This window comes from Streptomyces sp. NPDC059850 (assembly GCF_042731515.1).
Lineage (GTDB): Bacteria > Actinomycetota > Actinomycetes > Streptomycetales > Streptomycetaceae > Streptomyces.
This window is the reverse complement of the sequence record NZ_JBHWJI010000002.1, coordinates 35,070-150,046: the sequence shown is the minus strand read 5'-3', so window position 1 is coordinate 150,046 and position 114,977 is coordinate 35,070. Positions and strand designations below refer to the sequence as shown.

Genomic DNA, 114,977 nt, shown 5'->3' with positions numbered 1-114,977 from the left:
CACGGTCGCCGCAGTGGACGCCATCCGGGAGGAGCTTGCCCGGGACTGGCCCGTGTCTGTGGAGCCTGCCCAGGCCCCGGCCCCGACGTCGGCCACTCTCAGCGCGGAAGCGGCCCTGTGGGCTTGGAGGTTCACGATGTACACGCTGCGCCGTGACGCCTCCGGATGGCTCCTGAACGATCAGCCGGTCCCGTTCTCCACGGTCCGCTCGATGGCTCGGAACTGGGCTACTGCTGTCGCTGAGGCTCATGGCCTGACTCCTGACTACGCCCCCGACGCCCGGAAGGTCCTCGCTGATCTCCGGCGCCTGGTCGTTGACGCTGCGCCACGCTGACGCTCCCCTGGTCCGTCCCTCCGTGGGGCGGGCCTTCAGGGGTGTTCAGGCGCCTCACATGAGCCGCCTACACACTCCCTGGAGTTCACGATGACCGATGCCCTGTGCGCCTCTCCCACTCCCGCAGACATGCCCCAGCGCTCCACGTCACCGGACGCCCTTCAGCGTCAGTCCATCAGGGACCTGGTCACCGGCCTGGCCCTGAAGCTGTCCGCGGCTGATGACATCGACCTGGACGGCATGGAGGTCCTGGCGAAGCTCCTGGACGCCCAAACAAGGGCCCAGGAGGCGAGCGTTCGCCGCTGGCAGTACCTGGACGCGAAGAAGCGCCAGGAGGCCAGCCAGTGACCGCGCTGACCGCCGATGACCCCGACTTCTTCCCGCGTCTGGACGCTGCCCTGGCCCGCGTCGCTTTCGCTGACGTTCACGGTCTGGAGCGGGAGCTGGACCTGTATCGGGCCGTGACCGCTGTCCTGATAGCGGACGGCTCCACGTCGCTGCCGCTGGGCGCCTTCGGTCGCTACCTCCGCGCCCGTGGCCACTTCAAGCGCAAGGCCGCTGGCCGGAGGTTCGTCGCTGGCCTGGTCCTCCTGGACCCGCCAGATGGCCCGTAGGACCCCGTACGACGCCCTCCTGGCACCGAAGCCCAGGAGGGCCCTCCCAGGCTGCCAAGCAGCCGCCTGGACCCTCTCCAACACCCTTACTGAAGGAGTTTCCCGATGGGTTCCACCCACATCATTGCTTTGCCGGTCAACGACGATCTTCCGAAGGCGGTCCACGCCGACGCCGACGAGTGGCGCCGCTTGGATCAGCGCGTGGACGAACTGACGGAGCAGGTACACACCCTGAAGGACGACATCAGGTCCGCCGAGCACGCCGACGCCCAGGCCCTGGCCGATGCTGCCGTGAAGGGTGGCGCGCTGCCTGACAACGATTCCGCGGCTCCGATCCGCCGGACGCTGGCCCAGGTTCAGACTGCCGTCAAGGCAGCGGAGGCCGCCCGCGCGAAGGCTGCGGAATCTTTGGTCATCAAGATGCGCAGGACGAATGTCCGTGATCACCTGGCCGCCGGTCTGAAGCAGCGCGTAGACACCGCCGCCGACGCGTACGAGACGGCCCTGGCCGACGCTGAGGCCACCGTGAACCGCGCCCGTGCGGAGCTGGAGCGCGCCACTCTCAATGCGTCCACGGTTCAGGCTCTGGACGACGGCTGGGAGTTGACGGTCAGTCCCGCGTTCCGCGTCACGGCCCCGGAGTTCTCGAAGGCCCGTCAGTCCGTTGCTGACGTCCGGGAGGCCGTTGACGGTATGGCCACCGCACAGCCGTCGCCGCAGGAGCGCACGGTCCGACTGACCAACGGCAAGTCCCTGGTCCTGGACGCCAACTTCGTTGCCCAGCTCCACGGTAAGGGTGAAGTGGCCGAATGGCTGGACGGCTACGGGCCGGAGACCCCGATCGCGCCGCCTATCGCCGACGCCGCTGCCCGCGCGTACTACGACAAGACTTTCGGCGGTGCTGCATGAGCCAGCTCACCCGCGAGGACCTGAAGACCATGTCTCCCGACGCGATCGTCAAGGCGAAGCGGGAGGGCCACCTGAATGCACTCCTGGGCCACCCGGAGGCGACCGTGAACCAGGTCTTGGACGCGATCGAGCATCGCCAGGTCCCGGAGCCTGCCTCCGCCAGCGCGGAGCCTGCCAACGATGGCCAGCTCTCCCGCGCCGACCTGGCCGACATGTCGCCTGCCGAGATCAACCAGGCCCGTAGCGAAGGCCGCCTGAACCAGGTCCTGGGCCGACCCGTGCCCGTGCCGGTTCCGGCCGAAGGCCAGCTCTCCCGCGCTGACGTCGACCGCATGTCACCTGCCGACATCGTCAAGGCGAAACGTGAGGGGCGGCTGGACGCGCTCCTGGGCCGTACGGCCTGAACCGTGAACGCTGGCGCCCCTGGCTCCGTGCTGGGGGCGCCCCTGCCTCAAAGGGGGTCCCCGTGCGTGTCCACGTAGCCGCCTCCCGTCACCTGGTCCTGAACGGCACGGAGTACAGCGAAGGCGACACCTTCGACGTGCCCGACGCTGCCGCCGCTACCTGGCTCCGGACTGGCCTGGTCGTCCCCGCTGATGGCGTCTGGCCTGACGGCTGGGACAGCGGGGCCAGGCCGTGAACCACTGACGCCCGCCTGGCTCGACAGCGGACGCGCGCTCCCTCTCTCTGCCTCTGCCTGCCTCTGGTCCTGGCCTCCGCGCCAGGGCCTGGGCGGCTGACCCTCTCCGTGCCTCGCTGTCGTTCACGATGCGCGACAGCGGCACATCATCGCAGCTCAGAGAGTTGCGAGACACGTTTACGCAGGTCAGGGGGTGGGGGGCGACCCCCAAGGGGGTGGGGTCCCCGAACGCCGGGGAGGGCTCCGCCAGGTGCGCTCGGGCGAAGATCCGGTCCCAGACACGGATCGTGACGAACACAGCCATTCCGCAACCCACGAAGGGAGGCCACCCAGTGGCCAACGAACAGAACCTCCGGCGCGGCCGGTGGAGTGGCCCCCGAGCCATCGAGCTACCCACCGAATGCGCCGCACCCGTGCCGGACATCCCGCCAAACCGCGCCCACTGGGAGGACTGGCAGCGTGAACGCTGGGCCAGCATCTGGAGCGGGCCCGCCGCGAACCTGTACGACGACAGCCAGACTGGCGCTGTGGCTCTGGTCATCGACCTGGAGGCGGCCCAGTCGAAGGGCACCCTTCAGGCAGCGCAGATCACGGAGTACCGGCGCCTCCTGGCTGACCTCCTCCTGACGCCCCAGGCCCTGTCCGGCGCTGGCTTCAGGCTCCCGGGGTGGCCTTCGTGAGCGCCCGCCGACGGGCCCTTGCCCGTGCCGCTGTACCGGCCCGCGTGAACGCCGACGCACCGCCCACTGACTGGCGGGACCCCCTCTTCCGGGGCCTGCCGGAGACTGACGCCCGGGAGCTGATGGAGTACGCGTTCACGATCTACGGCTACAACCAGCGGAACGGGACCGATACCTGGCGCTCCCAGACAGACCTCCGCGTCCGCCTCCGTCTCCAGGGCCTGGCGTGAACGGCCGCCCGGCGGACGCTCAGCCGACCGCCAGGGACATCGTGAACGTCATCCGCCCCATTCGCGCAGACCTGGCCGCCGCCCGCCGCGCCCCTGTCCGTACCGTGAACGCTGGCCGTCGCCTGGCCGCACACTGACCGCTCCTCCTGCCCGCTGTCCGTTCTGGCTGCGAGGCTGGCCGCAACGGCTGGCCGCCCTGTCCGTCGGCCCGTGTGCGTCTGGCGCAACGCTGGCCGCCATTGGTCGTTAACGACAGATCTCCGCAGCGAAGTGCCTGATCAGAGCACATGGACAGCGGGGACGACGTCCACCTGGTCCACGGCCCTGGCCGTCCCTGACCACACCGCTGGCCACATGCTGAAGGGCCTCTGACCGCTCCTGTCCGGAGTGGCCGGGGGCCCTTCTGTCGTTTGTCCGCGCTGTCCGCGTCTACCGGCTGGCGCTGTCCGCCTGGCCGTTAACGCTGGCCGTAGTGTCCGCAGCCTTGTCCGCCTGGCCGGGCGCCCTGGCGAGGATGACCGCCGCTTCCCGGGCCTCACGCTCCCGCGCTGGGTGACATCTGGGGCAGTCGCACAGCGGAAACGCTGAGGAGTAGAGGGGCCACGTCATAGCGCCGCCTCCTCACTGTCCAGGCTGGGCAACCGCTCCGCGCGGAGGTCCGCGACCATGGCCGTGTCATCAAGGGAGTGCGCCAGAAACCGCAGGGCCACGCGCATCTCCACCGCTGAAGCCTTCGGATCTTCGGCCAGAGAGCGGGCCCGCTCCGCGTCTGCCTTCGCTGTCTCGACCAGCTCCGCTTCGAGGGCGTCAGCCATGTGGTTCACGATGCCGTCGCCGGGGGCCACGAAGGCGTCCTTCCCGTCGTCGGATGTCCAAGGCAAGCGCCGTAGGCTCTCCATGTCGTTCGCTCCTTCGTAGCGATCGGCCACGCCCCGGGACGCCTGCCAGCGTCGCCGGGGTCCTTCGCCCGCCAGCCTCCCCTTTCTCGCGGATCACAGATGGTGACTGGGTGGTGACTGGGTAGGCTGTCACCATGACGGGCGGGGATTTCGCACAGACCGTGCGCGCTGCGCTGAAGGTTCGCGGGATGTCGATACGTGGCGCCGCGCGGGAGCTGGTCTACGACCACGCCTACCTGTCCCGAGTGCTGGCCGGGAAGCAGCTCCCTTCACCGCAACTGGCGAAGGCCCTGGACAGGCTCCTGGGCGCTGGCGGAGAGCTGGTGAGCCTGGCCGCCAAGATGGCAGCGACGGAATCGCGGCCAGGCTGCGCCCTGGCTGCCCCCGCGTCCGTGGCGGACTTCCTCCCGCCGGAGAACCCTCTGGAGCCGCTGGCCGTCCGTACGAGCCGCCGCGTCGGGGCGGAGACTGTGGCAGACCTGTCCCAGCGGGTCCACGCCCTCCGCCTGGCGGACGACGTGGTGTACGGCCGCGACCTGATCGGGCCCGCGCTCCGGGAGCTGAAGGCTGCCGTCCGGCTGTACCGCGAGAGCACGCACGCTGAAAGCGTGGGCCGCGAATTACTCCGCACGATCGGGGAACTGGCGCAGATTGCCGGGTGGGTCGCATCTGACGCGGGCCTGTACGACGAAGCGGAGCGCATCTACCGCTTGGGCCTGTCCGCCGTGCAGACCGCCGGGGACCGCACCCTAGCCGGACAACTCCTGGGCTCCCTGGCCTACCAGGTGGCGAATGTGGGAGACGCCCGGGACGCCGTGGGCATGGCCGTAGCCGCTGCCTCTACCGCTGGCCCAGACGCCCCGCCGCGCGCCCGCGCGCTGTTCCTGGACCGCGTGGCGTGGGCCCATGCCAAGGCGGGAGACACGCAACCGGCTATGCGGGCCCTGGCGGACGCCCACGAAGCGCTGACCAGCGAACGCGGGGCGGACGAACCGACTTGGACGTACTGGGTCTCCCGGGAAGAGCTGGAGGTCATGGACGCCCGCGTCTACACGGAGCTGCGGCGCCCGCTCCGGGCCGTCCCTCTCCTCCGCCGGGTCCTGGGCCAGTACGACGCCACGCATACGCGGGAACTGGCCCTGTACCTCTCCTGGCTGGCCATGGCCCTGGCCGACGCGAACGAGCCGGAGGAAGCGGCAGCCACGACGGAACGCGTCATCACGCTGTCCTCCTCTGGCGCCTCGGAGCGTACGACCGTCCGGTCCGCCGCGCTGCTTAAGCGGCTGGAGGACTTCCAGGACGTGCCAGAGGTGGCGTCTCTCCTCGCGGAGCATCGGGCCGCCTGACCGGAGCCTGGGTCCGCTGATTCCGCGCTGATACCGGCGCTGGGCCGTGTATGGTTATCGCGTTCACGCGCCCTCATGCCCGGTGTTCAGGGCGCCCAGGAGATCGGTGACCTCGGGACCCCGCACCTCACCGACCACGAGCCGGTCGGGCCGCATCCGCAGCGCCTGGCGCACCAGGTCCCGCAGGGTGACCTGGCCCCGGCCCTCCTGGTTGGCGGGGCGGGTCTCCAGCCGGACCACATGGGGGTGGTCCGGCCGCAGCTCCGCCGAGTCCTCGGCGAGGACGATCCGCTCCTCCCGGCCGACCAGCCCCAGCAGGGTGCTCAGCAACGTCGTCTTGCCGGACCCGGTGCCGCCGCTCACCACGAACGACAGCCGGGCGGCCAGCATGGCCCGCAGCAGCTCCGCACCGCCGGGCGGCACCGTCCCGGCGGTTACCAGCTCGGCGAGGGAGAACGCCCGGGGACGCACCACCCGCAGCGACAGGCAGGTGGATCCGACGGCCACCGGCGGGAGCACCGCGTGCAGCCGCGTCCCGCCCGGAAGGCGGGCGTCCACCCAGGGCCGGGCGTCGTCCAGCCGCCGCCCGGCCACCGCGGCGAGCCGCTGGGCGAGCCTGCGCACGGCGGCCGCGTCGGCGAAGGTGACGCCCGTCCGCTCCAGCCCCGCGCCGCGGTCCACCCACACCTCGTCGGGGGCGGTGACCAGCACGTCCGTGACATCGGGCGCGGCGAGCAGCGGCTCCAGGGGGCCGGTGCCGACCAGTTCGGAGCGCAAGGCGGTGACCACGCCGAGGACTTCGGTGTCACCCATCAGCCGCCCCTCCTCCCGCAGGGCAGCCGCCACCTGGGCGGGAGTGGGATCCGCACCGCTCTCCGCCAGCCGCAGCCGCACCGCGTCCAGCAGGTCGGGGGTTTCGACGCTCATGCGGTGACACCTCCCGCGCCGGGCAGGGCCCGGTCCCAGAACTCGGCGCAGAACCGGCCGAGCGGGCCGCGCGCGCTGCCGCCCGGGGGCTCGCCGCCGTCGAGTGCGTCCAGCAGCCCCGGCTCCGGCGGCAGTTGACCGGCCAGTGGCAGCCCGAGCAGCCGGGCGATCTCCTCGTCGTCCAGCTCGGGCCCGCACGGGCCGCGCACCACCGCGCGCAGGTCGCTCAGCACCATGCCCACCATGGACGCCACCCGGTGGGCGGCCGCGACGGCGCGCAGCTCCGCCGGGACGACCAGCAGACCGAGGTCCACCTGCGCGAGGGCCTCGGCCGCCGACTCGTCCACCCGGCGCGGCAGGTCCACCACCACGACCCCGCCGCGCCGCCGGGCGGCGGCCAGCACCGCGCGCATCGCCGAGGGCGGGATGACGACCGAATCGCCCCTGTCCCAGCTCAGCACCCGCAGGGAATGCAGCTCGGGCAGCGACTCCTCCAGCGCGCTCCCAGCGACCCGGCCACGCGATTCGGCGAACGCGGGCCATCGCAGCCCCTCCGACCCCTCGCCGCCGAGCAGCACATCGAGGCCACCACCCAGCGGGTCGCCGTCGATGAGCATGGTGCGGCGGCCAGAGCGGGCCGCCGTGACCGCCAGGGCGCAGGCGAGGGTCGAGGCCCCGGCCCCACCACGGCCACCGATGACGCCGATGGTCAGAGCCTGCTGGCCAACTCCCTCCGCCACATCGGCGATCCGGTCGACGAGCCAGGTCTCGGCGTCGGGCAGGAACGCCACATTGTCGGCGCCGAGATCCACGGCCCGGCGCCAGATGCCGTGGTCGTCGAGATCCCGCCCGATGAGCAGCACGCCCGCTCTGCGGACGCGGCCCCGGAGCCTGGCCGCCGCGTCGTCCCCGACGAGGATCAGCGGCGCACCCTCCCAGCTGCCCCGGCGCGTGGGTGCGCCATGGGCCACTTCGACCTCTGCTCCGGCGGCCGCGCACAGCCTCAGCAGATCGTCGAGAAGCTGTTCGTCCTCGGTGATGATCAGCGGTCTGCCGCGCTGTCCTTCTGGCGGTGATGACCGTTCCGGTGTGATGGATGCAGTCACGATCCCCTCCCCATTTCGTTACGCGCTCTCACTCACGCGAACGGCGAGTGCAAACAACGCGGAGAATCACCGTGTCGCGATCCTGAAAATCTTGGGGATCTTGGTTCAAAACCGTGGACAACTCATCAGTTGTGAATATCCCAGTCACCTAAACCAGTGACTTCCGGAGCGCAGCCTAGCGATTACGCACGGTAACCAATCAGGCTGTTGGGGAGCAGTCGCCACCCAGGCCCGGATGAGGGGAGCAAGATCTCGTGAAAGCGCCGGAAAAGCGTCCGGACATGCGACGACCCCCGCCGGGGGGGAGAGCGGGGGTCGTCCCCACGGCCGACTCGGGGGGGGAGGAGTCGGGCCGGGTTAGCACGGTCGCGAACGATCCGTGACTTCCATGGTGTACCCGAGAGCCTTCTCAGGCAAACCCACGCGCCTCAGCTTACGCCGAATGGTGGGCCCTATGCTCAGCGTCGTGGAAAACCACTCCTTGCCCCGGACAGCCGCCTTCTTTGACCTGGACAAGACGGTCATTGCGAAGTCAAGCACGCTCACCTTCAGCAAGTCCTTCTACCGGGGTGGGCTGATCAACCGTCGGGCCGTACTGCGTACTGCTTATGCCCAGTTCGTCTTCCTCGCAGGCCGCGCCGATCACGACCAGATGGAGCGGTTGCGCGAGTACCTCTCAGCACTCTGCCGTGGCTGGAATGTGCAGCAGGTGAAGGAGATCGTCGCGGAGACTCTGCACGATCTGATCGACCCCATCATCTACGACGAGGCGGCTTCCCTCGTCGAGGAACACCACGCCGCCGGACGCGATGTGGTGATTGTCAGCACCTCGGGAGCGGAAGTCGTGGAACCCATCGGCGAGCTGCTGGGCGCGGACCGGGTGGTGGCCACCCGCATGGTCGTCGAGGACGGGGTCTTCACCGGGGAAGTCGAGTACTACGCCTACGGACCGACGAAGGCGGAGGCAATCGCCGAACTGGCCGAGTCCGAGGGATACGACTTGTCACGCTGCTACGCCTACAGCGACTCGGGGACCGACCTCCCGATGCTGGAGTCGGTCGGCCATCCGCACGCGGTGAACCCGGACCGGGCCCTGCGCCGCGAAGCGGTCGCCCGCGGCTGGCCGGTCCTCTCCTTCGACCGCCCGGTGCGGTTGAAGCAGCGACTGCCCTCGCTCTCCATGCCGCCGCGGCCGGTGCTGGCCGCGGTCGCGGCGGTGGGCGCGGCCGCCGCCACCGCCGGGCTGGTGTGGTACGCCAGTCGGCGGCGCACCCCTTATGCCCGCGTTTGACCCCATCGCAAAGATCTGCGTGGAGGGGTTCCACTTGGCTCCGCGCAGGAGTAGAAAGGAATCGACGGCCCGCGAGACCAGGGGTATCCGGGAGGATCTCCCCAGACGCACCAAGGCCCCACGGACCGAGCACGGATGCCGGGCACCCACGCGACGCCGACCCGTCGATTACGGGCCAGCCGCACCAGGTGACGGGCGAAGATCCCGGCCTGATGGGCGAATTCTGTGCACGCACTGGTAACCCGGCGGACGTGCCAGCGGCGGCACCCTCGTGGTGCCGCCGCAACTCTGTCCGGACCCGCAGCACTCCGGAACCGAAGCACTCCGGGGCCCGACCGGCCTCAGGCGGCTCCCCGCTGCATCGCCTCGCACACGGCCGTGCTCTCCCGCACACCCAGCTCAACCGCCCGCCCGCAGTGCGCGATCCAGGCCGCCATGCCCTCGGGCGTCCCGGACACATAGCTCTCCAACCCGGCCACACATACGGCGGCGCCCTGCTCCGCGTGGCCCACCTCCGCCGGGCAGATGGATTTCGGGTCGAGCCCGCTGCCGACCAGCACGATCCGCTCGGCCGCGCGCGCCACCAGGCCGTTGTAGGACGAGAAGGGCCGCAGCGCGAGCAGTTCACCGTGCACCACCGCAGCCGTCACCAGCGCCGGGGCCTCGCTGCCCGCGAGCAGCAGCCGCGCCAGGCCGTCGAGCCGCGCCGCCACCTCGTCGGCATCCGGCGGCTCCGGCCCGACCAGCCGCTCCCGCACCGGTTCACCCGCCAGCCGGGGCCGTCCGACCCTGTCGTCCTCGTCCGCCCCTCCGGCCGCGACCAGATGCAGCCGGGCCAGCACCCGCAGCGGCGACTGCCGCCAGACGCTCAGCAGCTGACCGGCCTCGGCGGTCACCCGCAGCGCCGCGCCCACCGTGTGCGGCTCCCCGTCGCCCCCGAAGTCGGTGCGGCGGCGGACCTCTTCGAGCGCCCAGTCGGCACCGGCCAGCGCCGCGGAGCCACGCGCCCCGCGCAGCGCCGCCTCGGAGGTGACCTCATTGCTGCGGCGGCGCATCACCCGGTGGCCGTAGACCCGGTCCACCGCCGTCCGTACGGCCTCCACGGACTCGGCCACACCGGGCAGCGCCGCCAGGGTGGCGAGCGGATCTGCTGACGTACTCATGAGTACGACCCTACGCACCCATGGCCCGGTGCCCCTCGTTGGAGTGGTTTTCTTCACGTAAATCCCTCATGGGAGAGGATCACTCACCTACGCTTTCTGAACATGAAGATCGCTTTCGTAGGCAAGGGCGGCAGCGGCAAGACGACGCTGTCATCGCTGTTCATCCGCCATCTCGCCGCCACCCGTGCCCCGGTCGTCGCGGTCGACGCCGACATCAACCAGCACTTGGGCGCGGCACTCGGGCTCGACGAGGCGGAGGCCGCCGCGCTGCCCGCCATGGGCGCCCATCTCCCCCTGATCAAGGACTACTTGCGCGGGACGAACCCCCGGATCGCCTCCGCCGAGACCATGATCAAGACAACGCCGCCGGGCGAGGGGTCGCGGCTGCTGCGGATCAGCGAGGACAACCCCGTCTACGCGGCGTGCGCCCGGACCGTCCCGCTCGGCGACGGGGAGGTGCGGCTGATGGCGACCGGGCCCTTCACCGAATCCGATCTCGGCGTCGCCTGCTACCACTCCAAGGTCGGCGCGGTCGAGCTGTGCCTCAACCATCTGGTCGACGGGCGCGGGGAGTTCGTGGTCGTCGACATGACGGCGGGCAGCGACTCCTTCGCTTCCGGGCTCTTCACCCGCTTCGACATGACGTTCCTGGTCGCCGAGCCCACCCGCAAGGGCATCGCGGTCTACCGCCAGTACAAGGAGTACGCCCGCGACTTCGACGTGGCGCTGCGCGTGGTCGGCAACAAGGTGCAGGGCCCGGACGACCTCGCCTTTCTCCGCGCCGAGGTGGGCGACGACCTGCTGGTCACCGTCGGCCACTCCGACTGGGTCCGGGCGATGGAGAAGGGCCGCGCACCGCGCTTCGCGGAGCTGGAAGAGCCCAACCGCGACGCGCTGCGCACGCTGCACGACGCGGCGGACGCCTCCTACGAGCGGCGGGACTGGCAGCGCTACACCCGCCAGATGGTGCACTTCCACCTGAAGAACGCGCAGAGCTGGGGGAACGCGAAGACGGGTGCCGACCTGGCGGCACAGGTCGATCCGGCCTTCGCGCTCGACGAGTCCGCCCCGGCCGCGCGGGCGGCGGCCGCTCCCGCTCCCGCCTAGCCACCCGCCCTGGGCGGTCATCTCACCTGACTATTCACCCCATAGAAGGAACAACGACCCGCTCCCACCCAAAAGACTTCCCGTCGACTTTACCCGGCATTACCATTCATTTACCAATGCTTGGGAGTCAGCACCGCAGTACGCCGTGACCCACGGCCGCGCCCCGCCGCGACCGCGAAGCCCCGGAGGAGACGGGAATGTTGAAGCTCTTGGACCAGATCGTGCTCGCCGCGATCGCACTCACCGGGATCGTGCTCGCCGTCCGCGTCTCGCTGCGCCGCCTCCACCGGCCGCGGCGCTCGGCCGCCGAGCCGTCCGCACCGCGCGCCTGCCGCCCGTGGACGCCCTGGCGCGACCACCACTGCACCCGCCCCGCCCCGGCGGCCGCGGACGGCCGCGGGTACGGACAAGGGCACGGCCACGGAGACGGCGCGGGGCAGCTGCTGGGCGGGGTGAGCGCCTTCCAGCGCAACACCGCGCCGCTGGTGCGCGACGAGCTGGCGCGGCTCGCCCGGGAGGGACAGCGGCCCACCCAGCTGTTCCTCACCTGTGCGGACTCCCGGCTGGTGACCAGCATGATCACCTCCAGCGGCCCCGGCGATCTGTTCACCGTTCGCAACGTCGGCAATCTCGTGCCGCCTCCTGGCGAGGACGCCGCCTGCGATTCGGTGGGCGCGGCCATCGAGTACGCGGTGGAGGTGCTGCGGGTCAGCAGCATCACGGTGTGCGGGCACTCCGGATGCGGGGCGATGCAGGCGCTGCTCGGCTCGGCGGCCGCGCCACCCGGAGCGCAGACGCCGCTGGCGCGCTGGCTGCGCCATGGCAGGCCCGGAGTGGCGCGGATGGAGCGGATCGGGCGGCTGGGGCGCGGCGAGGTCGCGCTGGCCGACCGGCCGGTGACCGACGATGTGGAGCGGCTGGCGCTGATCAATGTGATGCAGCAATTGGAGCATCTGATGGCGCACGCCTGCGTCGCACGACGGGTGGCCGAGGGAGGGCTGGTGCTGCACGGGATGTACTTCCATGTGGCGGAGGCTCAGGCGTACGTACTGGAGGCCGGATCGGCCAGATTCCTGGCCATCCGGCCGGAGGACGGCGCGCCGGTGGCCGTCTGCGCAGCGGGTCCGGCCGTCGCCCTGGAGCCCGGGAAAGGGGGAGCCACGGAAGCGCTGGAGGCGATCTGAGCACAGGCCTGAGCACAAGCCCCCTTACAGGTCTAAACCAATTTGCGCTGACAGCGCCTTGTCAGGGCCCACCCAGGGCTGATGAGCTATGGCGGGGACACAACGGACACCCTGGGAATGGGAGATGTCGTGAGCAACGAAAGCCTGGCCAGCCTTCTTCGGGAGGAGCGCCGCTTCGCGCCGCCGGCCGATCTGGCCGCGAACGCCAATGTGACGGCTGAGGCGTACGAGCGTGCGAAGGCGGACCGCCTGGGCTTCTGGGCCGAGCAGGCCCGTCGGCTGACCTGGGCGACCGAGCCGACCGAGACGCTCGACTGGTCGAACCCGCCCTTCGCGAAGTGGTTCGCCGACGGCAAGCTCAACGTGGCGTACAACTGCGTCGACCGCCATGTGGAGAACGGGCTCGGCGACCGGGTCGCCCTCCACTTCGAGGGGGAGCCGGGCGACACCCGTTCCCTGACCTACGCCGAGCTGCAGCGGGAGGTCTCCCAGGCGGCGCACGCACTGACCGAGCTGGGGGTCCAGGCGGGCGACCGGGTCGCCATCTACCTGCCGATGATCACCGAGACCGTCGTCGCGATGCTGGCCTGCGCCCGCATCGGCGCCCCGCACTCCGTGGTCTTCGGCGGCTTCTCGGCCGACGCCCTCGCCACCCGTATCAACGACGCCGACGCCCGCGTGATCATCACCGCCGACGGTGGCTACCGCCGCGGCAAGCCGTCCGCGCTCAAGCCCGCCGTCGACGAGGCCCTGACCCGTCCCGGCACCGAGAGCGTGCGCAGTGTGCTGGTCGTCCGCCGCACCGGCCAGGAGGTGGCCTGGACCGAGGGCCGCGACGTCTGGTGGCACGAGATCGTGGACCGCCAGCCCGAGCAGCACACGCCCGAGGCGTTCGACGCCGAGCACCCGCTGTTCATCCTCTACACCTCCGGCACCACCGGTAAGCCGAAGGGCATCCTGCACACCACCGGCGGCTACCTCACCCAGGTGTCGTACACCCACCACGCCGTCTTCGACCTCAAGCCGGAGTCGGACGTCTTCTGGTGCACCGCCGACGTCGGCTGGGTCACCGGCCACTCGTACATCGTCTACGGACCGCTCTCCAACGGAGCGACCGAAGTGCTCTACGAGGGCACGCCGGACACCCCGCACCAGGGCCGCTGGTGGGAGATCGTCCAGAAGTACGGGGTCACCATCCTGTACACCGCCCCGACCGCGATCCGCGCGTGCATGAAGTGGGGCGACGACATCCCGGCCAAGTTCGACCTGTCCTCGCTGCGCGTCCTCGGCTCGGTCGGTGAGCCGATCAACCCCGAGGCATGGGTCTGGTACCGCAAGAACATCGGCGCGGACACGACGCCGATCGTCGACACCTGGTGGCAGACCGAGACCGGCGGCATCATGATCAGCCCGCTGCCGGGCGTCACCGCGACGAAGCCCGGTTCGGCCCAGGTGGCGCTTCCCGGCATCGCCGCCACCGTCGTCGACGACGACGCGAACGAGGTGCCGAACGGGGCGGGCGGCTATCTGGTCCTCACCGAGCCGTGGCCGTCGATGCTCCGCACCATCTGGGGCGACGACCAGCGCTACCTGGACACCTACTGGTCCCGCTTCGAGAACCGCTACTTCGCGGGCGACGGCGCCAAGAAGGACGACGACGGCGACATCTGGCTGCTCGGCCGGGTCGACGACGTGATGCTGGTGTCCGGCCACAACATCTCGACGACCGAGGTCGAGTCGTCCCTCGTCTCCCACCCCAAGGTCGCCGAGGCCGCCGTCGTCGGGGCCACCGACCCGCAGACCACCCAGGCGATCTGCGCCTTCGTCATCCTGCGTGGCAGCGCGGCCGAGGAAGAGGGCCTGGTCGAGGAGTTGCGGGCGCATGTCGCCAAGCAGCTCGGCCCGATCGCCAAGCCCAAGCGGATCATGCCGGTGGCCGAGCTGCCCAAGACCCGGTCCGGCAAGATCATGCGCCGCCTGCTGCGCGATGTCGCCGAGAACCGCGCACTGGGTGACGTCAGCACGCTCACCGACTCCTCCGTCATGGAGCTGATCCAGAGCAAGCTGCCGTCCGCAGCCAGCGAGGACTGACCGGCGACGGTACCGAGGGGCGCTCCCGCCACGCGGGAGCGCCCCTCGTCCGTTCCGGTTAAGGTGAGTACCTGCCGCGTTAAGAACGCGACAAGATGACAAGGGCGCGCCGGGAAGTCTGGTCGGCACACGGCACACGTGTGTCCGCACCCGCCCGACGACCCAGGAGGCCCCGCCCGTGGCCGCGCCCACCAGCCGCAAGTTCCTCGGCCGCCCCTCGCTCCCCGAGCGGACGTTCATCACCGACGCGCTGCGCACCGAGACCGTCGGCGGCATCATCCTTCTCGTCGCCGCGATCGCCGCGCTGATCATGGCGAACACCCCGCTGAGCGGCGTCTACGGCGACATCAAGGACTTCTCCTTCGGTCCCCAGGCGCTGCATCTGCGGCTGTCCGTCGAGTCGTGGGCCACGGACGGCCTGCTCACCATCTTCTTCTTCGTCGCCGGTATCGAGCTGAAGCGCGAGCTGGTCGCGGGTGAGCTGCGCGATCCGAGGGCCGCCGCGCTGCCCGTGGTCGCCGCGCTGTGCGGCATGATCGCGCCCGCCCTCGTCTACGTCGTCGTCAACGCGACCGGCGGCGGCAGCCTGAAGGGCTGGGCCGTACCGACCGCCACCGACATCGCCTTCGCGCTCGCCGTGCTCGCCGTCATCGGCACCGCGCTGCCCGCCGCCCTGCGCGCGTTCCTGCTCACCCTCGCGGTGGTCGACGACCTCGGCGCGATCCTGATCATCGCGGTCTTCTTCACCAAGGACATCGACTTCATCGCCCTCGGCCTGGCCTTCGCCGGGCTCGCCCTCTTCCGTCTGCTGCACCACAAGGGCGTACGCGCCGCGTACATCTACCTCCCGCTCGCCCTGGTGATCTGGGCGCTGATGCACGCGAGCGGGGTGCACGCCACCGTCGCGGGCGTCGCGATGGGGCTGATGATGCGCTGCACCGTACGGGAGGGCGAGGACCGTTCCCCCGCCGAGCGCGTCGAGCACCGGGTGCGTCCGCTGTCGGCCGGGCTCGCCGTGCCGGTGTTCGCCCTCTTCGCCGCCGGTGTCCCGGTGTCCGGCGACGCCATCGCGGACGTCTTCACCCGTCCCGAGACGCTCGGTGTCGTCCTCGGCCTGGTGGTGGGCAAGGCCGTCGGGGTCTTCGGTGGTTCGTGGTGCGCCGCCCGGTTCACCAGGGCCGAGCTGAACGAGGATCTGGCCTGGGCGGATGTGTTCGCCGTCGCGACCCTCGCCGGAATCGGCTTCACCGTTTCCCTCCTCATCGGCGAACTGGCCTTCCCCGGCGACCCGGCGCTCGCCGAGGAGGTCAAGTCGGCGGTCCTCATCGGCTCGCTGTGCGCCGCGCTGCTCGCGGGCGTCCTCCTCAAGCTGCGCAACAACCGCTACCAGCGGCTGTACCAGGACGAGGAGCGGGACGAGGACATGGACGGCATCCCCGATGTCTATGAACTCGACACCCCCGAATACCACCTCCGCATGGCCGCCATCCACGAGGCAAAAGCCGCGGAGCACCGGCGGCTTGCCGAAGTGGCCGCCGGGGACCACTCCGGTGACGATGGTCCGGCATGATCTGAGACGCCATGATCTGAGAGGCTTGAAAACCCGAAAGACGACCGGAAGACGTACAAGAGCAGAGGGAGATGGCGATGAGCGCAGCCGACGACGGCGGCAACCGCAGCCTCGGCCAGCTGGTGGCGACGGCGACCACCGAGCTGTCCGCGCTGGTGCACGACGAGATCGCGCTGGCCAAGGCCGAGCTCCGGGTGGGCGCCAAGAAGGCGGCGGTCGGCAGCGGCGCCGGTGTGGCGGCCGGGGTGCTGATCCTGTTCTCGCTTCCGGTGCTGAGTTTCGCCCTCGCCTACGGGATGCGTTCCTGGACCGGTCTCGGCCTCGCCTGGTGCTTCCTGATCGTGGGCGGCATCTACTGGCTGATCGCCGGAATCCTGGGCCTGCTCGCGCTGCTGAAGTTCAAGAAGGTCAAGGCGCCGAAGCGGTCCATGGCCTCGTCCAAGGAGACGGCGGCGGTCCTCGGGAACGTCAAGCCGCATCCGCGGGCAGCGGGGAACGGCGGCCGCTCCGTACGGGATGTGACACGCTCGTCGGCATGACCGTCCCTGATATCTCCGCTTCGGTCGTTCGGCTGGACGGCCCCTGGACGCACCGGGACGTCGCGGCCAACGGCGCACGCTTCCACATCGCCGAGCTGGGCGACGGCCCGCTGGTGCTGCTGCTCCACGGGTTTCCGCAGTTCTGGTGGACCTGGCGGCACCAGCTGACCGCGCTCGCCGACGCGGGCTACCGGGCGGTCGCGATGGACCTGCGCGGAGTGGGCGGCAGCGACCGCACGCCGCGGGGGTACGACCCCGCCAACCTCGCCCTCGACATCACCGGGGTGATCCGCTCGCTCGGTGAGCCGGACGCCGCACTGGTCGGCCATGACCTGGGCGGATATCTGGCGTGGACGGCCGCGGTGATGCGGCCGAAGCTGGTGCGGCGGCTCGCGGTGGCCTCCATGCCGCATCCGCGCCGCTGGCGTTCGGCGATGCTCGGGGACGTCAGGCAGAGCGCCGCCGGCTCCCATATCTGGGGCTTCCAGCGGCCGTGGCTGCCCGAGCGCCAGCTCGTCGCGGACGACGGGGCGGCCGTGGGGCGGCTGATCCGGGAGTGGTCCGGGCCGCGGCTGCCCGAGGACGAGGCGGTGGACGTCTACCGGCGGGCGATGATCATCCCCTCGACGGCCCACTGCTCGATCGAGCCGTACCGGTGGATGGTGCGGTCGCTGGGGCGGCCGGACGGTTTCCAGTTCAACCGCCGGATGAAGCGTCCGGTACGGGTGCCGACCCTGCATCTGCACGGGTCACTCGACCCGGTGATGCGCACCCGCAGCGCGGCGGGGTCGGGGCAGTACGTGGAGGCGCCGTACCGCTGGCGGCTCTTCGACGGCCTCGGACACTTTCCGCACGAGGAGGACCCGAACGCCTTCTCCACGGAGCTGATCAACTGGCTCAAGGACCCGGAACCGGACCGCTGAGCCGACGCCGCACCGGGCCGCTCAGCCGGTCGCGTGCGAACAGTTGTTTCTCGAACAGCCACTTGCCTCGCGCATAGGCCAATTGCCGCAGTCACCCGCGATTACCGACCTTGGGCCACGGGCAAAGTGCGGAGTATGGGCTGGACGCACGACTACCGTGACGCACCAAGCGGCCGCGGCCCCGAAGCCGCCGCTGCTGCCAATGCCGCACTGAGCGTTTCCGAGCGCGGCGGCTCCGGGCCTCTCCAAGGCCAAGACCCCAATATCGTCGGGATTCCCCGCATCATCCGGCGCCGTGCCCGCTGGGTCTCGGCGCGGCTGCGCCATCCACGCAGCCGGTAGGGAGCACCCGCACACCTACCGGCGTCGCGCTCCCCTCCCCGGAGGGGCTAGAGGGCACATCCCTGGCTGTCCACCGGCTGGTCGGCCGTACGCCCCTGCTCGGCGTCCTTGCGCACCTCGTCCGCCGTCAGCGCGTACCCGGTGTCCGCGTCGTCGAGCGACTTGGCGAAGACCACGCCGGACACCCGGCCCTCCGGGGTGAGCAGCGGTCCGCCGGAGTTGCCCTGGCGGACGGTCGCGTACAGCGAGTACACATCGCGCTGCACGGTGCCACGGTGGTAGATGTCCGGGCCGTTGGCCGTGATGCGGCCGCGGACGCGGGCCGCGCGCACGTCGAACGCGCCGTTCTCCGGGAACCCGGCCACGATCGCGTCGTCGCCGGTGCCCGCGTCGCCCTGCGTGAACTGGAGCGCGGGGGCCTGCAGTGCGGGCACGTCGAGGACCGCGATGTCGCGCTTCCAGTCGTAGAGCACGACCTTCGCGTCGTACAGCCGTCCCTCGCCGCCTATCTGGACGGTCGGGTCGTCGACCCCGCCGACCACATGGGCGTTGGTCATGACCCGGTTCTCCGCGTAGACGAAGCCGGTGCCCTCCAGGACCTTGCCGCAGCTCGGGGCGGTGCCGACGACCTTCACGATGCTCTTCTGGGCCTGAGTGGCCACCGGGGACTGCGCGAGCGCCGGGTCAGGCTGCGGCACCGAGGTGATCGGCTCGTTCGAGAACGGCGAGAAGACCTGCGGGAAGCCGCCCTGCGCGAGCACCGTGGAGAAGTCGGAGAACCAGGTGTTGGCCTGCTCCGGGACCACGCGCGAGACCCCGAACATCACCTTGGACTCGCGGACCTCCTTGCTCACGGTGGGGAGCGAGGTCCCCGCCACGAGGGAGCCGAGCAGCCAGGCGACCAGCAGCATGGCCAGGACGTTCACCATCGCGCCGCCGGTCGCGTCCAGGGCGCGCGCGGGTGACCAGGTGATGTACCGGCGGAGCTTGTTTCCCAGGTGAGTGGTGGCCGCCTGACCGACCGAGGCGCACACGATCACCAGCACGATCGCCACGATGGCACCGAACGTGCCGGGCGAAGCCCGGTCGGTGGTGCCGTCCCAGATGACCGGCAGCAGATAGACCGCGACCAGGCCACCACCGATGAATCCGATCACCGACAGCACGCCGACGACGAAGCCCTGGCGATAGCCGATGATCGCGAACCATACGGCGGCGAGCAGCAGCAGGATGTCCAGCACATTCACCGGGACACCGTCTCACGCGCGCCAGTCGAGTGGGACGTGGTTCGCGCGGTCCCATGGTCGTTCCCAGCCCGCGTAATGCAGTATGCGATCGATCACTCCGGCTGTGAAACCCCAGACCAGAGCCCCTCCCACCAGGAACGCGGGCCCCCGGTGGCCACTGGGGTGAACCGTCGTCGCCCGATTCGCCGGATCCGTGAGATCCGCCACGGGAACCGTGAAGACCCGGGCCGTCTCGGCGGGGTCCACCGGCCCGACCGGGCTCGGCCGACGCCACCAGCCCAGGACGGGCGTCACGACGAAGCCGCTCACCGGGATGTAGAGGCGCGGCAGGACGGCGAAGACCTGGACACCCGAGGGGTCGAGCCCCGTCTCCTCCTCGGCCTCGCGCAGCGCCGCACGCAGCGGACCCTCCCCGTCCGGATCACCGTCCTCCGGGTCGAGCGCGCCGCCGGGGAAGGACGGCTGGCCCGCGTGCGAGCGCAACGACCCGGCCCGCTCCATCAGCAGCAGCTCGGGCCCGCCGGGGCCCTCGCCGAAGAGCACCAGCACGGCGGAGGGGCGGCCTCCGCCCTGCGGCGGCGGCAGGAACCGGCTCAGCTGGTGCGGCTCGATCGTCTCGGCCGCCCGCGCCACCGGGAGCAGCCACTCGGGCAGCCCCTGGGAACTGACCCCCACGCCTCCGCCGTACGTGCTCGTCATCCGGCCGCTCCCAGCGGGGCGGCCGGAGGCCCCGGGTAGTCGGCGGGCGGGCGCAGCCGCTGCCCCGGCTGGCCGCCCATCTCGTACTTCAGCAGCTTCTTCGCCTTGTCCGGATCGGTCTCGCCCTCCCCGTACGCCGGGCAGAGCGGGGCGATCGGGCAGGCGCCGCAGGCGGGCTTGCGGGCGTGGCAGACGCGGCGGCCGTGGAAGATGATGCGGTGCGAGAGCATCGTCCACTCGCTCTTCGGGAAGAGCGCGGCGATCTCCGCCTCGACCTTCTCCGGGTCCTCCTGCTCGGTCCACTTCCAGCGCCGCACCAGCCGCCCGAAGTGGGTGTCCACGGTGAGCCCCGGCACCCCGAACGCGTTACCGAGGACCACGTTGGCCGTCTTGCGGCCGACGCCGGGCAGCGTGACCAGGTCCTTCAGGCGGCCCGGCACCTCGCCGTCGAAGCGGTCGCGCAGCGCGGCCGAGAGGCCCAGCAGGGACTTGGCCTTGGCGCGGAAGAAGCCGGTGGGCCGGATCAGCTGCTCCAGCGCCTCGGGGTCGGCGGCCGCCATGTCCTCGGGGGTCGGGTAGGCGGCGAAGAGCGCGGGGGTGGTCTGGTTGACCCGCAGGTCGGTGGTCTGGGCGGACAGGACCGTGGCGACCAGGAGCTGGAACGAGTTCTCGAAATCCAGCTCGGGGTGGGCATACGGGTAGACGTCGGCCAGCTCGCGGTTGATGCGCCGGGCGCGGCGCACGAGCGCGAGCTGGGATTCCGGCCGGGAGGGCTTCGCCGCCTTGGTGACTTTGGGTGCCTTCGCCGCTTTCGTCGGCTCGGCAGGCCCCTGTTCGCCCACAGCGGAATTACGAGATGCGGTCACCCGTTCAGCCCCCTTGCCCTGTGCTCTCACCGGCGTATTGGACACCCGGCCAGCCTAAGCCCAGCCACCGACATCCGGCCGGGCTACCGATCAGACCCCGCCCAATCGGACCCCTGCCGCACGGTCCGGCAGGCCAGTGCGTCAAACTTGTGATTGATCGCACTGTTTTACCGTCCGGCATCATGGGGACGACGGTCCCCTGTGCATGTCGACAAGGAGAGACTCGTGGACGACGTTCTGCGGCGCGCCCCGCTCTTCGCGGCGCTCGATGACGAGCAGGCCGCTGAGCTGCGCGCCTCCATGGGAGAGGCCACCCTCGCGCGGGGTGACGCCCTCTTCCACGAAGGGGACCCGGGCGACCGCCTGTACGTGGTCACCGAGGGCAAGGTGAAGCTCCACCGCACCTCTCCCGACGGCCGCGAGAACATGCTGGCCGTGCTGGGCCCGGGCGAGCTGATCGGCGAGCTGTCGCTCTTCGACCCCGGCCCGCGCACAGCCACCGCCAGCGCCCTCACCGAGGTCAAGCTGCTCGGCCTCGGCCACGGCGACCTCCAGCCGTGGCTCAACGCCCGCCCCGAGGTCGCGTCCGCGCTGCTGCGCGCCGTGGCCCGGCGCCTGCGCAAGACCAACGACCAGATGTCCGACCTCGTCTTCTCCGACGTGCCCGGCCGGGTCGCCCGCGCCCTGCTCGACCTGTCGCGCCGCTTCGGTGTGCAGTCCGAGGAGGGCATCCACGTCGTCCACGACCTGACCCAGGAGGAGCTGGCCCAGCTGGTCGGCGCCTCCCGCGAGACCGTCAACAAGGCGCTCGCCGACTTCGCGGGCCGCGGCTGGCTTCGGCTGGAGGCGCGCGCCGTGATCCTGCTGGACGTCGAGCGGCTGGCCAAGCGGTCCCGCTGACGTACGGCACGTACGGCACGTACAGCCCGTAAGACGCCCGAAGGGCCCCGGCCGGAATCCCCGGTCGGGGCCCTTCGCCGTGCTCGGATCACCCGTGCCCGCGCACCGTGCTCAGATCAGCCCGTGCTCGCGCAGATAGTCCAGCTGGGCGCGTACCGACAGCTCGGCCGCGGGCCACAGCGACCGGTCCACGTCCGCGTACACCTGCGCCACGACCTCCGTAGCCGTCCGGTGGCCGCTCTCGACGGCCGTCTCCACCTGCGCGAGGCGGTTGGCCCGGTGCGCCAGGTAGTACTCCACCGCGCCCCGAGCGTCGTTCAGCACCGGCCCATGGCCCGGCAGCACCGTGCCGACGCCGTCGTCCACCGCGAGCGACCGCAGCCGCCGCAGCGAGTCCAGGTAGTCGCCGAGCCGCCCGTCCGGGTGCGCGACGACCGTCGTACCGCGCCCCAGCACCGTGTCGCCCGTCAGGACGGCGGAGTCGGCCGGGAGGTGGAAGGACAGCGAGTCGGCGGTGTGGCCGGGTGTGGGCACCACCCGCAGCTCCAGCCCGCCGGTGGTGATGACGTCGCCCTGCTCCAGCCCCTCGTCGCCCAGCCGCAGCTCCGGGTCCAGCGCCCGGACCCGCGTCCGGGTCAGCTCGGCGAAGCGGACCGCGCCCTCCGCGTGGTCGGGGTGGCCGTGGGTCAGCAGCGTCAGCCCGATCCGCTTCCCGGCCCGCTCCGCCGTCGCGATCACGTTCCGGAGGTGGCCGTCGTCCAGCGGGCCGGGGTCGATGACGACGGCGAGGTCGGAGTCCGGCTCGGCGACGATCCAGGTGTTGGTGCCGTCCAGCGTCATGGGCGACGGATTCGGCGCGAGGACGCATACGGCGCGGTCGGTCGCCGGGCCGCCGATCGCGCCGCCGCGCGGCTGACCGGGCAGGGATGCCGCGTACGTCATCTCGCGGACTCCCCCGCAGCGCCCGGGATGTGCTTGGTGAACTCGTCGTGGCCCGGCCAGCTCAGCACCAGCTCGTCGCCGTTCAGCCGGGCCTGCGCGAGTACCGGGGTGAGGTCCTGGTCCGGGGCGGCCACCAGCGCGTCGTGGACCGTGGCGTGCGGCCGCAGCTGCCGCAGCGTCGCGATGGTCGGCGGCATCATCAGCAGCTCGCCCCGGTCGTAGCCGTCGGCCGCGTCCCCGGGGTGGATCCAGACCGTACGGTCCGCCTCCGTGGAGGCGTTGCGCGTACGCTGCCCCCGCGGCAGCGCAGCCACAAAGAACCAGGTGTCGTAGCGGCGCGGCTCGAACTCCGGGGTGATCCAGCGCGCCCAGCCGCCGAGCAGGTCCGAGCGGAGCACCAGGCCGCGCCGGTCGAGGAATTCGGCGAACGACAGGTCCCTGGCGACCAGCGACAGCCGGTCCGTCTCCCAGTCGTCGCCCGTGGTGTCCGCGACGACCGTGTGCGGGGTCGGGCCCGCGAGGAGCACGCCGGCCTCCTCGAAGGTCTCCCGGACCGCCGCGCACACGATGGCCTGCGCATGCGTCGCGTCGCTCTCGTCGAGGCCCAGCCGCCGCGCCCACTGGGCGCGCGAGGGCCCGGCCCAGGCGACCATCCGCTCGTCGCGCGGGTCCACCGAGCCACCCGGATAGGCGTACGCGCCTCCGGCGAAGGCCATGGAGGCGCGTCTGCGCAGCATGTACACGGCGAGTCCGGCGGCCCGGCCGCCCCGCTCGCCGTCCGTCGCGCCCTGTTCCCCGTTCGCCCCGTGCTCCCCCTCCTGCCCGCCCGGCACGCCGTCCGGTCCGTCCCGCAGCAGCAGCACGGTGGCGGCCCGGCGCGGCGTCACCGGCGTCAGCTCACCGGCGGACAACAACCGGATGCGCTCTGGCCACTCGGGTGGATACCACTGGCCATTCGTAGTGGACATGGCCGGATGCTATGCGTTTGCGGGCGGATGTTCGAGGGGCCCTGGCCGGGGCCCTGGCCGCACAAGGGCCCCTGACGGGCCGTACAGGGCCGGACCGCGGGCGAGCGGGCCCGGACCACGGATGGGCTAGTCCGCGACCTCGACCTGGATCTCCACCTCGACCGGCGCGTCCAGCGGCAGCACCGCCACGCCGACCGCGCTGCGCGCGTGGACGCCCGCGTCGCCCAGCACCTCGCCCAGCAGCTCGCTGGCGCCGTTGACGACGCCCGGCTGCCCGGTGAAGTCCGGGGCGGAGGCGACGAAGCCGACGACCTTCACGACCCGCACGACCTTGTCCAGGTCGCCGACCACCGACTTCACGGCGGCCAGCGCGTTCAGCGCACAGGTGCGCGCCAGCTCCTTGGCCTCCTCCGGGGTCACCTCGGCGCCGACCTTGCCAGTCACGCCCAGCTTCCCGTCGACCAGCGGCAGCTGGCCCGCGGTGTAGACGTACGGCCCGGTACGGATCGCCGGGACGTAGGAGGCGAGCGGCGCCGCGACCCCGGGCAGTGTCAGGCCGAGCCCGGCGAGCTTGTCCTCGACGGCGCTCACGCCTTCTCCCGCTTCAGGTAGGCCACCAGCTGCTCGGGGTTGTTCGGCCCGGGAACGACCTGGACCAGCTCCCAGCCGTCCTCGCCCCAGGTGTCCAGAATCTGCTTCGTGGCGTGTACGAGCAGCGGCACGGTCGCGTATTCCCACTTCGTCATGCAGCCGACTGTAATGCCTCACTCCCGGGGCCTGGTGCGTAGCCCGTGGGGGGACTGGTTAGGCTCCCAATGTGAGCAGGCTCCATGTCGTCAGTGGCAAGGGCGGAACCGGCAAGACCACGGTCGCCGCCGCACTCGCGCTGGCCCTCGCGGCCGATGGCAGGCGCACGCTGCTGGTCGAGGTCGAAGGCCGCCAGGGCATCGCACAGCTCTTCGAAACGGAACCGCTTCCCTATGAGGAACGCAAAATCGCGACCGCGCCGGGCGGCGGCGAAGTCCACGCCCTCGCGATCGATCCGGAGTTCGCACTCCTGGACTATCTCCACATGTTCTACAAGCTGGGCTCGGCGGGGCGCGCCCTGAAGAAGCTCGGCGCGATCGACTTCGCGACCACCATCGCGCCGGGGCTGCGGGACGTCCTGCTGACCGGGAAGGCGTGCGAGGCGGTGCGCCGCAAGGGCAAGGACGGCCGCTTCGTCTACGACTCCGTGATCATGGATGCCCCGCCGACCGGCCGGATCACCCGCTTCCTGAACGTCAACCACGAGGTGGCGGGGCTGGCCAGGACCGGCCCGATACACAACCAGGCCCAGGCCGTGATGCGCGTCCTGAAGTCGCCCCAGACGGCGGTCCACATGGTGACGCTGCTGGAGGAGATGCCGGTCCAGGAGACCGCGGACGGCATCGCGGAGCTGCGCTCGGACGGCCTTCCGACGGGCGCGGTCATCGTCAACATGGTGCGGCCCGCGATCCTCGACCACGAGGCCGTCGACGACGCCGCCAACGGCCGTCGCACCGCCGTCGCCAAGGCTCTCTCGCAGGCCGGGCTGGGCGGCGCGCGCCGAGGTGGCCTCGCCGAGCGGCTGGTCGACCCGCTGCTGGAGCAGGCGCGCGAGCACGCCGAGCGCGTCGCCCTGGAGCGGGCACAGCGGTCCGAACTGGGCGGTCTCGACCTGCCGCTGCACGAGCTGGAGCTACTGACGGACGGCGTCGACCTGGCCGGGCTGTACCGGCTGGCAGGCGATCTGCGCAAGCAGTGGCCGTCGTGAGCGGCACGGCGGTCGTGAGCGGCACGGCGGTCGTGAACGGCACGGCCGTCGTGAGCGGCACGGGCACGGCGCGCGGCACCGGCCGCGCGCCCCGTACGGGCGACACCAACGGCACGAGCCGTACGCAGGAGGCGGCATGAGCATGGACGTGGCACCCCGGCTGGAGACCGACGCGCTGCTGGACGACCCGCAGACCCGCATCGTGGTGTGCTGCGGCTCCGGCGGCGTCGGCAAGACCACCACGGCCGCCGCGCTGGGCGTACGGGCCGCCGAGCGCGGCCGTAAGGTCGTCGTCCTCACCATCGACCCGGCCCGCAGGCTCGCGCAGTCCATGGGCATCGACGCGCTCGACAACGTCCCGAGGCGGGTGGCGGGCGTCGGGGACGAGGCGGGCGGCGAACTGCACGCCATGATGCTGGACATGAAGCGGACCTTCGACGAGTTCGTCGAGGCGCACGCCGACCCCGAGCGCGCCCGCGCGATCCTGGCGAACCCCTTCTACCAGTCGCTCTCGGCCGGTTTCGCGGGCACGCAGGAGTACATGGCCATGGAGAAGCTCGGCCAGCTGCGGGCCCGCGAGGAATGGGACCTGATCATCGTCGACACGCCGCCGAGCCGGTCGGCGCTGGACTTCCTGGACGCCCCGAAGCGGCTCGGTTCGTTCCTGGACGGGAAGTTCATCCGGGTGCTGATGGCCCCGGCGAAGGTCGGCGGCCGGGCCGGGATGAAGTTCCTCAACGTGGGCGTATCGATGATGACGGGCACGGTCAGCAAGGTCCTCGGCGGGCAGCTGATGCGCGATGTGCAAACGTTCGCGGCTGCGATGGACACCATGTTCGGCGGGTTCCGCACCCGCGCCGAGGCCACCTACCGGCTGCTGCAGGCGCCCGGTACGGCCTTCCTGGTGGTGGCCGCCCCCGAGCGGGACGCGCTGCGGGAGGCCGCCTACTTCGTCGAGCGGCTGGCCGCGGATCAGATGCCGCTGGCCGGTCTCGTACTGAACCGGGTGCACGGCAGCGGCGCCGAACAACTGTCGGCGGAACGGGCCCTGGCTGCGGCGGAGACGCTGATCCTGAAGAGCGCCGCCGCTGCGGATCCGCCGGAGGAGGGTAGCGTTCCGGCCAACCCCGGCGAGGGCGCGGAAAATCTTGGTGCCGACGGATTTGTCGATCCCGACTCAGGGAATGCTCAAGCCCGGAACGCCTCAGCGGCGGACAATTCCACGGCAGCGGACCCCGACGTCTCCCCCACGTCGGCGGAGCGGCTGGCCGCGGGACTGCTCCGGCTGCACGCGGAGCGTATGCAGGTGCTCGGACGCGAGCAGCGCACCCACGACCGCTTCACGGCGTTGCACCCCGAGGTTCCCGTGGCCCAAGTGGCCGCGCTCCCTGGAGACGTACACGACCTGGCAGGACTGCGGGCCATCGGCGACCGCCTCGCGGCGGTTCCGGCGGACCAGTCCGAGCGCACGGCAGGCTGACGCCCAGCCCTGGCGGCGGGCAGGCTGAGGCGGCGGGCAGGCTGACGCCTACCCAAGTGCCCCTGGGGCGCGTACACATGGCGCCGCGTACCGATGTACGCGTGCGCGCGCGCCCCAAGCGCCGTGGCGTACCCACGCAAGGGTGCCCACGCACAGGTGCTCCCGGCACGGCTACGCCGCGCGGCTGACACGCCCGTCATGACGCGTACGTACACGCATGGCGCGCACGCCGCACAGGCCCATGGCGGGCCGACATCACGGCCGGGACGGGCCAGGACGGTGGCAGCGTCACAGCGTCCGCCGCGGATCCCCAATCGTCCGCACCGTCGCGCTCCGCCCTATCCGTCCGTGCACGTCGTCGTCCGTGGCGTGGCGGGCTGCCCCAAGGTCCGCAGGCCCCCAGCCCGTGAACCACCTTGCCCGGCCACGACCGGCCGCGACCACAGTCGCGGCCGTACTCGTGTCGTGCACCCTTCCTCGTCCCGTCGTAGATGAGAGAACAAGCCCGTGACGAGGGGTGGGTGAGATGAAGTTGTGGTGCTGCGATGCGACCTCGTCGCGCACCGGCCTGTCGGCCGGCCGCTGTCCGACGCGCTATCCGACGGCAGCGAAGCGCTCGTACTCTTCGTCATCGAAGGGCAGAATGCCCGCGCCGCGCTCGTACTCGGTGCGTGCCGTCTCCAGCAGCCTTCGCCAGGAAGTCACCGTCGGGCGGCGGCGCAGCAACGCCCGCCGCTCCCGCTCGGTCATCCCTCCCCACACACCGAACTCGACACGGTTGTCCAAGGCATCCGCAAGGCACTCGGTGCGCACCGGGCATCCGGTGCAGACCGCTTTGGCCCTGTTCTGTGCCGCGCCCTGGACGAACAGTTCATCTGGATCAGTAGTGCGGCAGGCGGCCTGCGCACTCCAGTCGGTTACCCAGCCCATGCTGGCGCCGTCCTCTCCCGAATCGGAGCTCCCCCACGGCGACAAACGGCATATTCACCGTCGCCAGTTGAGGACGTTACGGAAGGCGAGCAAGCCGCAACACCCCCTGCAGGCCCAATCTTGGATGGCCCGAACGGACTATGGGTACGCGGCAGATCACCCAACGGAGTGAGCTGACGACATTTGCGATTACTGGTGCAAAGCAGGGCAGTTCACGCAGCGAACACCGGGCAGCTCGGGACACGGGGTCACAATCCGGGCACGCCTCAACACTCACTCGAGTGGGGCCGGGGATGTGGTGCGATCTCGTGCGATGTGGCGCAGCAGCACATGCGTGACTGGCGTGAAACAGCGTATGCGAACACGCGGTCCCCTGTCCGGCGATTCGCCACGTAGGCTGCCTCTTATGGGTTACACGCGCTCGGGCGGAGGGCTGTCCACCGCTCAACAGGCCGCCAAGTTCCTCGGCGTCAGTGCGCTGGCCGGCGCCGTGATGGCCGGGCTCGCGCTTCCCGCTGTCGGGGCGTTCGGCCTCACCGCCAAGGAAACGGTCCAGGAATTCGACGATATTCCGGCCAATCTCAAAACGCCCCCGCTCAGCGAGCGGACCACCATCCTGGACGCGAAGGGCGGCGAGATCGCGAAGGTCTACTCGCGTGACCGCACCATCGTGAAGCTGGGCGACGTCTCCCCGTACATGCGCAAGGCGATCGTCGCGATCGAGGACGCGCGCTTCTACCAGCACGGGGCGGTCGACCTCAAGGGCATCCTGCGCGCCGCCAACAGGAACGCGCAGAGCGGCGGCGTCTCACAGGGCGCTTCCACCCTCACCCAGCAGTACGTGAAGAACGTCTTCGTCGAGGAGGCGGGCAACAGCAAGGAGAAGTTCGCCGAGGCCACCCAGCAGTCGATAGGCCGCAAGATCAAGGAACTGAAGTACGCGATCCAGGTCGAGAAGGAACTCGGCAAGCGCCGCATCCTGGAGAACTACCTCAACATCACGTACTTCGGGCAGCAGGCCTACGGCATCGAGGCCGCCTCCCAGCGCTACTTCAGCACGTCCGCCAAGAACCTGAAGGTGGAGCAGGCCGCGCTGCTGGCCGGTCTCGTCCAGTCGCCGAGCCGCTACGACCCGGTCACCAACCCGGAGACCGCGAAGGCCCGCCGCGACACCGTGCTGCAGCGCATGGCCGACATGAAGGACATCACCGCGGCCCAGGCCGCCGCGGCCAAGAAGAAGCCGCTCGGCCTCGACGTCAGCATGCCCCGCAGCGGCTGCATCACGGCCGTCAAGGGCGCCGGGTTCTACTGCGACTACGTCCGCCAGATCTTCCTCAACGACCCGGTCTTCGGGAAGACGTCGGCGGCGCGCGCCAAGCGCTGGAACCAGGGCGGCCTGACGATCCGTACGACGCTGGACCCGCAGGCGCAGGAATCGGTCCAGAAGTCGATCAAGTCGCACGTCTACCAGTCCGACAAGGCCGCCACCGCCGTCTCGCTCGTCGAGCCGGGCACCGGCAAGGTCCTGGGCATGGGCCAGTCCAAGCCGTACGGCTTCGGCAAGGACCAGACGCAGATCAACCTCTCCGCGGACCACAACATGGGCGGCTCGAACTACGGCTTCCAGGTGGGGTCCACGTTCAAGCCGATCACCGCCGCGGCCGCCCTGGAGCGGGGCACGAAGCCGTACAAGAGCTACTCCTCGCCGTACAAGATGGAGTACCCGAGCCCGGTCAGCACCTGCAAGGGCACCTGGACCAACGGCGAGGGCGCGACCGTCGAGAACGAGAACGAGTCGGAGCGCGGCCCGTACGGGATGAAGGAGGCGACCGCGAAGTCGGTCAACACCTACTTCGTCCAGATGATCAGCGACATCGGCGTCTGCCCGGTCACCGAGCTGGCCGACAAGATGGGCGTGGAGCGGGCCGACGGCAAGGAGCACCACCAGGTGCCCTCGCTCACCCTCGGCACCGAGGGCTTCTCCCCGCTGACCATGGCCAACGCGTACGCGACGTTCGCCAACCGCGGCGTCTACTGCTCCCCGGTCTTCATCGACTCGATCACCGGCCCCGGCGGCAAGAAGCTGAAGGTGCCGCAGTCGAAGTGCTCGCGCGCGATGTCCGAGAAGACCGCGGACACGATCAACACGCTGCTGCGCGGTGTGGTTGAGGACGGCACCGGCAAGCAGGCCGGTCTGCAGAGCCGCCCGAGCGCCGGTAAGACCGGTACGACGGACGAGCGGAAGGCCGCGTGGTTCGTCGGCTACACCCCGAACCTCGCGGGCGCGGTGTGGGTCGGCGGCGGCCCCGGCGCCAGCGGCCTCAAGATGGAGAACATCACCATCGGCGGTGTCCCCCACGCCAAGGTGTACGGCGGTGACACCCCCGGTCCCATCTGGAAGGACGCGATGAGCGGCGCGCTGAACGGGAAGCCCGCGCCGGACTTCGTCAGCGTGCCGATCAAGGACCCCAACGCGCGCAAGCCCTCCCCGCCCAAGAAGCCGGGCCGCGAGAAGCCGGGCCGCGAGAAGCCCGGGAACGGCGGCGGCCGGGACAACCCGTGGCCGGACATCTCCCTCCCGCCGGGCGTGATCGGCGGCAACGGGAACGGCGGCAATGGGAACGGCGGCTTCGAGTGGCCGCGGTAGCGGTCGCTCCGGCTGGCTGATGGCTGGCCGAGCGGCTGGCTGAACGCGGGAGGGGCCCGGACGAGAGATCGTCCGGGCCCCTCCTTCTTCTTCGTACGCGCTACCCGCCCGCGAGCTGGCGCTTCACCGCGGCGGCGACCCGGCCGCCCTCGGCCCGGCCCGCGATCTTCGGGTTCACGATCTTCATCACCGCGCCCATCGCCCGCGGCCCCTCGGCGCCGCCCGCGACGGCCTCCCGTACCGCCTCCGCGACCAGCGCGTTCAGCTCGTCGTCCGTCAGCGGCTGCGGCAGATACCCGGCGAGCACCTCGCCCTCGGCCCGCTCCCGCTCCGCCTGCTCCGCCCGGCCGCCCTTGTCGAACGCCTCGGCCGCCTCGCGGCGCTTCTTCGCCTCGCGCGCGATGATCTTCTCCACGTCGGCGTCGGACAGCTCACGGGCGCTCTCGCCCGCGACCTCTTCCTTCGAGATCGCGGTGATGGTGAGCCGGAGCGTGGACGAGCGCAGCTCATCGCGCGCCTTGATCGCTGCGGTGAGATCGTCGTGCAGCCTGGACTTGAGCGTGGTGGTCATGGCGACGAGTCTGCCAGCACTGGCCGGGAATCACCCGAAGATTTCTCCCCCGGCGGCGTTCTGCGACCATGGAGACCATGCGCGCGCGATACGGAGTACCTCTGGGAATCACGGCGGTCGGCGCAGCCGGTCTCGCCTACGCCGTCGGCTTCGAAGTGCGGTCCTTCAGGCTCCGCCGCATCACCGTGCCCGTGCTGCCGCGCGGCATGCGGCCGCTGCGCGTCCTGCAGGTCTCCGACATCCACATGGTGAGCGGGCAGCGCAAGAAGCAGCGCTGGCTCCAGTCGCTCGCCGGTCTGCGCCCCGACTTCGTCGTGAACACCGGTGACAACCTCTCCGACCCGGAAGGCGTCCCGGAGGTCCTCGACGCGCTCGGCCCGCTGATGGAGTTCCCCGGCGCGTACGTCTTCGGCTCCAACGACTACTACGGACCGAAGCTGCGCAACCCCGCCCGCTATCTGCTGGAAAAGGCCAGCGGCCGCCACGGTCTGAACGGCAACGCCCCGGCCGTCGGCGCCGTCCACAACCCGTGGACGGAGCTGCGCGACGCCTTCGACGCGGCCGGCTGGGTCGGCCTGTCGAACACCCGCGGGCGGCTCAAGCTGGACGACGTGGAGATCGCCCTCACCGGCCTCGACGACCCCCACATCAAGCGCGACCGCTATGCCGAGGTCACCGGCGGCCCGGAAACCGGCGCGGACCTCTCCCTCGCCGTGGTCCACGCCCCGTACCTCCGTGTCCTCGACGCCTTCACGGCCGACCGCTACCCCCTGATCCTCGCGGGCCACACCCACGGCGGCCAGCTGTGCATCCCCTTCTACGGCGCCCTGGTCACCAACTGCGACCTGGACACCCGCCGGGTCAAGGGGCTCTCCACCCACGAGGCCGGAGGCCACACCTCCTACCTCCACGTCTCCGCGGGCTGCGGCACCAACCGCTACACCCCCGTCCGCTTCGCCTGCCCCCCGGAAGCCACCCTCCTCACCCTCACCCCCCAAACCCCCTGACCCCCTCCGGGGGCCCCGACCTGCGAGGCCCCCGGAACCGGATTTCGTGTCTGGCCACGGGTCCGCTAAAGTAGAGCTCGTTGCTTCGGGGTGTAGCGCAGCTTGGCAGCGCGCTTCGTTCGGGACGAAGAGGTCGTGGGTTCAAATCCCGCCACCCCGACTGAAGGAACACAGGTCAGGGGCCTGATCCGCGAAAGCGGGTCGGGCCCCTGACTCATTTGGGGCGACCGGGGGGCTGCCACCGTTCGCTACGAATTCGAGGAGCGCGGAGCGGGGTGGCGTCGCGCAGCCACATTCCGCGATGGCGGCGCTGCTGGCGCCCAGTGGATACCGTCAGGCTTGGCCAAGCGGGCCTCTGCCAGGTCCAGTTGACCGGGTGCGCGAGCGCTGCGCGTCGCCGGTGAGGTCATCGGCAGACGACCGTTCGGCGTCTTCCTCTCCATTGACGGCTGCCCCGAAGCCGTTGGACTGGCCGGAGTCGACAGGATGCCCAGGTGTATGGAACTGCCGACCGTGGGGCAGCTCGTCACCGGCGAGGTGGTGTGGCACGCCGAGCACAATCACCAGGTGGGCATCGTGCTTCGCGAGTGGGCTGAGCACGAGGACCTGCTTCCTCGGTTCCTGGAGCGTGTCGGTCAGGTTGTCACCGGATGTGTCACGAAGATCGCGTCGATCGGATTCTTCGTGCGCATCGCCGACTGCGTCGAGGGGCTCGTTCCGCTCGCCGAGCCGGACGTGGACCGCGCGGAGGTTGTCCGCGAGGGGCAGGACGAATGGGTGCGGATAGTCGCCGTCGACCTTGAGCGGGGCCGGGTATTCCTGTCAGCTGACGGCATCGCCCAGGATCTGCCCGCCCGGGAGGAGTTGGGCTGAGAGCGGGGGTGGCTACAGCGGTTCGCCGGGGATGGTCAGGTAGGTGTCTCGTAGGCGGGCGAGCTGGGGGTGTTCCGGGGGCAGCGGGGTCTCGTCGATGGCGGAGAGGGCACGCACGCCGATGCTTGTGTTCGTGGCGAAGGCCGCGTGCAGGTGCTGGGTGTCGGCGGGGGTGATCGGGGCCGTGGTGTGGGGGGTGTGGTGTTGGAGCAGGGCCATGGTGACTCCGGGGAGGACGGATGCCTCGGGCCAGATCACGTCGTCGTCGTTGATGAAGCCGACGTTCCACGTCGGGCCCTCGGAGATCCGGCCGTCCGGGGTGGTGAACAGGGCGTCGTCGTAGCCGTCGAGCTGTGCGGCGCGGCGGGTGTGGAGGGAGCCGAAGAGGCCGGTGTGCTTGATGGCCGGGGCGTCGCGTTCGTAGCGGATGGTCTTCACCCGCAGGGGAGGCAGGGGCAGGGCGGGAGCGGGACGGGCGGTGACCAGGATGTTCGGGGTGTTCGCCTTAGACGGGTGGCCCAGGTCGATGCCGGGGTCGAAGATCGTGACGCGGACGACGGACGCGCCGCTGCGATCGGCTGCCGCCTGGCGCACGTAGCGCCGGACCAGGTCGGGGTCGAGGTCGGCGCCGAAGACCGCCGCGCAGTCCCGCGCCAGTCGCTCGAGGTGATGGCTCAGGCCGCGTACGCGCTGGTCATCGACGCGCATGCTGGTGAAGTGGCCGTAATTGGTGAGCGCCAGTATCGCCAGGGCGTCAGGGTCCGCAGGCTGTCCGTTCAGTTCCGCCATGCGTTCAGGATGGCAGGGAGAGGTACGGGAACGGGGTCGGCCAACGTCCGGCGGGTGCCGAGTGAGAAGGCGATCACCTATCGGGAAGGACGTGCCCGGACCGACCCAGGCGCGGTCTCGAGAGGTAGTCGGGCCGACCCCGTACCGCTTCAGCTTGCTGCATGCCGATCGCTATTGCAAGAGATTCGCAATAGCGGCGGGGCACGGCGGCGTGCGCCGGGGGTTGGGGTGGGGAGTAGAAAGGGGCCTATGCCGCGCAGTCACTTAGGCCCCCAGTCCGATATCGAGGCCGCCGAGCCCGACATTCCCGAGTCCGACGCCGAGGCGATGGTCACCGCCGTGCTGACCGCGTCCCGGCTGCTCATCGCCGTCTCCGCCCGGTCGTTGGCCGCGGTGGAGGAGTCCCTGACGCTGCCGCAGTTCCGGATGCTGGTCGTCCTGGACGCCGGAGGGCCGCTGAGCCTGTCCGGGCTGGCCGGGGAGCTGGGGGTTCAGCCGTCGACCACCATGCGCATGATCGACCGCCTGGTCACGACGGGCGTGGTCGCGCGCGGCGTCTCCGCCGAGGACCGGCGTACCAGCATGATCTCGCTCACCCCGGACGGGCGGCGGGTCGTGGCCGAGGTCACCGATCGGCGCCGCCAGGAGATCGCGGGCATCGTCGACGTCATGCCCGCCGGACAGCGCCGTCATCTGATCGAGGCGCTGCAGGCGTTCGCCGAGGCGGGCGGCGAACCGTCCGTCGAGGCCGGGCCGCAGGCGCACGCCGCTTGGTGAGCGGACGAACGTAACCCTGCGAGAATGATCAACTGCTCTGGGAGACCGTAAGACCGGTGGGTGGCCGGGGGGATGGGGACGTGCGATGAGGCTGCGGGACCGGCTGCGGTATTGGTTCGACGGCACGATGGACCGCGGGACGCCCGCCCTGATCGGCTGGCTCGGCCTCGCCTCGCTCGCGCTGATCGCCTTCGTCTCCACGCTGGTCGTCGCGTTCAGCCACGAGGACACCCGCAAGAGCGGCGGCTGGTCGGGCGTGGTGTGGATGAGTCTGCTGCGTACGCTCGATCCGGGGACCATGGGCGGGGACGAGGGCCGTCCGCTGTTCCTGGTGCTGATGCTCACCGTCACGATCGGCGGCATCTTCATCGTCAGCGCGCTCATCGGTGTGCTCACCACGGGCCTGGAGAACCGGATCCAGATGCTCCGTAAGGGCCGGTCGCGGCTGATCGAGCGCGGCCACACGATCGTGCTGGGCTGGTCGGACCAGGTGTTCACGGTGATCGCGGAGCTGGTGGAGGCCAACCAGAGCGCCCGCCGCTCCTGTGTGGTGATCCTCGCCGACCACGACAAGGTCGATATGGAGGACCAGATCCGCCACCGGATCCCCACGACCGGCCGTACCCGGGTGGTCTGCCGTTCCGGAAGCCCGCTGGAGCGCGGCGACCTGGAGCTGGTGAGCCCCGACACCGCCAAGTCGATCATGGTGTTGCCGCCGGTCGGGGACGACACCGACACGGACGTCATCAAGGTGCTTCTGCTGCTCAACAGCCGGAAGTGGAAGGGCACGCGGCCGAACGTCGTGGCGGCCGTGGAGAGTTCGGACAACCTGCCCGCGGCGCGCCTCGCGTCCGGGTCGAACGCGCTGATCGTCGACGCCGACGACATCGCCGTACGGCTCATCGCCCAGGCGCACCGGCAATCGGGTCTTTCCAGCGTCTTCAACGAGCTGCTCAGCTTCGAAGGCAACGAGTTCTACTTCCACGAGGAGCCCGCGCTGGCGGGTTCGACGTACGCGGACACCCTGGACCACTACGGGCTGGGCATGGCCGCCGGGCTGCGCAGGAGCGACGGTGAGGTGCTGGTCAACCCGCCGATGGACACCGTCGTCCGGGCCGACGACCAGCTGCTCGTGATGGCCGAGGACGATCTGCTGATACGTCGCGCCGAGACCCGGCCCGAGATCGTCCCGTCGGCGATCACCACCGCGCCCGGACGGCCGCCGGTGCCGGACCGCACCCTGCTGATCGGCTGGAACTCCCGGGCGTCGAAGCTCATCACGCTGCTGGACAGCTTCGTCGAGCCCGGCTCGGCGGTGGACATCGCGGCACCTCGGCGGCCGCGCAAGGGCGTACCGGACGGGCTGAAGAACCTGACGGTCGGCCACCGGCGGTGCGAACCGACCCGCAGGTCGTCCCTGGAGACCCTCGACCTCGGCCGCTACCAGCACATCGTGGTGCTGTCCGACGACACCATCGACCCCAAGCGCGCCGATGACCGGACGCTGGTGACGCTGCTGCACCTGCGCGACATCGAGGTGCGGCTCGGCGATCCGTACTCGATCGTCACGGAGATGAACGACGACAGCAACCGGGAGATCGCCCAGGTCACCAAGGCCGACGACTTCATCGTCAGCACCAAGGTCATCAGCCTGCTGCTGACCCAGCTGACCGAGAACCGCGACCTCTACACGGTGTTCATCGACCTCTTCGACCCGGACGGATCGGAGATCTACCTCAAACCGGCCGCCAACTACTTGGTGCCCGGGGCCGAGGCCAACTTCGCGACGGTCGTCGAGGCGGCCCGGCGGCGCGGTGAGACCGCCCTCGGCTACCGGCTGGCGCGCCACGCCGACGTACCGCCCGCCTACGGGGTCTTCCTCAACCCCGACAAGGCCGCGCCGCTGGTCCTGGACGAGGGGGACGCGATCGTGGTGCTCGCCGAGGAGTGATGCCACTCCCTATTGGCGGCTCAGGGAGCGGCTGACGCCCGCCGCCGTGGTGGTGGCCAGGATCCAGCCGGTGACGATCAGGAGGTACGAGAGCCACTGGTACCCGCCCTGCGGCGCGAAGGCGCCCTCCTGCCCGAAGCCGATGATGGGGAGGAGCAGGTCGAGGGTGTAGAAGACCGGGTTGAAATCGGGGGCCTCGCCCGGTTTCAGGGGCCGCGGGTGGTGGACGGCGAAGGCGAGCGTGCCGGTGAGGAGCAGGGCACCGAGCCAGCCCGCGGCGCGCAGGGGCCGGAATCCGTAGCCGACGGTGACGTCCTGGAGGTGGCCCCAGGCGCGGGCGTAGCGGGGCAGGGTGCGGCGGTGGCGGCGGAGCTTGGCGAGCTGGACGGTACGGGCGGCGGCCTCGTCGCCTGCGGCGCGGTAGGCGGTGGTCAACTGCTCGTACGAGGCCGGGAGATAGCCCTCCTTCTCGCGCTCCAGGAGCGGCAGCCGCTCTTCGGCGGGGAGGTGCGGGGCGAGGCTGCGGTAGCTGAGGCCGTCGATCCGTACGCGGTCGGGCCAGACCTCGGGGCGGATGTGCAGCAGGTCGATCTGGGAGCGGCGCAGGTTCACATCGCCCTCGATGAGGGCGGCTTCGCGGAACCACAGCTCGCCGATGACGCAGCTGCTGGCGCGCAGGGCCTGGCCGTCGGGGTGGGACAGCCGGGCGTAGGCCAGGTTGAGGTGGCGCGGCACCCGGGCCCCGCTGAGGTTGACGCGGCCGTGGGCGCGCAGCCGCATGGCGCGCAGATCGGTGCCGACGGACAGGTTCTCGGCGTGCAGGGCGGTGTCGCCGGGGGCGTGGAGTTCGCTGTTGTCGAGGTTCACCTGACCGGTGACGGTGGCCTCGTTGAGCCGTATCTGTCCGTGGGCGATGAGCTTCGTCGCCCAGATGTCGGTGCCGATGGTGGCGTGGTTGAGCTGCAGAACCGCTTCCTCGGACTCGGCCCCCGGGGTGCCCAGCCGCACGCTGTCCACGAAGAGCGCGCCGGATATTCGCGCACCGGCGAGCCGTACGGGGCCCGCTGTCCGGGAGCCGGTGAGGCGCAGCGCCCCGTCCACGCGGAGGGCTCCGGCGTCGAGCCCGGGGAGTACGGAGTCGCTGATCACCAGCGCCCTCGTCTGCGCCCCGTGCAGGCTCGGCCGCTGCTCGAAGTGGCAGGACCGCAGGATGACGGGGTGCTCGGCCACGCCGAAGGTGAGCCGCAGCCGTCCGGTGACGCGTGCGCCGATGAGCCGCAGGCCCGCGACCTCGCCGTCCCTCACCGGCCCGGCCAGCAGCAGCGCGCGCAGTACGTCGCCACGTATGGTCCGGTCGGGGCCCCAGGACGCGCCGTCCTCGGGGTCGTCGTCCTCGCTGTCGCGGAAATCGACGCCTTCACCCAGCGGGAAGGCCCGCCAGACGCGCCGCTCCGCCGGTGTCAGGTCCGTGATCTCCACCGGCGGGATCGTGTCGCGGCGCTGTCCGGAGTGTCAACCGCGTTGCGTTTCGCGGGCTTTCGGCTCGGTGGGTGCGGTGTCGGCGGGGGTGTCGGTGTCGGCGGCGGGGGCCGCGGCGGGCTTCGGACGGATGAGGCGGCGCGCCAGGGGCTCGGTGTAGCGAGCGGTGAGCGGGCCGATGATGACCAGGATCAGGACGTACGCCGTGGCCATGGGGCCCAGCGACGGTTCGATGCCCGCGGTGACGGCGAGCCCGGCGATGACGATGGAGAACTCGCCGCGCGCCACCAGGGTGCCGCCCGCGCGCCAGCGGCCCTTGACGGAGATCCCGGCGCGCCGCGCGGCCCAGTAGCCGGTGGCGATCTTGGTGCAGGTGGTGACGATGGCCAGGGCCAGGGCGGGCAGCAGGACCGGCGGGATGCTGGCGGGGTCCGTGTGCAGGCCGAAGAAGACGAAGAAGACGGCGGCGAACAGGTCGCGCAGCGGGCTCAGCAGATTGTGGGTGCCCTCGGCGACCGAGCCGGTGAGGGCGATGCCCACCAGGAAGGCGCCCACGGCGGCGGAGACCTGGAGCTGCTGGGCGATCCCGGCGACCAGCAGGGTCAGGCCCAGCACCACCAGCAGCAGCTTCTCAGGGTCGTCGCTGGAGACGAAGCGCGAGATGTGGCGGCCGAAGCGGACGGCGACGAAGAGGACGAGTCCCGCGACGCCGAGCGCGATGGCCAGGGTGACGCTGCCCGCGGCCAGCCCGACACCGGCCAGCAGGGCGGTGACGATCGGCAGGTAGACGGCCATCGCGAGGTCTTCGAGGACCAGGATGGACAGGATGACCGGCGTTTCGCGGTTGCCGAGCCGCCCGAAATCGCGGAGGACCTTGGCGATGACGCCGGACGAGGAGATCCAGGTGACCCCGGCCAGTACGACGGCGGCCACCGGACCCCAACCCAGCAGCAGCGCCATGGCGGCGCCGGGCAGGGCGTTGAGCGTGGCGTCGACCAGCCCGGCCGGGTACTGGGTCTTGAGGTTGCTGACCAGATCGCTCGCGGAGTACTCGAGCCCGAGCATCAACAGCAGCAGGACGACGCCGATTTCGGCGCCGATCGCGACGAACTCCTCACTGGCCCCGAGCGGCAGCAGCCCGCCCTCGCCGAAGGCCAGCCCGGCGAGCAGATAGAGGGGAATGGGCGAGAACTGGAAGCGTCCGGCGAGTCGGCCCAGCAGCCCCAGCCCGAGGATGACGGCACCGAACTCGATCAGGAAGAGGGCGGAAGAGTGCATCCGTCTGTCACTCCCGCCCCAATATCGCCGCGGCGGCTTCCACGCCCTCGCGTGTGCCGATCACGATCAGGATGTCGCCGCCCGCCAGCCGGAAGTCCGGGGCCGGGGAAGGGATCGCGTCCGCCCGGCGCAGCACGGCCACGATGGAGGTGCCGGTCTCGGTGCGGGTCCGCGTCTCGCCCAGCACCCGCCCGTTCCAGTACGAGTACGGGGACAGCTCGATCCGCTCGGCGACCAGCCCCAGCTCGGTGGTGGACAGCAGCGTGGGGCTGTGGTGCGCGGGCATCAGCGCGCTGATGAGCGCCTCCGCCTCGCCCGGGGTGAGCCGGGTGGACAGCGCGCATTCGTCGGGATCCTCTCGGCGGTACGCGCTCAGCGTCCGCCCGCCGTCCCGGTGCGCGACCACCGACAGGCGGCCCTTGTCCCGCGTCGTCAGGTCGTAACGGACTCCAATGCCCGGCAACGGCGTACTGCTCAACCGCGGAACACCCACAGCCATCCCCTCGTTCGAGCGCGCCTTCGCGCAGGTCGCGCAGGTCGAAGTGTCGTCCCGCCACCGTAACAAATGGTAAAGAGTAAGTAATGGGCGGAAGTGGTCCGGGGCCCGGTGGAACAATCCGCGTTCGGGTGTCCCTACCCCCGGAGACGCGCGAGAAAGACGGTGATCATGATCGAGTGGCGGCAGCTCAGCGTCGGTATGCGGCCCGTTCCCGAGCCTGTCGCCACCCCGGTCATCTGGTCCGCGGCGGTCGCCGGAGCCCTGCTGCTGGTGGCCGTCCTCAACTCGCTGGGCGGGCACGGGCGGCCGACGCTCGCCCTGATCGCGCTGTCGCTCTTCGCCGCGGTGCTCGGGCTGTGCGCGCGCTTCGTGGCGGCGCCGGGGACGGCCGTGCTGTGCTGGCTGTTCCTCAACGCCTTCGCCATCCCGCCCGCCGGCGTGCTGACCTGGGCGGGCGGCCGCGACGGCGCCTGGCTCGCGTGCCTGCTCGGCGCGACCGTCGTCGGTACGGCGTGCGCCCGCGTCGTCAACGCCCGGGCGGGCTACCGGCGCATCACGCCGCACGACCGCTGACGCGCTGAGACCAACGGGCCGGGGCGCGAGGCCCCGGCCGCGCCGGAGTGTCCCCTAAGAGGACTCGTTGCCGTTAGGCGGACTCGTCACCGTTAGGCGGACTCGTTGTCGTAAGGCTGGGTGATGATCTCCATGCCATGACCGGCCGGGTCCATGAAGTACAGCCCGCGGCCGCCGTAGTGGTGGTTGATCTCGCCCGGCTGCTTACCGTGCGGATCGGCGTAATACGTGATGCCCTGTTCCCGTATCCGCTGGAACGCCGCGTCGAACTCCTCCTCGGAGATGAGGAACGCGTAGTGCTGCATGGTGATCGACTCGGCCGGGATACTGGCGAAGTCCAGGGTGACCCCATTGCTGGTGGAGACCGGTATGAACGGCCCCCAGGCGTCCCCCACCTCCAGGCCCAGAATATTGGCCAGGAATTCGGCGGATTCCCGATTGTCGCGGGAGTGGACGATGGTGTGATTCAGCTCGACTGACACTGTGGAATGCCTCCAAATAAGGCAATCTCACGGGCACCTCCATGCCTCACCCAGCCGGTGACCGACACGCGATGCCGTATCTCCGATCCTAAGCGCCGTCCCGCTCACCCGTCGAGCCCCGCTGAACCGCCGCCACACTGAAGATTCCGCCCTCGGCGTCGCGGAGCGCCGCGATGCGGCCATAGGGGGTGTCGCCCGGCGGGGAAACGACGCTTCCGCCCAGTTCCACGGTGCGTTCGGCGACCCGGTCGGCGTCCTCGACCCGGAAATAGGCATGCCAGCGGGGCCGCACACTCGGATCGGGGGCGGCCTCCAGCGCGCCCCCGCGCAGCCCGGCCACCGCCTTCCCGTCGATGTGCAGGACCACCCGGTCATGCTCGAAGCGGACATCGCACCGCTCGCGCGGCTGGGCGTCCCAGCCGAAGACATGGCCGTAGAAGAGCGCGGCGTCGAACGCGTCACGCGTACGCAACTCCAGCCACACCGGAGCGCCCGGTCTGCGCTCACCCCACCAGGCGGAGGTGAGGTTCCCCTCCCAGATGCCGAAGACTGCGCCCTCCGGATCGGACGCCCAGGCGACCCGTCCGTTGCCGAATTCCAGCGGCCCGACCGCGACGGTGCCGCCGCGCTCCTGGACGCGCCAGGCCACCTCGTCCGCGCTGTCCGCCGCGAAGTACGTCGTCCAGGTGACGGGCAGCGCCACATCCGCCGACGGGGCGGACGCGCCGATGCCGACCGTCGCTACGCCATCGTCGGTGCACGCGATGGTGTAGCGGCCGTGCCCGTACCGCGTGGGGCGGAACGTCCAGCCGAAGAGATCTCCGTAGAAGGCGTGCGCGCGGTCCAGATCGGCTGCCATCAGGCTCACCCAGCACGGTGCTCCCTGGACAGCACGGAACCTCTCCCGCAAGCCGCTCACCTCACTCCGCTCACTCCGCCGCTCACTCAGCCGGGCACTCGGCCGGGCACTCGTCCGGGCTCGGCCGGGGCGCATGCCTCATCGACCGCGCGTCACGCCCGATATCTTCACTTTCCTCCGATCCCCCGGCCCGCGCCACCGCACTGATCACGAAGCGGCCCGGGCGGGCGGGCGCGGCAGGTCCGCCGCGCGGCTGTGGCACATCACACCGGGACGCGTCTGCCAACGTGTGACGGACGACCCGCCGCGGCAGGGCAGTATTGCGCCCATGTCGAATCTCCGCTCGAACATCGTCACGTGGCTGGGCCGCAAGTACTTTACGAAGATTCAGAAGAACGGGTTCGATCTGTCCAAGATGTCGTTTCTTCCGGACGCCACGCTGGCGCCGCTGAAGCGTGACGGACTCGACCCCGTGGCCGATCTCTCCATAACTCGGGCAAAGGAACCTATCAGCAAGATTTGGCTCCCTTTCGGGATCAATGGCTGGCTCGTCACCGGCTATGACGAGACCAAGGCGGTACTGGGAAAGGCGAAGGGGTTCAGCTCCGACTTCACCAACCTCGCCGAGAAGAACATCGGCGTCGCCCACCAGCAGAATCCCGGCGGCCTGGGCTTCAGCGATCCACCGACACATACGAGACTGCGGCGGCTGCTGACGCCCGAATTCACGATGCGGCGGCTCAGCAGGCTCACCCCGCGCATCCACGCCATCGTGGAGGAGCGGCTGGACGAGATGGCCGCGGCCGAGGGCCCGGTCGACCTGGTGGAGATGTTCGCGCTCCCCATTCCGGCGCTCGTCATCTGCGAACTGCTCGGCGTTCCCTACGAGGACCGCGAGGACTTCCAGCGGCACAGCACGGCGCGATTCGATCTGGGCAGCGGGGCGAACGCGTCCTTCGGCGCCATGTCGGACTCGCTCGCGTATCTGCACGGAATCGTCCGCAAGCAGCGTGAATCACCGGGTGACGGGCTGCTCGGCATGCTGGTGAAGGAGCACGGCGACGAAATCGACGACCAGGAGCTGGCGGGGCTGGCCGACGGGGTACTGACCGGCGGTCTGGAAACCACCGCGAGCATGCTGGCGCTCGGCACGCTCGTACTGCTCCAGGCCCCCGAACAGTTCGCGGCGATACGCGACCAGGAAGACGTCGTCGACCGCTTCGTGGATGAGCTGCTGCGTTATCTCTCCGTCGTCCAGGTGGCGTTCCCGCGGTTCGCGCGCGAGGACATGGAGATAGCGGGCACGAAGATATCCGCCGGGGATCTGGTGCTGTGCTCGCTGAGCGGCGCCAATCGCGACGAGAAGCTGGGCCCGGACATGGATCGGGTCGATCCGCACCGGCAGGCGTCCTCTCACCTGGCATTCGGCCACGGCATTCACCGCTGCATCGGCGCCGAACTCGCCAAGATGGAACTCCGCGCGGCCTACCCGGCGCTGATCCGGCGGTTCCCGGAGATGCGGCTGGCCGTCGACGCCGACAAGCTCAAGTACCGGAAGCTGTCCATCGTCTACGGCGTCGAGACGCTGCCGGTGAAACTGCGCTAGCCGAGCGCCGGGAGGGGTGGAGGGGACGGGGGCGGGGAATCGCGGGGTGGGTACGGGGAATTGGGGGATTGAGGGCTGGGGGACTGTCAGGTGGAACCTGACAGAGCGAATCTGTCAGGTGGAGATCCGTCAGAAGCGCTCGGTCAGTTGGTCACGCCCGGCCGGAGGCTCGTACGCGGCGGGCCAGAAATCGGTGATCGTCTGGATCTTGCCGTCCGGCGCGGCGGTGAAGAAGCTGATGCCCTGCGTCTCCTCCTCCTCGTCGCTGAACCGGACCCAGGAGACCGCCTGAGTGGCGTCGGCGACCACGCGCTCGACCTCCAGGCTCCACTCGCCGAGCTGTTCGGCGTTGAAGCGGACCACACCGTCCCGGCCGACCACCCGCTCCCGGGTCTGTGGAAGCTCGTAGCGAACATCGTCGGCCAGGGTCGCGCCGAACGCCCTCCAGTCCCTGGCCTGGGCCGTCGCCCAATATGTCTCCACGGTCGCGGCTATGTCGCCCATCATCTCCCCCTCCATTACGGCCCCGTCTGTCCATGCCCGCCGCGAACGTTATCCACAGGCGCGAGGGGACGCCAGCGCGGATGTCGGGGTGCGGCGCAGAATGGGGTCATGACTGAGAGCACGGAGTCCATGCCGGACTGGGAAAAGCGGTTTCGGGCACCGCGAGTGGGGTTGCCGGAGTGGGCGGAGGACGCCCCCGACCGGTCGCTGTTCGTCTCGAACGCCACGGGCACATACGAGCTGTACGCATGGGACCGGGCCACCGGCGCGCAGCGCCAGGTGACGGACCGGCCGAACGGGACGACGGACGGGGTGCTGACCCCGGACGGCCGGTGGATCTGGTGGTTCTCGGATACCGATGGTGATGAGTTCGGGGTCTGGCTGCGCCAGCCCTTCGAAGGCGGCGCGGGCCGCGAAGGCGGGCAGCCGGAGGCGGACGAGCCCGCCGCGCCCGGTCTCGAACCCTCCTACCCGGCGGGTCTCGCGCTCGGCCGGGACGGCACGGCGGTCGTCGGCCGGTCCACGGACGAGGAGGGCTCGACGATCCATGTGGTGCCGCCGGAGGGCGAGCCCCGGGAGATCTACCGGCACCGCGAGTCGGCCGGGGTGGGCGACCTGTCGTACGACGGGACGCTGATCGCGGTCGAGCACACCGAGCACGGCGACGCCATGCACTCGGCGATCCGGGTCGTCCGGCTCGACGGCACGGCGGTCGCGGAGCTGGACGACACCAAGGGCGGCGCCGAGGAGCTGGGCCTGGCCGTCATGGGCTTCGCGCCGGTCGCCGGGGACACCCGGCTGCTGGTCGGGCACCAGCGGCGGGGCCGGTGGGAGCCGATGGTGTGGGATCCGCTGACCGGGGTGGAGACCGCCTTGGCCATCGACCTGCCGGGCGATGTCGGCGCGGACTGGTTCCCGGACGGCTCGGCGCTGCTGGTCTCCCACGACTACCAGGCGCGCGGCGAGCTGTGGCGGTATGAGCTGGCCTCCGGTGAGCTGACCCGCGTCGAGACCCCGGCCGGGTCGGTCGGGGGCGCCTCCGCGCGGCCGGACGGCGCGATCGAGTTCCTGTGGTCCTCGGCCGAGCAGCCGCCGCAGGTGCGGTCGACGACCGGGCGGACCGTGCTCGACCCGCCCGGGTTCAAGGCCCCCGCGTCGGTGCCGGTCACCGACGCCTGGGTGGACGGACCGGGCGGGCGGGTGCACGCGCTGGTGCAGAAGCCCGAGGGCGAGGGCCCCTTCCCCACCGTCTTCGACATCCACGGCGGGCCGACCTGGCACGACAGCGACTCGTTCGCGGCAGGCACGGCAGCCTGGGTCGACCACGGTTTCGCCGTCGTCCGGGTCAACTACCGCGGCTCGACCGGCTACGGGCGGGCCTGGACGGACGCCCTCAAGCACCGGGTCGGGCTGATCGAGCTGGAGGACATCGCGGCGGTCCGGGAGTGGGCGGTGGCCTCAGGCCTGGCCGATCCCGAGCGGCTGGTGCTGTCGGGCGGCTCCTGGGGCGGCTATCTGACGCTCCTGGGTCTGGGCACCCAGCCCGAGGCCTGGGCGCTGGGCCTGGCCGCGGTCCCGGTCGCGGACTATGTGACGGCCTACCACGACGAGATGGAGGCCCTGAAGGCGATGGACCGCACGCTCCTCGGGGGCACCCCGGAGGAGGTGCCCGAGCGCTTCGAGGCGTCCTCCCCGCTGACCTACGTGGACGAGGTGCGGGCGCCGGTCTACATCTCGGCCGGGGTGAACGACCCGCGCTGCCCGATACGGCAGATCGACAACTACGTCGAGCGGCTGGTGCGCCGCGGCGCCCCGCACGAGGTCTACCGCTACGACGCGGGGCACGGCTCGCTCGTGGTCGAGGAGCGGATCAAGCAGTTGCGCTTGGAGATCGATTTCGCTCAGCGTCATCTGAATCTGCCGAGTCCGAGTCTTCCGAAGCCGCAGGCCCGTCCGGAGTGAGGCCGAGCGCGAGGTCGCGGGCGGCCTCGACCTCGCGCCGGAAGAGCCGGAACCACATGAAGACCACGAAGCCCGCGAAGACGAACCACTCACCGGTGTAGCCGAGGTTCTGGAACGCCTTGAGGTCCAGCCCGGTGCCCTCCGCCACCACGGGGGGCACCGGCCGCAGGGCCCCGGGCGCCTGGGAGGAGGTGATCCACGCGTCGTACACGGTGTACGGCACCAGGTTGACCAGCGAGGCGTCGCTGATCATGCCCAGCTGACCGCGCGGCAGCGCGCCGCTCGCGGCCGACCCGCCGCTGCCCTCGTGCTCGGTCGCCTGGAGCGCTCCGGTGACCGTCACCCGGCCGGACGGCGGCGCGGGCACCTTGGCGGTGTCGGCCTTGGAGTCGGCGTCCCCGGGCAGCCAGCCACGGACGACGGGCAGCGCCTTGCCCTCGTCGGTGCGCAGCAGCGTCAGCACATAGAAACCGGTACGGCCGCCGAGCCGCCGGTCGGGTACGAGGAGTTGGTGTTCGGTGTCATACCGGCCGGTGGCGGTCGCCCGCCGCCCCGAGGTCTCCGTGGTGACCGGCAGCAGGTCGCCCAGCGGCTTCACCGCGGCCCTTTCGGCACCGGCCGCATCGTCCTGCTGCTGCTCGTGCGTGTCGATGCGCGTCTCGAAGCGGCTGAGCTGCCAGCTGCCCATGAAGAGGCAGACCGGGATCGCCAGCACGGTGAACACGTTGATCACCCACCAGCGGGGTGTCAGCAGAAACCGATACACACCCCCACGGTACGGGCCCCGCGCCGGGCCCCCGGCGGCGGGCCCCGGCTTCACGCCGCCGGGAGAACGCCGCGGACGGCGCTCAGGAGGAGGCCAGCAGACCGGTGCCGTAGACCGTCCCCGCGCAGGCGCCGTTCAGGGTCACGCTGCCGATCGCGGGCTCGCCCGCCTCCGGCGTATAGCTGACCTGGACACTCGCGGCGGGCTGCTCGCCACCGCCGCCCGGGGCGCCGCTCGGCTCACCCGAGCCGGGCTGGTCCGCCGGGCCGCCCGCGGCGTCCGGGGAGGGGCTGCTGGTCGGCGTATCGCCGCCGGATGTGGGGCATCCGCTGGTGCCGCCGCCGGACGCCGGTATCCAGGCGAAGCGGACGTCGTACGCCTGGCCCGGCTGCAGGATCAGGGTGCCCGGCTCGGTGGCCGGGTCGGGCAGCCCGCTGGCCGCGTCCCCCGCCGTGTGATCGACGAAGAAGACCTTCGCCGGGTCCGCCGCGCCCTGGGCGGCCACCCCGTAGGTACCGTCGCCCTCGACCACACAGGCCTGACCGGAGGTGTTCACGACACGGAACGAGCCGTAGATCCGGCCCTCGGCGTCCGCCGCTCCGGCCGATCCGCCGCCCCCGCCGAGCTGAGTGCGCGAGCAGGTCGGCGAGGTGGCGTTCAGCGTGCTGGTGGGGTCGGGGGCGGTGCCGCCGGAGTCGCCGCCCTGGGCGCCCTTGGACGGCTTGTCCTCGCCCTTCTCGCCGTCCTTGCCCTTGTGGTCGCGGTGCTCGGTGCGGGCCTTGTCGGAGGGCCCGTCGGGGTCCTTGCCGCCGCTGCCCTCGCCGCGCCCGCCGTTGTCGCCCCCCTGCGGGGTGCGGTGGCTGCTGGCCGCGTTGGCCGGGCGGTCGTTCGAGGCGTTGCTCGCGGACGTCACATGCACCAGCGCGGGCAGCGCGGCGCCGCCGAGCACCACCGCCGCCGCGGCCCCCACCAGGGCCTGGCGCCGCCGCGCCCGGCGGGCGGGCACCGCGCGCCGCAGCTGCTCCAGGGAGTGCGGGGTCGGCTCCAGGTCGTCCACCGCGTGACGCAGCATCCGCCGTAGCGCCTGCTCGTCCATGCCACCCGCGCCGTCTGCGCCGGTGCTGTCCGAGCCAGCGCCGTCAGGACCCGCGCCGTCAGGACCCGCGCCGTCAGGACCCGTGCCGCCGGGGCTCACGTCGTCCCTCCGGTCGGGGTCCTCCGGGCCCGGCGTGTCGTTCTCGTGGTTCATGCGGGGGCCTCCATGGCGACGCGGAGCGCCGCGATGCCGCGCGAGCCGTACGCCTTGACCGAGCCGAGCGATATGCCCAGCGTCTCGGCCACCTGGGCCTCGGTCATATCGGCGAAGTAGCGCAGCACGAGGACCTCGCGCTGGCGGCGCTGCAGCCCTTTCATCGCCTTGATCAATTGGTCGCGCTCCAGCTGGTCGTACGCGCCTTCCTCGGCACTGGCCATGTCGGGCATCGGCTTGGAGAGCAGCTTCAGCCCGAGGATGCGGCGGCGCAGCGCGGAGCGGGAGAGGTTGACGACCGTCTGCCTCAGATAGGCGAGGGTCTTTTCGGGGTCGCGGACTCTTTTGCGCGCCGAGTGCACGCGGATGAACGCCTCCTGCACCACGTCCTCGCAGGACGCGGTGTCGTCGAGGAGGAGCGCGGCGAGACCCAGCAGCGACCGGTAGTGGGCGCGGTAGGTCTCGGTGAGGTGATCGACTGTGGTCCCCGCTGCCATCGCCATCGCGTCGTCAGCGTCCTCGCGCCCTGCCGCGAGGGGTGCGGGGCGGGCGGTCGACCATGGCGCGATCACCGGCATACCGCCTGATGCGCGCGGACGCGGGGGCCGCACTGCCGTGCCGCCGCGCCCTGGAACCGTTGCGATGCCGAATGCCTCTGCCACGTCTGTTGGACACGCTGTCCCCCGTCAGGGTTGTACGCGCGAGGCACCGCTTTTGACGCTGCACCATATCCCCCCATGCGCCCCAACTCTCCCCTATGCCCAGTTTTCACAGCGCCCACTGGTGGGCGACCAGAAAGACGCTCCCCGCTCGCTGTCGGTTGCAGCAAGCGGGGAGCGGTTCGTCGGACAGGCCATCTGGCCCGGATCAACTGGTCCAGGCCATTACCCGGATCACAGGATATTCACATTGTCCGGGGTGTGCACCTCGTGCGGCGCACTACCCACGGGCTGTCAGCGCTCTATCCACGGCTCTCAGCGGGGCGCTACGCGGCGGTCAGTTCCGCCGCGACGACCTCCCCGATCTGCGCGGTGTTGAGCGCCGCGCCCTTGCGGAGGTTGTCGCCGCACACGAAGAGTTCGAGCGCCTTCGGGTCGTCCAGCGAGCGCCGCACCCGGCCGACCCACGTCGGGTCGGTGCCCACGACATCGGCGGGCGTCGGGAACTCGCCCTCCGCCGGGTTGTCGCACAGCACCACACCCGGCGCACCGGCCAGGATCTCGTGCGCCGCCTCCACCGTCACCTCGTTCTCGAACCGCGCGTGCACGGCCAGCGAGTGGGTGGTGATCACGGGCACGCGCACACAGGTCGCGGTGACCCGCAGACCGGGCAGCCCCAGGATCTTGCGGGACTCGTTCCGTACCTTCAGCTCCTCCGAGGACCAGCCGTCCTCCTTGAGCGAGCCCGCGAACGGCACCACGTTGAGCGCCATCGGCGCCGGGAACGGCCCGGTCTCGCCGACCGCCCGCCGTACGTCGCCCGGGTGCGTACCCAGCTCCGTACCGGCGACCAGCGCGATCTGCTCGCGCAGGGCGTCGATGCCCTCCTTGCCCGCGCCGGAGACGGCCTGGTACGAGGAGACGATCAGCTCGCTCAGCCCGAACTCGGCGTGCAGCGCGCCCATCGCGACGATCATCGACAGCGTGGTGCAGTTCGGGTTGGCGATGATGCCGCGCGGCCGGACCCGCGCCGCGTGCGCGTTCACCTCGGGCACGACCAGCGGCACGTCCGGGTCCATCCGGAAGGCGCCGGAGTTGTCCACGACGACCGCGCCCTTGCTCACCGCGACCGGCGCCCACTGGGCCGAGACCTCGTCGGGGACGTCGAACATCGCGACGTCGACGCCGTCGAAGGCATCCTCGCCCAGCGCGATCACCTCGACCTGCTCGCCCCGGAGGGTCAGCTTCCGGCCGGCCGACCGCGGCGAGGCGATCAGCCGGATCTCGCCCCAGACGTCGGCCCGCTCGGACAGGATCGAGAGCATGACTGTGCCGACGGCACCGGTAGCACCGACGACGGCGAGCGTCGGCTTCCGGCCACCGGCGCCGCCGGCCCGGGTCATCGGCCGGTACCTCCGTACACGACCGCCTCGACACTGTCGCTGTCCAGGCCGAACGCGCTGTGCACGGCGCGGACCGCGTCCTTCACGTCGTCGGCGCGGGTGACGACCGAGATACGGATCTCGGAGGTCGAGATCAGCTCGATGTTGACCCCGGCGTTCGACAGCGCCTCGAAGAAGGTCGCGGTCACGCCCGGGTTGGTCCGCATCCCGGCGCCGATCAGCGAGATCTTGGCGATCTGGTCGTCGTAGCGCAGCGAGTCGAAGCCGATCTGCGGCTTCGCCTTGGTCAGCGCCTCCATCGCCCGGTGGCCGTCCGTCTTGGGCAGCGTGACCGAAATATCGGTCAGTCCGGTCGACGCGGCGGAGACGTTCTGCACGACCATGTCGATGTTGATCTCGGCGTCCGAGATCGTGCGGAAGATGGCCGCGGCCTCACCCGGCTTGTCCGGCACCCCGACGACCGTGACCTTGGCCTCGGACGTGTCGTGCGCGACCCCGGAGATGATCGCCTGCTCCATGCCTTCTTCTCCTTCTCCCGCTTCCTGCCGATTGCGCACCCAGGTGCCCTGATGGCCGGAGAACGACGACCGTACGTGGATGGGGATGTTGTAGCGGCGCGCGTACTCCACGCAGCGCAGATGCAGCACCTTGGAGCCGCTCGCGGCCAGCTCCAGCATGTCCTCGTACGGGATTTCGTTGATCTTGCGAGCCTTGGTCACCACACGCGGGTCGGAGGTGAACACTCCGTCCACGTCGGTGTAGATCTCGCACACCTCGGCGTCCAGGGCCGCGGCGAGGGCCACCGCGGTGGTGTCCGAGCCGCCCCGGCCGAGGGTGGTGATGTCCTTGCTCTCCTGGGACACGCCCTGGAAGCCCGCGACGATCGCGACCGCGCCGAGTTCGAGCGCGTCGCGGATGCGCCCCGGCGTGACATCGATGATCCGTGCTTTGTTGTGGACCGCGTCGGTGATGACTCCTGCCTGGCTGCCGGTGAACGACAGCGCCTCGTGACCGAGGTCTTTGATCGCCATGGCGAGCAATGCCATGGAGATTCGCTCTCCCGCGGTCAGCAGCATGTCGAACTCGCGCCCAGTAGGAATCGGGGATACCTGCTCGGCGAGATCGATCAGCTCGTCCGTCGTGTCGCCCATCGCGGAAACCACGACGACCACCTGGTGGCCGTTCTTCTTGGCTTCGACGATTCGCTTGGCGACCCGCTTGATGCCCTCGGCATCGGCAACGGAGGAGCCTCCGTACTTCTGCACGACAAGGCCCACGTGCGCTCCTCGCAGATCTCAATGTTGCGGTCGGCTCAGTCTAACGAGCGGCCGGAAAGTGCCCTCCCAATATCAGATAGCGAGACACACGCCTCACCACCCGACCAGGTCGGACCTACCACTCGTTCAGCGACGAACCCTGCCCGCTTCCCGGCGAAGCACACGGGAACGTAACCCAGCTCACAGGGCGCGCGGGGTTCCCGGGGGCGCCTCAGGGGCGCCCCCGGCGGCGTCTCAAGCGCGGCTCAGGGGCGACTCAGCGGCGTCTCAGGGGCGCAGGGAACGCAGCCCCAGCGGCTCCGCGATCTCCGCCGCCATGACCCGCCCGGCCTCCTCCGCCAGCGCCTCGTCCCCGCCCGAGTTACTGTCCGTGTCCAGCCCGTCCAGCTCGTCCAGCGGGCTGTCCAGCCGGACGTGCGCGACGAGCGACTGGAGCGCGCGCAGGGCGGCGGAAGCGGTCGTACCCCAGTTGGACAGGTACGAGAACTGCCACCACCACAGCGCCTCGCTGATCCGGCCCTCGCGGTAGTGCGCCATGCCGTGCCGCAGATCCGTGATGATCAGGGCGAGGTCGTCGGAGATCCGGCAGGGGACGGGCTCACTGCGCGGTACGTACGGGTCGAACACCTCCGAGTAGATGTCCACCGGCTCCAGCAGCCGGGCGAACCGCTCCCGCAGCTCGTCGACGTCCGGCTCCGGACCGGCGTCCGGCTCGTACCGCTCGTCCGGTACGAAGTCCTCGTGCGCGCCGAGCCTGCCGCCGGCGAGGATCAGCTGGGAGAGCTCGAGCAGCAGGAACGGCACAGCGCTGTCCGGTTCGTCGCCCTTGGCGACCTCGGTGACCGCGACGATGAAACTCTCGATCTGATCGGCGATCTGGACCGCGAAGTCGTCCGGGTCCGGGTGTGCGTCGTGCAACGTTGCGTCAGACATCGAGAAGTCTTCTCCCTTCGAAGGCACGACCCAGCGTGACCTCGTCGGCATACTCCAGGTCTCCCCCGACGGGAAGACCACTGGCCAAGCGCGTGACCTTCAGCCCCATGGGCTTGATCATGCGCGCGAGGTACGTGGCGGTGGCTTCACCCTCCAGATTCGGATCGGTGGCCAGGATCAGCTCGGTGACCGTTCCGTCCGCGAGCCGGGCCAGCAGCTCCCTGATCCGCAGATCGTCCGGGCCCACGCCCTCGATGGGGCTGATCGCCCCGCCGAGTACGTGATAGCGGCCGCGGAACTCGCGCGTCCGCTCGATCGCGACAACGTCCTTCGGCTCCTCGACCACGCAGATGACCGCGGGGTCGCGGCGCGGGTCCTGGCAGACCCGGCACTGCTCGGCCTCGGCGACGTTCCCGCACACCGCGCAGAACCGCACCTTCTCCTTGACCTCGGTCAGCGCGTGAGCGAGGCGTCGGACGTCGGTGGGCTCGGACTGGAGGATGTGGAAGGCGATCCGCTGCGCGCTCTTGGGACCGACGCCGGGCAGCCTGCCCAACTCGTCGATAAGGTCCTGGACCACGCCCTCGTACACGCCTGCATCCAATCTCGCGCCGCCGCGCGGTGGCTGTACCGCATATGAATTTTCGGTTGCGCCGGTCGAAACGGGGCACAGCGCCCGTCGAACGGTCTCAGAAGGGCAGGCCCGGCATCCCGCCCAGTCCCTGTGCCAGCGGGCCGAGCTTCGTCTGCTGTAGCTCCTGCGCCACGTGGTTCGCGTCGCGAACGGCCGCGACGACGAGGTCCGCGAGGGTCTCGGTGTCCTCCGGGTCCACCGCCTTCGGGTCGATCACCAGACCCTGCAGCTCACCGGCACCGGTCACGGTCGCCTTCACCAGCCCACCACCCGAGGACCCCTCGACAGGGGTACGGGCCAGCTCTTCCTGGGCCGCGGCGAGGTCCTGCTGCATCTTCTGCGCCTGCTGCAGCAGCTGCTGCATGTCAGGCTGGCCACCACCGGGAATCACGAGTTCGCTCCTGGCTGTCGACTGCGGTTCTCTTCGATAGCCCGAGCCTACGTGCTCCTACGGCGCCTTGCCCTACGCCGTACGGAGGAGACGGCCGCGGCCCGCCCCTCCCTTACACGGCCCATACGCGGCCGCTGCCTGGCCGCTACGTGGCCTACTCGTTCGCGATCTCCTCGATGACCGTGGCGCCCAGCTCGCGCACGATGAGGTCATGCCCGCTCAGCGCGGTCTCGTCGAGATCCGGGTCGTCCTCGGCGGGCATGTCCTCCTCCGGCGAGATGGGCGGAGGCTCGGGCTCCCGGTACTCCCGGTACGCGGACGCCTCGGCGGGCGGCCCCGCGTCGGCGGGCGCGGGCGCCGGGGCCGGGGCCGACGGTGCGGTGGGGGCGGACGGGGGCGCGGAGGCGGGCGGCCGGGGCGGGGCGGGCTGGCCGCCGCCCGCGCTGGCGCCGCCGCCTGTGCCTGCGCCGCCGCCTGCTCCCCCGCCTGCGCCTCCGCCTCCGCCGAAGAAGCTGCTGCTGCCGCCGCCTCCGCTTCCGCCACCGCCGAAGCCGCCGGGACCGCCGGACGCTCCCGGCCCGGGCCCGCCCGGACCGCCGCCCGGACCGCCCTGTCCTCCGGAAGGATCGACGATCGCCTCGATGCGCCACTGCACACCGATCGCGTCGTTGAGGGCCTGCCGCAGGATGTCCTCACTACCGCCGTTGGCGAAGCTGTCACGGGCGCCCGCGTTGGGGAACCCGATCTGGAGGGTGGTGCCGTCGAAGCCGGAGACCGTCGCGTTCTGGCTCAGCAGGATCCAGGTGAAGCGGCGGCGGTTCTTGACCGCCTCCAGGATGTCCGGCCACATCTGCCGCACCTGCTGGGCGCCCTGCGCCATGCCCGGTGTCGGCTGCGGCTGGCCGGGCCCACCGGCCGGACGCCCCTGCCCGGCCGCTGTCGGGGCCGGGGCCGGGGCGGGCGCGGCAGCCCCCGATCCCGGCGCGGAAGCCGAGGGCCAGGCCCCCGGCCGCTGTCCCCCGCCGCCGCCCGCAGCGGGCGCACCGCCGGGCTGCTGCCCGCCGCCGCCCGCACCGGGCTGAGTGCTCGCAGGCCAGGCCCCGGGCCGCTGCCCGCCGCCCGGCGCCGCCGCCTGCCCGGCAGCGCCGCCGCCTCCGCCTCCGCCTGCCGCAGGCCAGGCGCCGGGGCGCCGCGCGCCACTGTCCGCGCCGCCGTCGTCACCGGCCGGACCGCCGCCGGGCGCGGGCTCCGTGCCCCCGCCGGAAGCGTCGTACGCAGGCGCCGCAGCGCCACCGGCACCGGCGGGCGGCCCCTCGTCCGGCGCGCTGGGCTGTGCCACAGGGGCTCCCGCGTCCGGCCCACGACCGCCGGACATCGCCGCACGGGCGGCCGCCGGACCGGCGGGCCCGGCCGGTACGTGGGCGTCGGGCCCCGGTACGTACCCCACAGCAGGCCCGGCGGGCCCACCAGCGACACCGCCGCCACCGCCCAGGCCGCCGGCCAGGGCACCCCGCTCCAGCCGCTCCAGCCGCGACTGGACGGACCGTTCGTCGTCGAAGGCGGCGGGCAGCAGCACCCGCGCGCAGATCAGCTCCAGCTGCAGCCGGGGCGAGGTGGCGCCGCGCATCTCCGTCAGCCCCGTGTTGACGAGATCGGCCGCCCGGCTCAGCTCGGCCCCGCCGAAGACCGACGCCTGCGCCTGCATCCGCTCGACCACATCGGCCGGGGCGTCGATGAGCCCCTTGTCCGCCGCGTCCGGCACGGCGGCGAGGATCACCAGGTCACGCAGCCGCTCCAGCAGGTCGGCGACGAAGCGCCGGGGATCGTTGCCGCCCTCGATCACCGTGTTCACGACCTCGAAGGCCGCCGCGCCGTCCGTCGCCGCGAACGCCTCCACGATCGCGTCGAGCAGCGAGCCGTCCGTATAACCGAGCAGCGAGGTGGCCATGGCGTACGTCACGCCGTCGTCGCTCGCGCCCGCGAGCAGCTGGTCCATGACCGACATCGAGTCCCGGACGGACCCGGCGCCCGCCCGCACCACCAGCGGCAGCACCCCGTCCTCGACCGGAATGTCCTCGCGCCCGCAGACCTCGCCCAGATAGTCGCGAAGCGTCCCCGGGGGCACCAGCCGGAACGGATAGTGGTGGGTACGCGACCGGATCGTGCCGATGACCTTCTCGGGCTCGGTGGTCGCGAAGATGAACTTCAGATGCTCCGGCGGCTCCTCGACCACCTTCAGCAGGGCGTTGAACCCCGCCGAGGTGACCATGTGGGCCTCGTCGATGATGTAGATCTTGTAGCGGCTCGACGCGGGCCCGAAGAAGGCCTTCTCCCGCAGCTCCCGCGCGTCGTCCACACCACCGTGCGACGCGGCGTCGATCTCGATGACATCGATCGACCCGGGCCCGTTCCGCGCGAGGTCCTGGCAGGACTGACACTCCCCGCACGGCGCCGGGGTGGGACCCTTCTCACAGTTCAGACAGCGGGCCAGGATGCGCGCACTGGTCGTCTTGCCACAGCCGCGCGGACCACTGAACAGATACGCGTGGTTGACCCGGTTGTTGCGCAGCGCCTGCTGCAAGGGATCGGTGACATGCTCCTGCCCGATGACCTCCGCGAAGGTCTCGGGGCGGTAGCGGCGGTACAGCGCGAGGGACGACACGCTTACGACGATATCGGGGCCCACCGACATCCGGACGCCGCCCGGGTCCCCGCCCGCAACGCCCCCACAAACGAAAGGGCCCCCCACGCACCCGCCAGAGCCCACTTACCCTTGCTGCCTTCCGGCCCTGGGGGAGTTCGGTGAGATAGCGCCACGTGAGGGGCTGGCCCCCACCCTAGCGGATAGACCGGGGTGGGAACGAGTTCGCGAGCACTCCCGATCGTCTTGTAGAGTCTCCAGCGGAGGATTCGCCTAGAGGCCTAGGGCGCACGCTTGGAAAGCGTGTTGGGGGCAACCCCTCACGAGTTCGAATCTCGTATCCTCCGCCGTGCCTTCACCGGGCACAATGTCGAAGGGCCCCACCGTTCGCGGTGGGGCCCTTCGGCGTTCGTGGTCGCGGTTGGCGCCGGGGCCTGCGGGCCGTCGTCGCAGTGGGCACCGGCTGAGTGCCCGCCGGGTCCGGTGCCCGGTGCTGCCTTCTATCCTCGCCGGGTGAGTACCACCAGCCACATCCGCCGGCTCGGGAACACGCTGCGCGGCTGGGCGTTTCTGCCTCCCGGCGACGGGGGCACGGAGCAGAGCCTCGCGGCGCGGCCCGTACCGCGCTCGCCCCTCCTGCCGGCGCGTGCCGTGGACTTGGGGCTGACGGTCGTCGCGTTGCTGCTCGCGGTGGGGAACAGTTTCCAGAACCCCTACCTGGGACCGGCCGTTCCCTGGGCGAACCTGGTGATCTCCGCGGTGAGCGCTCTACCGCTGCTCGTACGGCGCCGGGCCCCCGAACTGGTACTCGCCGCCGGACTGCTGGCCAAGGTCCTTCAGGTCTCGCCTTTCGTATCGCCCCTCGCCTACTACGCGGAGGGCGCCTATCGCGGCCCGCACAGCCGCCGGATCGCCTGGGCCTCGGCCGGTGTCGGGCTGGTGGCCCTCGCGCCCTGGAACGCGGCAGCGTGGTCCAGCTTCCGGACCGTGGTGACCTGGTTCGCGGTGAACTTCGTCTTCTCCTGTCTGGTGCCGCTGCTGCTGGGGCTCTACGTGGGTCAACGGCGCGCCGTCGTCGCCGGTCTCGTCGAACGGGCGGAGCGCGCCGAGCGGGAACAGCGGCTCGTCGCCGAGGCCGTGCGGGAAGAGGAGCGCCGGCGCATCGCCGGAGAGATGCACGACGTGGTCTCCCACCAGGTGAGTCTGATCGTCGTACACGCCAACGCGCTCAGCGTCGTCGCCCACGACCCGGAGATGACGGGCGAGACGGCGCAGATCATCCGGACGGCCGGTCAGCGCGCGCTCACCGAACTCCGCGAGATGCTGGGGCTCCTCAGAAACCGCCCGGCCGGTGGCCCGGCCGGTGCCCCGGACACCGGGGCCGGGGAGCCGCCCGTCCCCGGTGCGGCTGTCCCCGGCGCGGCCGTCGACCGGATCGCCGAGCTGGCCGACGGCTCCCGGACCGCCGGGCTGCCCGTCACCGTGATCGTCGAGGGCGCGCCGCAGCCGCTGGCAGAGCCGGTCGAGCGTGCCGCACACCGGGTCGTACAGGAGGCTCTGACCAACGTGCACAAGCACGCCCCGGGCGCCACGACGCAGATCCACCTCGCGTTCGGCCCGCGAACCGTGCGCGTACGGATCGTCAACGGCCCGCCCGAGAAGTCCGCCGAACCGACTGCCGACGGCGGGCCTCTGCTGCCCAGCGGGGGACACGGGCTGATCGGTCTGACGGAGCGGGTCCGGCTGGCCGGCGGCACCATCGGGTCCGGGCCCACCGGTGACGGCGGCTTCCGGATCGATGCCGCGCTGCCCCCGTCGGTGACCGGAGCGCCCACAACCGGAGCGCCCGCAACCGGATGAGTCAGGCGTTCAGGTCAGTCCGGCGTCGTGGGCGATGAGCGCGACCTGGGTGCGGTTGGCGGCGTCGAGCTTGGTCATGATCCGGCTGAGATGGACCTTGACCGTGGACTGGCTCACGAACAGCTCGGTGGCGATGCGGGAGTTGCTGTGGCCTTGGGCGACCGCCACGGCGACCTCGCGCTAGCGGGCGGTCAGCTCCGCCATCCGCGAGCGCGCTTGCGGGGCGACCGCGCCCGTAGCGAAGGCGGCCAGCAGCTTGGTGGTGATGCGCGGTGAGAGCATCGCCTCGCCGCGCGCGAGGACCCGTACCGCGTCGGCCAGTTCGCGCGGCGAGGTGTCTTTGAGCAGGAACCCGGCCGCGCCGTGCTGGAGTGCGGCGTAGACGTATTCGTCGACGTCGAACGTGGTGAGCACCCCGACGGCGGGAGGATCGGGCAGCGCGGCGAGCTGCCGGGCGACCTCCAGGCCGCCGACGCGGGGCATCTGGATGTCGGTGAGCACGACGTCCGGGCGGTGCCTGGCCACCAGCTCCACCGCCACCGAGCCGTCATCGCCTTCGGCGACCACCTCGATGCCCGGGTCGGCGTCGAGGATCATCCGGATGCCCTTGCGCACCAACTCCTCGTCTTCGAGGAGGACCACCTTGACGGTCACTCACGCCACCACCTCGTCCGCGTACGGGCAACATCGCCTGCACACACGGTATCCGCCGTCACCTCGCGGTCGTCCCACGGCACGATCCAGGCCGACGTGCCGTACGACTTTCGGGCACGTCGACCCGAGCGGAAAGAGTGACGCGCCGCGGGTGCCGACCGGGACAGGCTGGACACCAAATCCTCAACGAGACACAGGAGGACAGATGGCCAAGCGCGGCAAGCGCGGCAAGGCGGCACTGTGCGCGGTGGCGGGGGCGATCACGCTCACCATGGCAGTGACACCATCGGCATCAGCGATCATCGGGGGGCGCGAAGCCACCTCTCCGTACCCGTTCATGGTGAGCGTGCAGAAGGACGGCCACCACTACTGCGGAGCCTCCCTGATCAAGCCGGACTGGATCGTGACCGCCGGGCACTGCGCGGTGAACGTCAAGCCCCAGCAGCTTTCCGTGCGGGTCGGCGACCACGATCGCACGAAGGGTGCGACAGCGAAGGTCACCAAGGTCATCGCCCACCCGGACTTCTCCTACGAGCCGTTCCGCAACGACGTGGCCGTCATGAAGCTGGACCACCCCGTGGACGCGAAGCCCATCAAGCTGGCCGCAAAATCCGCGCCCACGGATACCGACACGCGAATCCTCGGCTGGGGAATGACCTGCGAGGACGGCAGCGAGTGCCCGGACCCCCCGATGCGTCTGCAGGAGCTGGACACCAAGATCGTCTCCGACGACCGGTGCAGCGAGAACTACAACGCGGACAACGAGCTGTGCACCGACAGCCCCACCAAGAACGCACAGGCGTGCATTCTCGACTCCGGCGGGCCGCAGATCACCGGCCGTCCCGGACGGTGGGAACTGATCGGGGCGACCAGCCGCGACGGCGACGCCGATCCGAAGTGTGCCACCGGCCCCGGCATCTACACCGACCTGACGGCCCACCGCGAATGGATCGAGCGGGCCACCGCGAAGTGATCCGCGACGGCTCCGTCCGCTACGGGCCCTTCGACATCGTGTTCTTCCTCGGCTCGGTCAAGTGGCTGGAGAACTCCACGTTCGACAGCCACGACCTGGCCGCACTGCGACGGACGACGGCAGTACGGGGTTGGCCTCGCGGCCGAGCCAATTGCCCGGGTGAGGCTGGTTGGTGGTCACCACGAGCGTCGTGCCTGGGTGGTCCGCGTGCTCGACCGCGTATGTGCACGCGGACCACGCCAGGCCCTGGCAGTACGTTGGCCTGCGCCACAGCCGCCAGCGGTAGGCCGTTCCGTCGACGACGAGGCGCCGGGCGCCCTTGCGGTTCAGTGTCATGGCGCCCCCGTCTCCCCGTTCAACCCGTTCAACCCGCTCAGGGCGGATCAGGCTAGACGGTCAGGGCCTGGGCCTGATGCGGTGGGCCGTCGCGGCGGCTGTGGCGGCCAGGGCCAGGGTGAGGGCGAAGGTGGCTGTCAGGGCTGTGGTGGTGGGGGCTTCGTGGGCGTGGGACAGGGCTATGGCCGCGCCGCCGAGGCCGCTGAGGACGGCGGTGGCCAGGGTCTGGGCGAGTTGCATCGCGCCGCTCGCCTCGCCCTGCCGGTCGGCGGGTGCCTGCTCCATGGCGTCGGTGGTCGCGGCGTTGAAGGCGATGCCCATGCCGACGCCGCCGACGGACCAGCCGATCACGGCGACCAGGGCGGGCACCGCGTCGATCAGGATGCCCGCGGCGATGATCGCGACGCCCGCGGCCAGGACCGCGCTGCCGATGGCGATCGGCAGCGCCCGGGAGCGCCCGCTCCAGCGGTCGTCCGCCCGGCCCTGCCAGGCCGCGCCGAGCACCCAGGCGATGGCCCCGGCGGACAGGCCGAGGCCCGCCTCGGTGGTGCTCAGGCCGCGCAGTTCGGTGAGGCCGAGGGGCAGGAACGCCTCGCTGCCGAAGTACGCGCCGCACAGCAGGAAGCGGATCAGCACGCCGGTCGGTACGCCGCGCCTGCCGCGCAACGTCCCCGTCGGCAGCACGGTACGCAGGCCCAGCACCGCGGCCACGGCGCCGAGCAGCGCGAGCGGCAGCAGCAGGGCGAGGTTGGTGAACTGCAGGCCGCCGAGCAACACAGCGGTGCCCGCGCTGACCAGGATTCCGCGGGCCACCGGGCCGCGCCACCACACCCCGCGAGCCGGGACGGCGGGCGGGTTCGGGTGGCCGCGGCGCGCCAGCGGGGGCACCGCCATGGCCCAGGCGAGCGCGATCAGCGGCAGGAGCAGGACGAACACACCGCGCCAGTGGAGGTGTTCGGCGATCAGCCCGGCGACGGCCGGACCGGCGAGCGAGGGGACCGTCCAGGCGCCGGAGACCAGCGCGAACATCCGGGCCCTGAGGTGTTCCGCGTAGTGCAGGCCGATGACGGTGTACGCCAGGGCCATCACGGCGCCGACGCCGAGGCCCTGTACGAAGCGCCCGGCGAGGAAGACCGGCCAGTTCGGCGCGGCCCCGGCCAGGGCGCAACCGACCGCGAAGACGGCCAGGCCGACGCCGAGGGGCCTGGCCGGGCCACGGCGGTCGGCGGAGCGGCCCGCGGCGACGGTGCCGATCAGGTTGGCGAGCATCAGCGCGGAGAAGCCCCAGCCGTAGGCGTTGAGGCCGCCCAGCTTGCCCGCGATCTCCGGGAGCACCGTGGCCACGCCCATCGACTCGAAGGCCACCAGGCCGACCGAGAGGACGATTCCCCAGGTCAGGGCCGTGTATGGGGGCTGGAAGACACTCTGCGCCCGGGCCGGGTCCAGTGGTTCTGCGGCCAGTTCCCGCCGTGGCATAAGGGCCTCCGCTAATTTCATTACGTTACGGAACGGAACGAAAATGCATGCTACCTATACTGGGCGCCATGGCAAACCCCGGCAGCACCTCCGCCCGCACCGCCGAGCCCAGGGCGGCAGGGCGGCCTCGGGACGCGCGGCTCGACGGCGCGATCCTGACCGCCACCCGGGAGGTGCTCGCGGAGGTCGGCTACCCCGGTCTCACGCTGGAGGGGGTCGCCGCCCGGGCGGGGACCACCAAACCGGCCATCCGGCGCCGCTGGGCGTCACGGCAGCTGCTGGTCATCACGGCCCTGGGCGAGATCATGGGCACCGCCCCCACCCCCGACACCGGGTGCACCCACTGCGACCTGATCCTGGGCATCGAGACCATCGGCCAGGCCTTCGGGGGCGCCTTCGGCCGCCGTACGCTGCCCGCGCTGATCGCGGACCTGGCCGGTGACCCCGAGCTGGACCGGGTCTTCGCCGAGACGATCTTCCACCCCCGGCGGGCCACCACCAAGGCGGCGCTGCTCCGCGGCATCGAACGCGGTGACCTCCGCGCGGACGCCGACCTCGACCTGCTGCTCGACCTGCTGGCCGCCACCACGTACCACCGGGTGCTGTTCGGCCATGCGCCGATCGACGACCGGCTGGCGCACGACGTGGTGATGACCGTCCTCGACGGCGCCGCGACGCCGCGCTGGCGCGAGCACTACCGACAGCGCCACGACGGGTGACGACGGGTGACAGCGGCTAGAGCCAGCCGTTGCGGCGGAAGCCCCGGTGGATGCCGAAACACGCGGTGACGATCACGATCAGGACCAACGGGTAGCCGAAGCGCCACCGCAGCTCCGGCATGTGGTCGAAATTCATCCCGTACACGCCGCACACCATCGTCGGCACGGCGATGATCGCCGCCCAGGCGGTGATCTTGCGCATGTCCTCGTTCTGGGCGACGGTCACCTGGGCGAGGTGGGCCTGGAGTATGGAGTTCAGCAGGTCGTCGAAGGCCGCGATCTGGTCGGTGACCCGGTCCAGGTGGTCGGCGACGTCCCGGAAGTACTTCTGGATGTCGACGTCGACCGCCGGGAGGCGCTGCGTGGAGAGCCGCTCCATCGGGCGGTCCAGGGGCGCCACGGCGCGCTTCAGCTCCAGCAGCTCGCGCTTGAGCTGGTAGATCCGGCCCGGATCGGCCCGGTACGAGGGCTCGCGGGCGAAGACGTCGGTCTCGACCTGGTCGATGTCGTCCTGCACCGCGTCGGCGACCGCGAGGTAGTCCTCGACCACGTGGTCGGCGATGGCGTGCAGCACCGCCGAGGGGCCCTTGGCCAGCTGGGCCGGGTCGGCCTCCAGCTCCTCGCGCAGCGGGCCGAGCGATCCGTGGCGGCCGTGCCGTACGGTGACCACGAAATCGGGCCCGGTGAAGATCATGACCTCGCCGGTGTCCACGACCTCACTCGTCGTGGTCAGCTCGTCGTGATCGACGTACCGGACCGTCTTGAAGACGGTGAACAGCGTGTCGCCGTACGTCTCCAGCTTCGGCCGCTGATGCGCCTGGACGGCGTCCTCGACGGCCAGCGGGTGGAGGGCGAACAGCTCGGCGATCCCGGAGAACTCCCGCTCGGTGGGTTCGTGCAGCCCGATCCACACGAAGCCGCGCCCCGCCCGCCGCACCCGCTCGATCGCCTCGTCGGCCGGACAGTCGCCGGGCTGGCGCTTGCCGTCGACGTACGCCACGCAGTTGACGACCGACGTACCGAGCGGTGAGCGGGCGGGGTGGTTGAGATCGACGCGGCGGCGCCGACGGGCCAGGCGCGCCACTTTCCGGAGGTTGCCGACCATCGACATGCGGTACTCCTTCGGCTGAGCTGCGACCGGCGCCTACCCCCCTCGCGAGGGGACGCGCCGGCTGCGACCACAGCGTACGTCCCGGCTTCCGTGTCGCCAGGGCCCCACCGATGAGTTTGTGCGGGGTCCGCGGTCTGAGAGGAGGAAGGGTCATCCGTACCGCTCGTGGAGGGGCATCATGAGGAAGATCGTCGCCAGCCTGCTCATCTCGCTCGACGGCGTCGTTGAGGCGCCCGATCAGTGGCACTTCCCCTACTTCAACGACGAAATGGGTGCCGCCGTCGACGCGACCTTCAGCGCGGCCGACACCCTCCTCCTGGGGCGCGAGACGTACGAGGGCTTCGCCGGAGCGTGGCCGGAGCGGGAGGCCGCCGGGGGCGAGGACGCCGACTTCGCGAGAAAGCTCGGCGACGCCCGCAAGATCGTCGTGTCGCGTCAGGATCTGTCGCTCACGTGGCGGAACTCCGAGCAGATCAAGGGCGGGCTGGTGGACGCCGTCACCGCGCTGAAGAGCGAACCGGGCAAATCCGGCAAGGACATCGCGATGAGCGGCTCGGTCTCCGTCGTCCGGCAGCTGCTGGCCAACGGGCTGCTGGACGAGTTGCACCTGCTGGTGCACCCGATCGCCGTACGCAAGGGCATGCGGCTGTTCGACGAGGGCGAGACCACGCTCCCGCTGCGGCTGCTGTCCTCGGCAACGTTCCGCACCGGGGTGCTGCACCTGGTCTACGCCCCGGCCGAGGCGCCCGGGGACGCCACGTACGAGGACGCGAAGGCGCACCTGCCCCAGGGCGAGCAGTAGCGGCCGGGATCCGGCCTCAAAGGGGGGTGGATTCGGCCCCATGTGTCCGTGGTCGGTGTCAGCCATGCCGCTGCCTGGTGAGGCTTCACCGGAGACGGCATCGACCGGGCAAGGGGGAACCGTATGGGCAAGCAGGTGAAGTGCGGGTCGACCAAGACGGCTACGGGGAGGCCTTGCCAGAACCCCGCGATGATCGGTTACTCCCGCTGCCAGAAGCACCGGGGCGACTGGAGCAAACCGCAGAAGAAGAGGGGCAAGAGGCGCTGATCCCGCCCCCCTCGACCGGGTCCCGGGGTGATCACGCGCCTCGGGGCCCATGCGCGGGGGCCGCGCGGCGGAGGCGCGAGCGCCGGGCGGGCCTGCCGCGCCGCCGTTCTCGCTAACCTGCCCCGGTGACCATCGAGTTGACCGTCCTGTCGACGGTTTCGTATCGCGGGGAGGTGATCACCGCCCCGCGGCTGCGCGGGCTGCTCGCGCTGCTCGCCGGTGATCTGCGGACCGGGTGCAGCACCGGGCGGCTGGTCGACGGGCTGTGGCCGGAGCCGGACGAGCAGCCGGAGAATCCCGTCAAGGCGGTGCAGATCCTGGTCTCGCGGCTGCGGTCGCGGCTCGGGGCCGAGGTGGTGGTCAGCACGCCCAGTGGGTACCGGCTGGGGCTCGGTGAGGAGCGGGTGGACGCCTCGGCCGTTCTGCTGCATGCCGCCGCGTGCGCGGAGAAGGCACGGGCCGGGGACCACGCGGGGGCGCTCGCCGAGGCCGAGGAGGGGCTGACCCTGTGGGATGGGGTCGGGGGCGGGGACGCGGAGGCGGTGTTCGGCGATCCGGTGGCGGCGCTGCGGGCCGAGCGGGCGGCGGCACACCTGACCCTCGTACGGGGGCGAGCGCTGGGCCTGGCCCGCACCGGGGCCCGGGAGGCGGCCGCCGAGCCGCTGGCGGAGCTGGTGCGGGAGTTCCCGAGGGACGAGGAACTGCTACTGGAGCTGGTGCGTTGCGAGGCCGCGACCGCTGGCACGGCTGCGGCCCTGGCGACGTACGAGCGCTACCGGCGGCGGCTGCGCGACGAACTGGGCGCCGACCCGGGCCCGGGGTTGCGCGCCCTGCACGGGGAGCTGTTACGGGGCGAGGCGCCGGTGGTGCGGCGCGGGGTGCCGCACGAGCCGAACGCGCTGCTCGGCCGGGACGGCGACATCGCGGCCGTGGCCGGTCTGCTGCGGTCGTCACGGGTCACGTCGATCGTGGGCCCCGGCGGCCTCGGCAAAACCCGGCTGGCGGCGGCGGTGGCGCGGGCGGCCGAGCAACGGGTGGTGCACCTGGTGCCGCTGGCGGGTGTGACGAGGGATGAGGACGTGGTGTCCGAGGTCGCCTCCGCGGTGGGTGCGGGGGATGCGTGGCGACCGTCGGGTGGCGGGTTCGCGGCTGCGGTGGAGGGTGGCGGCGGCACTTCGCCGGTGGCGGGCGGTGGAGGTGCTGGCCCGGCGACGGGTAGCGGCAGTGCTGCCCCGGTGGCGGGCAGCGGCAGCGCTCCCCTGGCAGCAGGTGGCGACGGTGCTCCCCCGGCCGCGGGTGGCGGTGTTGCCCCGGCGGTACGTGGCGGGGGTGTTGCCTCGGATGAGGTGCTGGGTGGGGTTGTCGGGGTGCTGGGGGTGGGGCCGGGGCTGTTGGTGCTCGACAACTGTGAGCAGGTGGTGGGCGGCGTCGCCGAGCTGGTGCGGGGGCTGGTGGCGGCGACCCGGGATCTGCGGGTGCTCACCACGAGCCGTACGCCGCTCGGCATCGCCTCCGAATCCGTCTATCTCCTGCCGGAGTTGGACCCCACGACCACGGTCGAGCTGTTCGAGCAGCGGGCGAGGGCGGCGCGGCCGGATGTCGAGCTGCCCGCCGAGGCCGTCGCCGGGCTCTGCCGCCGTCTCGACGGGCTGCCGCTCGCCGTCGAGCTGGCCGCGGCACGGGTGCGGGTGCTGTCGGTGGGGGAGATCGCCCGGCGGCTGGAGGACCGGTTCGCGTTGCTGCGGGGCGGCTCGCGGGACGCGCCGCAGCGGCACCGCACCCTGCGCGCGGTGGTCGACTGGAGCTGGAACCTGCTCGCACCGGACGGGCAGGCGGCCCTGCGGGCGCTGTCCGTGTTCCCGGATGGGTTCACGGGCGACGCGGCCGAACACCTCGTAGGGCACCTCGTAGGGCACGAGGCGCTGGAGGTCCTGGAGGATCTCGTCGGGCAGTCGCTGCTCAAGGTGACGGACACCCCGTCGGGCGGCGTCCGGTTCCGGATGCTGGAGACCGTACGGGAGTTCAGCGCCGCGCACCGGGCGGAGGCGGGCGAGGACGAGCAGGTCACGGCGCGTTTCCTCGCCTGGGCACGACACTTCGGTATGGCGCACCACGACGCGCCCTTCGGCCCGGACGCCGTCGCCGCCTGGCAGCGGATACGGGCCGAACAGGACAACCTGCTGCGGGCGCTGCGGATCGGGCTGGACACGCGCGACATGCCGACGGTCGTGGCGGCCGCGGCCGTCCTCGGCGCGCTGTGGGCCACCGAGGCCCACTACACCCGGCTCAACGCGCTGGCCGAGGACACCGGCCCGCTGCTGTCCCGCTACCGGCCGGAGCCCGATGGCGTCGAGCCGGTCCGTACGCTCGCGACGCTGGTGAGCGTCAACGCGTTCCTCGGAGCGGCGGGTTCGGGCGCGCCGCGCTTCCTCCTCGTCCTGCGACGGCTGCCCCCGGCCGCGCCGTCCACCCTGATCGGCGCGCTGGCCACGGTGCTCGGCCGGATGCCCGAGGTGCTGGGGCCGGACCGTACGGTCCTGGAGCGGCTGTGCGCGAGCGACGAACCGCTGGTGGCGGGGGTCGCGGAGGGGGTGGCGGGCTATCTGTGGGAGAGCGAGAACGAGCCGGAACGGGCCATGGCCGCCGCCCGCCGGATGCTCGGCGCGTTCGAGGGACGGCGCGTGCGGCGCGTGCGGCCCGTGCCGTGGCTGGCGGTCATGGCTCATTCGCGGCTGAGCGAGCTGTGCCTGCACGCCGAGCGCGGCGCGGAGGCGCGGGTCCACATGGCGGAGGCCATGCGGGTCATGGACGAACTCGGCGACTGGAACGACATGCTCGGCCTGCGCTGGGGCATGGTGCTGGCCAACCTCCAGACCGGCGACCTCGACGCGGCCGAGCGCTGGCTGGAACAGGCGGTGCTGCACCGGCCGGAGGAGGCCGTGGCCCTGCTCACGCCCGACCTCGGGGCACGCGCGGAGATCGCCCTCGCGCGGGGTGAGACGGAGCGGGGTCTGGCGTTGTGGCGGCGGGCCACGGGCGCGCTGGAGGCCGACGGCGGCCAGGTGCTGGATCCCTGGGCGTTGGAGATCCATGCGGTGTCGGTGGCCGCCCACGCGCAGCACGGGCGCCTCGGCCTCGTGACGGAGCGGACGGCGGCGCTCGCGGAGCGGCTGGCGGCGCTCCTGGGCGCGCGGGCGGACTTTCCGGTCTGCGGGGTGCTGCTGCTGGCCCTGGGGTACGTCGACCTGGCGGCGGGGCGGTGCGGAACGGGCGTACGGCTGATCGCGCTGGCGGAGCGGTTCCGGTGTCTGCGGAGCTTCCAGCCGACGACGGCGTCGGCCCGTTCGCGGAGCGCGGCGGAGGCCGCCGACGGGGCGGCGTACGAGGAGGCGGTGTCGGCGTACGCCACCCTGAGCCGGGACGAACTCCCGGACGCGGCGCTCACGTTGCTGAAGCTCCGCGCCTGAGCGACCGAGGGCGGTGCCGGTGATTTCCGGTGGCCGGTGGCCGGTGGCTTCCAGTAGCCGCGGGCCAGGCGCAGCACTTCCAGCCGACGATGGCGTCGCCCCGTTCCCGACGCGCGCCGTACGAACGACGCGGTGTCGGCGTACGCCACCGTGAGGCGGAACGAACTCCCCCGTGGGGCTGCCGCGTTGCCGAGACTCCGCACCTGAGCCGGGACGCGTGAGCCGCGATCCGGTGGCGGTGGCCGAGCCCCGGTGGCGGGGCCGGGTACCGGGGCGCCTGGGCTGGTGGGGCCCTGTCGGTGACCGCAGGCCGGTGGCTTCCGGTGCCCCGGGACCGGTGGCCGGGAGCCGGTGGCCAACGGGCCAGGGTCGGCAGCCGCGAGTGTTGGCCTCCGGTGACCGGGAGCCGAGGACCGGGGCCAGTGGCCAGGCCCCGGCGGCCAAAGGCTGATGACCGGTGACTGGACGCCAGAGCCGATGGCAGGGTCGGTGACCGGGAACCGATGGCCACAGGGCCGGAGTCAGTGGCCGCGAGCCGGTGGCTTCCAGAAACCGCAGGCCGGTTGGTCCCGGTGGCCCGGAGCCGGGGACCGGGGCGCCTGAGCCAGTGGCGGGGGCCGGTGGCTTCCGAGGGCCGGTGGCGGGAAGCCAGTGGCTGGTGGCGGGGGTGGCTGCGACCCCGTTGGCGGGTGGCGCATGGCCGGAGGTCGCAGGGCCGGGGGCAGGCCGCCGGGGGCCGTCCGCCGGGGCGGGTCATAGGTGGACGGGGAGGCGCAGCAGGTGGAAGCCGTCGCCCGGCCAGTGGGCGAACTCCAGGGCGGGGCGGGTCACGGCGAGTCGCAGGGTGGCGCGGCGGACGAAGAGGCGGTCGAGGACGACGGTGGTGATGAGGCGGCCGAGCGCGGCACCTATGCAGTAGTGGGCGCCGTGTCCGAAGGCCACGTGGCCGTCGCCTCGGCCGAACTCCCGGGAGATTTCCAGGTGTTCGGCCTCGGCGCCGAACTCCCCCGGGTCGTGGTCGGCGGCGAGCAGGGCCACCGTCACCGCCTCGCCCCTGCGCAGCGCGGTGCCCGCGAAGTCGAAGTCCTCGGTGGCGTAGAGGGTCGCGCCGACGCGGACGATGGAGACGTACCGCAGGAGTTCGGGGACGGCGCGCGGGAGGAGGGCGGGGTCGGCGTGCAGCCTGGCGGCCTGTTCGGGGTGGTCGAGCAGGGCGAGGGCGGCGTGGGCCAGGAAGAGCGCGGGCGGGGTGATCCCGGTGTTGATGAGCAGGAAGACGATGCCGATGAGGTCGTCCTCGGTGAGCGGGTCCTCGTCGTCGCGGGCGCCCTGGAGGAGGGCGGAGATCAGGTCCCCGGTGGGCTCGGCACGGCGGCGGGCGATGAGCTCCCTGGTGTGCTCGACGAGGGCGACGAGCGCCTCCCCGGCCCGGCTGCCGTCGCCGAAGGCGAAGTCCCGCATCCAGGAACACACCTGGTCGCGGTCGCGCTCGTCGACGCCGATCAGTTCGCAGATGACCTGGGTGGCGAGGGGGTAGGCGAACTCGCCCAGGAGGTCCGTACCGCCGCCGCTCGCGTCGGCCTCGGCGATCAGGGCGTCCGCCGTCCGCTCGACGAAGTCGCGCAGGGCCGCGATGCGGCGGGCAGTGAACGCGCGGGTCAGCGGAGCGCGGCGGCGGGCGTGCTCGTCGCCGTCGAAGAGGGCGAGGTGTCCGGCGAAGTACTTCACGTACTCGGCGGGGAGCCCGGCGGAGGCCGCCTCCATCAACTCGTCCTGGGCGTCGGACGCTTCGGCAGGCGGGCCGGGGATCCGTGTGCGGTCGCGGATCAGCCTCGGCTCGGTGAGCGCGGCCTTGACGTCGGCGTACCGGGTGACGAGCCGGACGGGGGTGTGGAGGCCGGGGAGGACCACGTGCGGGAGTTCGTCGCGGGTACGGAGGTCGGCGTAGCCGCGTACGGGGTCCTCGACCTGCTCGGGGGTGAGGTGGACGGGGTTCGTGAGGGTGGTGGCCGTTTCGTCTTGTGAGGTCATGCCTCAGAGAGTGCGGGCGGTCGGCTTCAGCCCGGCTTCATTCCGGTTCCAGCGCCGGGCCCGCGGGTTTCAGCGGGGGAAACCCGCGGGTGAGCGCTCAGAGGGAAACGGCGACCCCGTTGAACGTCGTCTCCGGCGTCTGCGGGCTGGTGAAGCGGGCGTTGACGAGGTACAGGCGGTCGCCCCAGCGGGCGGCGGTGGTGGGGACGTCGAAGCGGGGGTCGGTGATCGTACGGCGCAGGGTCGCGGAGCGGGCCCCGGCGTCGAGGTCGAACACGCTGATGAGGTTCTGCCGGTTCTGCACGACGTACAGGGTGCGGCCGATACGGACGAGGCCGTCGCCGCCCGCGACGTCACCCGCGCCGTGCAGCGCGATCCCGGTGGCGTAACCGGTCCTCAGGTCCACGCGGTAGAGCCTGCCGGGCTGGCTGCTGACGACGATCAGACCTCGGCCGTCGGGGGTGGCGACGATGCCGTTGGCGTTGTTCACCTCGGGCGTCTGCACCCAGTCGCCGGTGAGCGGCAGGGAGCGGATCTCGCCGTCGCGGCCGCGCGGTACGCCGTGGAGCACGCTGTCGCGGGAGTCGGTGAACCAGGCGCGGTCGCCGAGCAGGACGACGTCGTTGATGAAGTGGCCGGTGGGGTCGGTCAGTTGGTGCGTGGCGACGAGTCGTCCCGTGCGGGTGTCGACGATCCGCGCGGTGCCTCCGCCGCCTCCGGCGATGTAGAGCAGGCCGTCACGGTCGGCCTTCAGCCCGATGGCGGCCGTGCCGGTGGCGCCCTCATAGAGCGTCGCGCCCTCGCCGGTGCGCAGATCGGTGCGGTGGACGGCGCCGTTGGCGCGCGAGCCCATGTAGGCGTACGGCCTTCTGCCGATGGTGATCCCCTCGGGGAGGAAGCCGTCGGGCAGCGGGAACTCGGTCGGCCACGCGCCCGCCGGGGCCGCCAGGGTCGCCGGGGCGGCGGCGGAGGGGGCGGCGTGAGCCGGTGCGGTGGTGGCCGCCGTCACCGCGAGCGCGGCGAAGGCGCCACCGCCGAGGATGGCGCGCCGGGAGGGCTGAGATGGGTTCCGGGTCATGGTTCCGGGCCTCCGTGAAGGTGGGCGAACTCAGTGACTCAGTGCGTTCCGTTTCGCTCGTAACGAGGCGCCCCCGGCCGGAGTTCCCCCGGCTGTGCGTTGGCCATGAATGCCCCATGAATGCCGCGAAAATTGTTGACGATATTGCGGACGATCCATACGTTCACACACCGACGGGGTCACGGACAAGCGGCAGGACAGGAGATGTCAGTGAAGCGCAGGACCATGGTCATGGGAGGACTCGCCGCGGCCACCGCGGCGTCGACGGCGGGGGTCGGCGTCGGCGTCGCCGCCGCCCGCTCGCGGCAGCCCTCGGACGCGCTGGTCTCGGACGCGCTGGTCTTCGACAAGGACGCCTACACGGTCCTGACGACGACCATCGCCACGGCCGACGGCGACAAGGCCGTGACGTACCACTTCTACAAGGCCATCACGTACGTCGCGCGGCCGGTGGACGCGAAGTACCAGTGCCTGAACGTCAGCGTTCCCGTCGCCATCGACGGCACGGCGGTCGACGCCACCCGCGCGCCGATCCTCTTCGCCAACTCGGTGGGCGGCTACATGCCGTCGTCCGTGGCGGATGCCACCGGGGTCGGCGGTTCCCCGATGACCCCGCCCGGCGGTGGCGGTGGCGGTGGCGGTGGCGGGCAGGCCGCCATGGTCAGCAACGCCAAGCTGGCCGTGGCCGCCGGTTACGTCGTCGTGGAGCCGGGCGCCCGCGGCCGGACCCTCGTCGACGCGGACGGTACGTACTACGGCACGGCGCCCACCGCCATCGTGGACCTGAAGGCCGCGGTGCGGTACGTACGCTTCAACAAGGGCCGCATCCCCGGGAACACCGACCGGATCGTCTCCTCCGGAACCAGCGCCGGAGGCGCGCTGTCCGCCCTGCTCGGAGCGTCCGGCGACAGCCCCCTGTACGAGGCCCGCCTCAGGGAACTGGGTGCGGCCCCCGCGAGCGACGCCATCTTCGCGGGCGGCGCCTGGTGCCCCATCGCCGACCTCGAACACGCCGACATGGCGTACGAGTGGAACTGGGGCGGCAACGCGCTGAGTTCCGGCGACACGGTCGACCAGGCCATCTCCGGCCAACTGCGCTCCGCGTTCGCCGAATACCAGGCCTCCCTGAAGCTGAGGACCCCGCACGGCTCCGGCCCCCTCACCGCCCGCAACTACGACGCACACCTCGTGAAGACCTACCTCGAACCGGCCGCCACCACCTACCTCAAGGCCCTCCCGGCGTCCGACCGTTCGAGCTATCTGGCCAAGAACCCCTGGCTCACGTGGTCCGGCGACCGGGCCAGCTTCGCGTGGGCCGACTTCCTCACCCACGTCGGGGCCCGGAAGAAGAACACCCCGGCGTTCGACCCCTTCGACCTCTCCGCGCCCGAGAACAACCTGTTCGGGACGGGAACCACCAAGGCCCGCCACTTCACCCTCTACAGCCTGCGCCACGCCACCGGCAACGACAGCGCACGCCTCGACGGCGACCTGCCCCGCAAACTCGACCTGATGAACCCCATGTTCTTCATCCGCCACCGGAATCCCGGCCGGGCGAAGCACTGGTGGATCCGCGTCGGTACGAAGGACACCGACACCTCCCTCACCGTCGTCGGCAACCTCGCCGCCGGTCTGGAGAACCTGGGCGACGACGTCAACGCCCTCATGTACTGGGACGCCGGACACGGAGCCAACCAGGACGCGGCGGACTTCATGACCTGGATCGGCCGGGTGACCGGCTATACCACCTGACGGACAGGGCCCTCGGCGGCTACTCCAGCCGGGGGAGATCGCGGAAGCCTTCTGGCACTGGCGGGCGCTGGCGTACGGCCCGCTCCGACGGGTGATGCGAACTCGACGAGTGCGGCTGCGATCCCGGGTACTTCCACGAGGTGCCGAGCGGCTGACCACCCCGGCGGCGGGCCTCAGGTGTTGCGTGCCGCGCGGACCGGGGCCGCCGCCGAGCTGGGCTGGTACGGGGCGGACGTGCCCGCGTACGTGGCGCGGTAGCCGTGGTGGCGCAGGTCGTCGTAGCGGGCGCGCGATCCGGTGCGGAGGGTGGCGTCGCAGCGTGCCCGGCCCCGGGAGTTCGTCACCGCGGTGCACAGCTTGCGGGCGCCGGTGGAGTCGGTGAACCTCACCGTCTGGCCGCGCAGCGGGGCGCCGTCGGCGGTGGTCAGGGTGGCGGACAGCCCCTTGACCCGCAGGGACGCGGGCGAGGTGTGCCGTTCCACGGTGGCCGGGTTCGCCGTGAGGCGGGTGGGCGCGGGGTGGGACGGCGGGAGGGCCAGTCCGACCGGGCTGCTCAGCCCGGCGATGGGCACGGTGGACTGTTCGCCGCCGTCCGCGGGGACCTCCACCACCCGGTCGTTGCCGAAGTCGGCGACGAACAGGTTGCCGTACGCGTCGACCGCGAGCCCCTGCGGGGTGTTGAGGCCGGTCGCGGGGACGGTCCGCTGCGGGCCGCCGTTCGCCGGGATCTTCACCACGCGGTCGTTGCCCGAGTCGGCCACGTAGAGGTTTCCGGCCCGGTCGAACGCGAGCCCGGTGGGCTCGGAGAGCCCCGCCGTGGGGACGGTGTACTGCGGCCCGCCGTTCGCGGGGACCACCACGACGCGGTCGTTGACGAAGTCGGCGATGTAGAGGTTGCCGCGCGCGTCGAGCGCCAGGCCGTCCGGGTGGCGGAGGCCGGTGGCGGCGACGGTGGTCTGTTCGCCGCTGTCCAGGGAGACCTCGACCACCCGGTCGTTGAAGCTGTCGGCGATGAACAGGTTCTCGTCGACGTCATCGACGTCATCGGCGTCACCGGCGTGGTCGCGGTCGACAGCGAGACCGATCGGGCGCGAGAGGCCGGTGGCCGGGATCGTCTCCTGGCCGCTGCCGTCCGCGGGCACCGTCACCACCCGGTTGTTGCCGGTGTCGGAGATGTAGAGGTCGCCGTCGCCGTCGAGGGCGAGCCCGGTGGGACGGGCGAGGCCGCTGGTGGGAACGGTGGACTGGCCGCTGCCGTCGGTGGCCACCTTCAGCACGGTGTTGTCGGTGTACTCGGAGACGTACAGCTGCGCGACAGGCGGGGCCGAGGGCGCGGCGGTGGCCGCGGAGGCGAGACCGGAGACGAGCCCGTACGCACACAGCGTCAGGATTCCCGCCAGTGCGGTCAGTCGGTGCCGTACGGAGAAGCGGCTCATTCCACACCCACCTGTGATTTCCGGACGATCGGCCCATTGCCGTGCGACCGACATTAGGAACACACCGCGAGCCCCGGCCCGCACCACGCCACCGTGCCGCCCGGATTCCACTCGGGCGGCAGACGCCGGAATGGGCGTATCCGAGTTGCGGCGGCCGAGTGGCGGGGTCAGAACACCGGCATCGCCATGACGATTCCGCCTCGCAGCAGGAAGACGCGATTGCCCGCACCTGTCATCAAGCATTCGCCGGTGTTGCCTCGCGCGCAGACCCAGACCGTGTCACCCGAATCCTTGTTCAGGACGGCGACGCCCTTCTCACCGCCGACGTCCTGGGTGGCCCAGAGGGACGTGCCCTGCACCACCGGGGCGACGAGCTGCGGCGCAACGTCACCCTGCGTGTGCCGTGCCCAGTCGGTCTTTCCGTCCCGTTTGTCACGGCGGCTGATCTCGGTGCCGTCCTGCGCGTACAGGGCATCGCCGTCGATCACCGGAGGGCCCCAGCCACCCGAGCTCTTCGTACGCTCGCTCTTCGCGGGCAGGGACCACACCGCCTTCCCGTCGCTGACCTTACGGGCCGTCAGAGTGGGCCCGCCCAGGTAGACGACTCCCTCGGAGACGACGGGAGCGCTCGGGGCAATCACCGTGGTGTGCCGGGACAGCTTCCAGGCCACTTTCCCGGTGCGGGTGTCGAGCGTGACCACCTTGCCGTTCTCCCCACTGACTACCAGGCGTCCGCTGCCGGTGGCGATCTGGGGCGGGGCGATGGGCGAGCACTCCACCGGCATGGGCACGGTCCAGCGGACCCTGCGATCCGCGATGTCCAGGGCGCCCAGGCGGTCGACCTGAGTGCTGGACTCCGTACTCGATGTCGTGAAGTAGACGGTCTCCGCATCCGCTCCGCTGATCTTGACGGCATTGGCGGGCACGGTCCATTTTTTCTCACCGGTCACGCTGTCGAGCGCGAGCAGCGTTCCCTCAGGGTCGTCCCAGTCAGAACTGACCGTCACGACAAGGCCGTCCGAGGGCGCGGCACAGCGGGCACGCGCGTCGCATTCCACCGTCCACTTGCGGCTGCCGTCAGCCACGTCGTATCCGCCCAGGCTGTAGCCCGTCACCTCCAACACCACACGACTGCCCGCGACCACGGGACGGAAGGTCGAGAGTCTCGCCCCCTGCGGGCCCCACAGGCTGGGCGGCGCGGTGCCCTTCTCGTACTGCGAAGGCTTCAGCCGCTTGGCGTCCCACGGCTTGCGCGCCACCACGGCCTCCTTCTCGTCCGCGATGGCCTTCCGGACCGCGTCGTCGTCCCCCGACAGCAGCCACCAGGCGGCCCCGCCGCCTCCCGCCGCCAGCACCGTGCCGCCCGCCGCGAGCGTGGTGAGGAGCCTGCGGCGGGAGGGCGCGGCCGGGTCGGCGGGGGTGGGTACCTCCGGGAAGGTGGTCAGCCGCTTCGCCGCCGCCTCGCGCCGCTTGATCTCGGCGGCCAGCGACCCCAGCTGCCACACCCGCTTGGCCTTGGCCTTGGCTCCCGGCGGCGGGGCGAACGCCGCCACGATCTGCTGCGGGAGCGGACGCTGCCCCGGATCCTTGACGAGGCAGGGGCCGATGAGCCCGCGGATCGCGTCCGGCACCTCCGACAGCTCCGGCTGGCCGTGCACCACCGCGTACTGCACCGCCGCCACATGCCCGCCCTGGTACGCGCGCTCCCCGCTCGCCGCGTACGCCAGCACCGCGCCCAGCGAGAACACGTCACCGGGCGGCCCGACGCGCTGCCCCATCACCTGCTCCGGCGCGCCGTAGCCCGGCGTGACCGGGATCTGGCCGGTGGAGGTGAGGGTGAGGCCGTGTTCGGGGCGGGCGATGCCGAAGTCGATGACGCGCGGGCCCGAGGACGTCATCACGATGTTGGACGGCTTGAGGTCGCGGTGCACCAGCCCGGCGGCGTGGATGTCCTGGAGCGTACGGGCGAGTTCGCGGGCCAGCTCCGCCACGCCCTGCTCGTCGAAGGGCCCCTGCTCCTCGATGGCGTCGTCCAGCGTCGGCCCGGCCAGGAACTCGGTCGCGATCCACGGGCGGCCGCCCTCGGTCCACGCCCCGAGGACGCGGGCCACCCCGGTGCTGGTGACCGCCTGCGCGGCCTGGGCCTCGCGGACGAAGCGCTGGGACATGTGCGCGTCGTGCGCCAGCTCCGGGCGGAGCACCTTGACCGCGGCGGCCCGGCCGGAGCCGTCCCGCCCGAGGTACACCTTGCCCATGCCGCCCTCGCCGAGCACACCGAGGAGGCGGTAGGGGCCGAGGCGGAGGGGGTCGCCGGATGCGAGGAGATTCATGGGGTGGGTGTCTTCCTGCCGTTGATCCGGCTGCCGTTGACGGAAGTGGGCTCACTCGAAGCGGATGGCGCAGACGAAATCGCCGCTGGTCCACGCCAGGGTCCCGGCCCGCTCATGCGCCACGAAGCCGCTGTCGAAGTTTCCCGGGACGCGGAGCGTCCAGGCGACCTTGTGCGTCCGCAGATCGACGGCGCCGATCTTCGCGTTGCCGTCGAGGGCGACGTAGGCGTACTTCCTGCCGATGACCGGCGTGACATGGAGATTGGGCACCGCGTCGCCGAATCCCGTCTCCCACAGCGGCTTTCCGGTGTCCGCCGCCACGGCGACGAGCCCGCGGGTGCCCTCGGCGACGTACACCACGCCGTCCTTCACCGCGGGCCTGCCGTACGGCCGGTCGCCGTCCTCGACATCGCCCTTGTCGCGGCCCTCGCCGAACTCCCAGGCCTTGTCCCCGTCTGAGACGCGGAACGCCATGAGCAGATCGGTGGCGAAGTAGACACGCTCATCGTCCGCGACCAACTGTCCCGGGCTGAGGTACGAGTCGTCGCCCGCTTCCCTGGGGAATGTCCAGTACCAGAGCGACTCGCCGGTACGGGTGTTGCGGGCGGCAAGTCCGTCCTTATAGGGGAGACCGTTGACGCGACGGCTCAGCACAAGCCGATCGCCAATGACATCGGCGACGGTATTGGTCTCGTATGCCCTGGGGCTGTAGGAGCCCGAGAGGGGCTGCCGCCATAGCTCCTTCCCGGTGCCGAGACTGACGGCGATGGTGCGCCAGCCTTCGTCGTCCTCGGTACCGGTATCGGCATCGGCGGAGTTCAGGAATTGTCTGGCGATGAGGTACATCACGCCATCCGCGACGAGCAACGGATGCGCCTCTTTCGAAGAGGACACGTCGAATTCCCGGAACGGCCCCGCCACGCGCTGTGGCTCGCCGTTCCCGAGGTCGATGGAGTGGACCGAGAGCCCCTGCGCGGACTCCTGCTCGGGTACGAAGGCGTACGCCCGCTTGCCGTCCGAGACGACCCGCCACTCGGCCTTCCCCCGGTCGCGCACGGTCTCCCACTCCCGGGTCCAGCGCTCCTCGCCGCTCTTCGCGTCCAGCGCCACCAGAGCGTTCTCGCACAGCACCAGAACCAGGTCACCGACGGGAATCGGCAGGAAGGACTGGTCCGCCTCGTCGACCTTCGCCCACCACACCGCGCGCGAGGGCACATTGGCCGGGCGGGGTCCTGGCCCCTTGTCCCGGGTGGACCACGCCCACGCCCCCGCGCCCGCGGCGGCCACCCCCAGGGCCGACCCTCCGCCGAGGGTCAGGAGCTTCCGCCGGGACAGCCGGGACATACGGGCCTTCGGCGCCGCGCCCGGCATCACCGTGCCGGGCGGTGCGGGCAGCCGCTCCGGCTGGATCCGCCACACCTCCGTCGCCCGCCGGGCGATCTCCGCGAGCACCGGGGCGGGCAGCAGCTCCCGGAACGCCTCCGGGTCGTCGGGGAGGCGGGCGTCGGGGAGGCGGGCGTCCAGCTCCCGGGCCAGCTCCGCCGTGCCGGGGCGCTGGGCGGGGTCCTTGCTGAGGCAGCGGGTCAGCACCGGCAGCAGGGCGGCGGGTACGCCGGTGAGGTCGGGCTCCGCGTAGCGCACCCGGTACAGCAGGTCGGCCGCCTGGCCGCCGCCGAAGGGACCGTGTCCGGTGGCGGCGAAGACCAGCACCCCGGCGAGGGCGAACACATCGCCCGCCGCGGTGTGTTCCATCCCGGTCGCCTGCTCCGGCGACATGAAGGCCGGGGTGCCCGCGGTCGCGCCCACCCGGGTGAGCCGGTCGTCGCCGAGGGCGCGGGCGATGCCGAAGTCGATGACCTTGGGACCGAGATCGGTGAGCAGGAGGTTGGACGGCTTGAGGTCGCGGTGGACGACGTCCGAGCCGTGCAACTGACCGAGCGCGGCGCACAGGGCGGCGCCCAGCGCCCGTACGGTCCGCTCCGGAAGCGGACCGCACACCGCCACCGCGTCGTCGAGCGGTGGGCCGAGCACGTACTCGGTGGCCAGCCAGGGGATGTCGGCGAACGGGTCGGCGTCCACGACCGCCGCGCCGTGCCGCCCCCCGATGACGCGGGCGGCGTCGATCTCCAGCCGGAAGCGGGTGCGGAACTCCGCCTCGGTGGCGATGCGTTCGTGCATGGTCTTGACCGCGACCGTACGCCCCTTCGGCGAACGGCCGAGGTACACGTTGCCCATACCGCCGCCGCCGAGCCGGGAGATCAGCCGGAACGCGCCGAGCCGCTCGGGGTCGTCATGGTTCAGGGGGTGGGCCATCAGATCCGTCCCAGGGCCGTGGGCTCGTACGACGGGCCGCCCGGCGCCTCGCCGCCCGCCACCGGTCCACCTGCCACGTCCGTCTCCGCGGCCAACAGCTCGGCGGACTGCCGGACGAGCGCCCCGATGACCGCGCCGGGCAGCCAGCCGGGCCCGAGGGCCGCGACCGCCCCGCTTCCGGCCGGTGCCTCCTCCGTACGCGTCAGCTCCGCCAGCAGCTGGCCGCCCTGCGGGCGGGATGCCGGGTCGCGGGCCAGGCACCGCGCGATCGTCGTACGCAGCCCTTCGGGCAGTTCGCGGCGTTCCGGGACGGTGTGCCCGGTCGCGGCGTACGCCAGCACCGAGCCCAGCGCGTAGATGTCGCCCGGCGGCAGCGTCTGCCCGCCCGCGACCTGCTCCGGCGGCAGACTGCCCGCGCCCGCCCCGGGCGGCCCCGACCGGTGCGCGCCGAAGCACGTCAGCCACGGCCCGTCGGCGGTGAGCAGCACCGCGCCGGGCGAGACACCGCCGTGCGTCACGCCCCACGCGTGCGCGGCCGCCAGCGCCTCGGCGAGCGCGGCGCCCACGGCGCGGACGGTGCGCTCCGGCAACGGCCCGCCGTGCGCGGCGAGCGCGCCCGGCAGCGGCAGCGCGGGCAGATACGGCGAGGCGTACCAGAGCGCCTCACCCGTCCCGCCGAGGTCGGCCACCGGCGCGATCCAGTCCCCGGCCAACCGCCGCCGCGCGGCCTCCGCCTCCACCGCGAACCGCGCCGCGTCGGCGCCGGGCAGCGGGGTGCTGATCACGACCGTGCGGTTCCCGCCCGGCAGCCGCCCGATGAAGCGCCGCTCCGGCACCGCCACCCGCCCCCTGGCCCAGGGCTCCTCCGTATCGAACCGGGCCACCAGGTCATACGGACCGATCCGCCGCGGATCGTCCGAGCGCAGCGGTTCCACGACGTACGACTCCCCCCACTCACGACACAAGCCCGCCAACCCTACTCACGCCGGGTGGTCCCCCAGGAGGGGGCCACCCGGCGGTCGCCGCGCTCACGCTGCGGGATTCTGGCGCGAGCTGCCGTTCACCCCCGCGTTCCGTGGTCCCGGCACGCGTCGGCCCAGGGCGATGAGCCGGTCGCGCAGCAGCTCGGAAAGCTCTTGCTGTTCCTGTGCCGTCAGCTTGCCGAGCAGTCCGGCCATCTCGTCCTGCCAGTCGGTGTCTCCCCGGACGAGTGCCGGGTTCTGCACCGACCAGTCGAGCACCTGGCTGACCTGATCCGGATGCCTGACCAGCCAAAGGGCCGCCAGCGAGACCGGCCCGTTGCGCAACGCCTGGATACAGAAGTCGTACTCTTCGCGGCGATGGGCCGTCCAGGAGTACGGAAGACCTTCATCCCCGGCCTGGCCCAGGCGCAGTTCGCCATCCATGTCACGGGCTTGAACGTCCGTGACTCGGTAGGTCAGTCCGACGCCCTCCAGCCGCTGGGGCGGGTCCAAGTGGTGCATCATCTCGGGGGCACCGAAGCTGCGTCCGGCGGCGCTCTGGGCTTCTTCCAACTGGTACAGGCACTGGTCGAGATTCTTGCGCACGGCGTCCCATCCGAAGGCCGTACGCGAGCGCACGACCTGCGCCGGGTCGTGCACCCACCACAGCACGCGCACGTCCACCGACACGGTTCCGTAGGCGGTCGGCAGCGCCACGCTACGGGTCTCCGGCTGTTCTCCCAGCCGGACGCGGAAGGCCTCCTCGTATCCCCGGAACAGCCCGAGGGATGTTGCCGTTCCTTCAGCCGGATGGAAGGACCGCTCACCACGGGGACGTTTCGAGGCCAGCACCTGGTAGGCGCCGTACCGGTCTCTCAGAACCAGGGCACGGTCACGTCGGCCGGACCAGCGCTGACGAAGGATTTCCCGCCAGGGCGCCTGGGGGGCGAGGGTGTAGAGAGGGCTGCTGTTCTCAGAAGTCACGATGTCCTCCCGTGGGGGTGCGGTCGCCGTCCGAGCGCCACGGCGTCGGCCCACCCGCGCGCCAGGCACTCAACGTTTCGCGGGCGATGTCCCGCCCGGCCAGCTCGGGGGTTTCCTCATGGCGGTCGATCACGACGAACAGGCGCAGCACTCCGTGGCGCATGGTCCGCGCCAGAGCCGTGAGCAAGGCTTCCACGGCGTCCTTCTGCTGTTCGTTCCAAGCGGCCATGCCACACCACTGGATCAGGTAGCGACAGGTCGTATCGAAGGTGTCGTCGTCGTCCAGGGCTCGGCGGATGAGATCGACGATCTGCTTTGCGGTCTCGCCGTCGTGAAGCAGCTCTCCTATGAACCAGGCGGCGTTGTGCAGCAGATACGGGAAGTTCCGGAGCGCCAGATCCGCATCGGCCCCGCCCCCGCTCGCCCACTCGGCCAGTTGCCGGAAGACCAGCATCTCGTTGCCCGAGGAGAAGAGATCGCCCAGCGCAGAGCGCACCGCCCAGCGCAAGGTGGGCTCCTGCTCGTCGTCGATGCCGTGATACAGCCCTCGCAGGAGCCGCATGGCGAGATCCGGCCGGGCGAGCCCGAACTCCGTGCCACACGTGTAGGCGACGGTGGACCGCAACTGTTGGCTCCGCGCCCCGCTCCATCTGAGGAGGCGGTGTTTGACCTCCGAGGCCAGCACGGGGTCCTTCGCCGCCACCCCCATCGCGTACGCCGCGATGATCCTGCTGCTGTTGCGGTCGGACTTGGCGAGTGTGCCGATGTGCCGCAGCGCCCTGCGGCCACCGCCCCACCCGGCGGCCATCCCCATGACCCTGCCGACCGGCCGGGTCAGTTCGCCTTCGTTCTTGACCGCGTCCATCCAGTCCGTCAGCACTCCGGCCAGCTGTCCGTACTCCCGCCACACGTAGCGCAATACGGTCTCGGCCTGCCGGTGCCGGGTGAACCGCACCGGTTCCACCGCGTAGGTGTAGCCCGAGGTGGTCCGGGTCTCCTTGGGCGCGCACTGCGCGCGTACCGAGCGCAACAGGTCCTCCAGGGAACGCCGGAAGACGAAGTGCGGGTTGGAACGCGGCTGCTGCGGCCCTTGGTCTCCGGCGCGGTCGTCGGACGGTGGCTGGACGGAACTGAGGCGGCCTTCCGCGAGTTCCAGGAGCCGCTCGGACTCCTCCCTGACGATCCGGTGGTCCAGTCCCTCGAAGACGCAGGTCGCCAGTAGGAAGGCCAGCCCGTCGGCGTCGTCGACCAGCTTCCCGATCAGATCCGGTACCTCGCCCTCGGCGAGGAAGCTCAGCCGGTTCCGCAGACTGGCCGGGTCCGTCCCGTCCTCGCCGGAGGCGACCACCGTGGCGACCAGTTCGGCCACTTCGGCGGGCATCAGTTCCGGGACCAGCAGCTCCTCCAGCAGCCCCGGCTCCAGGTTTCCGAGCAGCCGCCCCCGCCGCGCCGGGTCCGGCACCGCGGCCTCCAAACGGGCCTCGAACACCGCTCGCGGCGGCGCCGGACGGCAGGGCACAGGCGTCACATGGAGATCGCGTTCCAGGCTCCGTACGAGCTCGGGGTCATCCGGCAGCACGATGACCATGCGGGCGTCGGCCTCGTCCAGCAAGCGCCGCAGATTGCCGACCATGCCCGGCCTCAGGGGGTACTTGGGCAGCAGCCCGTCCACAAGGTAGCCACGGGCCTCGGGGTGGGTGGGACGCCAGGTGGCGAGGTTCATGTCACTGTCGACCGCGCGCAGCGCCATGCTGCTGCCGCTGTGCCGATGCAGGAGGTTCAGGGCCGCGGTGCGGCGCCCGGTGCCGGGTGCCCCGGTGAGAAACAGGACGCGGGTGTCGAGCTTCCCCAGCGCCGTAGGGAACCAGTCGGGCTCGGCGAAGCCCAGGCCCGCGCCCAGGATCTCGTCCGCGGAAATGGGCCCCTCGCGCGCCTCCACGCGGCGACCGCCGGGGCCGGAGGCATGGTCGTCGTTCTTCACATGTTGACCGCCATGCACGGAGCCCGCGTTGATATTGCCGTTCGGTGCGTGGATGAAGAGTGTCCGGTCCTCTGCCGAGAGGCGTCCGAGCAGTTCATCCAAGCCGCCGTAGGGGCTCTGATAGTCGAAGCCGTCCTCGTCGTCATCGAAGCGGTCGGGCTCGTCCTCGTCGGGTCCTGTGCCCTTCGCCTCCGGCTCCTCCGGCCTTGCTCTGTCGGGCTCCTCCTCTGCGGCTGGACCGGCGGGGAGTTCGGGCCGCCTTCCCCGCATGCTCATCAGCGGCCCACGTTCTTGTCGCCACGGACCGTATCGCCCTGTCGGCCATGGACCGTGCCCGCCTTGCTGCCGCCGAAGCTGTCACCGCCGACATTGCTAACGCTCTGGCCACCGTGCACGGTCCCGGTGTTCACGTTTCCGTTGTCGGCCCGGTTGGTCACAGAGGGCGGAGCCGTCTCGTTGCGGACCCCCTCCTGCCCAGCGTCATCACGGGCCGTCCGGGCCTCCTGGTCCTCGATCACCTGGTCCCCCAGGATGCGGCGGTCGTACAGCGATCCCGAAGGAGCGGGTACGTACAGCCACGCGCGCTGGGCGAACGACTTGCCCTCCACGGTCGCCGGAACCTCGGTGAAGTGGTCGAGATGGCGTCCCGTATAGCCGCTCGCCACCGCGTCCTGGTAGCAGCGGTCGGAGAGGATGGCGGCGACTTGGGTGATGTTCTCGCTGGAGGCGGCCAGCATCGCCTTGACCGGGCGGGAGTCGAGCAGCCGGTGCGTGTCGTTGCGCGGAGTGCCCTTGCCGTCCTCCTGCTCTCCCGCGTCGGTCACCGGCCCGATGTGCAGGCTGACGCGCAGCCGGATACGTACGGCCCCCATGGAGTGCACGTTGAATTCGGTGAGGACGTCCTGGAGCGTGCTCAGCCAGGGGTGGACGACGAACGGCATTACGGTCGGATCGAAGCCGAACACAAACCCGTCTCCGGTGGAGTCGGGGAACCGCCGGTCGTTCCACACCTCCGCGATCCCCGCGCGCTCGAACGAGGTGCGGAGCAGTTGCGGAATCGCCCGGCTGATGACGTCGTGCTCGATGGCCGGGTAGCCGGTGAAGTCCTTGGCATCGACGGCCACGAGGCCCCGGTAGGGCGGCAGTCGACGGCTCCGGGTGTAAGGGGCGGCGGTGGCCTGGGGCAGTGCGGTGTGAGGCTCGGAGAACTCGGACATGACGGCTCCTTCGCGGAATCGGGTGGCCGGGCGGATGGCCCGGGCGTCTGCTGAGGAGTCGCCCGGGCCGCCGCGGCCCTTCGAGATTCGCGAATTGGCCCCTTCCCTTCCGCTCTCTCAGTGCGGATAGCGGGTGACAGGTGCCACAGAGGCCCCCAGGCTTTCCGGGGTCATCCGCCGTCAGAGGCGGCGATACATCGCAGGGCGGGCAGGTCGTCGATCACGATGCGCTTGCGCCGGGTCCACACCTGACAGGACTCCAGCTCACGCAGCAGCCGGGTGACGGTGTTCCGGGAGCACCGGAGATGCTGCGCCAATTCGTCATGGGTGACGGCGAGTTCCCGGGAGCGCGAGATGTCGGCGAACTTCACCAGGGTCACCGCCAGCCGGTGCAGCACATCACCGCTCCCGCGGGCCTCTGTCGACTCGCGCAGCCGCGCGAGGGCGTAGCGTTCCAGGACGGGAGACAGTTTGTGCTCGTCGACGAAACGAGTGAAGTCCGCGGCCATCATGACCGCGACCTTGCAGCGTGACAGCGTCTCGACGCTCGCCAGTCGTACGCCCCCGCCCCGCACCGCCACCTCCCCCAGCAGCTCTCCGGGGCCGCGGAAGGCCAGCAGGGTGGGCGCGCCGCCCCGGGAGGTGCGCACGACCTTGGCCACGCCACTGAGTACGGACAGCACCAGGGTGCCCGGCTCGCCTTGTTGCAGCAGCAACTCGCCGGGCGAATGCCAGCGTTCGTACGAATGCCGGACCAGCTCCTCCCACACCGCCTCTCCCGCAAGATCACGCAACGTCTCGCCCAGCGTGCCGGACGCTCCCACGGCGTCATATGCGAAGTCGCTCATGCAACGACCTTGTCCTGTGCGAGCCCGCGCTACACCGTCAGCGCCCCGGCGACGGCCGCGCCGGTTTCGCGGGCCGTCAGGTACGGGCGGACATCGTGGGCCTGGGGGCCGTTATGGACGAGGTGGTCCGTGACGCGAGCCCCGAAGGCGGGGGCGAGAGTTTTGGTGAGGGCCACGGCGTCGGCGCGATCGGCGATGTTGGTCCAGCGGGTGACGGGGGCGGGCCAGCGGGGGTGCGGGGCGGGTTGGGGCAGGAGGCGGTCGAAGACCAGGCGGGGGACGGCGAGCGGGGAGCCGAGGGTGATGAGGTGCAGGTCGGACCACTCGGGGTGGGCGCAGAGAGTTTCGTAGGCGACGACGGTACCGAGGGAGTGGGCGACGATGACCTCCGTGTCGGCGGTCACGGTGCGGGTGAGGCGGTCCTGGACTCGGGCGCGGAGGTCGGGTTCGGTGAAGTAGCGGCGGACCTGACGGGCGCTGGCGATCATGAGCCGTTCGCTGAGCCCGGCGAAGAACGCCGAGTGGCTGAGCGCGTTCAGGGCGCGCTGCACGGCATACGGGGTGCGCAGGCGGGTGGTCGCCTCGGGCCCGGTGACCTGCGGGTCCTGCTGGGCGGCGGCATGCCACCAGCCGAGCAGGAGGTCGGTTTCCAGGCCCTCCTCGACGTCGGACGCGTCGAGTTCGGGGACGCCGAGGCCGAGGCCGCGGTGGCCCGCGGGGCGGAAAAGGTCGCCGTAGAAGGCCATGGCGACCTCGTACGGCTCGGGGCGGGGGCCGGAGGCGAGGGCGAGGCCGTCGCACAGGGCGGGGTACCAGTCGGCGAGCAGCGTCTCGGCGCCCTTCACCTGCTGGGCGATGCCGTGGACGAGTACGACGCGGGTCACGGGGTGGCGTTCTCCTCGCCGGTGGGGGTGGTGAGGCCGAGGACGACGGCGCCCATGTGGGTGGCGACACACAGCTGTCCGCCGCCGACGGCCAGGTCCCGAATGCTGCTGCCGATGTCGATCTCGGCCGTCCAGGAGGCGGACCGCAGGTCCCAGACGCGGACCAGGCCGAAGCGGTCGGCGGCGACCAGGATCGGTACGCCGCGGATGTCCGCAGCCTCGATCGCCAGGACGCCGGAGGGGAAGGGCTCCAGGTCGATGCCGAGGTCGGAGCGGGCTGCCACGTCCCAGAAGCGCAGGTGGCCATCGCCCGTGCCGACGACGAGGGCGTTGGGGCCCAGGTGGGGGACGAAGTCGACGCTGAGGGCGCCCATGGGGTGACCGGTGAACGGTTCCGTGAAGGGCTCACCCGTCTGGAGGTTCCACAGCCGGGCGGTGCCGTCGAGGGAGGCGCTGGCCACCACGTCGACTCCGTCGGCCGCCCCCGTCCGCAGGGCTTCCACATACGAGGTGTGGCCGGTCAGTGGCGGGCAGAAGCTCGTCTGGGCGCGCAGGTCCCAGACGTGCAGGGTGTGATCAGCCGCGGCTGACACCACCAGGGCCCTGCCGTCCAGGGTGCACAGGCACACCTTCCATGCGGTGCCGGAGCGCCTGCCCATGCGGCGCCGGGGGGTGAGACCCCACATGTCGGCCTCCTGCCAGCCGCCACGCACGACGACGGTATCGCCGTCCACCCGGGCGGAGGCGGCGCAGCTGACGGACATCGAGGCCGACGTGATGTGAGGGGCCGTCTGACGTCCGTCGTCCAGGTCGTGGGTGCGCACCGTGCCGTCCAGGCTGCCGGTGACGACGACCGCCCCGCCGCCCGGTGCCGGGACGATGTCCGCCGAGACCAGGCTCTGCGCCAGTCCGCACAGCGGCTCTCCGACCGGGCGCATGGTGGTCAGGTCCCAGACGCGTACCTCCTGGGAGAGGGCGGTGACCGCCATCGGGGTTCCGCCCACCAATCCGAGGGCCGGGGCGGACGGAGGCGCCCCGCTCAGCCTTGTGGCGCCCTCCAGCGGCGCCCCCAGTTCGGTGCCCGTGTCCAGGTCCCACACCCGCGCGCAGTCGTCGTAGCCGGTGGACGCCACCAGGGTGCGTCCGCCGATCTGTACCAGCGTGCCCGCCAGTACGTGTCCGGTGTGGCCGAGGAGTGGTCCGCCGACCGCAGCACGGGTCGTGATGTCATGCACGGACAGACCGTTGGCCTCGGAGCTGGACAGTACGGCCGGACGACTGCCGTGGAACGCCACCCCAACCGCCCGCGCGTTCGGCATCAGGTCCACCACATTGACGTGCGCGTAGGGCGCGGTCGGCGTACCGGCTCCCGTACCGTCCAGCCGCCACACATAGGCATGGCCGAGCGAGGTGGCGATGGCGATCTCCATGCCTCCGGCGGTTCCCGCGACAGCCAAGTGCCCGACGCCGCCAATGTGTCCGGCCAGCGGCGGCATCGCGGGCTCGCCGGAGGCCACGTGCCAGATACGCACGGTGCCGTCCTCGCCGCCGCTGACGACGACCTGCCGCCCGGCCAGGGTGCCGGTGGCCACACAGCGCACCACATTGGTGTGGCCGGTCAGCGGCGCGCCCAGGGGTTCGCCGCGCAGCGGGTCCCAGAGCCGGACCGTGGTGTCGGAGCCGCCGGTGACGGCGACGGGGCGGCCGTCGATCCGCTCCAGGACGACGGCGAGCACCTGCCCCCGGTGACCCTCCATGGGCCGTCCGGCCTGGGCGCGGGTGCGCAGGTCCCACAGCCGGGCGGTGCCGTCCTGGCCTCCGGTGAGGGCGAGCGGACGGCCCCGTACGTCGCGGAAGGCGACGGCGGACACCCGGCCGGTGTGGCCTTCGGCCGGCTGGTCGGCCGACAGGTCCCAGATGCGCGCGGTGCGGTCCTGGCTAACCGTGACGGCCAAGCGTGCGCCGCCACCGATGAGGGCGGCGGCGGTGATGTCCTCCACATGGCCGCGCAGGGAGTGGCCAAGCTGGCGCAGGGTGCGCAGGTCCCACAGCCGGGTATCCCACACCCCCGCGGTGAGCGCCACGGTACGGCCGCCGAACTCGCCGATGGCTGCGGAGGCGACGCCGCTGCGCTGCAAGGAGCGGTGGGCGGTGACGGGTTCGCCGAGCTGGCGGCGTTCGGCCAGGTCCCACAGGCTGAGCATGCCGGACTTGTCGCCGACGAGGGCCACCGTGCGGTCGTCCAGCCGCCCCAGGCATACGGCGGTGACCGCCTCGGCTGGGCCGATCAGGGGGCTGCCGTCGATGCGGGCGTCGCCGCCGTCCAGGACGTCGCTCAGGTCCCAGACCTGGACGGTCTTGTCCTCGCCGCCGGTGACCGCGACCGGGCGGCCGTCGAGTTCGCCGAGCGCCGCGTCCAGGACGGTGCGCTTGTGGACGGCCAGGTCACAGCCGAGCTGGCGGCGCCCCGCCAGGTCCCAGATCCGCGCCGTACCGTCCTGGCTGGCCGTCAGCACCACGGGCGTGTCGTCGATGGCGCCGATCTCCATGGCCTCGACGCGGTTGGTGTGCCCGGTGAGCGGCTGCCCGTACTCCTGGCCCGCCGACAGGTCCCACACCCGGACCGTGCCGTCGACGCCGCCGGTGAGCGCGACCGTGTAGTCCCCCAGGTCGCCGATGGCGACCGCGTTGACCGGGGTGGACACCGTCAGCGGTTCGCCGATCTGCCGCTGGTTGGTGAGGTCCCAGACGCGGGCCGTGCCGTCCACGCCGCCGGTCACCGCGATGGGCCGCCCGTCGAGGTCCCCGGTGGCGACGCAGACGACCGCCTTGGTGTGGCCGCTCAGCAGGCGATGCGCGCCCGTGGCCGACCACCACGCCCAGCGGGCCGTCCACGGCAGGGCGACCCCGAGCCGTCCGATGGCATCGGCGAGCTCGTCCGCCTGGCAGCGGCGGGCGGACAGCTGGAGGTCGGCCGCCCGGCCGCCGAGCGGGCGGTCGGGGGTGAGCCGGTGCGCGACCTGCTCGTACGCGGTACGGACCCGACGCGGCCCGTCACCGTCGATCGACGCGAACGCCCGCAGCAGCCCGAGCGGTTCCCCGGCCAGCAGGAAACCGGGGTCCCTGATCAGCTCGGTGAGCAGGCCCGCCGCCCCGGCGTGGGTGGCCAGATGCTGGCGTACGTAGGGAGGTGCCGCGAACCAGTCCGGCCGCCCGTCCGGCGCCGGGACGACCGACACCAGGGCCTCGACCACGGACTTCTGGATCTCGTCGGAGGACCGGTCGGCGGTCGCGCGCAGATGCTCGGCGAGCGCCTTGTGGTACAGCCGGTACACCGAGCGCCGGTCGTCGTCGATGACCTCCGCGACGTACGCCTCGGCGACGTCCAGCAGCCAGGAGACGTCTTCCTCGGTGCAGTCGGTGCCGGAGAGCAGCGAACTGAGCGTCGTCCACACCTGGCCGCGCGGCAGCCCCTTGCCCTCGGAGAAGGCCAGCGGAAGCAGCATCCGGCGCACCCGCGGCTCGTCCGGGCCGAACCGGGCCAGATAGTCGTCGAACGCCTCCCCGACCTCGCTGGGCAGCCGGTCCGCCCAGCCGGGGTGGTCCACGTCGACCGCGGCGCGGTCGGAGCGCAGGGTGCGTGCGGTGGTGCGGGCGTAGAGGTAGACGCCTGCGGCCTTCCGCGCGACGCCCCGGGCGACGGTCGCCGCGAGGGCGGGCCGGTCCCGGTAGGGCGTACGGACCTCCGGCTCCTCCACGGCGAGGAGCACCTTGGCGACGTACCCGGCGACGTCCGCCTCCTCCGCCCGGTAGCCGGGGCGGTCCAGGTCGAGGCAGGTGAAGGTGGGGCCGAGCGGCTGCACCAACTCATGGCGGGTGCCCACCAGGAGTCGTACGCCCTGGATCTCCGCCATGGGCCGCAGCAGTTCGCGGGTGATGCGGCGCGGCTCCCCGTGGCCACCCGCGTCGGCGGCGGTGTCGGACCCCGCCTCGTCGACGGCGTCCACGACGACCACGACCGGCGGGCCGTGGCGGCCGCGCCGGGTCAGCTCCTGGAGCAGCGCGGCCGTCCCGTCCACGGGGGTGCCGAGCGCGCTCGCGATCCGCTCGACGACCTCCTCCAGCCGCTTGTGGCGCGCGTGCACCGCGGTCGTGACACAGTCCTCGGGCACCAGCGTGGCCGGGTCGACGCCCTCCGGGGCGAACTTCGCGCGGTACGCGGGGTCCGACGGCGCCACGATCCGGCCGAGGACCGCCGACTTGCCGCAGCCGGGGCTTCCGGTCACGACCCGGCCCTTGCCGTCGCCGTGTTCGGCGGTCAACCAGGCGACGAGTTCCGTCAGCACCCGCTCTCGGCCGCTGAAGTACAGGCCCTGCTCGGACTCGAACTCCACCCCGCGGGCGCGGGGGCCGAAGTGCTCGGTGAGGTCGCGTTCGGAGACCCGGCGCTGCACTTCGAGGTCGGTGCCGAGGGGCGGCAGTTCCTCGCGGTACCCGGCGTTGGGCAGGAACGGCGCCAGGCCTGTGACCAGACCGCTGGCCAACTCGGCACGCTGGCCGCGGCCGTCGTGGTCGAAGCGCTCGTTGACCGCCTTCACCAGTTCGGTGAGGTCGAGGAACTGCTGACGCTGCCCGGTGCGCTCCGTGGTGACCCCCACGGACCCGCCGAGCGCCGCCACGAAGGCGCCGTCCTCGGCGACATCCTTGCGACGGGCCGACGCCAGGAACCACAGCCCGGTCGAGGTCGCGGCGCCGCCGTTCCGGTACGCGATCGACTGCAGCGCCAGCCCGGCGGCGTCCGCGCTGCCCGCCCCGGCACCGCAGGTGTCCAGCACGACCAGCAGATGGCGCAGCTCGCCCCGGCACAGGATGCGCACCAGGTCTTCGGTGGCCAGGGCGGTGGTGGCCGGGTCGTCGTCCTGCGAGTTCCAGCACAGCAGGTAGTGCCGGTCCCGGTCGTGGACGAGGCCGTGCCCGGCGAAGTACACGACCACCACGTCGTCCGGGGTGAGCCGGATGTCGGTCGACCAGTGGCGCAGCTTCTGCCGGATCTGCTCGGCGCCGTCGTACTCGCCGAGCCCCGGCAGGACGGCCTGGTAGCCGAAGCCGTCGAAGAGCCCCGTCATCGCGGCGACGTCGCCGGGCACTTGGGGCAGCTGTTCCTCCTCCGGCAGATGGCAGTACCGCCCGCTGCCGAGCGCTATGAAGAATCGCCGCCCCACCCGCAGCCCCACCGCCGCTTCCCCCACTGCCGTGCGTTATCCGTAACCGGATGATCGCAACCCGTGTCGGGAAGCGCAACGGGGTCGGGCGCATGAGTGCGGGTACCCAGGTGCGCGGCCGTGGCGGGGTCAGTCGATGACCAGGCCCTTGGCCTTCAGGATCGGTTCGAGGCCGCAGACCTCTATGACGCTCTTGCCGGAGCGGTAGGCGGCGATGAAGGCGTCTTCGGCCTCGACGCGGGCCTGGCATTTGGCGATGACGTCCGCCAGGTCCTCGTGGCGGACGATCACGACGCCGTCGGCGTCGGCGCGGACCACGTCGCCGGGGCGGATGATCTCGCCGCCGATCAGGACGGGTTCGGCCATCGGGCCGACGGTTTCCTTGACCGTGCCCTTCATGCAGACGCTGTAGGAGAAGACCGGGAAGCCGAGTTCGCGCAGCTCGCGGGTGTCGCGGACGCCGGTGTCGGTGACCAGGCCGCCCAGGCCCTTGGCGACGCAGGCGTTGGCCAGGACGTCGCCGAAGGAGCCCGCCTCGGCGTATTCGCCCGCGGAGACGGTGATGACGTCGCCGGGGCGGGCGTGGGCGATGGCGACCTGGAGCATGATGTTGTCGCGGGGCGCGCAGACCACGGGGAAGGCCGGGCCGCACAGGGACATCGCGGGGTCGACCGGCTTGATGGTCGAGTCGAGGGCGCCGAGGCGGCCCTGGGCTTCGTGGATGGTGGCGGCGGAGTAGCCGCTGAGCTGCTTCACCAGGTCCGGATCGGGGCGGGTGAAGGCGGTGTTCACGCGGATCATGCGGGCGATGGCTCCTTCGGGAGGTCAGGAGAGGTCAGCGCGGGCGCGGGCTATGGCCTCGCAGGCCGCGGTGAGGACGTCGTTCGAGGTGGCGAAGGAGATGCGGAAGTAGCCCGGCGAGCCGTACGCGGCGCCGTGGATGACCGCGACGCCCTGCGACTCCAGCAGCTGGGCGGCGACGTCCTCGTCGGTGCGGATCTCCTGGCCCGAGGGGGTGCGGGTGCCGAGGAGGCCGGTGCAGTTGACGAAGGCGTAGAAGCCACCGTCGGGCGGGGTGCAGGACAGCCCGGGGATGTCGTTGATCAGCTTGACGACGGTGTCCCGGCGGCCTCGGTAGACGGCGACGCTGTCGCGGACGAAGGACTGGTCGCCGGAGAGCGCGGCGGTGGCGGCGGCCTGGCTGATGGAGGAGGGGCAGGAGGAGATCTGGGACTGGAGGGTGTTGATGGCCCGGATCAGCTCGGCGTTGCCCGCGCCGTAGCCGATGCGCCAGCCGGTCATGGCGTACGTCTTGGAGACGCCGTTGGTGTAGAAGACCCGGTCGGCCAGGCGTGGTTCGACCGCGGCGAGGCTGTGGACCTGGCCCGTCTCGTAGAAGATCTCGTCGTAGATCTCGTCGGTGAGCACGTGGACGTGCGGGTGGGCGAGCAGCACCTCGGCGAGGGCGCGCAGCTCGTCCGCCGTGTAGACGGCGCCGGTCGGGTTGGACGGGGAGTTGAGGACGACCCAGCGGGTGCGGTCGGTGAGGGCGGCGGCCAGCCGGTCGGGGGTCAGCTTGAAGCCGTCGGTCTCCGGGCAGGGCACGATGATCGGGGTGCCGTCGTTGGCCAGCACCATGTCCGGGTACGAGACCCAGTACGGGGCCGGGATGACGACCTCGTCGCCCGCGTCCAGGGTGGCCATCAGGGCGAGGAAGATGATCTGCTTCCCGCCGCCGCCCACCGCGATCCGGTCGCCGGGGTAGTCCAGCCCGTGGCGCCGCCGGAGCCGGTCGGCGATGGCGGTCCGCAGTGCGGGGGTGCCGTTGACCGGGGTGTATTTGGTGACGCCCTGCCGGATCGCCTCGATGGCGGCGTCCTTCACATGGTCCGGGGTGTCGAAGTCGGGTTCGCCCACGGTGAGGTCGAGGATGTCCCGGCCCTGGGCTTTCAGTTCGCGGACCCGCTGGGCGGCCGCGGTGCTGGGGGACGGCTTGATACGGCCGACACGCTGTGCGGTGCTCATCTCAGTCGGCCCTCCGCTCGAAGTTGAGCCCGCCCGGCACCTGGAAGGTGGGCAGGATCTCGATATGGCCGATGTTGACGTGGCGCGGCGAGGAGACGGCGAATTCGATGGCGTCGGCGATGTCCTCCGGCTTGAGCGATTCGTAGCCGTCGTAGAACCGGCGCTGGGCCTCTTCCATGTCGCCGAGCAGCCGTCCGAAGATTTCCGTCTCGACCCGCCCGGGGCAGATTTCGGTGACCCGGATCCGGCGCCCGTAGCCGTCCACCCGCAGCTGGCGGGAGAGGGTGTGCACGGCGGATTTGGTGGCGTGGTAGATGGTGTTTCCGCCGAAGTTGTAGACACCGGCGATGGAGCTGATGTTGACGATATGGCCGAGGTCGCGCTCCACCATTCCCGGCATGACGAGCCGCACCAGATGCAGCACCGCCTGGATGTTGACGGCGACCTGCTCGTCGACGGCGAACTCGTCGGCGGTGAGGATGTTCCCGGTGCGCGACACCCCGGCGTTGTTGACGAGGATGTCGACCTTCAGGTCCCGCAGTTCCGCGGTGAGCGCGGCGGTGTCGGTGATGTCGACGGCGTGCGGGACGCAGCCGGTGCGCCGGGCCAGTTCGTCGAGCCGGTCGGCGTTGCGGGCGACGGCGTGGACCTCCAGGCCCTGCTTGACCAGCCGCTCGACGACCACCGCGCCGATTCCGGTGGAGGCACCGGTCACCAGTGCGGTCTTGTAGTCGGAAAAGGGCATGGGGGCTTCGCTCCTCTGTGAAGAAACGGGGATGGGGGAAAGGCGGGGGGGGGGAACTACGCGTCGCGCAGCGGCAGGTGGGCCTTGTCCGTCACCCGGGATACGGCGATGAGCGTGCCGAGGGCGGTGACGACCGCGTAGAAGGCGGGCATGTTGACGTTTCCGGTCTCGGCGATGAGATACGTCATCAGCAGCGGCGCGGTCCCGCCGAAGAGCGCCGAGGAGACGTTGTAGCCGAGGCCGTAGGCGGAGTAGCGGACCCGGGTCGGGAAGAGTTCGACCAGCAGGATGTGGATGACGCCGGTGTGGCCCGCGAAGACGACGGCCATCACGCATGCGCCGATAACGGCCAGCGCCACATTGCCGGTGCCGATGAGCAGGTAACAGGGAATGCCCAGGGCGGCCATGGCGATCGCGGCCCCCGACAGGACCTTCTTCCGCCCGATCCGGTCGGACAGCTTGCCCATGAAGGGAATGGCGAGGGAGATGGCCACCAGGCTGGCCGAGGTGACGAGCAGCCCCTGCACCTTGCTGAAGTGCAGCTCGGTGCTCATGAACGTGGGCATGTAGCCGAACAGCACGTAGTAGCCGGAGCCGTTCATCAGCGGGATGAACAGGGCGAGCAGCATCGCGCGACGGTGCTCGGAGGAGGTGAAGGCCTCCTTGAGCGGGTTCTTCGACAGCCCGCCCGATTCCTTCAGCCGGTTGAAGTTCGGGGTGTCGCTGATGCGCTTGCGGATGTAGAGGCCCGCGACGCCCAGCGGAACGGCCAGCAGGAACGGAATGCGCCAGCCCCACGACTCCATCGCGTCCGACCCGAGGCCGCTGTTCATGCCCGCGGCGACCAGCGTGCCGGTGAGCAGCGAGAGGAACGAGGCGATCTGGGCGTAGCTGGTGTAGAGGCCGCGCTTGCCCTCGGGGGCGTGCTCGGCGAGGAAGCTCATCGCGCCCGACGCCTCACCGCCGACGGAGAAGCCCTGGAGCACCCGGAGCAGGATGAGGAGGATGGGGGCCGCTATGCCGATACTCGCGTACGTCGGCAGCATGCCGATCGCCGCCGTCGCCACGCTGATCAGCATGATCACGAAGACGAGCATCCGCTGGCGCCCGATGCGGTCGCCGAGGTGACCGCAGATGATGCCGCCGAGCGGGCGGAAGAAGAACGAGACGGCGTAGCCGAGGAAGACGAGCTGCACCTGCACCGCGTTGGACGCGTCGGGGAAGAAGACGACACCCAGGGTGCCCGCCATGAAACCGAAGATGCCGTTGTCGTAAAGCTCGGCGAAGATCCCCACGCATCCGGCGAGGGTCACCTTCCGCGCGGTTCTCGGATCGACGACGTTGGGGGTTGGCTGAGCGGCGGCGACGGCGGTCATGATGTCTCTTTTCTGCAGGCGGGGTCAGCCAGGTGGGGACGGGTCACTCACAACGGGGGAAGGGGACGGGATTTCAGACGGGGGAGGGAGTGAACGGGGCGGGGATGCGCAGCTCTTGGAAGACGGTGCGGACGCGGGCGGCGAGGGCCCGTACGGCGTGGCGCTCGGCCCGGTACGCGGCCACCGCCTCCTCCACCGTCCGGTGCCGGAACCGGACCGACTGGCCGGGCCGGGCCTGCCCGAGGGCGGACAGGCCGGTGGCGGTGACCACGGCGAGCACCGGATATCCGGCGGTGACGCCGCGGCCCCGGTGCAGGACGAGCAGTTCGTCGCCCGCGGGCACCTCGACCGCGCCGACCGGCACACCGCGCGAGAGCACCTCGCCGGTCGCCACCCGCCTCGGTACGTCGCCGCTCATCCGCAGGCCGATGTGGTTGCTCCGGGGGGTCACGGTGAACGGCGACCGGAACAGCCGCTCGGCGGTGTCGCCGAACTCGTCGAGGTCCGGCCCGTCGGTCACGTCGACCGTCCACGTCTCGCCGTCGGGCCCGGAGTCGGCGAAGCGCGCCACCGGGGCGTGCACCCGGAAGAGCGGAATGCCGAACACCGGGTGGTCGACCGGCGGGCAGGAGGCCCGCAGCGCCAGTTCGTCGCCCTCGCGCAGCGTGCGCCCGAAGCCGAGGATCGTGTCGGGGGCGCAGCTGCCGAGCAGGGACGGGGTGTCCACCGAGCCGAGGACGGCGAGGTAGACGCGCAGGCCCAGCCGGATGCCGGAGACGGTGATGGTCTCGCCCGCCCGTACCGGCAGCGGTTCCCACTGCGGCCTGGGCACACCGTCCACGGTGACGTCGGCGGGCGCGCCGGTGACCGCGATGAGGATGTCGGTGGAGGGGGTGCAGCCGAAGTCCAGGGCGGTGATCTCCAGCAGCGGCGCGCCCTCGTCGTTCCCGGCCAGCACGTTGGCGACGCGGGCGGAGTGCTGGTCGAGCGCGCCGTTGACCGGCAGGCCGTAGCGGGAGTGGCCGAAGCGGCCGAGGTCCTGCACGGTCGTCAGGCCCGCGCGGTGCACGGTGAGGGCGCCGGTGGCGGTGCGGGGGTCCACGGTGAGGGTGTCAGTCATGACACGCCGCCAGGGGTGCGCCCGCGTGCTCGTCCCACTGCTCGGGGGCGATCGGTACGAACTGGAACGTGTCCCCGGGCCGGTACGGGGTCAGCGGCCGGGCGTCGAGGTCGAGCACCCGCAGCGGGGTACGGCCCAGCAGCGGCCAGCCGCCGGGGGACGGCATCGGCGAGATGACGGCCTGACGCCCGGCCACCGCGACCGACCCGGGGACGACGCTGGTACGCGGCGACGCGAGCCGTGGCACCGGCCGGGGGAACGCCGGGCCGTCCATCATCGGGGCGGCGGCCGGGGCTCCGAAGCAGCGGACGGTGAGCGGGGCGCGCGAGTGCAGCGCCACCACCTCGTTCTCGCTCAGCCCCAGCTGACCCGCCACGACGGGCAGATCGGGGCCGTATTCGCCGCCGTACACCACCGGTACGACGAAGCGCCGGGGCGCGGGCCCGGGACGGGGGCTGTCGGCGAGCCGTCCGCTCTCGTAGCGCAGCAGCCGCCGGAGCGTGGTGTGGTCGGTGGTGGCGCAGTCGAACTCGACGAGCAGGGTGTCGTACGTGGGCACGATGCCGTACACCCCGCCGGGGCGGGCGGCCTCGACCGCGTCGGCCAGCGCGTGGACGGTCTCCCAGGCCCGGTCCGGCGCCAGGCCGGTGGCCTTGACGACGACGGCCGAGTCGCCGCAGTCCGCGATGGTGACCTCGCCCGCCATGTCAGGCGCTCCCGTCGGCCGTGAGGTCCAGCACGTCGGTGAGCGGGGCGATCTTCACCCCGGCGGTGAGCAGTTCACCGCGGATGCGGCGGGCGAGGGCGATGGCGCCGGGGGTGTCGCCGTGCAGCAGGACGGTGTCGCACGCGACCGGCAGGTCGCGGCCGCCGACCGTGCGGATCACGCCCTCGGTGACCATCCGGACCGTCCGCTCGGCGATCTCCCCCGCGTCGTGCAGCACCGCCCCGGGCTCGCTCCGGGGCACCAGCGTGCCGTCGTCGCGGTACGCCCGGTCGGCGATGCCGACGATGCCGACCCGCAGGCCCAGGGCGCGGGCGGCGTCGGCGAGTTCGCCGTCCTGGGCCAGGACGATCAGCGACCGGTCGAAGGACGCCACGGCCCCGGCCACCGCCTCCGCGTAGTCGGGCCGGGTCGCGACCAGGTTGCCGAGCCGCCCGTGCGGCGCGATGTGCCGTACCGGGGTGCCGTACGCGGTCGCGAAGGCGTGCAGCGCGCCCAGTTGGTACAGCGTGTCCGTGCGGACCTCGTCCGGGGTCAGATCCATCGCGCGGCGGCCGAATCCGACGAGATCGGGAAAGCTGTGATGCGCGCCCACGGAGACACCGATTTCGGCGCAGCGGCGGACGGTCGCGTCCATGATTCTCGGATCTCCCGCGTGGAATCCGCAGGCGATATTGGCCGATGTCAGCACGTCCAGCAGCGCCTCGTCGTCGCCCATGGTGTAGGCACCGAACCCCTCGCCGAGGTCGGCCACGAGATCGACGGCATGCTTCATGACGTGCCTCCGGAAAAAGAAAGAAAGCGGCGTTGTCGCCATTCATGGGAGAGCTGCGCTAGAGGGATCTGCGCGACGAGAAATTCGCGTTCCGGTGAACGTAATGCGCACGGGAGAAGGCGGCAAATATGCGTTGGGTGTGACGTAATCGCCGCTGGTTATGACCTGGCCCACACTCGACGCCGTCCGGCGGTCGTACGGCGCCTACCATGAGGGCCCCCCGAGGCTGGAGGACCGTGCATGGACACCAGGCGTCTGTACTCGTTCGTGAAGATCGTCGACGCCGGGAGCATCACGCGCGCGGCCGACATCCTGCACATCGCGCAGCCCGCCCTCAGCCAGCAGCTCTCCCTGCTGGAGTCCCACTTCAAGCAGCAGCTGCTGATCCGCAGCAAGCGCGGCGTCGCGCCGACCGAGGCGGGCCGGGCGCTGTACCGGCACGCCCAGCTCATCCTGCGCCAGGTCGAGCTGGCGCAGGCCGCCGTCGATGTGTCCGGGCGGGCGCCCGCGGGCAGCGTCTCGGTGGGCCTGGCCCCGTACAGCATGGGCGCGGCGCTCGCGCTGCCGCTGCTCACCAGCGTGCGCGAGCGCTATCCGGACATCGTCCTGCACATCAACGAGAACTTCGGCGGGGTGATCAGCGAGGCGATCATGACCGGGCGGATGGACATGGCGTTCATCTACGGGGCGGGGCCGCTGCGGGGCGTGCAGTTCGAGCCGCTGCGCACCGAGGATCTGTTCCTGATCGCGGCGCCCGGCCGGACGATGGAGCCGGGCGGGGGCGCGGACGTCCCGCTGGAGGAGCTGGCGGACGTGGAGCTGCTGCTGCCCAGCCGCATCCACACCATCCGCCAGGTCGTGGACGCGGCGTTCCAGCAGGCCTCACTGCAGCCGCGGGTGGTCGGCGAGATCGAGTCCGTCCTGACGCTGGTCAGCGCGGTGGGCGCGGACATGGGGGCGACGGTGCTGCCGTGGTCGGCGGCGCGCGCGATCCTCGACGTGCAGAAGCTGGTGGTGCGGCGGATCGTGAACCCGGCCATCCCGGTCAAGCTCAGCCTCTGTACGTCCGACAGCCAGCCGCTGTCGGAACCCGCCCACGCCGTGCACGATCTCTTCCATGAACTGATCGCCGACTTCGGCTGACGGAGCGGCTAGCGGACCGGTTGGCGGACCGCCGGAGATCCGCTGGAGACGGCGGCGGGCTTGCGCAGCAGCAACAGCGCCGCGTCGTCGTGCAGCCGCCCGCCCACGTGCGCCAGCAGTTCGTCGTGCAGCCCGGCCAGGGTCCGGGACGGCTCGTCGCTGACATGTCCGGGCACCCGCTCGACCAGCGGGAAGTACTCCCGGCCGCCGTCGCGCGCCTCGATGACCCCGTCGGTGTACAGCAGCATCTGGTCGCCGTCGGCGAACGGCACCACCTGGAGGCTCGGTGCCTCGCCGCCCAGCGAGGCCAGGCCCAGCGGCGGCGCCGGGCGCACCGGCTCGACGGGGACGACCGCACCGGCCGGGCCGATCAGCAGCGGCGGCGCGTGGCCGCAGTTGACGATCTCCATGCGCCCCTCGGCGGGGTATCCGGCGACGACGGCGGTGACGAAGTCGTCGGCGGCGAGGTTACGGGCGAGGCTGCGCTCGATCCGGCCGACGACGTCCAGCAGGTCCGGTTCGTCGTACGCGGCCTCCCGGAACACGCCGAGCACCAGCGCGGCGGTGGACACGGCGGGCAGGCCCTTGCCGCGCACATCGCCGACGATCAGCCGGACCCCGTACGGGGTGGACACCAGCGCGTACAGGTCGCCGCCCACCCGGGCCTCCGCCGCGGCGGCGCTGTAGCGGACCGCCACCTGGAACTGGCCGACCCGCGCGGGCACCGGCCGCAGCAGCGCGTTCTGCGCGGCCTCGGCGACCGAGCGGACCGCGGCCAGCACCCGTTCCCGGCGCCTGCGCAACACGCTGGCCAGGCAGCTCGCCAGGGTCACGGCGACGAGCGTCGACAGCACGACCGCCTGCCCGTGGACCGGCGCCGCCAGCCACGCGCCGAGCCCCGCGCCCAGCGCGACGGCCAGGAAGCCGATCCGCAGCACTGCCCAGGGGCGGCACGCGGCGGCGGCCAGCGCGGGGCCGACGGCGAGCAGCGGCAGCCAGCTCGTCCCGTCGCCGGTGACGAAGGCGATGACGGCGACCACGCCCAGGATGAGTACGGGAACCCCGGCCGCGAACGGCGCGGGGGGATAGGGCTGGTCCAGATGGGTGCGGGCCTGGATCATGTCCGGGTCGACTGCTCTCTCTCGCTCGCTCGCTGGTCTGCACGGCGTGATGTCCGTTATCTCCAGAGAACCAGCGGTTCACGGTGAGCGACAAGGGCCGGAATTTCAGATAGTGAGCGAAAGGCCCCTGGTCACGCGGTCGGCCGTCGGCAGCAGCCGCTCGCGTATCTCCTCCAGCCGGGCGGCCCGGTCCGCCTGACCGGCCTGGATCGACACCCCGAGCGAGCCGAGCTGGTCCCCGCTGTAGACGGGCACCGCGAAGCAGACCGTGCCCAGCGCGTACTCCTCCAGGTCGGTGACCGGCGCGCCCGTGGCCAGGGTGTCCAGCCGCCGCAGCAGCTCGGCGGGGCGGGTGACGGTGCGGGGCGTGAGGTCGGCGAGCGGATGCCGGGACAGATAGTCGCTGCGGGCCTCGTCGTCCAGCTCGCGCAGGACGCACTTGCCGAGCGCGGTGGCGTGCCCGGCGTCCTCGAACCCCACCCACAGATCCACCCGTGGCGCCCGCGGGCTGTCGACGATCTCCGCGACCCGGATCTCGCCGTCCTCGTAGAAGGTCAGATACGCGGCCGCCGACAGCGCGTCCCGCAGCCCGGCCAGCGTCGGCCGCACCCGGTTGAGCAGCGCCTGCCCGCGGCTGCCGACCTGGAGCGTGTGCAGCTTGTCGCCCACGACGAAGCCGCCGTCGGGCAGCCGGTGCACATAGCCGTCGTGGACGAGGGTCCGCAGCAGGTGGTACGCGGTGGCCAGCGGCAGCCCCGCCTCCCGCGCCAGCTGTTTCGCGGGCGCACCGCCCTCATGCGCGCCCACGGCTTCCATCAGGCGGAAGGCTCGCTGCACGGAGGTGATGAGCGTAGGGCCTCCTGGAGTCCCCATACGACCAGCTTGCGCCCGGCGGGGCGGCCGGGCAAGGGCGTCCCCCGTCCCCCGGACGTACGCGAGGGCGTCGGCCGACCCGGATAGTCGGCCGACGCCCCCGACGCCGGGGCGAAGGCGGTCAGCCGGGGCTGATACGGCCCCGCCAGCCGCCCTCTTCCTGGCCCCGGTGCTCGATGAAGTCCTTGAACCGGTGCAGGTCGCCCTTGATCCGGCGGTCGAGCGTCCCGGTCATGTCCGCGGCCTTCTCCGCCATGCCGGTCGGCTCGAAGACCAGGGCCAGATTGACCTCGGTGTGGGTGGCGTCCAGGGACCGGAAGGTCACCAGGCCCTGCTGCTGGACATCGCCCGAGGTCGTCCGCCAGGCGATGCGCTCGTCGGGAAGCTGGTCGACGATCTCGGTGTCGAACTCGCGGTGCACACCGGCGATGGAAGTCGACCAGTGGTTGTGACGGTCGTCCACCTGGGTCACCTGGTCCACGCCTTCCATGAACCGCGGGAACTCGGTGAACTGCGTCCACTGGTTGTAGGCCGTGTGCAGCGGAACCTCAACCTCGACGGTCTCCCGCACGGTGCTCATCGGTGACTCCTTTCGACGCTGTCACCGCACCGGGTAACCGGGCCCGCGCCCCTAAAACGTCATCTAAAACGTCATCGCCGGGGACCTCACCGGAGCGGATGCAGCGCGGCCAGTTCGGCGGGCGCCGTACCGGTCGCGATGGCGTCCGCCAGCAGCCGCCCGGTGAGCGGGCCGAGGGCCACGCCCCACATGCCGTGGCCGCCGTTCACGTACACCCGTGGCGAGCCGGTCGGGCCGACCAGCGGCAGCCCGTCGGCGGTGCAGGGGCGTGAGCCGACCCATTCGTCCCGGCGGGCGTCCCAGTCGACGTCCCGCAGCAGCGGGCGGGCCGCGCCGATGATCGCCTGGATGCGGCGCGGGTCGACCGGCCGCTCCGGGGGCGCCAGCTCCATCATCCCGGCGACCCGCACCCGGCCGTCGCCCAGCGGGGTGCACACCACCTTCTGCCCGGCCAGATACGTCGGGCGCGCCGGTGCGCCCTCGGCGGGGACGCTGAAGCTGTAGCCGCGCCCGGACTGCACGGGCACCCGCACCCCGAACGGCCGGACCAGCCGGTCCAGCCAGGCCCCCGTCGCGACGACGGCGACGTCCGCGCGCAGGTCGCCCTGGGACGTGCCGACCGCGACGCCCGTGCCCAGGTCGCGGATGCCCGACACCTCGGCCCGCTCCACGATCTTCCCGCCGCGCTCCCGTACGGAATCCGCCAGCGCGCGCACGAAGTTCCCGGGGTTCAGCCGCCGCTGGCCGTGCAGCGCGAGGCCCGCGCCGACCGCGTCGCTGAGCACCGGCTCCAGGGCCCGCGCCCGGTCGCCGTCGAGGACGTCGTACGGGATCTCGTACCCCGCCGCCCGGGCGTGCTCCAGCTCCTCGACCATCCCGGCGCGCTCGGCGGCCGTCCCGAAGGCGAGCAGCATCGGGTCCACGGGCACGGTGGGCTCCTCGACGCCGCCCGCCGCCAGCTCGTCGTACGCCGCGAGCGCGTGCCGGTTCAGCGTGGCGAACGCGGTGGCCAGCACCCGCCAGCGGCGCGGGGTGCAGTGCCGGGTGAACGACAGCAGGAACCGCGCCAGGCGTGGGTCCGCCCGGGGCGGGATGTAGACGGGCGAGGTCGGCGAGACCAGGCTCCGCACCCCGTACCGCAACGCGGCGGGCTCGGGCAACGGCAGCGCCAGCGCGGGCGTCAGCCACCCGGCGTTCCCCCACGAGGCCCCAGCGGCGGGCCGCCGCCGCTCGGCGACGGTGACCTCGACCCCACGCCCCTGCAACGCCCAGGTGGTGGCAAGCCCGACGATCCCGGCCCCGACGACGACGGCACTGCGCGGTGTGGACACGGTGGCGTTCCCCTTCCCCTGGCTTCCCCTGGTTTCCCTGGCTTTGCGTGCTGCGTACGCATCATGGGCGCGCGGGGACACCCACCGCACTGTCCCCGCGACCGATGCCGCAGGTCCGGCTGTTGTAACCCGGCACAAAGGGGGGGGCGGCAGTCGGACGGGCGATCCCCCACCCCGCCCTTCCCCGAACCCGAGGCTCCGCCCCGGACCCCGAGCCCCGGCGAGCGAAGAGCAGCGGCGCCCACCCGGTGGGCCGGGGGGCGAGGTCCACGAGTGGCGCGACAGGTGCCGGGCGCGGTACGCCGCATGCGGGGCCCCACGGGGCCGGGTTCCGCCGGGGGCTACGGGAGGCGGAGGGATCGTAGGCGGAGGCGGAGTTGGATTTCGAACTTGGCGGCCGGGTCGGCCAGGTCAAGACCGGCGATCTCGTGGGCGCGGCGCAGGCGGTAGCGGAGGGTGTTGGGGTGGATGTGGAGCTGGCGGGCGGCCAGGCGGGCGTCCTCGCCGGAGGCGAGGTAGCGGGCCAGGCTGTCGAGGAGGTCCGTGCCGCGCTCGCGGTCGTAAGCCTCCAGGTCGGCGATCGCGCCCAGCGGGTCGTGTCCGGCCTCGTCGGCCAGGTCCACCGTCTGCATGAGCAGCGCGTCCAGGTGGACATCGCGGATGTGGGCGGCGGTCCCGCCCGCGCCGCCGCCCAGCCGGGTGAGCAGCCGGACGACCAGGTCGGCGTCGGACCGTGAGCGGTCCAGCAGGTCCGGGCCGGGGACGGTACGGCCCACCCCGGCCAGCAGCCCGGCCCGGCCCGGGAGTTCGCGGACCACGCGGGCCAGCCGCTGTTCGTCGCGTACCGGCAGGACGGCATAGCCCGCGCCGTCGGCCTCCGCGTGGACGGCGCCGTCCGCGAGACCGGCGAGCCCGCCGAGCCCCGCGAGGGCACGCCGCAGCGGCTCGCCCGATGGGGCCGGGGCCGTCGGGCGCAGGGCGACGACGGCCAGCGGCCCGGGCGGCAGCGGCAGTTCGGCGGCGGCCTCCGCCGCCTGCGGCCCGCCGCCCAGGAGGGCCCGTACCGCCTCGGTCCGCCGCGCCTCCTCGCCGCGCCGCCGGGCGATCTGCCGGGCCAGCACCGGGGCGGCCAGCGCGGCCGACTCCTCCAGCGCCGCCCGCTGCTCGCGGGAGGGCGCGGTGGGCACGATCGCCCAGATGGACCCCACCGACAGGTCGTCCACCCGGATCGGCATGACCGCGCGCGGCAGCAGCCCGGACGCGCGGAAGTCCGCGTACAGCGGGGCGGACGAGCCCGCCAGCCGTACGTCCAGCCGCTCGTGGCGCAGCAGCGGCCGGTACCGGTCGGGCACCCGGCGGCTGAGGATCGTCGCGACGCGGGCGTCGTCCGAGTACTCCTGGCCGGGCGAGTAGGTGATCAGCTCGGACGCGTCGTCCTCGATGGTGACCGGCGCGCCGACCAGCCCGGCGATGCTGTCGGCCAGGGCGGCGAGGCCGTCCGGGGAGTCGTCGTACATGGCTCCTCCGCTCATGAGCGCGCCGCCGGTTCCGGGATCCCGGGTCAGCTACCCGGGCCGGACCGCGTCGATGCGCTGAGGCGGAGGTTATCCATCCGCGGTCACGCGCCGCCAGGGGTGTCTTGCCCCTTGATCTACCCGTTGTTCTGGAGCTGCGGGCGCCGCCGCCCGTACCCGGTGGCCTGCTCGAAGGCGTGGCCGACCTGCAGAACGGCGAAATCCGCCCGGTGCGGGCCGACGATCTGCACCCCCACCGGCAGCCCGCCGGGGGTGAACCCGGCCGGGACGGACAGGGCGGGGCTGCCCGTCGCCGTGACCAGGTACGCCGAACGCATCCACTCCAGGTAGTCCCGCATCGCCACCCCCGCCACCTCCGCCGGGTACTCGACGCCGATGTCGAACGGCGGCACCTGGCTGACCGGGAGCAGCAGCACGTCGTACCGCTCGAAGAAGGCGCGGACGCGGTGGAAGAGCGCGGTGTGCAGCACCTCCGCGCGGGCCACCTCGGGCCCGGTGAGGCGGCGCCCCACCTCCGCGTTCTCCCGGATCGTCCGCTTCAGCTCCTCCGGGTGACGGTCCATGAGCGGGCCGAACGCCACCTCGAACAGCGCGGCCCGCTGCGTACGGAACACCTCCTCGCCCTCCGACAGGTCCGGGCACGCCCGCTCCACCGCGCACCCCAGGCCCTCGAAGACCCCCGCCGAGGCCTCCACGACCGCCGCCACCTCGGGTTCCACCGGCACCAGCCCGCCCAGATCCGGCGACCAGGCCACCCGCAGCCCGGCCAGATCCCGGTCCAGCGGCCGGGCGAACGCGGCGCCGGGCTCCTCCAGCGCGATCGGCGACCGGGCGTCCGGGCCCGCCATCGCGGACAGCAGGAGGGCGGTGTCCGCGACCATACGGGCCATCGGGCCCTTGACCGAGAGCGTGGTCCACGCGTTCGACGCGGGCCAGGTCGGTACGCGGCCGGGCGACGGGCGCAGCCCGACCACGTTGTTGAACGAGGCCGGGTTGCGCAGCGATCCGCCGGTGTCGCTGCCGTCCGCGATCGGGATCATGCCGCTGGCCAGCGCGGCGGCCGCGCCCCCGCTGCTGCCGCCCGCGCTGCGGTCGGGGTCGTACGGGTTGTGGGTGGCGCCGAAGATCGGGTTGAACGTGTGCGAACCGGCGGCGAACTCGGGCACGTTGGTCTTGCCGAGGGTGATCGCCCCGGCGTTCCGGATCCGTTCGATGATCAGGTCGTCCTGGTCCGGTATGCCGTCGGCCAGCGGCGAACCGTGGCTGGTGCGGATGCCCGCCGTGTTGTGGGTGTCCTTGTGCGCGATGGGCAGCCCGTGCAGCACCCCATCCGCCCCTTCGGCCACGATCCGCTCGTCGGCCGCCGAGGCGGCGGCGAGGGCGCGGTCGGCGACGAGGGTGACGATCGCGTTGACGCCGGGGTTGACCCGCTCGATCCGGTCCAGATGCGCCCGGACCACCTCGCGCGCCGACAGCTCACGGCGCCGCAGCAGGCCGCTCAGCTCGCGCGCGGTCTTGTAGCACAGCTCGTCGTCGTGATCCGTCACGGTTGCCCACTCACTCTCGTAGCTCGTCGGATTGTCCCTGGAGGCCTGCGGCGGCGTTGTTCCCCACCCCGCCCCTTCCCGAACCAAGGGCTCCGCCCCTGGACCCCGCCCCGAGCCGCCGGGGCACGGCCCGGCAGCGCGAAAAGCACACGCCGCAACGGCAGGCCCGGGGCCGCCAGCCCCGAGGCGGGGTGCGGCACCCCGCGAGGGGATGCGTCGAGGCACCCCTGCGGCACTGGCCGCCGCACCGCCCACACCGAGTCCCGAGGCGAAGCCCCGGGTTCGGCAAGGGGCGAGGCAGGGAACACCACACGCCCCCGACCACCACCAGAAGCCCACCGACCACGCCACGCTGCCCGCACCTCGGCGAGGTCCGGGGCAGGGCCCCGGTTTCGGGAAGGGGCGGGGTGGGGGACACAACACGCCCCCCGGCCGCCACCAGAGGCCCGCCGACCGCTCGGGCGGCGAACCGGCGCGGCGCTGCCCGCACCTCGGCGGAGCCCCCGGGGTGGGCGCGCGGGTGGTCATCCGCGAGGCGACTCGTCGGAGCGGCGCGCCGCGGCGGCCACGGCACCGTCAGGGCCGGGTCCCGGGGCGGAGGCCCGGTGGGGGGCCGGGGCGGAGTCCCCGGTTCGGGAAGGGGCGGGGTGGGGGAAGAGCAACTGGACCAGCACCGCCACCGTCAGGTTCACCGCCAGCCCCACCAACCCGGCATTCACATGCCGCACATCCACCTCCGCCAACGTCAGCCACACCACCACCCCCTCCCCCGCCGCCAGCCCGGCCAACGCGGCCCGGGCCGTGAGCAGGCGCCGCGCGCCGAGCACGGCGAGCAGACCGGGGACCAGCTGGATGAAGCCGCTCACGGTGAGCAGCTGCAGATCGGCCAGCAGCCCGGGCCGCAGGATGCCGAGGGTGAGGGCCAGCCCGATGGCCAGGACGACGACGCTGTGATTGACCCGCATCCGGGCCGACTCCCGCCCCGGGGGCAGCAGGTTCTGGGCGACCAGGGTGGAGATGCCGATGCACATCGCCCCGGCCGGAACCATCGCCGAGGCCGCCGCGGCGACCACGACGAGCCCGGTGGCCCAGTCCGGCAGCGCGCCCTGCGCCAGGGTGAGCAGCACCCCGTCGCCGTCGCCATCGACCTTCGCGACGACCCCCGTCAGCCCGATCATGATCGGGATCATCAGCGCGACCTGGTACAGCGGCATGAAGACGTTGTTCGTACGGATCGCCCGCGGCCCGGCCGCCGCCATCAGCGGCGGCCAGTGGTGCGGCGTCGCCATCAGCCCGCCCGCGATCGCCGAGACCAGCACGCTCGTCGTCCACCACACCTGGTCCTGCGCCCCGCCGTGCACGGTCAGCAGCTGCGGCTGCGCCTCGTGCACCCGCCGGAACACCTCGCCCACCCCACCGCCGCCGACATAGTGCAGCGGGACGACGACGGCGAGCACCGCGATGACGCCGACCGTCAGGACGTCCTTGAAGTAGGCGCTGTTCTTCAGCCCGCGGATGCCGGACCACAGCACGAAGGCCGCCGTCAGCACCGAGGCCAGCACCATGCTCAGCCGCCCCGACGCCGTGCTGCCCGTCACCAGCCCGACGACCATGCCGAGCCCGGTGAGCTGGAGCTGGATGTAGGGGAGCAGGAAGACCAGCCCGATGACGGCGACGACCTTGCCGAACAGCGGGCTGCCGTAGCGGTCGGCGAAGTAGTCGGCCTGGGTGAGGTAGCCGCGGTCCTTGCCCAGCCGCCACAGCCTCGGCTGGACGAAGTAGAGCAGCAGGAAGGCGAGCGCCAGATAGACGACGGCGTACGTGGCGGCGTTGCCGCCGGTGTACGCGACCCCCGCGATCCCGAGGAAGCTGAAGGTGGTGAACACCTCGCCCGCCTGCAAGAACCACATGGCGGCGGTGCCGAAGTTACGCCGTCCGACGGCCCATTCGGCGAGGTCGGCGGAGCGCCCGGTCCGGCCGAGGAAGCCGCACAGGGCCAGGGCGCACATGCCCAGCAGCGATACGGCGAGGACGACGCTCACGGTGCCTCACCCGCCGCCACCCGCTCACGGTGCCGGAACAGCCCCCACTCGACGGCGACCAGCGCCGGGGTGAGCGAGAGCACCCAGCCGCCGACCCATACGTACAGCGAGGGCATCCCGAACCACAGCCGCTCGGCGTTGACGAACGGCAGCCACACCGACGCGAGCAGGGCCAGCGCCGGGACCACGGGCAGGAACAGGAGCAGATTGCGCCGCGACACGGTACCTCCAGGGCGCGAGGGGATTGCGCGGCATTCAACAGGCCCCGCCCCGCGCCCGGCTTCGTGCCGGGCGGCCAACATGCGACGGCCCCGTCTTGTCCGCGGGGACAAGACGGGGCCGTACACAGCCGTACCCGAAGCCCCGCCGCTACCGGCCCACGGCCACCGGAAGCCGCGCGGCCGACGTGCCGAGCCCGGTCGGCCCGAACAACTGCCGCGACCCCCCGGGCGGGCGCCGCAGCTCCTCCTCCCGGTACCGGGCCACCTCCCGGTGCCAGGTCATGATCCCGGTCATCCAGTCCTGGAGGTCGCGCACATACGCCTCCAAGGCCGCCCGGCCCCCCGCCGACAGCCCGAAGTCCTCGCACAGGACCGGGAACTCATGCGCCGCGACGTGCTGGAACTGCCGCATCCGCGAGTCCATCAGGTCATGGACGACGGCCACCCCGGTCGGGTAGTCGCAGTCGAAGAAGTTCTGCACGACCAGGACGCCGTTGTGGACCTCGCCCTCGAACTCGATCTCCTTCTGATACGAGAAGACGTCGTTCAGCAGGGTGGCGTAGTCCATGGCCGCGTTCTCCAGCGAACGGACCGGCCCGCTTTCGTAGACCTCGGGCGGGAGGCGCCGCCCGTAGGACAGTCGGCACAGGCTCATGGTGAGGTGGGAGCCGAAGGTGTGGCGGCGCATCTCGACGTAGTCGACCGGGTCGGGGATCCGGTTCTGCGCCTGGTTCGCCAGCTCCCACAGCCAGCTGTCCAGCATGTCGTCGACGGCCTGCCGGAACGCCCGGCGCTCGCCGTCCGCCATGGGCCCCGCGGTACGCGACCACAGGTCGGCGAGGGAGCGTTCGAGCCCGCTGACCGGGGCGGGGGCGGGGGCGGAAGCCGCGTCGAGCGGCATGAGGGCCTTGAGCCGGTCGTTGCACAGCTTCGCGCCGGTGAGGTCCCGCCTCCGGCCGAAGACCTGCGGATAGTAGTCGTCCGCGTACGTCCCCCAGGCGAGCCAGCCCGACGTCAGATCCAGCTCGTCGGGGGACGCCTCCGGGTGGATGCCCGCCGCGCACAGCGGAAGGTCGGCGGCGAGCAGCTTGCGCTCGTCCCAGACGTACGCGTCGAGGACGCCGGGCCGCTGCCCGAGGATGCCCATCCGGTGCGACCACTCGACCAGATTCCGGCGCGCCCGGTCCAGATGCGGGCTGAGCCGGGCGGTGAACGGCAGGTCGAAGTCCGGCAGCCGGGACGGCCCGACCCGCGCGAACGGCACATGGCTGAAACCGCGCGCCCTGGCCCGCTCCGCCCGGCCGGTGGTGAGCCGTATGTCGGCCGCCGACACGCCAAGGCCGCTGCCGCCCAGGCCGCTCACGGAGAACGGCGACCAGGCGGCGGGCTCGCTCCCGGCCGCCCCGCCGCCGTTCATGTAGCGGCTGGACCGCAGGTGCCACTCATGGCCGCCCGACTGCCAGTCCTGGAGCCCCCGGACGTACGCCATGACGTCCGCGCAGGCCGCCGCGGACAGGCCGTGCTCGGCGAAGAGCGGGGCCAGCTCGGTGAACGTGGTGTTCTCGAACTGCTGGAGCCGCGAGGTGAGCAGGTCGCCCACGGCGTCCGCCGCCTGCTGGGTGGTGCAGCCGAGGAACGTCTCCAGGACCAGCACACCGTTGCTCCGCTCGCCCTCCTCCTCGATCTCCCGCTGGTACGAGAACAGGTCGTTCCGCAGATGCACCGCGTCCGCGAACGCGTCCCGCAGCACCCGCAGCGGACGCGACTCCGCGATCGCCGCCGGGACCTCGGCCCCCACCGCGTGCTCCACGAGCCCCGCCGACCAGGGGGCGCCGCCGACCTTGCGGCGCATCTCGATGTACTCCACCGGATTGGGGGTCCGGCCCGCGTTGATGTTGGACAGCTCCCACAGCGACTCGTTGAGCAGGTTCTCCGTGGACTCCCGGAACCGGGCCCGCCAGTCCGGCGACATCGCGGGCACCGTCCGCACCCACAGATCCTTCAGGCCCGCCTCGACCGGATTGACCGGCTCCGGCATCCCGGCTGCCGGGTCCATCGGCTCCATCGGCATGAACAGCGGCAACCGGTCCAGATACGCCTTGCCGCCCGCGCGGTCCTGCGACCGTTTGAACCGCTCCAGGAAGTGGTCGTCGAAGAAGAACACCCACACATACCAGTCCGTGATCAGCGCCAGCTCCGGGCCGGAGCACTCGGGGTGGGTGTAGGCGCACAGCAGCGCGTAGTCGTGGGCGTCGAGGTCGTCCTGCTCCCAGATCCCGGATCCTTCGAGCATGCCCATCTCGCGGGCCCACCGGGTGGAGTGCTCCCGCGCCTCCTGGACGTGGGGATTCAGCCGGGCCGGGTACGGCATGTAGAAGTCGGGGAGTTGAAAAGGCTGTGTCACGGCCCGGCCCTACCCAGGGCCCTGGCGGCCTATCCGACAGCCCGATCAGTCACATGAGCGTGCGAACGTTTCCGGCCCCGCCGCGACGGTACGGGCGCGGGCGGGGCCGGACGACGCGGCTAGCTCGACGGTCTCGTCACCTGCGACGGTACGGACGCCCGTGGCTCGGACGCCCGTGGCGCGGTCGCGGCGGCGCCGGAGACTCCGGAGACTCCGGAGACGAGCGCCCGGGGGCTGGGCACGGCGGCCCCGGCCCCGGACCCGGATCCGGCTACGACCTTGGCAGCACCGCCCGCCGCCGACGCCGACCGGAACGCCCACTCCATCCGCGGCTCCATCGCGAACCGGAGCATCCGCCGCACGAGCGGCGAGCACAGCGCCGTCACCACCACCGCGGCGATGACCGTGACCGCGATCGCGCCCGCCGGGGTGTGCAGCCAGGCCGGTTCGTACCAGCCCGCGAAGTGGGAGCCCTTTATGAGCAGGCCGTGCAGCAGATACCCGTACAGCGTCCCGGCGCCGAGCGCGGTGAACCACATCGTCCGCCCGGGCACCCAGGCGAAGAAGCACGCGGTGAGCGCCATGGAGCAGCCGAAGAGGGCGAACGTCATGACCATGCCGCTCCACCACGGCGCCCCCAGCTCCTGGGCGCTGTCCCGGTGGTAGAACCACCCGGCGTTCATGCGCGGCACCGCCCAGTAGGCGAAGACCAGCGCGGCGGCCACCACGGGCAGGGCCAGCAGCCGCACCTCGCGCCGCCGCACCATCGAGAAGTGCTCCGGCCGCATGTGCAGCCCCGCCACGAAGAAGGGCAGGAACTGCAGCACCCGCTGGAGGTCGAGATCGTCGCCGATGTCGGGCGAGCACGAGGCGAGCGCGGCGATCGCGAGCGCGACCGGCACCGGATGGCGCACCATCCGCCACACCGGGGTGGTGACCCGCCAGACGAAGAGCGCGATCAGGAACCAGGTCAGATACCAGGGGTCGAGCAGGCTCACCGGGTACGAGAGGTCGCCGCCCGCCCAGCCCTTGAGCAGGCTGTAGACGGTCTCGAAGATGACGTACGGGACGACGACCCCGGTGAGCAGGCGCTTCAGCCGATCCGGCCGGAGGTCGAAGTTCCGCGAGAAGTAGCCGGAGATGAGGATGAACGCCGGCATGTGGAACGCGTACACGAACATGTAGAGGGCGGACGCCGCCCTGCTGCCGTTCCGCAGGGGTTCCCAGGAGTGCCCCATCGCGACCAGCACGATGGCCAGGTACTTGGCGTTGTCGAAGAACGCGTCACGCTGCTTGGGGTTGGCGGGCGCGGGCGGAGAGGCAGGGGCGGGGGCGCGCTGTGCGCGGCGTAAGGACGAGAGGTTCATCACATACGCCGCCCCGTGGAACCGACAGCGGCGATCCCGCCTCTTTGTGGGGTTGAGGAGAGGGCTGCGGAATGGAACATTCCCCGCACGGTAGTAGCGGCCACGAGATCACGGGCGGAATGACTCAGCTCTTGCGCACGACGGTTCACGCCCCCGCCGCCACTGGCACACTGCCCCATCTCCTGGCGCCCCGCCGCCGGTAATCGCCCCCGTCGCCCCTTTGGCCCGGCTGTGCGCGCGCCCCCCGGCCGCCTCGCCCATGCTGGCCGTGAGGAGGGGGTGACCCGGCGACCCGAGCGTCGCGTCGCGTTGCGAAGGGCAGGGCCCGATGAGGCTTGTCGTCGATCTCAACCGCTGCCAGGGGTACGCGCAGTGCGCGTTCCTCGCCCCCGACGTCTTCACCCTCCACGGTGAAGAGGCGCTGCTCTACACCCCGCACGCGGACGAGGCCCAGCGGGAGAACGTGGCGCGCGCGGCCGCCGCCTGCCCGGTCCAGGCCATCCTGGTCGACGACGAGGACCTCTCCGTCGATGATGCGGACCTCTCCGGTGTCCGCTGACGGCTCGCCGCACACGCTGCGGCGCGACGGGCGCATCGTGATCGTGGGCGCCTCGCTGGCCGGGCTGCGGGCCGCCGAGACGCTGCGCGAGGAGGGGTTCGCCGGGTCGCTCACGATGATCGGCGACGAGCCCCATGAGCCGTACGACCGGCCACCGCTGTCCAAACAGGTGCTGCTGGGCAGGTCCCCCGCCGACCACACCGCGCTGCCCCGGCGCCGCGCGATCGACGCGACGTGGCGGCTCGGCGTCGCCGCCACCGGGCTGGACATGACGGCCCGGCGGGTGCGGCTGGCCGACGGCGACGAGGTCGGCTACGACCGGCTCATGATCACCACCGGGGTGCGCGCCCGCCCCTGGCCGCACCCCCTGGAAGCCGAGCTGGACGGCGTCTTCGTGCTCCGGAGCCGCGAGGACGCGGCCGCGCTGCACCGCCGTCTGTCGGCCGCACCGCGCCGGGTGCTGGTCATCGGCGCGGGCTTCACCGGCTCGGAGATCGCCTCCGCCTGCCGGGAGCGGGGGCTCGCGGTCACCGTCGCCGAACGCGGCCCGACCCCCCTGGTCGGCGCCCTCGGCGGGGTGCTCGGCCAGGTCGCCGCAGACCTGCACCGCGCCCACGGCGTGGACCTGCGCTGCGGCGTCATGGTCACCGGTCTTGAGGGCGACGCCGCCGGGCGGCTGCGGCGGGCCCATCTGTCCGACGGCACCGCCCTCGACGCCGACGTGGCGGTGGTCTCCCTCGGCATCACCCGCAACACCGAGTGGCTGGCCGGTTCCGGGCTCGGCGCCGGGCCGCGCGGCATCGCCTGCGACGCGGGCTGCCGCGCGTTCGACATACGCGGCATCGTCACCGACGACGTCTTCACGGCCGGGGATGTCGCCCGCTCCCCGCATCCGCTCTTCGGTTACCAGTTCCTGTCCCTGGAGCACTGGGGCAACGCGGTCGCGCAGGCCGAGATCGCCGCCCACAACATGATCAGCGCGAGCGCCGACCGCCGTCCGCATCTGTGGGTCCCGGCCTTCTGGTCCTCCCAGTTCGGGGTGAACATCAAGTCGGTCGGGGTGCCGTCGCTGGGCGAGGAGGTCCTGATCGCGCAGGGGTCGCTCGCCGAGCGCCGCTTCACGGCGGTCTACGGGTACCAGGGGCGCGTCATCGCCGCCGTCACCTTCGACCAGAGCAAGTGGCTGGCGTTCTACCAGCGGCTGATCGAGACCGCCGCGCCCTTCCCGCCGCCGTTCACCACCGTCGACCGCCGCGCCGAAGGGCTGCGGCCGGTCCCGGCCGACTTCCCGGACCCCACGCTGCCCACCCACGGCCCGACCGTCACGCTCAGCGGCTACTCGCCCGCCGACCGGCGCATCACCTTCACCCCCGCGCGCCACTGAAGCCACTGATCCCCCGGCCCCGTCCCTGATCCCCGTCCCGGAAGGACTCCGCCATGGCCCACGGCCCCCTCCTGCGGAAGATCACCGACTACGCGAACCGCGCCGACCCGTACCCGATCTACGCGGAACTGCGGAAGACCCCCGTGGTGCACGAGGAGGACGGCCCGTACATCGTCAGCACGTACTGGGAGATCCACGCCCTGCTGCACGACCCGCGCATCAGCTCCGACGCGCGCAACCTCGACCCCGGCCTCGCGGGCGAGCCGGACCGCGCCGAGGCCGAGGCCGAGGAGGACGACCCCGCCCTACCCCCCGCCTTCCTCAAGCTCGACCCGCCCGAACACGACCGGCTGCGCCGCCTCGCCATGACACCCTTCGGCCCGCCGCACACCCCGCGCCGCATCCACGCCATGCGCGGCGAGCTGTCCCGCATCGTCGGCGAACTGATCGACGGCTTCCGGGACCGGGACCACATCGACCTCGTCGACGACTTCTCGTACCCCTTCCCGGTCACCGTCATCTGCCGCCTGCTGGGCGTGCCGCGCGAGGACGAACCCCGCTTCCACACCTGGGCTGACACCCTCGCCGCGAGCCTCGACCCGGACCCCGAGCAGGACGCCGCCGAACGCCGCCGCGTCACCCACCAGGCGCGCGCCGAACTCGGCCGCTACCTCTCCGAACTCATCGAGGAACGCCGCCGCTCCCCCGGCGACGACATGCTCTCCGCCCTGGTCGCCGGGCACGGCCCGGACGGCCGGATGACCCATACGGAACTGCTGAGCACCGCCGCGCTGCTGCTGGTCGCGGGCCACGAGACCACCGTCAACCTGATCACCAACGGCATGCTCGCCCTGCTCCGCAACCCCGACGTCCTGGCCCGGCTGCGCGCCAAGCCCCATCTGGCCGTCCCCCTGGTCGAGGAGCTGCTGCGCTACGACCCGCCCGTCCAGCTGCTCCCCCAGCGCACCCCGCTCTCGGACATCGACATCGCCGGGGTGACGATCCCCAAGGGCGCCCCCGTCTGGCTGGTCCTGGCCTCCGGCAACCGCGACCCGCAGCGCTTCCTCGACCCCGACCGCTTCGACCCCCAGCGCCGCGACAACCAGCACCTCGGCTTCGGCAGCGGCATCCACAGCTGCTTCGGCGCCCCGCTGGCCCGCCTGGAGGCCCAGCTGGCCCTGACCGCGCTGGCCCAGCGCCTGGAGAACCCCCGCCTCCTGGAGGACCCCCCGCCCTACCGCCGCAACGCCGTCCTAAGAGGCCCCCGCCACCTCCCCATCACCCTGGACGGCCTGCGCTAGCCAGCGCAGCGCCCCGGGCCAGCGCGCTCACCGGCGGGGTGTGCGGGGTCGAGGTTCGGCGCGGGGCGTGGTGGGTGCGCTGTTGTTCCCCAGCCCGCCCCTTCCCGAACCAGGGGCTCCGCCCCTGGACCCCGGGCGAGGTCCGGCCCGGGCCGTACGAGACGGGGCCATCGGCCACCGTGCCGCCACGGCCCGCCTGGCTGGGCGGGGTGCTACGGGGCCGGGCGCTGCGGCGTGCGGCACGAGGTGTCCTCGGCGGTCGCCCACCGAGCGGGCGCGGCGGTCAAGCGAGCCGTGGCGGCGCGGGCGGGGCCTCGTCCGGGGCCCGGAGCAGAGCCCCGGTTCCGGGAACGGGCGGGCCAGCGAAACAACCACCCCGCCCCGCCCCCGCAACACCCGCCCACGCGACCACCCCCCACACACGGCGCAGACCAGACCACGCCCGGGGCCCGGAACAGAACCCCGGTTCCGGAAACGGGCGGGCCAGCGAAACAACCACCCCGCCCCGCCCCCGCAACACCCGCCCACGCGACCACCCCCCACACACGGCGCAGACCAGACCACGCCCG

General features: G+C 71.7%; 97 protein-coding genes, 2 tRNA genes, 1 other RNA gene and 3 pseudogenes (1 of these 103 only partly in view). 41 read left to right on the top strand and 62 right to left on the bottom strand.

All coding sequences use genetic code 11. From position 1 onward, the window contains the following. The 8 genes from ACFV9T_RS02640 to ACFV9T_RS02605 form a co-directional block, all read left to right on the top strand. Nucleotides 1–334 carry the 3' portion of a hypothetical protein gene (locus tag ACFV9T_RS02640; RefSeq protein WP_385436255.1) on the top strand. It extends 155 nt beyond the left edge of the window, so the window shows 334 of its 489 coding nt (coding positions 156–489); its start codon lies off the left edge, out of view; the stop codon is at nt 332–334. Nucleotides 335–424: 90 nt separating this feature from the next. Next, a complete protein-coding gene (locus ACFV9T_RS02635) occupies nt 425–682 on the top strand; it encodes a hypothetical protein (RefSeq protein ID WP_385436254.1) in 258 nt (85 codons plus the stop codon). Continuing rightward, a complete protein-coding gene (locus ACFV9T_RS02630) occupies nt 679–948 on the top strand; it encodes a hypothetical protein (protein WP_385436253.1) in 270 nt (89 codons plus the stop codon). The genes ACFV9T_RS02635 and ACFV9T_RS02630 overlap by 4 nt, the downstream gene beginning before the upstream one ends. Before the next feature lie 105 nt (nt 949–1,053). Beyond that, complete coding sequence (locus ACFV9T_RS02625) at nt 1,054–1,857, top strand: hypothetical protein (protein WP_385436252.1); 804 nt, start codon at nt 1,054–1,056, stop codon at nt 1,855–1,857. Further along, nucleotides 1,854–2,261 carry a hypothetical protein gene (locus ACFV9T_RS02620; RefSeq protein ID WP_385436251.1) on the top strand — a complete coding sequence of 136 codons (408 nt, stop codon included), beginning with the start codon at nt 1,854–1,856 and terminating at the stop codon, nt 2,259–2,261. The genes ACFV9T_RS02625 and ACFV9T_RS02620 overlap by 4 nt, the downstream gene beginning before the upstream one ends. A 62-nt stretch (nt 2,262–2,323) precedes the next feature. Continuing rightward, nucleotides 2,324–2,497, top strand: a complete 174-nt coding sequence (locus ACFV9T_RS02615; protein ID WP_385436250.1) for a hypothetical protein — start codon at nt 2,324–2,326, stop codon at nt 2,495–2,497. A gap of 332 nt (nt 2,498–2,829) precedes the next feature. Beyond that, entirely contained in the window at nt 2,830–3,177 is a 348-nt protein-coding gene (locus ACFV9T_RS02610; protein WP_385436249.1) for a hypothetical protein, read from the top strand. A 44-nt stretch (nt 3,178–3,221) separates the two neighbouring features. Next, nucleotides 3,222–3,407, top strand: coding sequence for a hypothetical protein (locus ACFV9T_RS02605; protein ID WP_385436248.1), 186 nt, complete (start codon nt 3,222–3,224; stop codon nt 3,405–3,407). Between the two features lie 605 nt (nt 3,408–4,012). Here ACFV9T_RS02605 and ACFV9T_RS02600 read toward each other — a convergent pair. After that, nucleotides 4,013–4,306, bottom strand: a complete 294-nt coding sequence (locus ACFV9T_RS02600; protein WP_385436247.1) for a hypothetical protein — start codon at nt 4,304–4,306, stop codon at nt 4,013–4,015. Nucleotides 4,307–4,494: 188 nt separating this feature from the next. Between ACFV9T_RS02600 and ACFV9T_RS02595 the strand changes: the two genes are divergently transcribed. Further along, complete coding sequence (locus ACFV9T_RS02595; RefSeq protein WP_385436246.1) at nt 4,495–5,652, top strand: helix-turn-helix domain-containing protein; 1,158 nt, start codon at nt 4,495–4,497, stop codon at nt 5,650–5,652. Between the two features lie 69 nt (nt 5,653–5,721). Here ACFV9T_RS02595 and ACFV9T_RS02590 read toward each other — a convergent pair. Together ACFV9T_RS02590 and ssd are read right to left on the bottom strand one after the other, a co-directional pair. After that, nucleotides 5,722–6,579 (bottom strand): annotated as a pseudogene (locus ACFV9T_RS02590) (TadA family conjugal transfer-associated ATPase); the annotation flags it as partial. Further along, the gene (gene ssd, locus ACFV9T_RS02585; protein ID WP_385436245.1) at nt 6,576–7,685 is read right to left on the bottom strand and encodes a septum site-determining protein Ssd; all 1,110 of its coding nucleotides are present in this window, start codon (nt 7,683–7,685) and stop codon (nt 6,576–6,578) included. The pseudogene ACFV9T_RS02590 and the gene ssd, both read right to left, overlap by 4 nt. Before the next feature lie 454 nt (nt 7,686–8,139). On the opposite strand from ssd, the gene ACFV9T_RS02580 reads away from it, so the two are divergent. Continuing rightward, the gene (locus ACFV9T_RS02580; RefSeq protein ID WP_385436244.1) at nt 8,140–8,976 is read left to right on the top strand and encodes an HAD family hydrolase; all 837 of its coding nucleotides are present in this window, start codon (nt 8,140–8,142) and stop codon (nt 8,974–8,976) included. A 341-nt stretch (nt 8,977–9,317) separates the two neighbouring features. Here the strand turns inward: ACFV9T_RS02580 and ACFV9T_RS02575 are convergent, their stop codons facing one another. Further along, the gene (locus ACFV9T_RS02575; RefSeq protein WP_385436243.1) at nt 9,318–10,139 is read right to left on the bottom strand and encodes an oxidoreductase; all 822 of its coding nucleotides are present in this window, start codon (nt 10,137–10,139) and stop codon (nt 9,318–9,320) included. Nucleotides 10,140–10,241: 102 nt separating this feature from the next. Between ACFV9T_RS02575 and ACFV9T_RS02570 the strand changes: the two genes are divergently transcribed. From ACFV9T_RS02570 to ACFV9T_RS02540, 7 genes and pseudogenes are all read left to right on the top strand, one after another. After that, nucleotides 10,242–11,246, top strand: a complete 1,005-nt coding sequence (locus ACFV9T_RS02570) for an ATP-binding protein (RefSeq protein WP_385436242.1) — start codon at nt 10,242–10,244, stop codon at nt 11,244–11,246. A gap of 287 nt (nt 11,247–11,533) precedes the next feature. Further along, nucleotides 11,534–12,430: pseudogene (locus ACFV9T_RS02565) on the top strand (carbonic anhydrase); the annotation flags it as partial. Nucleotides 12,431–12,559: 129 nt separating this feature from the next. Continuing rightward, nucleotides 12,560–14,521 carry an acetate--CoA ligase gene (gene acs / locus ACFV9T_RS02560; protein WP_385436241.1) on the top strand — a complete coding sequence of 654 codons (1,962 nt, stop codon included), beginning with the start codon at nt 12,560–12,562 and terminating at the stop codon, nt 14,519–14,521. 178 nt (nt 14,522–14,699) lie between these two features. After that, on the top strand, nt 14,700–16,091 hold the full coding sequence (gene nhaA / locus ACFV9T_RS02555) for a Na+/H+ antiporter NhaA (protein WP_385436240.1): 1,392 nt from the start codon (nt 14,700–14,702) through the stop codon (nt 16,089–16,091). 77 nt (nt 16,092–16,168) lie between these two features. Next, a complete protein-coding gene (locus ACFV9T_RS02550) occupies nt 16,169–16,630 on the top strand; it encodes a phage holin family protein (protein ID WP_385436239.1) in 462 nt (153 codons plus the stop codon). Continuing rightward, nucleotides 16,627–17,553, top strand: coding sequence for an alpha/beta fold hydrolase (locus ACFV9T_RS02545; RefSeq protein WP_385436238.1), 927 nt, complete (start codon nt 16,627–16,629; stop codon nt 17,551–17,553). The genes ACFV9T_RS02550 and ACFV9T_RS02545 overlap by 4 nt, the downstream gene beginning before the upstream one ends. A gap of 135 nt (nt 17,554–17,688) precedes the next feature. Further along, nucleotides 17,689–17,895, top strand: a complete 207-nt coding sequence (locus ACFV9T_RS02540) for a hypothetical protein (RefSeq protein ID WP_385436237.1) — start codon at nt 17,689–17,691, stop codon at nt 17,893–17,895. A gap of 47 nt (nt 17,896–17,942) precedes the next feature. On the opposite strand, the gene ACFV9T_RS02535 is transcribed toward ACFV9T_RS02540, so the two are convergent. The 3 genes from ACFV9T_RS02535 to nth are packed head-to-tail and all read right to left on the bottom strand — an operon-like array spanning nt 17,943 to nt 20,707. Beyond that, nucleotides 17,943–19,142 carry a MarP family serine protease gene (locus tag ACFV9T_RS02535; protein WP_385436236.1) on the bottom strand — a complete coding sequence of 400 codons (1,200 nt, stop codon included), beginning with the start codon at nt 19,140–19,142 and terminating at the stop codon, nt 17,943–17,945. A 12-nt stretch (nt 19,143–19,154) separates the two neighbouring features. Beyond that, nucleotides 19,155–19,841 carry an NUDIX hydrolase gene (locus ACFV9T_RS02530; RefSeq protein ID WP_385436235.1) on the bottom strand — a complete coding sequence of 229 codons (687 nt, stop codon included), beginning with the start codon at nt 19,839–19,841 and terminating at the stop codon, nt 19,155–19,157. Next, entirely contained in the window at nt 19,838–20,707 is an 870-nt protein-coding gene (nth, locus tag ACFV9T_RS02525) for an endonuclease III (RefSeq protein WP_385436234.1), read from the bottom strand. The genes ACFV9T_RS02530 and nth overlap by 4 nt, the downstream gene beginning before the upstream one ends. A 225-nt stretch (nt 20,708–20,932) precedes the next feature. Between nth and ACFV9T_RS02520 the strand changes: the two genes are divergently transcribed. Further along, complete coding sequence (locus tag ACFV9T_RS02520) at nt 20,933–21,607, top strand: Crp/Fnr family transcriptional regulator (RefSeq protein ID WP_009716739.1); 675 nt, start codon at nt 20,933–20,935, stop codon at nt 21,605–21,607. A gap of 111 nt (nt 21,608–21,718) precedes the next feature. On the opposite strand, the gene ACFV9T_RS02515 is transcribed toward ACFV9T_RS02520, so the two are convergent. The 4 genes from ACFV9T_RS02515 to ACFV9T_RS02500 all read right to left on the bottom strand — a co-directional run bounded on the left by ACFV9T_RS02515 (nt 21,719) and on the right by ACFV9T_RS02500 (nt 24,263). Further along, a complete protein-coding gene (locus ACFV9T_RS02515; protein WP_385436233.1) occupies nt 21,719–22,549 on the bottom strand; it encodes an MBL fold metallo-hydrolase in 831 nt (276 codons plus the stop codon). Beyond that, a complete protein-coding gene (locus ACFV9T_RS02510; protein ID WP_385436232.1) occupies nt 22,546–23,517 on the bottom strand; it encodes an NUDIX hydrolase in 972 nt (323 codons plus the stop codon). Before ACFV9T_RS02510 ends, ACFV9T_RS02515 begins: the two co-directional genes overlap by 4 nt. 126 nt (nt 23,518–23,643) lie before the next feature. Beyond that, nucleotides 23,644–24,108 carry a RidA family protein gene (locus ACFV9T_RS02505; protein WP_385436231.1) on the bottom strand — a complete coding sequence of 155 codons (465 nt, stop codon included), beginning with the start codon at nt 24,106–24,108 and terminating at the stop codon, nt 23,644–23,646. Further along, nucleotides 24,105–24,263 carry a DUF4177 domain-containing protein gene (locus ACFV9T_RS02500; protein ID WP_003967454.1) on the bottom strand — a complete coding sequence of 53 codons (159 nt, stop codon included), beginning with the start codon at nt 24,261–24,263 and terminating at the stop codon, nt 24,105–24,107. The genes ACFV9T_RS02505 and ACFV9T_RS02500 overlap by 4 nt, the downstream gene beginning before the upstream one ends. 71 nt (nt 24,264–24,334) lie before the next feature. Here ACFV9T_RS02500 and ACFV9T_RS02495 point away from each other — a divergent pair, with 71 nt between their 5' ends. From ACFV9T_RS02495 to ACFV9T_RS02485, 3 genes are read left to right on the top strand one after another with little or no spacing between them, the layout of a single operon-like run. Further along, nucleotides 24,335–25,312 carry an ArsA-related P-loop ATPase gene (locus ACFV9T_RS02495; protein WP_385436230.1) on the top strand — a complete coding sequence of 326 codons (978 nt, stop codon included), beginning with the start codon at nt 24,335–24,337 and terminating at the stop codon, nt 25,310–25,312. Continuing rightward, nucleotides 25,309–25,452 (top strand): hypothetical protein, encoded by a 144-nt coding sequence (locus ACFV9T_RS02490; protein ID WP_385436229.1) that lies wholly within the window; start codon nt 25,309–25,311, stop codon nt 25,450–25,452. Before ACFV9T_RS02495 ends, ACFV9T_RS02490 begins: the two co-directional genes overlap by 4 nt. After that, nucleotides 25,449–26,792 carry an ArsA family ATPase gene (locus ACFV9T_RS02485; RefSeq protein WP_385436228.1) on the top strand — a complete coding sequence of 448 codons (1,344 nt, stop codon included), beginning with the start codon at nt 25,449–25,451 and terminating at the stop codon, nt 26,790–26,792. The genes ACFV9T_RS02490 and ACFV9T_RS02485 overlap by 4 nt, the downstream gene beginning before the upstream one ends. A gap of 594 nt (nt 26,793–27,386) precedes the next feature. Here ACFV9T_RS02485 and ACFV9T_RS02480 read toward each other — a convergent pair. Further along, nucleotides 27,387–27,722, bottom strand: coding sequence for a WhiB family transcriptional regulator (locus ACFV9T_RS02480; protein ID WP_063730272.1), 336 nt, complete (start codon nt 27,720–27,722; stop codon nt 27,387–27,389). A gap of 406 nt (nt 27,723–28,128) precedes the next feature. Between ACFV9T_RS02480 and ACFV9T_RS02475 the strand changes: the two genes are divergently transcribed. Then, nucleotides 28,129–30,369, top strand: a complete 2,241-nt coding sequence (locus tag ACFV9T_RS02475; protein WP_385436227.1) for a transglycosylase domain-containing protein — start codon at nt 28,129–28,131, stop codon at nt 30,367–30,369. A gap of 100 nt (nt 30,370–30,469) precedes the next feature. On the opposite strand, the gene ACFV9T_RS02470 is transcribed toward ACFV9T_RS02475, so the two are convergent. Further along, a complete protein-coding gene (locus ACFV9T_RS02470; protein ID WP_385436226.1) occupies nt 30,470–30,940 on the bottom strand; it encodes a GatB/YqeY domain-containing protein in 471 nt (156 codons plus the stop codon). A gap of 77 nt (nt 30,941–31,017) precedes the next feature. On the opposite strand from ACFV9T_RS02470, the gene ACFV9T_RS02465 reads away from it, so the two are divergent. The 3 genes from ACFV9T_RS02465 (at nt 31,018) to ACFV9T_RS02455 (ending at nt 32,820) form a co-directional block, all read left to right on the top strand. Further along, the gene (locus ACFV9T_RS02465; protein ID WP_385436225.1) at nt 31,018–31,947 is read left to right on the top strand and encodes a metallophosphoesterase; all 930 of its coding nucleotides are present in this window, start codon (nt 31,018–31,020) and stop codon (nt 31,945–31,947) included. Nucleotides 31,948–32,033: 86 nt separating this feature from the next. After that, nucleotides 32,034–32,107, top strand: a tRNA-Pro gene (locus ACFV9T_RS02460). A gap of 338 nt (nt 32,108–32,445) precedes the next feature. Continuing rightward, on the top strand, nt 32,446–32,820 hold the full coding sequence (locus ACFV9T_RS02455; RefSeq protein ID WP_385436224.1) for a S1 RNA-binding domain-containing protein: 375 nt from the start codon (nt 32,446–32,448) through the stop codon (nt 32,818–32,820). A gap of 12 nt (nt 32,821–32,832) precedes the next feature. On the opposite strand, the gene ACFV9T_RS02450 is transcribed toward ACFV9T_RS02455, so the two are convergent. Beyond that, a complete protein-coding gene (locus ACFV9T_RS02450; protein ID WP_385436223.1) occupies nt 32,833–33,609 on the bottom strand; it encodes an aminotransferase class IV family protein in 777 nt (258 codons plus the stop codon). A 249-nt stretch (nt 33,610–33,858) separates the two neighbouring features. Between ACFV9T_RS02450 and ACFV9T_RS02445 the strand changes: the two genes are divergently transcribed. Together ACFV9T_RS02445 and ACFV9T_RS02440 are read left to right on the top strand one after the other, a co-directional pair. Next, nucleotides 33,859–34,386 carry a MarR family winged helix-turn-helix transcriptional regulator gene (locus ACFV9T_RS02445; protein ID WP_385436222.1) on the top strand — a complete coding sequence of 176 codons (528 nt, stop codon included), beginning with the start codon at nt 33,859–33,861 and terminating at the stop codon, nt 34,384–34,386. A gap of 85 nt (nt 34,387–34,471) precedes the next feature. Beyond that, nucleotides 34,472–36,337: a potassium transporter TrkA gene (locus tag ACFV9T_RS02440; protein WP_385436221.1), complete on the top strand. Its 1,866-nt coding sequence runs from the start codon at nt 34,472–34,474 to the stop codon at nt 36,335–36,337. A gap of 9 nt (nt 36,338–36,346) precedes the next feature. Here ACFV9T_RS02440 and ACFV9T_RS02435 read toward each other — a convergent pair whose 3' ends face one another. Genes ACFV9T_RS02435 through ACFV9T_RS02425 form a run of 3 tightly spaced genes read right to left on the bottom strand, consistent with a single transcriptional unit; the run spans nt 36,347 to nt 39,593 of the window. Beyond that, entirely contained in the window at nt 36,347–37,816 is a 1,470-nt protein-coding gene (locus ACFV9T_RS02435; protein WP_385436220.1) for a membrane-associated oxidoreductase, read from the bottom strand. A 33-nt stretch (nt 37,817–37,849) separates the two neighbouring features. Then, nucleotides 37,850–39,094: a cation:proton antiporter gene (locus ACFV9T_RS02430; RefSeq protein WP_385436219.1), complete on the bottom strand. Its 1,245-nt coding sequence runs from the start codon at nt 39,092–39,094 to the stop codon at nt 37,850–37,852. A 7-nt stretch (nt 39,095–39,101) separates the two neighbouring features. Continuing rightward, the gene (locus tag ACFV9T_RS02425; RefSeq protein WP_385436218.1) at nt 39,102–39,593 is read right to left on the bottom strand and encodes a cation:proton antiporter regulatory subunit; all 492 of its coding nucleotides are present in this window, start codon (nt 39,591–39,593) and stop codon (nt 39,102–39,104) included. A gap of 168 nt (nt 39,594–39,761) precedes the next feature. Between ACFV9T_RS02425 and ACFV9T_RS02420 the strand changes: the two genes are divergently transcribed. Next, the gene (locus tag ACFV9T_RS02420; RefSeq protein WP_385436217.1) at nt 39,762–40,166 is read left to right on the top strand and encodes a hypothetical protein; all 405 of its coding nucleotides are present in this window, start codon (nt 39,762–39,764) and stop codon (nt 40,164–40,166) included. A 92-nt stretch (nt 40,167–40,258) separates the two neighbouring features. On the opposite strand, the gene ACFV9T_RS02415 is transcribed toward ACFV9T_RS02420, so the two are convergent. Together ACFV9T_RS02415 and ACFV9T_RS02410 are read right to left on the bottom strand one after the other, a co-directional pair. Then, nucleotides 40,259–40,648 (bottom strand): VOC family protein, encoded by a 390-nt coding sequence (locus ACFV9T_RS02415; protein ID WP_385436216.1) that lies wholly within the window; start codon nt 40,646–40,648, stop codon nt 40,259–40,261. 88 nt (nt 40,649–40,736) lie between these two features. Further along, complete coding sequence (locus tag ACFV9T_RS02410) at nt 40,737–41,507, bottom strand: VOC family protein (RefSeq protein WP_385436366.1); 771 nt, start codon at nt 41,505–41,507, stop codon at nt 40,737–40,739. Between the two features lie 328 nt (nt 41,508–41,835). On the opposite strand from ACFV9T_RS02410, the gene ACFV9T_RS02405 reads away from it, so the two are divergent. Then, nucleotides 41,836–43,113 (top strand): cytochrome P450, encoded by a 1,278-nt coding sequence (locus ACFV9T_RS02405; RefSeq protein ID WP_385436215.1) that lies wholly within the window; start codon nt 41,836–41,838, stop codon nt 43,111–43,113. Nucleotides 43,114–43,242: 129 nt separating this feature from the next. On the opposite strand, the gene ACFV9T_RS02400 is transcribed toward ACFV9T_RS02405, so the two are convergent. Beyond that, on the bottom strand, nt 43,243–43,617 hold the full coding sequence (locus ACFV9T_RS02400; RefSeq protein WP_385436365.1) for a nuclear transport factor 2 family protein: 375 nt from the start codon (nt 43,615–43,617) through the stop codon (nt 43,243–43,245). 129 nt (nt 43,618–43,746) lie between these two features. On the opposite strand from ACFV9T_RS02400, the gene ACFV9T_RS02395 reads away from it, so the two are divergent. Then, on the top strand, nt 43,747–45,579 hold the full coding sequence (locus tag ACFV9T_RS02395) for a prolyl oligopeptidase family serine peptidase (RefSeq protein WP_385436364.1): 1,833 nt from the start codon (nt 43,747–43,749) through the stop codon (nt 45,577–45,579). Here ACFV9T_RS02395 and ACFV9T_RS02390 read toward each other — a convergent pair. The 10 genes from ACFV9T_RS02390 to ffs all read right to left on the bottom strand — a co-directional run bounded on the left by ACFV9T_RS02390 (nt 45,488) and on the right by ffs (nt 55,720). Continuing rightward, nucleotides 45,488–46,345 (bottom strand): SURF1 family protein, encoded by an 858-nt coding sequence (locus ACFV9T_RS02390; protein ID WP_385436214.1) that lies wholly within the window; start codon nt 46,343–46,345, stop codon nt 45,488–45,490. The genes ACFV9T_RS02395 and ACFV9T_RS02390 overlap by 92 nt on opposite strands. Before the next feature lie 82 nt (nt 46,346–46,427). Beyond that, a complete protein-coding gene (locus ACFV9T_RS02385; RefSeq protein ID WP_385436213.1) occupies nt 46,428–47,594 on the bottom strand; it encodes a hypothetical protein in 1,167 nt (388 codons plus the stop codon). Further along, complete coding sequence (locus ACFV9T_RS02380) at nt 47,591–48,172, bottom strand: SigE family RNA polymerase sigma factor (protein WP_039938466.1); 582 nt, start codon at nt 48,170–48,172, stop codon at nt 47,591–47,593. Before ACFV9T_RS02380 ends, ACFV9T_RS02385 begins: the two co-directional genes overlap by 4 nt. 407 nt (nt 48,173–48,579) lie before the next feature. Continuing rightward, nucleotides 48,580–49,656: an aspartate-semialdehyde dehydrogenase gene (locus tag ACFV9T_RS02375; protein ID WP_385436212.1), complete on the bottom strand. Its 1,077-nt coding sequence runs from the start codon at nt 49,654–49,656 to the stop codon at nt 48,580–48,582. After that, nucleotides 49,653–50,933, bottom strand: a complete 1,281-nt coding sequence (locus tag ACFV9T_RS02370; RefSeq protein WP_358614645.1) for an aspartate kinase — start codon at nt 50,931–50,933, stop codon at nt 49,653–49,655. The genes ACFV9T_RS02375 and ACFV9T_RS02370 overlap by 4 nt, the downstream gene beginning before the upstream one ends. Before the next feature lie 267 nt (nt 50,934–51,200). Next, nucleotides 51,201–51,866 carry a DUF5063 domain-containing protein gene (locus ACFV9T_RS02365; protein ID WP_385436211.1) on the bottom strand — a complete coding sequence of 222 codons (666 nt, stop codon included), beginning with the start codon at nt 51,864–51,866 and terminating at the stop codon, nt 51,201–51,203. Further along, nucleotides 51,859–52,458, bottom strand: coding sequence for a recombination mediator RecR (gene recR / locus ACFV9T_RS02360; RefSeq protein ID WP_009716708.1), 600 nt, complete (start codon nt 52,456–52,458; stop codon nt 51,859–51,861). Before recR ends, ACFV9T_RS02365 begins: the two co-directional genes overlap by 8 nt. Nucleotides 52,459–52,555: 97 nt before the next feature. Further along, the gene (locus ACFV9T_RS02355) at nt 52,556–52,891 is read right to left on the bottom strand and encodes a YbaB/EbfC family nucleoid-associated protein (RefSeq protein WP_009716707.1); all 336 of its coding nucleotides are present in this window, start codon (nt 52,889–52,891) and stop codon (nt 52,556–52,558) included. A 154-nt stretch (nt 52,892–53,045) separates the two neighbouring features. Then, nucleotides 53,046–55,553, bottom strand: a complete 2,508-nt coding sequence (locus ACFV9T_RS02350; protein ID WP_385436210.1) for a DNA polymerase III subunit gamma and tau — start codon at nt 55,551–55,553, stop codon at nt 53,046–53,048. A gap of 72 nt (nt 55,554–55,625) precedes the next feature. Continuing rightward, nucleotides 55,626–55,720: signal recognition particle sRNA small type (gene ffs, locus ACFV9T_RS02345), an RNA gene on the bottom strand. Nucleotides 55,721–55,794: 74 nt separating this feature from the next. Here ffs and ACFV9T_RS02340 point away from each other — a divergent pair. Together ACFV9T_RS02340 and ACFV9T_RS02335 are read left to right on the top strand one after the other, a co-directional pair. Beyond that, a tRNA-Ser gene (locus tag ACFV9T_RS02340) sits at nt 55,795–55,879 on the top strand. Nucleotides 55,880–56,045: 166 nt separating this feature from the next. Next, nucleotides 56,046–57,392 (top strand): sensor histidine kinase, encoded by a 1,347-nt coding sequence (locus ACFV9T_RS02335; RefSeq protein WP_385436209.1) that lies wholly within the window; start codon nt 56,046–56,048, stop codon nt 57,390–57,392. Between the two features lie 9 nt (nt 57,393–57,401). Here the strand turns inward: ACFV9T_RS02335 and ACFV9T_RS02330 are convergent. Then, a pseudogene (locus ACFV9T_RS02330) lies at nt 57,402–58,046 on the bottom strand (response regulator). Between the two features lie 205 nt (nt 58,047–58,251). Here ACFV9T_RS02330 and ACFV9T_RS02325 point away from each other — a divergent pair. Continuing rightward, nucleotides 58,252–59,019 (top strand): S1 family peptidase, encoded by a 768-nt coding sequence (locus ACFV9T_RS02325; protein ID WP_385436208.1) that lies wholly within the window; start codon nt 58,252–58,254, stop codon nt 59,017–59,019. 396 nt (nt 59,020–59,415) lie between these two features. Here the strand turns inward: ACFV9T_RS02325 and ACFV9T_RS02320 are convergent, their stop codons facing one another. Next, nucleotides 59,416–60,831: an MFS transporter gene (locus ACFV9T_RS02320; RefSeq protein WP_385436207.1), complete on the bottom strand. Its 1,416-nt coding sequence runs from the start codon at nt 60,829–60,831 to the stop codon at nt 59,416–59,418. A gap of 68 nt (nt 60,832–60,899) precedes the next feature. Between ACFV9T_RS02320 and ACFV9T_RS02315 the strand changes: the two genes are divergently transcribed. Then, on the top strand, nt 60,900–61,550 hold the full coding sequence (locus tag ACFV9T_RS02315; protein WP_385436206.1) for a TetR-like C-terminal domain-containing protein: 651 nt from the start codon (nt 60,900–60,902) through the stop codon (nt 61,548–61,550). A 16-nt stretch (nt 61,551–61,566) separates the two neighbouring features. Here the strand turns inward: ACFV9T_RS02315 and ACFV9T_RS02310 are convergent, their stop codons facing one another. Next, nucleotides 61,567–62,661, bottom strand: coding sequence for a magnesium and cobalt transport protein CorA (locus ACFV9T_RS02310; RefSeq protein WP_385436205.1), 1,095 nt, complete (start codon nt 62,659–62,661; stop codon nt 61,567–61,569). A gap of 178 nt (nt 62,662–62,839) precedes the next feature. Here ACFV9T_RS02310 and ACFV9T_RS02305 point away from each other — a divergent pair, with 178 nt between their 5' ends. Together ACFV9T_RS02305 and ACFV9T_RS02300 are read left to right on the top strand one after the other, a co-directional pair. Continuing rightward, entirely contained in the window at nt 62,840–63,463 is a 624-nt protein-coding gene (locus tag ACFV9T_RS02305) for a dihydrofolate reductase family protein (protein WP_385436204.1), read from the top strand. A gap of 392 nt (nt 63,464–63,855) precedes the next feature. Next, nucleotides 63,856–67,197, top strand: coding sequence for an ATP-binding protein (locus tag ACFV9T_RS02300; RefSeq protein WP_385436203.1), 3,342 nt, complete (start codon nt 63,856–63,858; stop codon nt 67,195–67,197). Between the two features lie 753 nt (nt 67,198–67,950). Here ACFV9T_RS02300 and ACFV9T_RS02295 read toward each other — a convergent pair. Then, nucleotides 67,951–69,228 (bottom strand): cytochrome P450, encoded by a 1,278-nt coding sequence (locus ACFV9T_RS02295; RefSeq protein WP_385436202.1) that lies wholly within the window; start codon nt 69,226–69,228, stop codon nt 67,951–67,953. Between the two features lie 97 nt (nt 69,229–69,325). After that, nucleotides 69,326–70,306, bottom strand: a complete 981-nt coding sequence (locus tag ACFV9T_RS02290) for a superoxide dismutase (protein WP_385436201.1) — start codon at nt 70,304–70,306, stop codon at nt 69,326–69,328. 204 nt (nt 70,307–70,510) lie between these two features. Here ACFV9T_RS02290 and ACFV9T_RS02285 point away from each other — a divergent pair, with 204 nt between their 5' ends. Beyond that, complete coding sequence (locus ACFV9T_RS02285; protein WP_385436200.1) at nt 70,511–72,058, top strand: subtype B tannase; 1,548 nt, start codon at nt 70,511–70,513, stop codon at nt 72,056–72,058. Between the two features lie 173 nt (nt 72,059–72,231). Here ACFV9T_RS02285 and ACFV9T_RS02280 read toward each other — a convergent pair whose 3' ends face one another. The 17 genes from ACFV9T_RS02280 to ACFV9T_RS02200 all read right to left on the bottom strand — a co-directional run bounded on the left by ACFV9T_RS02280 (nt 72,232) and on the right by ACFV9T_RS02200 (nt 97,000). Next, complete coding sequence (locus ACFV9T_RS02280; RefSeq protein WP_385436199.1) at nt 72,232–73,494, bottom strand: hypothetical protein; 1,263 nt, start codon at nt 73,492–73,494, stop codon at nt 72,232–72,234. 167 nt (nt 73,495–73,661) lie between these two features. Beyond that, nucleotides 73,662–75,824, bottom strand: a complete 2,163-nt coding sequence (locus ACFV9T_RS02275) for a protein kinase (RefSeq protein ID WP_385436198.1) — start codon at nt 75,822–75,824, stop codon at nt 73,662–73,664. A 51-nt stretch (nt 75,825–75,875) separates the two neighbouring features. After that, on the bottom strand, nt 75,876–78,137 hold the full coding sequence (locus ACFV9T_RS02270; RefSeq protein ID WP_385436197.1) for a PQQ-binding-like beta-propeller repeat protein: 2,262 nt from the start codon (nt 78,135–78,137) through the stop codon (nt 75,876–75,878). Beyond that, a complete protein-coding gene (locus ACFV9T_RS02265) occupies nt 78,137–79,072 on the bottom strand; it encodes a serine/threonine protein kinase (protein WP_385436196.1) in 936 nt (311 codons plus the stop codon). Before ACFV9T_RS02265 ends, ACFV9T_RS02270 begins: the two co-directional genes overlap by 1 nt. A gap of 93 nt (nt 79,073–79,165) precedes the next feature. After that, nucleotides 79,166–80,083, bottom strand: coding sequence for a hypothetical protein (locus ACFV9T_RS02260; RefSeq protein WP_385436195.1), 918 nt, complete (start codon nt 80,081–80,083; stop codon nt 79,166–79,168). Beyond that, a complete protein-coding gene (locus ACFV9T_RS02255; protein WP_385436194.1) occupies nt 80,073–82,340 on the bottom strand; it encodes a hypothetical protein in 2,268 nt (755 codons plus the stop codon). Before ACFV9T_RS02255 ends, ACFV9T_RS02260 begins: the two co-directional genes overlap by 11 nt. Next, a complete protein-coding gene (locus tag ACFV9T_RS02250) occupies nt 82,340–83,281 on the bottom strand; it encodes a hypothetical protein (protein WP_385436193.1) in 942 nt (313 codons plus the stop codon). Before ACFV9T_RS02250 ends, ACFV9T_RS02255 begins: the two co-directional genes overlap by 1 nt. A 170-nt stretch (nt 83,282–83,451) precedes the next feature. Next, entirely contained in the window at nt 83,452–84,129 is a 678-nt protein-coding gene (locus tag ACFV9T_RS02245) for a Crp/Fnr family transcriptional regulator (protein WP_385436192.1), read from the bottom strand. Between the two features lie 29 nt (nt 84,130–84,158). Then, nucleotides 84,159–85,013, bottom strand: coding sequence for a hypothetical protein (locus ACFV9T_RS02240; RefSeq protein ID WP_385436191.1), 855 nt, complete (start codon nt 85,011–85,013; stop codon nt 84,159–84,161). Then, the gene (locus tag ACFV9T_RS02235; RefSeq protein ID WP_385436190.1) at nt 85,010–90,262 is read right to left on the bottom strand and encodes a caspase family protein; all 5,253 of its coding nucleotides are present in this window, start codon (nt 90,260–90,262) and stop codon (nt 85,010–85,012) included. The genes ACFV9T_RS02240 and ACFV9T_RS02235 overlap by 4 nt, the downstream gene beginning before the upstream one ends. Before the next feature lie 102 nt (nt 90,263–90,364). After that, nucleotides 90,365–91,036, bottom strand: coding sequence for a 4-carboxy-4-hydroxy-2-oxoadipate aldolase/oxaloacetate decarboxylase (locus ACFV9T_RS02230; protein WP_385436189.1), 672 nt, complete (start codon nt 91,034–91,036; stop codon nt 90,365–90,367). A gap of 24 nt (nt 91,037–91,060) precedes the next feature. Then, entirely contained in the window at nt 91,061–92,260 is a 1,200-nt protein-coding gene (locus ACFV9T_RS02225; RefSeq protein WP_385436188.1) for an aspartate transaminase, read from the bottom strand. A gap of 1 nt (nt 92,261) precedes the next feature. Next, nucleotides 92,262–93,005: an SDR family oxidoreductase gene (locus ACFV9T_RS02220; RefSeq protein ID WP_385436187.1), complete on the bottom strand. Its 744-nt coding sequence runs from the start codon at nt 93,003–93,005 to the stop codon at nt 92,262–92,264. 56 nt (nt 93,006–93,061) lie between these two features. Next, entirely contained in the window at nt 93,062–94,381 is a 1,320-nt protein-coding gene (locus tag ACFV9T_RS02215) for an MFS transporter (protein ID WP_385436186.1), read from the bottom strand. 73 nt (nt 94,382–94,454) lie between these two features. Next, on the bottom strand, nt 94,455–95,501 hold the full coding sequence (locus ACFV9T_RS02210) for a biotin-dependent carboxyltransferase family protein (RefSeq protein ID WP_385436185.1): 1,047 nt from the start codon (nt 95,499–95,501) through the stop codon (nt 94,455–94,457). Beyond that, nucleotides 95,494–96,207 carry an allophanate hydrolase subunit 1 gene (locus ACFV9T_RS02205; protein ID WP_385436184.1) on the bottom strand — a complete coding sequence of 238 codons (714 nt, stop codon included), beginning with the start codon at nt 96,205–96,207 and terminating at the stop codon, nt 95,494–95,496. Before ACFV9T_RS02205 ends, ACFV9T_RS02210 begins: the two co-directional genes overlap by 8 nt. A gap of 1 nt (nt 96,208) precedes the next feature. Then, nucleotides 96,209–97,000, bottom strand: coding sequence for a LamB/YcsF family protein (locus ACFV9T_RS02200; RefSeq protein ID WP_385436183.1), 792 nt, complete (start codon nt 96,998–97,000; stop codon nt 96,209–96,211). Between the two features lie 240 nt (nt 97,001–97,240). On the opposite strand from ACFV9T_RS02200, the gene nac reads away from it, so the two are divergent. Next, entirely contained in the window at nt 97,241–98,143 is a 903-nt protein-coding gene (gene nac, locus ACFV9T_RS02195; protein ID WP_385436182.1) for a nitrogen assimilation transcriptional regulator NAC, read from the top strand. An 8-nt stretch (nt 98,144–98,151) separates the two neighbouring features. Here nac and ACFV9T_RS02190 read toward each other — a convergent pair whose 3' ends face one another. The 10 genes from ACFV9T_RS02190 to ACFV9T_RS02145 all read right to left on the bottom strand — a co-directional run bounded on the left by ACFV9T_RS02190 (nt 98,152) and on the right by ACFV9T_RS02145 (nt 111,164). Beyond that, complete coding sequence (locus tag ACFV9T_RS02190; protein WP_385436181.1) at nt 98,152–99,264, bottom strand: PP2C family protein-serine/threonine phosphatase; 1,113 nt, start codon at nt 99,262–99,264, stop codon at nt 98,152–98,154. Between the two features lie 105 nt (nt 99,265–99,369). Beyond that, nucleotides 99,370–100,137: an IclR family transcriptional regulator gene (locus ACFV9T_RS02185; RefSeq protein WP_385436180.1), complete on the bottom strand. Its 768-nt coding sequence runs from the start codon at nt 100,135–100,137 to the stop codon at nt 99,370–99,372. A 121-nt stretch (nt 100,138–100,258) separates the two neighbouring features. Further along, nucleotides 100,259–100,717: an SRPBCC family protein gene (locus ACFV9T_RS02180; RefSeq protein ID WP_385436179.1), complete on the bottom strand. Its 459-nt coding sequence runs from the start codon at nt 100,715–100,717 to the stop codon at nt 100,259–100,261. An 86-nt stretch (nt 100,718–100,803) separates the two neighbouring features. After that, entirely contained in the window at nt 100,804–102,048 is a 1,245-nt protein-coding gene (locus ACFV9T_RS02175; protein WP_385436178.1) for an NAD(P)/FAD-dependent oxidoreductase, read from the bottom strand. 341 nt (nt 102,049–102,389) lie between these two features. Continuing rightward, nucleotides 102,390–103,565, bottom strand: a complete 1,176-nt coding sequence (locus ACFV9T_RS02170; protein WP_385436177.1) for a PucR family transcriptional regulator — start codon at nt 103,563–103,565, stop codon at nt 102,390–102,392. A 134-nt stretch (nt 103,566–103,699) separates the two neighbouring features. Continuing rightward, nucleotides 103,700–105,130 (bottom strand): amidase, encoded by a 1,431-nt coding sequence (locus ACFV9T_RS02165; protein ID WP_385436176.1) that lies wholly within the window; start codon nt 105,128–105,130, stop codon nt 103,700–103,702. Between the two features lie 524 nt (nt 105,131–105,654). Beyond that, a complete protein-coding gene (locus ACFV9T_RS02160; protein ID WP_385436175.1) occupies nt 105,655–107,172 on the bottom strand; it encodes a sodium:solute symporter in 1,518 nt (505 codons plus the stop codon). Further along, the gene (locus ACFV9T_RS02155; protein ID WP_385436174.1) at nt 107,169–107,393 is read right to left on the bottom strand and encodes a hypothetical protein; all 225 of its coding nucleotides are present in this window, start codon (nt 107,391–107,393) and stop codon (nt 107,169–107,171) included. Before ACFV9T_RS02155 ends, ACFV9T_RS02160 begins: the two co-directional genes overlap by 4 nt. A gap of 148 nt (nt 107,394–107,541) precedes the next feature. Then, a complete protein-coding gene (locus ACFV9T_RS02150) occupies nt 107,542–109,797 on the bottom strand; it encodes a germacradienol/geosmin synthase (protein ID WP_385436173.1) in 2,256 nt (751 codons plus the stop codon). A gap of 119 nt (nt 109,798–109,916) precedes the next feature. After that, nucleotides 109,917–111,164 (bottom strand): acyltransferase family protein, encoded by a 1,248-nt coding sequence (locus tag ACFV9T_RS02145; RefSeq protein ID WP_385436172.1) that lies wholly within the window; start codon nt 111,162–111,164, stop codon nt 109,917–109,919. Between the two features lie 328 nt (nt 111,165–111,492). On the opposite strand from ACFV9T_RS02145, the gene ACFV9T_RS02140 reads away from it, so the two are divergent. From ACFV9T_RS02140 to ACFV9T_RS02130, 3 genes are read left to right on the top strand one after another with little or no spacing between them, the layout of a single operon-like run. Further along, a complete protein-coding gene (locus tag ACFV9T_RS02140) occupies nt 111,493–111,723 on the top strand; it encodes a ferredoxin (RefSeq protein ID WP_385436171.1) in 231 nt (76 codons plus the stop codon). Further along, nucleotides 111,695–113,107 (top strand): NAD(P)/FAD-dependent oxidoreductase, encoded by a 1,413-nt coding sequence (locus ACFV9T_RS02135; protein ID WP_385436170.1) that lies wholly within the window; start codon nt 111,695–111,697, stop codon nt 113,105–113,107. Before ACFV9T_RS02140 ends, ACFV9T_RS02135 begins: the two co-directional genes overlap by 29 nt. A 53-nt stretch (nt 113,108–113,160) precedes the next feature. Further along, the gene (locus ACFV9T_RS02130; RefSeq protein ID WP_385436169.1) at nt 113,161–114,408 is read left to right on the top strand and encodes a cytochrome P450; all 1,248 of its coding nucleotides are present in this window, start codon (nt 113,161–113,163) and stop codon (nt 114,406–114,408) included. The last annotated feature ends 569 nt before the right edge of the window (nt 114,409–114,977 follow it).

Bases quoted from the DNA above. Each gene is read 5' to 3' on its own strand.
- ACFV9T_RS02205 (WP_385436184.1), bottom strand. From the start codon at position 96,207: ATGGCGGGCGAGGTCACCATCGCGGACTGCGGCGACTCGGCCGTCGTC.
- ACFV9T_RS02465 (WP_385436225.1), top strand. From the start codon at position 31,018: ATGCGCGCGCGATACGGAGTACCTCTGGGAATCACGGCGGTCGGCGCA.
- ACFV9T_RS02385 (WP_385436213.1), bottom strand. From the start codon at position 47,594: ATGAACCACGAGAACGACACGCCGGGCCCGGAGGACCCCGACCGGAGG.
- ACFV9T_RS02220 (WP_385436187.1), bottom strand. From the start codon at position 93,005: ATGCCCTTTTCCGACTACAAGACCGCACTGGTGACCGGTGCCTCCACC.
- ACFV9T_RS02225 (WP_385436188.1), bottom strand. From the start codon at position 92,260: ATGAGCACCGCACAGCGTGTCGGCCGTATCAAGCCGTCCCCCAGCACC.
- ACFV9T_RS02315 (WP_385436206.1), top strand. From the start codon at position 60,900: ATGGCAAACCCCGGCAGCACCTCCGCCCGCACCGCCGAGCCCAGGGCG.
- ACFV9T_RS02310 (WP_385436205.1), bottom strand. From the start codon at position 62,661: ATGTCGATGGTCGGCAACCTCCGGAAAGTGGCGCGCCTGGCCCGTCGG.
- ACFV9T_RS02420 (WP_385436217.1), top strand. From the start codon at position 39,762: ATGATCGAGTGGCGGCAGCTCAGCGTCGGTATGCGGCCCGTTCCCGAG.
- ACFV9T_RS02410 (WP_385436366.1), bottom strand. From the start codon at position 41,507: ATGGCAGCCGATCTGGACCGCGCGCACGCCTTCTACGGAGATCTCTTC.
- ACFV9T_RS02170 (WP_385436177.1), bottom strand. From the start codon at position 103,565: ATGTACGACGACTCCCCGGACGGCCTCGCCGCCCTGGCCGACAGCATC.
- ACFV9T_RS02280 (WP_385436199.1), bottom strand. From the start codon at position 73,494: ATGAGCCGCTTCTCCGTACGGCACCGACTGACCGCACTGGCGGGAATC.
- ACFV9T_RS02365 (WP_385436211.1), bottom strand. From the start codon at position 51,866: ATGTCTGACGCAACGTTGCACGACGCACACCCGGACCCGGACGACTTC.
- ACFV9T_RS02285 (WP_385436200.1), top strand. From the start codon at position 70,511: ATGTCAGTGAAGCGCAGGACCATGGTCATGGGAGGACTCGCCGCGGCC.
- ACFV9T_RS02455 (WP_385436224.1), top strand. From the start codon at position 32,446: ATGGAACTGCCGACCGTGGGGCAGCTCGTCACCGGCGAGGTGGTGTGG.
- ACFV9T_RS02595 (WP_385436246.1), top strand. From the start codon at position 4,495: ATGTCGATACGTGGCGCCGCGCGGGAGCTGGTCTACGACCACGCCTAC.
- ACFV9T_RS02540 (WP_385436237.1), top strand. From the start codon at position 17,689: ATGGGCTGGACGCACGACTACCGTGACGCACCAAGCGGCCGCGGCCCC.
- ACFV9T_RS02620 (WP_385436251.1), top strand. From the start codon at position 1,854: ATGAGCCAGCTCACCCGCGAGGACCTGAAGACCATGTCTCCCGACGCG.
- ACFV9T_RS02245 (WP_385436192.1), bottom strand. From the start codon at position 84,129: ATGAGCGACTTCGCATATGACGCCGTGGGAGCGTCCGGCACGCTGGGC.
- ACFV9T_RS02275 (WP_385436198.1), bottom strand. From the start codon at position 75,824: ATGAATCTCCTCGCATCCGGCGACCCCCTCCGCCTCGGCCCCTACCGC.
- ACFV9T_RS02425 (WP_385436218.1), bottom strand. From the start codon at position 39,593: ATGGCTGTGGGTGTTCCGCGGTTGAGCAGTACGCCGTTGCCGGGCATT.
- ACFV9T_RS02200 (WP_385436183.1), bottom strand. From the start codon at position 97,000: ATGAAGCATGCCGTCGATCTCGTGGCCGACCTCGGCGAGGGGTTCGGT.
- ACFV9T_RS02510 (WP_385436232.1), bottom strand. From the start codon at position 23,517: ATGTCCACTACGAATGGCCAGTGGTATCCACCCGAGTGGCCAGAGCGC.
- ACFV9T_RS02440 (WP_385436221.1), top strand. From the start codon at position 34,472: ATGAGGCTGCGGGACCGGCTGCGGTATTGGTTCGACGGCACGATGGAC.
- ACFV9T_RS02400 (WP_385436365.1), bottom strand. From the start codon at position 43,617: ATGGGCGACATAGCCGCGACCGTGGAGACATATTGGGCGACGGCCCAG.
- ACFV9T_RS02255 (WP_385436194.1), bottom strand. From the start codon at position 82,340: ATGAGCATGCGGGGAAGGCGGCCCGAACTCCCCGCCGGTCCAGCCGCA.
- ACFV9T_RS02395 (WP_385436364.1), top strand. From the start codon at position 43,747: ATGCCGGACTGGGAAAAGCGGTTTCGGGCACCGCGAGTGGGGTTGCCG.
- ACFV9T_RS02580 (WP_385436244.1), top strand. From the start codon at position 8,140: ATGCTCAGCGTCGTGGAAAACCACTCCTTGCCCCGGACAGCCGCCTTC.
- ACFV9T_RS02210 (WP_385436185.1), bottom strand. From the start codon at position 95,501: ATGACTGACACCCTCACCGTGGACCCCCGCACCGCCACCGGCGCCCTC.
- ACFV9T_RS02130 (WP_385436169.1), top strand. From the start codon at position 113,161: ATGGCCCACGGCCCCCTCCTGCGGAAGATCACCGACTACGCGAACCGC.
- ACFV9T_RS02570 (WP_385436242.1), top strand. From the start codon at position 10,242: ATGAAGATCGCTTTCGTAGGCAAGGGCGGCAGCGGCAAGACGACGCTG.
- ACFV9T_RS02140 (WP_385436171.1), top strand. From the start codon at position 111,493: ATGAGGCTTGTCGTCGATCTCAACCGCTGCCAGGGGTACGCGCAGTGC.
- ACFV9T_RS02500 (WP_003967454.1), bottom strand. From the start codon at position 24,263: ATGACGAAGTGGGAATACGCGACCGTGCCGCTGCTCGTACACGCCACG.
- ACFV9T_RS02270 (WP_385436197.1), bottom strand. From the start codon at position 78,137: ATGGCCCACCCCCTGAACCATGACGACCCCGAGCGGCTCGGCGCGTTC.
- ACFV9T_RS02135 (WP_385436170.1), top strand. From the start codon at position 111,695: ATGATGCGGACCTCTCCGGTGTCCGCTGACGGCTCGCCGCACACGCTG.
- ACFV9T_RS02230 (WP_385436189.1), bottom strand. From the start codon at position 91,036: ATGATCCGCGTGAACACCGCCTTCACCCGCCCCGATCCGGACCTGGTG.
- ACFV9T_RS02530 (WP_385436235.1), bottom strand. From the start codon at position 19,841: ATGACGAGCACGTACGGCGGAGGCGTGGGGGTCAGTTCCCAGGGGCTG.
- ACFV9T_RS02545 (WP_385436238.1), top strand. From the start codon at position 16,627: ATGACCGTCCCTGATATCTCCGCTTCGGTCGTTCGGCTGGACGGCCCC.
- ACFV9T_RS02445 (WP_385436222.1), top strand. From the start codon at position 33,859: ATGCCGCGCAGTCACTTAGGCCCCCAGTCCGATATCGAGGCCGCCGAG.
- ACFV9T_RS02180 (WP_385436179.1), bottom strand. From the start codon at position 100,717: ATGAGCACCGTGCGGGAGACCGTCGAGGTTGAGGTTCCGCTGCACACG.
- ACFV9T_RS02470 (WP_385436226.1), bottom strand. From the start codon at position 30,940: ATGACCACCACGCTCAAGTCCAGGCTGCACGACGATCTCACCGCAGCG.
- ACFV9T_RS02635 (WP_385436254.1), top strand. From the start codon at position 425: ATGACCGATGCCCTGTGCGCCTCTCCCACTCCCGCAGACATGCCCCAG.
- ACFV9T_RS02290 (WP_385436201.1), bottom strand. From the start codon at position 70,306: ATGACCCGGAACCCATCTCAGCCCTCCCGGCGCGCCATCCTCGGCGGT.
- ACFV9T_RS02215 (WP_385436186.1), bottom strand. From the start codon at position 94,381: ATGACCGCCGTCGCCGCCGCTCAGCCAACCCCCAACGTCGTCGATCCG.
- ACFV9T_RS02600 (WP_385436247.1), bottom strand. From the start codon at position 4,306: ATGGAGAGCCTACGGCGCTTGCCTTGGACATCCGACGACGGGAAGGAC.
- ACFV9T_RS02450 (WP_385436223.1), bottom strand. From the start codon at position 33,609: ATGGCGGAACTGAACGGACAGCCTGCGGACCCTGACGCCCTGGCGATA.
- ACFV9T_RS02475 (WP_385436227.1), top strand. From the start codon at position 28,129: ATGGGTTACACGCGCTCGGGCGGAGGGCTGTCCACCGCTCAACAGGCC.
- ACFV9T_RS02485 (WP_385436228.1), top strand. From the start codon at position 25,449: ATGAGCATGGACGTGGCACCCCGGCTGGAGACCGACGCGCTGCTGGAC.
- ACFV9T_RS02320 (WP_385436207.1), bottom strand. From the start codon at position 60,831: ATGCCACGGCGGGAACTGGCCGCAGAACCACTGGACCCGGCCCGGGCG.
- nac (WP_385436182.1), top strand. From the start codon at position 97,241: ATGGACACCAGGCGTCTGTACTCGTTCGTGAAGATCGTCGACGCCGGG.
- ACFV9T_RS02380 (WP_039938466.1), bottom strand. From the start codon at position 48,172: ATGCCGGTGATCGCGCCATGGTCGACCGCCCGCCCCGCACCCCTCGCG.
- ACFV9T_RS02575 (WP_385436243.1), bottom strand. From the start codon at position 10,139: ATGAGTACGTCAGCAGATCCGCTCGCCACCCTGGCGGCGCTGCCCGGT.
- ACFV9T_RS02625 (WP_385436252.1), top strand. From the start codon at position 1,054: ATGGGTTCCACCCACATCATTGCTTTGCCGGTCAACGACGATCTTCCG.
- ACFV9T_RS02480 (WP_063730272.1), bottom strand. From the start codon at position 27,722: ATGGGCTGGGTAACCGACTGGAGTGCGCAGGCCGCCTGCCGCACTACT.
- ACFV9T_RS02305 (WP_385436204.1), top strand. From the start codon at position 62,840: ATGAGGAAGATCGTCGCCAGCCTGCTCATCTCGCTCGACGGCGTCGTT.
- ACFV9T_RS02250 (WP_385436193.1), bottom strand. From the start codon at position 83,281: ATGTCCGAGTTCTCCGAGCCTCACACCGCACTGCCCCAGGCCACCGCC.
- ACFV9T_RS02190 (WP_385436181.1), bottom strand. From the start codon at position 99,264: ATGATCCAGGCCCGCACCCATCTGGACCAGCCCTATCCCCCCGCGCCG.
- ACFV9T_RS02325 (WP_385436208.1), top strand. From the start codon at position 58,252: ATGGCCAAGCGCGGCAAGCGCGGCAAGGCGGCACTGTGCGCGGTGGCG.
- ACFV9T_RS02515 (WP_385436233.1), bottom strand. From the start codon at position 22,549: ATGACGTACGCGGCATCCCTGCCCGGTCAGCCGCGCGGCGGCGCGATC.
- ACFV9T_RS02550 (WP_385436239.1), top strand. From the start codon at position 16,169: ATGAGCGCAGCCGACGACGGCGGCAACCGCAGCCTCGGCCAGCTGGTG.
- ACFV9T_RS02430 (WP_385436219.1), bottom strand. From the start codon at position 39,094: ATGCACTCTTCCGCCCTCTTCCTGATCGAGTTCGGTGCCGTCATCCTC.
- ACFV9T_RS02375 (WP_385436212.1), bottom strand. From the start codon at position 49,656: ATGACCCGGGCCGGCGGCGCCGGTGGCCGGAAGCCGACGCTCGCCGTC.
- ACFV9T_RS02145 (WP_385436172.1), bottom strand. From the start codon at position 111,164: ATGAACCTCTCGTCCTTACGCCGCGCACAGCGCGCCCCCGCCCCTGCC.
- ACFV9T_RS02295 (WP_385436202.1), bottom strand. From the start codon at position 69,228: ATGACCTCACAAGACGAAACGGCCACCACCCTCACGAACCCCGTCCAC.
- ACFV9T_RS02185 (WP_385436180.1), bottom strand. From the start codon at position 100,137: ATGGGGACTCCAGGAGGCCCTACGCTCATCACCTCCGTGCAGCGAGCC.
- ACFV9T_RS02405 (WP_385436215.1), top strand. From the start codon at position 41,836: ATGTCGAATCTCCGCTCGAACATCGTCACGTGGCTGGGCCGCAAGTAC.